This window comes from Bacillus sp. RK1064 (assembly GCF_051488405.1).
Taxonomy (GTDB): domain Bacteria; phylum Bacillota; class Bacilli; order Bacillales; family Bacillaceae; genus Bacillus.
Genome location: NZ_JBPSCZ010000001.1, coordinates 2177133 through 2292475, shown reverse-complemented (window position 1 = coordinate 2292475; position 115343 = coordinate 2177133). Strand labels below are relative to the sequence as shown.

96 protein-coding genes, 16 tRNA genes, 12 rRNA genes, 1 other RNA gene, 2 pseudogenes and 2 other annotated features (2 of these 129 cut by a window edge) are annotated in these 115343 nt (G+C 43.4%); of the genes and pseudogenes, 120 read left to right on the top strand and 7 right to left on the bottom strand.

The genetic code is table 11. The features are described from left to right. The 6 genes from gyrA to rrf (ACSSTM_RS11735) form a co-directional block, all read left to right on the top strand. On the top strand, window positions 1-2394 hold the 3' portion of the coding sequence (gene gyrA, locus ACSSTM_RS11760) for a DNA gyrase subunit A (RefSeq protein ID WP_034660673.1). The gene continues 111 nt to the left of window position 1, outside the view; 2394 of the gene's 2505 nt are visible here — the last part of the coding sequence; its start codon lies beyond the left edge, outside the window; it ends in the stop codon at window positions 2392-2394. Between the two features lie 365 nt (window positions 2395-2759). Then, a 16S ribosomal RNA gene (locus tag ACSSTM_RS11755) occupies window positions 2760-4308 on the top strand. Between the two features lie 95 nt (window positions 4309-4403). Next, a tRNA-Ile gene (locus tag ACSSTM_RS11750) sits at window positions 4404-4480 on the top strand. Between the two features lie 14 nt (window positions 4481-4494). Then, window positions 4495-4570 (top strand) — tRNA-Ala (locus ACSSTM_RS11745). A 98-nt stretch (window positions 4571-4668) separates the two neighbouring features. Continuing rightward, window positions 4669-7599, top strand: a 23S ribosomal RNA gene (locus ACSSTM_RS11740). Window positions 7600-7660: 61 nt separating this feature from the next. Continuing rightward, window positions 7661-7776, top strand: a 5S ribosomal RNA gene (rrf, locus tag ACSSTM_RS11735). The 16S, 23S and 5S rRNA genes sit together here with 2 tRNA genes alongside, the layout of an rRNA operon. An 11-nt stretch (window positions 7777-7787) precedes the next feature. Here the strand turns inward: rrf (ACSSTM_RS11735) and ACSSTM_RS11730 are convergent. Continuing rightward, a complete protein-coding gene (locus ACSSTM_RS11730) occupies window positions 7788-8756 on the bottom strand; it encodes a YaaC family protein (RefSeq protein WP_420735213.1) in 969 nt (322 codons plus the stop codon). Between the two features lie 121 nt (window positions 8757-8877). Here ACSSTM_RS11730 and guaB point away from each other — a divergent pair, with 121 nt between their 5' ends. Beyond that, window positions 8878-10344, top strand: a complete 1467-nt coding sequence (gene guaB / locus ACSSTM_RS11725; protein WP_066031457.1) for an IMP dehydrogenase — start codon at window positions 8878-8880, stop codon at window positions 10342-10344. 160 nt (window positions 10345-10504) lie between these two features. Next, window positions 10505-11830, top strand: coding sequence for a D-alanyl-D-alanine carboxypeptidase family protein (locus tag ACSSTM_RS11720; protein WP_034666113.1), 1326 nt, complete (start codon window positions 10505-10507; stop codon window positions 11828-11830). 42 nt (window positions 11831-11872) lie between these two features. Here ACSSTM_RS11720 and ACSSTM_RS11715 read toward each other — a convergent pair whose 3' ends face one another. After that, window positions 11873-13351 (bottom strand): PLP-dependent aminotransferase family protein, encoded by a 1479-nt coding sequence (locus ACSSTM_RS11715; RefSeq protein WP_034666110.1) that lies wholly within the window; start codon window positions 13349-13351, stop codon window positions 11873-11875. Between the two features lie 245 nt (window positions 13352-13596). On the opposite strand from ACSSTM_RS11715, the gene pdxS reads away from it, so the two are divergent. From pdxS to ACSSTM_RS11690, 5 genes and pseudogenes are all read left to right on the top strand, one after another. Continuing rightward, on the top strand, window positions 13597-14481 hold the full coding sequence (gene pdxS, locus ACSSTM_RS11710; RefSeq protein WP_034666107.1) for a pyridoxal 5'-phosphate synthase lyase subunit PdxS: 885 nt from the start codon (window positions 13597-13599) through the stop codon (window positions 14479-14481). Window positions 14482-14501: 20 nt separating this feature from the next. Then, window positions 14502-15092, top strand: coding sequence for a pyridoxal 5'-phosphate synthase glutaminase subunit PdxT (gene pdxT, locus ACSSTM_RS11705; RefSeq protein ID WP_095286291.1), 591 nt, complete (start codon window positions 14502-14504; stop codon window positions 15090-15092). Between the two features lie 53 nt (window positions 15093-15145). After that, window positions 15146-15362: a binding site (T-box leader), on the top strand. Window positions 15363-15411: 49 nt separating this feature from the next. After that, window positions 15412-16686: a serine--tRNA ligase gene (gene serS, locus ACSSTM_RS11700; RefSeq protein ID WP_060595637.1), complete on the top strand. Its 1275-nt coding sequence runs from the start codon at window positions 15412-15414 to the stop codon at window positions 16684-16686. A 599-nt stretch (window positions 16687-17285) separates the two neighbouring features. Beyond that, a pseudogene (locus ACSSTM_RS11695) lies at window positions 17286-17618 on the top strand (methyl-accepting chemotaxis protein); the annotation flags it as partial. 129 nt (window positions 17619-17747) lie between these two features. Then, a tRNA-Ser gene (locus ACSSTM_RS11690) sits at window positions 17748-17840 on the top strand. Between the two features lie 89 nt (window positions 17841-17929). On the opposite strand, the gene ACSSTM_RS11685 is transcribed toward ACSSTM_RS11690, so the two are convergent. From ACSSTM_RS11685 to ACSSTM_RS11670, 4 genes are all read right to left on the bottom strand, one after another. Continuing rightward, a complete protein-coding gene (locus ACSSTM_RS11685; protein ID WP_437404180.1) occupies window positions 17930-18589 on the bottom strand; it encodes a deoxynucleoside kinase in 660 nt (219 codons plus the stop codon). Beyond that, window positions 18586-19209 carry a deoxynucleoside kinase gene (locus ACSSTM_RS11680; RefSeq protein ID WP_034666096.1) on the bottom strand — a complete coding sequence of 208 codons (624 nt, stop codon included), beginning with the start codon at window positions 19207-19209 and terminating at the stop codon, window positions 18586-18588. Before ACSSTM_RS11680 ends, ACSSTM_RS11685 begins: the two co-directional genes overlap by 4 nt. Before the next feature lie 79 nt (window positions 19210-19288). Beyond that, a complete protein-coding gene (locus ACSSTM_RS11675) occupies window positions 19289-20572 on the bottom strand; it encodes a glycosyl hydrolase family 18 protein (RefSeq protein ID WP_437404293.1) in 1284 nt (427 codons plus the stop codon). 63 nt (window positions 20573-20635) lie between these two features. Then, on the bottom strand, window positions 20636-21190 hold the full coding sequence (locus tag ACSSTM_RS11670) for an isochorismatase family cysteine hydrolase (RefSeq protein WP_106038600.1): 555 nt from the start codon (window positions 21188-21190) through the stop codon (window positions 20636-20638). Between the two features lie 79 nt (window positions 21191-21269). Here ACSSTM_RS11670 and tadA point away from each other — a divergent pair, with 79 nt between their 5' ends. The 25 genes from tadA (at window position 21270) to rsmI (ending at window position 40263) form a co-directional block, all read left to right on the top strand. Then, window positions 21270-21746: a tRNA adenosine(34) deaminase TadA gene (gene tadA, locus ACSSTM_RS11665; RefSeq protein ID WP_095286296.1), complete on the top strand. Its 477-nt coding sequence runs from the start codon at window positions 21270-21272 to the stop codon at window positions 21744-21746. A gap of 76 nt (window positions 21747-21822) precedes the next feature. After that, an RNA gene (gene ffs / locus ACSSTM_RS11660) (signal recognition particle sRNA large type) lies at window positions 21823-22087 on the top strand. 330 nt (window positions 22088-22417) lie between these two features. Continuing rightward, complete coding sequence (gene dnaX / locus ACSSTM_RS11655; RefSeq protein WP_034666087.1) at window positions 22418-24130, top strand: DNA polymerase III subunit gamma/tau; 1713 nt, start codon at window positions 22418-22420, stop codon at window positions 24128-24130. A 26-nt stretch (window positions 24131-24156) separates the two neighbouring features. Further along, entirely contained in the window at window positions 24157-24480 is a 324-nt protein-coding gene (locus tag ACSSTM_RS11650) for a YbaB/EbfC family nucleoid-associated protein (RefSeq protein WP_008342011.1), read from the top strand. A gap of 15 nt (window positions 24481-24495) precedes the next feature. Continuing rightward, on the top strand, window positions 24496-25092 hold the full coding sequence (gene recR / locus ACSSTM_RS11645) for a recombination protein RecR (protein WP_003218094.1): 597 nt from the start codon (window positions 24496-24498) through the stop codon (window positions 25090-25092). An 18-nt stretch (window positions 25093-25110) separates the two neighbouring features. After that, complete coding sequence (locus ACSSTM_RS11640; RefSeq protein WP_003218088.1) at window positions 25111-25335, top strand: YaaL family protein; 225 nt, start codon at window positions 25111-25113, stop codon at window positions 25333-25335. A 66-nt stretch (window positions 25336-25401) separates the two neighbouring features. Further along, the gene (locus ACSSTM_RS11635; RefSeq protein WP_008342006.1) at window positions 25402-25665 is read left to right on the top strand and encodes a pro-sigmaK processing inhibitor BofA family protein; all 264 of its coding nucleotides are present in this window, start codon (window positions 25402-25404) and stop codon (window positions 25663-25665) included. Window positions 25666-25941: 276 nt separating this feature from the next. Continuing rightward, window positions 25942-27490 (top strand): 16S ribosomal RNA (locus ACSSTM_RS11630). A 95-nt stretch (window positions 27491-27585) separates the two neighbouring features. Further along, a tRNA-Ile gene (locus ACSSTM_RS11625) sits at window positions 27586-27662 on the top strand. A gap of 14 nt (window positions 27663-27676) precedes the next feature. Continuing rightward, window positions 27677-27752 (top strand) — tRNA-Ala (locus ACSSTM_RS11620). Between the two features lie 98 nt (window positions 27753-27850). After that, a 23S ribosomal RNA gene (locus ACSSTM_RS11615) occupies window positions 27851-30781 on the top strand. A gap of 61 nt (window positions 30782-30842) precedes the next feature. Further along, window positions 30843-30958, top strand: a 5S ribosomal RNA gene (gene rrf, locus ACSSTM_RS11610). Between the two features lie 171 nt (window positions 30959-31129). Further along, a complete protein-coding gene (locus tag ACSSTM_RS11605) occupies window positions 31130-31321 on the top strand; it encodes a sigma factor G inhibitor Gin (protein ID WP_003217973.1) in 192 nt (63 codons plus the stop codon). 128 nt (window positions 31322-31449) lie between these two features. After that, window positions 31450-32064, top strand: coding sequence for a 5-bromo-4-chloroindolyl phosphate hydrolysis family protein (locus ACSSTM_RS11600; RefSeq protein WP_060595344.1), 615 nt, complete (start codon window positions 31450-31452; stop codon window positions 32062-32064). 19 nt (window positions 32065-32083) lie between these two features. Continuing rightward, complete coding sequence (locus tag ACSSTM_RS11595; protein WP_034665668.1) at window positions 32084-33142, top strand: toxic anion resistance protein; 1059 nt, start codon at window positions 32084-32086, stop codon at window positions 33140-33142. A 77-nt stretch (window positions 33143-33219) separates the two neighbouring features. Next, window positions 33220-34629, top strand: a complete 1410-nt coding sequence (locus tag ACSSTM_RS11590) for an aminotransferase class I/II-fold pyridoxal phosphate-dependent enzyme (protein ID WP_095286195.1) — start codon at window positions 33220-33222, stop codon at window positions 34627-34629. Next, a complete protein-coding gene (gene tmk / locus ACSSTM_RS11585; RefSeq protein WP_437404179.1) occupies window positions 34626-35264 on the top strand; it encodes a dTMP kinase in 639 nt (212 codons plus the stop codon). The genes ACSSTM_RS11590 and tmk overlap by 4 nt, the downstream gene beginning before the upstream one ends. Before the next feature lie 79 nt (window positions 35265-35343). Continuing rightward, window positions 35344-35673, top strand: a complete 330-nt coding sequence (locus ACSSTM_RS11580) for a cyclic-di-AMP receptor (protein WP_024425625.1) — start codon at window positions 35344-35346, stop codon at window positions 35671-35673. A gap of 12 nt (window positions 35674-35685) precedes the next feature. After that, on the top strand, window positions 35686-36126 hold the full coding sequence (locus tag ACSSTM_RS11575; protein WP_034665673.1) for a YaaR family protein: 441 nt from the start codon (window positions 35686-35688) through the stop codon (window positions 36124-36126). 11 nt (window positions 36127-36137) lie between these two features. Continuing rightward, window positions 36138-37127 (top strand): DNA polymerase III subunit delta', encoded by a 990-nt coding sequence (holB, locus tag ACSSTM_RS11570; protein ID WP_034665677.1) that lies wholly within the window; start codon window positions 36138-36140, stop codon window positions 37125-37127. 2 nt (window positions 37128-37129) lie between these two features. Beyond that, entirely contained in the window at window positions 37130-37957 is an 828-nt protein-coding gene (locus ACSSTM_RS11565) for a PSP1 domain-containing protein (RefSeq protein ID WP_012008643.1), read from the top strand. A gap of 14 nt (window positions 37958-37971) precedes the next feature. Then, window positions 37972-38325, top strand: a complete 354-nt coding sequence (gene yabA, locus ACSSTM_RS11560) for a DNA replication initiation control protein YabA (protein ID WP_003217957.1) — start codon at window positions 37972-37974, stop codon at window positions 38323-38325. Between the two features lie 55 nt (window positions 38326-38380). Further along, window positions 38381-39124, top strand: a complete 744-nt coding sequence (locus ACSSTM_RS11555; RefSeq protein WP_034665680.1) for a tRNA1(Val) (adenine(37)-N6)-methyltransferase — start codon at window positions 38381-38383, stop codon at window positions 39122-39124. Further along, the gene (locus tag ACSSTM_RS11550) at window positions 39111-39407 is read left to right on the top strand and encodes a GIY-YIG nuclease family protein (protein WP_003217970.1); all 297 of its coding nucleotides are present in this window, start codon (window positions 39111-39113) and stop codon (window positions 39405-39407) included. The genes ACSSTM_RS11555 and ACSSTM_RS11550 overlap by 14 nt, the downstream gene beginning before the upstream one ends. Then, window positions 39385-40263 (top strand): 16S rRNA (cytidine(1402)-2'-O)-methyltransferase, encoded by an 879-nt coding sequence (gene rsmI / locus ACSSTM_RS11545; RefSeq protein WP_034665683.1) that lies wholly within the window; start codon window positions 39385-39387, stop codon window positions 40261-40263. Before ACSSTM_RS11550 ends, rsmI begins: the two co-directional genes overlap by 23 nt. Window positions 40264-40308: 45 nt before the next feature. Here the strand turns inward: rsmI and ACSSTM_RS11540 are convergent, their stop codons facing one another. Continuing rightward, entirely contained in the window at window positions 40309-40599 is a 291-nt protein-coding gene (locus ACSSTM_RS11540) for an AbrB/MazE/SpoVT family DNA-binding domain-containing protein (RefSeq protein ID WP_087975202.1), read from the bottom strand. A gap of 520 nt (window positions 40600-41119) precedes the next feature. On the opposite strand from ACSSTM_RS11540, the gene metG reads away from it, so the two are divergent. The 82 genes and pseudogenes from metG to rplK all read left to right on the top strand — a co-directional run. Then, on the top strand, window positions 41120-43117 hold the full coding sequence (metG, locus tag ACSSTM_RS11535) for a methionine--tRNA ligase (RefSeq protein ID WP_420735206.1): 1998 nt from the start codon (window positions 41120-41122) through the stop codon (window positions 43115-43117). A gap of 82 nt (window positions 43118-43199) precedes the next feature. After that, the gene (locus ACSSTM_RS11530) at window positions 43200-43967 is read left to right on the top strand and encodes a TatD family hydrolase (RefSeq protein WP_034665688.1); all 768 of its coding nucleotides are present in this window, start codon (window positions 43200-43202) and stop codon (window positions 43965-43967) included. A gap of 244 nt (window positions 43968-44211) precedes the next feature. After that, window positions 44212-45414 carry a G5 and 3D domain-containing protein gene (locus ACSSTM_RS11525; protein WP_106038597.1) on the top strand — a complete coding sequence of 401 codons (1203 nt, stop codon included), beginning with the start codon at window positions 44212-44214 and terminating at the stop codon, window positions 45412-45414. Window positions 45415-45574: 160 nt separating this feature from the next. Next, window positions 45575-46135 (top strand): ribonuclease M5, encoded by a 561-nt coding sequence (rnmV, locus tag ACSSTM_RS11520; RefSeq protein ID WP_095286198.1) that lies wholly within the window; start codon window positions 45575-45577, stop codon window positions 46133-46135. Then, window positions 46128-47006: a 16S rRNA (adenine(1518)-N(6)/adenine(1519)-N(6))-dimethyltransferase RsmA gene (gene rsmA / locus ACSSTM_RS11515; protein ID WP_095286199.1), complete on the top strand. Its 879-nt coding sequence runs from the start codon at window positions 46128-46130 to the stop codon at window positions 47004-47006. Before rnmV ends, rsmA begins: the two co-directional genes overlap by 8 nt. 135 nt (window positions 47007-47141) lie before the next feature. Continuing rightward, entirely contained in the window at window positions 47142-48026 is an 885-nt protein-coding gene (yabG, locus tag ACSSTM_RS11510; RefSeq protein ID WP_095286200.1) for a sporulation peptidase YabG, read from the top strand. Between the two features lie 213 nt (window positions 48027-48239). Continuing rightward, a complete protein-coding gene (gene veg, locus ACSSTM_RS11505) occupies window positions 48240-48497 on the top strand; it encodes a biofilm formation stimulator Veg (protein ID WP_003217979.1) in 258 nt (85 codons plus the stop codon). A 163-nt stretch (window positions 48498-48660) separates the two neighbouring features. Next, window positions 48661-48846 (top strand): small, acid-soluble spore protein, alpha/beta type, encoded by a 186-nt coding sequence (locus ACSSTM_RS11500; RefSeq protein ID WP_012008653.1) that lies wholly within the window; start codon window positions 48661-48663, stop codon window positions 48844-48846. A gap of 146 nt (window positions 48847-48992) precedes the next feature. Further along, on the top strand, window positions 48993-49862 hold the full coding sequence (ispE, locus tag ACSSTM_RS11495) for a 4-(cytidine 5'-diphospho)-2-C-methyl-D-erythritol kinase (RefSeq protein ID WP_034665703.1): 870 nt from the start codon (window positions 48993-48995) through the stop codon (window positions 49860-49862). Window positions 49863-49917: 55 nt separating this feature from the next. Next, on the top strand, window positions 49918-50751 hold the full coding sequence (gene purR, locus ACSSTM_RS11490; RefSeq protein WP_034665706.1) for a pur operon repressor: 834 nt from the start codon (window positions 49918-49920) through the stop codon (window positions 50749-50751). Between the two features lie 38 nt (window positions 50752-50789). After that, window positions 50790-51167, top strand: a complete 378-nt coding sequence (gene ridA, locus ACSSTM_RS11485; protein WP_334750979.1) for a 2-iminobutanoate/2-iminopropanoate deaminase — start codon at window positions 50790-50792, stop codon at window positions 51165-51167. A 225-nt stretch (window positions 51168-51392) separates the two neighbouring features. After that, the gene (gene spoVG, locus ACSSTM_RS11480; RefSeq protein WP_034324487.1) at window positions 51393-51689 is read left to right on the top strand and encodes a septation regulator SpoVG; all 297 of its coding nucleotides are present in this window, start codon (window positions 51393-51395) and stop codon (window positions 51687-51689) included. A 199-nt stretch (window positions 51690-51888) separates the two neighbouring features. Further along, window positions 51889-53259 (top strand): bifunctional UDP-N-acetylglucosamine diphosphorylase/glucosamine-1-phosphate N-acetyltransferase GlmU, encoded by a 1371-nt coding sequence (gene glmU / locus ACSSTM_RS11475; protein ID WP_034665711.1) that lies wholly within the window; start codon window positions 51889-51891, stop codon window positions 53257-53259. Window positions 53260-53281: 22 nt separating this feature from the next. Continuing rightward, on the top strand, window positions 53282-54235 hold the full coding sequence (locus ACSSTM_RS11470; RefSeq protein ID WP_034665714.1) for a ribose-phosphate diphosphokinase: 954 nt from the start codon (window positions 53282-53284) through the stop codon (window positions 54233-54235). A gap of 137 nt (window positions 54236-54372) precedes the next feature. Then, entirely contained in the window at window positions 54373-54999 is a 627-nt protein-coding gene (locus tag ACSSTM_RS11465) for a 50S ribosomal protein L25/general stress protein Ctc (protein WP_034665719.1), read from the top strand. 140 nt (window positions 55000-55139) lie between these two features. Beyond that, window positions 55140-55706 carry an aminoacyl-tRNA hydrolase gene (gene pth, locus ACSSTM_RS11460; RefSeq protein WP_437404178.1) on the top strand — a complete coding sequence of 189 codons (567 nt, stop codon included), beginning with the start codon at window positions 55140-55142 and terminating at the stop codon, window positions 55704-55706. A gap of 55 nt (window positions 55707-55761) precedes the next feature. After that, window positions 55762-55992, top strand: a complete 231-nt coding sequence (locus tag ACSSTM_RS11455) for an anti-sigma-F factor Fin family protein (protein WP_003217967.1) — start codon at window positions 55762-55764, stop codon at window positions 55990-55992. A 67-nt stretch (window positions 55993-56059) separates the two neighbouring features. Then, the gene (mfd, locus tag ACSSTM_RS11450; protein ID WP_034665723.1) at window positions 56060-59593 is read left to right on the top strand and encodes a transcription-repair coupling factor; all 3534 of its coding nucleotides are present in this window, start codon (window positions 56060-56062) and stop codon (window positions 59591-59593) included. Between the two features lie 139 nt (window positions 59594-59732). Further along, entirely contained in the window at window positions 59733-60269 is a 537-nt protein-coding gene (gene spoVT / locus ACSSTM_RS11445) for a stage V sporulation protein T (protein WP_003217990.1), read from the top strand. A 193-nt stretch (window positions 60270-60462) separates the two neighbouring features. Then, window positions 60463-62067, top strand: a complete 1605-nt coding sequence (locus tag ACSSTM_RS11440) for a putative polysaccharide biosynthesis protein (protein WP_034665727.1) — start codon at window positions 60463-60465, stop codon at window positions 62065-62067. Beyond that, window positions 62057-63541 (top strand): nucleoside triphosphate pyrophosphohydrolase, encoded by a 1485-nt coding sequence (gene mazG, locus ACSSTM_RS11435; protein WP_437404177.1) that lies wholly within the window; start codon window positions 62057-62059, stop codon window positions 63539-63541. Before ACSSTM_RS11440 ends, mazG begins: the two co-directional genes overlap by 11 nt. Then, window positions 63538-63798 carry an RNA-binding S4 domain-containing protein gene (locus ACSSTM_RS11430; protein WP_008341839.1) on the top strand — a complete coding sequence of 87 codons (261 nt, stop codon included), beginning with the start codon at window positions 63538-63540 and terminating at the stop codon, window positions 63796-63798. Before mazG ends, ACSSTM_RS11430 begins: the two co-directional genes overlap by 4 nt. Window positions 63799-63872: 74 nt before the next feature. Next, complete coding sequence (gene yabP, locus ACSSTM_RS11425) at window positions 63873-64181, top strand: sporulation protein YabP (protein WP_003217974.1); 309 nt, start codon at window positions 63873-63875, stop codon at window positions 64179-64181. Further along, window positions 64178-64816 carry a spore cortex biosynthesis protein YabQ gene (gene yabQ / locus ACSSTM_RS11420; protein WP_060595359.1) on the top strand — a complete coding sequence of 213 codons (639 nt, stop codon included), beginning with the start codon at window positions 64178-64180 and terminating at the stop codon, window positions 64814-64816. Before yabP ends, yabQ begins: the two co-directional genes overlap by 4 nt. 18 nt (window positions 64817-64834) lie before the next feature. Further along, on the top strand, window positions 64835-65209 hold the full coding sequence (locus ACSSTM_RS11415; protein ID WP_003217952.1) for an FtsB family cell division protein: 375 nt from the start codon (window positions 64835-64837) through the stop codon (window positions 65207-65209). A gap of 82 nt (window positions 65210-65291) precedes the next feature. Continuing rightward, entirely contained in the window at window positions 65292-65690 is a 399-nt protein-coding gene (locus ACSSTM_RS11410; RefSeq protein WP_003217901.1) for a S1 domain-containing RNA-binding protein, read from the top strand. 177 nt (window positions 65691-65867) lie between these two features. Then, a tRNA-Met gene (locus ACSSTM_RS11405) sits at window positions 65868-65941 on the top strand. A 26-nt stretch (window positions 65942-65967) separates the two neighbouring features. Further along, window positions 65968-66039 (top strand) — tRNA-Glu (locus tag ACSSTM_RS11400). Between the two features lie 203 nt (window positions 66040-66242). Continuing rightward, on the top strand, window positions 66243-68726 hold the full coding sequence (gene spoIIE, locus ACSSTM_RS11395; protein WP_095286202.1) for a stage II sporulation protein E: 2484 nt from the start codon (window positions 66243-66245) through the stop codon (window positions 68724-68726). Window positions 68727-68803: 77 nt separating this feature from the next. Continuing rightward, complete coding sequence (locus tag ACSSTM_RS11390; RefSeq protein WP_034665741.1) at window positions 68804-69541, top strand: vWA domain-containing protein; 738 nt, start codon at window positions 68804-68806, stop codon at window positions 69539-69541. Further along, the gene (locus ACSSTM_RS11385; RefSeq protein ID WP_095286203.1) at window positions 69525-70532 is read left to right on the top strand and encodes a protein kinase domain-containing protein; all 1008 of its coding nucleotides are present in this window, start codon (window positions 69525-69527) and stop codon (window positions 70530-70532) included. Before ACSSTM_RS11390 ends, ACSSTM_RS11385 begins: the two co-directional genes overlap by 17 nt. 96 nt (window positions 70533-70628) lie before the next feature. Then, window positions 70629-72051, top strand: a pseudogene (gene tilS, locus ACSSTM_RS11380) (tRNA lysidine(34) synthetase TilS). Beyond that, the gene (gene hpt, locus ACSSTM_RS11375) at window positions 72048-72587 is read left to right on the top strand and encodes a hypoxanthine phosphoribosyltransferase (RefSeq protein ID WP_003217950.1); all 540 of its coding nucleotides are present in this window, start codon (window positions 72048-72050) and stop codon (window positions 72585-72587) included. The pseudogene tilS and the gene hpt overlap by 4 nt, the downstream one beginning before the upstream one ends. A gap of 95 nt (window positions 72588-72682) precedes the next feature. Then, window positions 72683-74587 (top strand): ATP-dependent zinc metalloprotease FtsH, encoded by a 1905-nt coding sequence (ftsH, locus tag ACSSTM_RS11370; RefSeq protein WP_034665747.1) that lies wholly within the window; start codon window positions 72683-72685, stop codon window positions 74585-74587. 162 nt (window positions 74588-74749) lie between these two features. Then, window positions 74750-75526: a type III pantothenate kinase gene (locus tag ACSSTM_RS11365; RefSeq protein ID WP_060595364.1), complete on the top strand. Its 777-nt coding sequence runs from the start codon at window positions 74750-74752 to the stop codon at window positions 75524-75526. 15 nt (window positions 75527-75541) lie between these two features. Continuing rightward, window positions 75542-76417, top strand: a complete 876-nt coding sequence (hslO, locus tag ACSSTM_RS11360) for an Hsp33 family molecular chaperone HslO (protein ID WP_012008671.1) — start codon at window positions 75542-75544, stop codon at window positions 76415-76417. 46 nt (window positions 76418-76463) lie between these two features. Then, the gene (locus tag ACSSTM_RS11355) at window positions 76464-77372 is read left to right on the top strand and encodes a peptidyl-prolyl cis-trans isomerase (protein ID WP_034665753.1); all 909 of its coding nucleotides are present in this window, start codon (window positions 76464-76466) and stop codon (window positions 77370-77372) included. A gap of 77 nt (window positions 77373-77449) precedes the next feature. Beyond that, window positions 77450-78373 (top strand): cysteine synthase A, encoded by a 924-nt coding sequence (gene cysK / locus ACSSTM_RS11350; protein ID WP_012008673.1) that lies wholly within the window; start codon window positions 77450-77452, stop codon window positions 78371-78373. 124 nt (window positions 78374-78497) lie between these two features. After that, window positions 78498-79916, top strand: a complete 1419-nt coding sequence (gene pabB, locus ACSSTM_RS11345; RefSeq protein WP_187704279.1) for an aminodeoxychorismate synthase, component I — start codon at window positions 78498-78500, stop codon at window positions 79914-79916. A gap of 13 nt (window positions 79917-79929) precedes the next feature. Beyond that, the gene (gene pabA / locus ACSSTM_RS11340; RefSeq protein WP_003217897.1) at window positions 79930-80523 is read left to right on the top strand and encodes an aminodeoxychorismate/anthranilate synthase component II; all 594 of its coding nucleotides are present in this window, start codon (window positions 79930-79932) and stop codon (window positions 80521-80523) included. After that, the gene (pabC, locus tag ACSSTM_RS11335; protein ID WP_420735207.1) at window positions 80520-81368 is read left to right on the top strand and encodes an aminodeoxychorismate lyase; all 849 of its coding nucleotides are present in this window, start codon (window positions 80520-80522) and stop codon (window positions 81366-81368) included. The genes pabA and pabC overlap by 4 nt, the downstream gene beginning before the upstream one ends. Window positions 81369-81377: 9 nt before the next feature. Beyond that, window positions 81378-82235 carry a dihydropteroate synthase gene (gene folP, locus ACSSTM_RS11330; RefSeq protein WP_034665762.1) on the top strand — a complete coding sequence of 286 codons (858 nt, stop codon included), beginning with the start codon at window positions 81378-81380 and terminating at the stop codon, window positions 82233-82235. After that, window positions 82228-82590: a dihydroneopterin aldolase gene (folB, locus tag ACSSTM_RS11325; protein WP_034665765.1), complete on the top strand. Its 363-nt coding sequence runs from the start codon at window positions 82228-82230 to the stop codon at window positions 82588-82590. Before folP ends, folB begins: the two co-directional genes overlap by 8 nt. Next, a complete protein-coding gene (folK, locus tag ACSSTM_RS11320) occupies window positions 82587-83090 on the top strand; it encodes a 2-amino-4-hydroxy-6-hydroxymethyldihydropteridine diphosphokinase (RefSeq protein WP_437404176.1) in 504 nt (167 codons plus the stop codon). Before folB ends, folK begins: the two co-directional genes overlap by 4 nt. Next, window positions 83042-83275, top strand: a complete 234-nt coding sequence (locus ACSSTM_RS11315; protein WP_034665770.1) for a helix-turn-helix domain-containing protein — start codon at window positions 83042-83044, stop codon at window positions 83273-83275. Before folK ends, ACSSTM_RS11315 begins: the two co-directional genes overlap by 49 nt. After that, window positions 83268-84269, top strand: a complete 1002-nt coding sequence (gene dusB, locus ACSSTM_RS11310; protein ID WP_034665771.1) for a tRNA dihydrouridine synthase DusB — start codon at window positions 83268-83270, stop codon at window positions 84267-84269. Before ACSSTM_RS11315 ends, dusB begins: the two co-directional genes overlap by 8 nt. Before the next feature lie 90 nt (window positions 84270-84359). Continuing rightward, complete coding sequence (gene lysS / locus ACSSTM_RS11305; protein ID WP_034665772.1) at window positions 84360-85859, top strand: lysine--tRNA ligase; 1500 nt, start codon at window positions 84360-84362, stop codon at window positions 85857-85859. Between the two features lie 343 nt (window positions 85860-86202). Continuing rightward, window positions 86203-87751: ribosomal RNA gene (locus ACSSTM_RS11300) — 16S ribosomal RNA — on the top strand. 182 nt (window positions 87752-87933) lie between these two features. Beyond that, window positions 87934-90864 (top strand): 23S ribosomal RNA (locus ACSSTM_RS11295). 61 nt (window positions 90865-90925) lie between these two features. After that, a 5S ribosomal RNA gene (rrf, locus tag ACSSTM_RS11290) occupies window positions 90926-91041 on the top strand. A gap of 780 nt (window positions 91042-91821) precedes the next feature. Continuing rightward, window positions 91822-91897: transfer RNA gene (locus tag ACSSTM_RS11285), tRNA-Val, on the top strand. Between the two features lie 33 nt (window positions 91898-91930). Beyond that, a tRNA-Thr gene (locus ACSSTM_RS11280) sits at window positions 91931-92006 on the top strand. Between the two features lie 37 nt (window positions 92007-92043). Next, window positions 92044-92119: transfer RNA gene (locus ACSSTM_RS11275), tRNA-Lys, on the top strand. 8 nt (window positions 92120-92127) lie between these two features. Next, window positions 92128-92210, top strand: a tRNA-Leu gene (locus tag ACSSTM_RS11270). A 30-nt stretch (window positions 92211-92240) separates the two neighbouring features. Then, window positions 92241-92312, top strand: a tRNA-Gly gene (locus tag ACSSTM_RS11265). A gap of 12 nt (window positions 92313-92324) precedes the next feature. Next, window positions 92325-92410 (top strand) — tRNA-Leu (locus tag ACSSTM_RS11260). Between the two features lie 12 nt (window positions 92411-92422). Then, window positions 92423-92499, top strand: a tRNA-Arg gene (locus ACSSTM_RS11255). A gap of 7 nt (window positions 92500-92506) precedes the next feature. Further along, window positions 92507-92583: transfer RNA gene (locus ACSSTM_RS11250), tRNA-Pro, on the top strand. A gap of 8 nt (window positions 92584-92591) precedes the next feature. After that, window positions 92592-92667 (top strand) — tRNA-Ala (locus tag ACSSTM_RS11245). A gap of 125 nt (window positions 92668-92792) precedes the next feature. Next, window positions 92793-94341 (top strand): 16S ribosomal RNA (locus tag ACSSTM_RS11240). Window positions 94342-94523: 182 nt separating this feature from the next. Further along, window positions 94524-97454: ribosomal RNA gene (locus ACSSTM_RS11235) — 23S ribosomal RNA — on the top strand. Between the two features lie 61 nt (window positions 97455-97515). After that, a 5S ribosomal RNA gene (gene rrf, locus ACSSTM_RS11230) occupies window positions 97516-97631 on the top strand. 177 nt (window positions 97632-97808) lie between these two features. Continuing rightward, window positions 97809-98273 (top strand): CtsR family transcriptional regulator, encoded by a 465-nt coding sequence (locus ACSSTM_RS11225; protein WP_003217184.1) that lies wholly within the window; start codon window positions 97809-97811, stop codon window positions 98271-98273. A gap of 14 nt (window positions 98274-98287) precedes the next feature. Further along, the gene (locus tag ACSSTM_RS11220; protein WP_034665655.1) at window positions 98288-98845 is read left to right on the top strand and encodes a UvrB/UvrC motif-containing protein; all 558 of its coding nucleotides are present in this window, start codon (window positions 98288-98290) and stop codon (window positions 98843-98845) included. Window positions 98846-98849: 4 nt separating this feature from the next. Next, entirely contained in the window at window positions 98850-99941 is a 1092-nt protein-coding gene (locus ACSSTM_RS11215; RefSeq protein ID WP_340974254.1) for a protein arginine kinase, read from the top strand. Continuing rightward, on the top strand, window positions 99938-102373 hold the full coding sequence (gene clpC / locus ACSSTM_RS11210) for an ATP-dependent protease ATP-binding subunit ClpC (RefSeq protein WP_309416381.1): 2436 nt from the start codon (window positions 99938-99940) through the stop codon (window positions 102371-102373). The genes ACSSTM_RS11215 and clpC overlap by 4 nt, the downstream gene beginning before the upstream one ends. Before the next feature lie 93 nt (window positions 102374-102466). Continuing rightward, window positions 102467-103846, top strand: a complete 1380-nt coding sequence (radA, locus tag ACSSTM_RS11205) for a DNA repair protein RadA (protein ID WP_034620767.1) — start codon at window positions 102467-102469, stop codon at window positions 103844-103846. A 2-nt stretch (window positions 103847-103848) separates the two neighbouring features. Then, window positions 103849-104928, top strand: coding sequence for a DNA integrity scanning diadenylate cyclase DisA (disA, locus tag ACSSTM_RS11200; protein WP_012008686.1), 1080 nt, complete (start codon window positions 103849-103851; stop codon window positions 104926-104928). Between the two features lie 153 nt (window positions 104929-105081). Then, window positions 105082-106182: a PIN/TRAM domain-containing protein gene (locus ACSSTM_RS11195; RefSeq protein ID WP_003217214.1), complete on the top strand. Its 1101-nt coding sequence runs from the start codon at window positions 105082-105084 to the stop codon at window positions 106180-106182. A gap of 13 nt (window positions 106183-106195) precedes the next feature. Beyond that, window positions 106196-106885, top strand: a complete 690-nt coding sequence (ispD, locus tag ACSSTM_RS11190; protein ID WP_034665643.1) for a 2-C-methyl-D-erythritol 4-phosphate cytidylyltransferase — start codon at window positions 106196-106198, stop codon at window positions 106883-106885. A gap of 3 nt (window positions 106886-106888) precedes the next feature. After that, window positions 106889-107365 carry a 2-C-methyl-D-erythritol 2,4-cyclodiphosphate synthase gene (gene ispF / locus ACSSTM_RS11185; protein ID WP_095286191.1) on the top strand — a complete coding sequence of 159 codons (477 nt, stop codon included), beginning with the start codon at window positions 106889-106891 and terminating at the stop codon, window positions 107363-107365. A gap of 94 nt (window positions 107366-107459) precedes the next feature. Next, window positions 107460-108911 (top strand): glutamate--tRNA ligase, encoded by a 1452-nt coding sequence (gene gltX, locus ACSSTM_RS11180; RefSeq protein ID WP_034665641.1) that lies wholly within the window; start codon window positions 107460-107462, stop codon window positions 108909-108911. Continuing rightward, window positions 108911-109142, top strand: a binding site (T-box leader). (Overlaps the previous gene by 1 nt.) A gap of 81 nt (window positions 109143-109223) precedes the next feature. Next, window positions 109224-109877: a serine O-acetyltransferase gene (cysE, locus tag ACSSTM_RS11175; RefSeq protein WP_012008691.1), complete on the top strand. Its 654-nt coding sequence runs from the start codon at window positions 109224-109226 to the stop codon at window positions 109875-109877. Then, window positions 109874-111274 (top strand): cysteine--tRNA ligase, encoded by a 1401-nt coding sequence (gene cysS / locus ACSSTM_RS11170; protein ID WP_003217177.1) that lies wholly within the window; start codon window positions 109874-109876, stop codon window positions 111272-111274. The genes cysE and cysS overlap by 4 nt, the downstream gene beginning before the upstream one ends. Window positions 111275-111277: 3 nt before the next feature. Beyond that, the gene (locus ACSSTM_RS11165) at window positions 111278-111709 is read left to right on the top strand and encodes a Mini-ribonuclease 3 (protein WP_034665636.1); all 432 of its coding nucleotides are present in this window, start codon (window positions 111278-111280) and stop codon (window positions 111707-111709) included. Beyond that, on the top strand, window positions 111693-112442 hold the full coding sequence (rlmB, locus tag ACSSTM_RS11160) for a 23S rRNA (guanosine(2251)-2'-O)-methyltransferase RlmB (RefSeq protein ID WP_034665632.1): 750 nt from the start codon (window positions 111693-111695) through the stop codon (window positions 112440-112442). The genes ACSSTM_RS11165 and rlmB overlap by 17 nt, the downstream gene beginning before the upstream one ends. 2 nt (window positions 112443-112444) lie before the next feature. Then, window positions 112445-112957, top strand: coding sequence for a ribosome-dependent mRNA decay endonuclease Rae1/YacP (gene rae1 / locus ACSSTM_RS11155; protein ID WP_095286190.1), 513 nt, complete (start codon window positions 112445-112447; stop codon window positions 112955-112957). A gap of 63 nt (window positions 112958-113020) precedes the next feature. Next, window positions 113021-113677, top strand: a complete 657-nt coding sequence (gene sigH, locus ACSSTM_RS11150) for an RNA polymerase sporulation sigma factor SigH (protein ID WP_003217132.1) — start codon at window positions 113021-113023, stop codon at window positions 113675-113677. A 76-nt stretch (window positions 113678-113753) separates the two neighbouring features. After that, a complete protein-coding gene (gene rpmG / locus ACSSTM_RS11145) occupies window positions 113754-113903 on the top strand; it encodes a 50S ribosomal protein L33 (protein ID WP_012008694.1) in 150 nt (49 codons plus the stop codon). 34 nt (window positions 113904-113937) lie between these two features. Continuing rightward, on the top strand, window positions 113938-114114 hold the full coding sequence (gene secE, locus ACSSTM_RS11140; protein WP_003216942.1) for a preprotein translocase subunit SecE: 177 nt from the start codon (window positions 113938-113940) through the stop codon (window positions 114112-114114). Between the two features lie 170 nt (window positions 114115-114284). Then, window positions 114285-114818 carry a transcription termination/antitermination protein NusG gene (nusG, locus tag ACSSTM_RS11135; RefSeq protein WP_003217197.1) on the top strand — a complete coding sequence of 178 codons (534 nt, stop codon included), beginning with the start codon at window positions 114285-114287 and terminating at the stop codon, window positions 114816-114818. Window positions 114819-114989: 171 nt separating this feature from the next. Beyond that, a protein-coding gene (rplK, locus tag ACSSTM_RS11130) for a 50S ribosomal protein L11 (RefSeq protein WP_003216956.1) crosses the window boundary here: on the top strand, window positions 114990-115343 show its 5' portion. Its footprint extends 72 nt past the window's final position; 354 of the gene's 426 nt are visible here — the first part of the coding sequence; it begins with the start codon at window positions 114990-114992; its stop codon lies off the right edge, out of view.

Genomic DNA, 115343 nt, shown 5'->3' with positions numbered 1-115343 from the left:
GTGCGAGACGGATTAAAGCCCGTGCATCGAAGAATTTTGTATGCGATGAATGACCTAGGTATGACAAGTGATAAACCATTTAAGAAATCTGCACGTATCGTTGGGGAAGTTATCGGTAAGTATCACCCTCACGGTGACAGCGCTGTATACGAAGCAATGGTTCGTATGGCGCAAGACTTCAACTATCGTTATATGTTAGTTGATGGTCATGGAAACTTTGGTTCAGTCGATGGAGACGGAGCAGCGGCGATGCGTTATACCGAGGCGCGACTATCTAAGATTTCTATGGAAATCCTCCGTGATATCACAAAGGATACCATTGATTATCAAGATAACTATGACGGCAGTGAAAGAGAGCCAATGGTGATGCCTGCAAGATTCCCGAACTTATTGGTCAACGGAGCGACAGGAATTGCTGTAGGAATGGCGACCAATATTCCGCCGCACCAATTAGGTGAAGTGATTGATGGGGTATTGGCCATCAGTCAAAACCCGGAAATGACAACACAGGAGCTTATGGATATCATCCCAGGGCCAGATTTCCCAACAGCAGGTCAAATCATTGGCCGAAGTGGTATTCGAAAGGCGTATGAAACAGGGCGCGGCTCTATTACATTAAGAGCAAAATCGAATATTGAGGAAACATCTAGCGGAAAACAGCGCATTGTTATCAATGAGATCCCGTACCAAGTCAACAAAGCCCGTTTGATTGAAAAAATTGCTGATCTTGTGCGTGATAAAAAGATTGATGGCATTACAGATTTGCGTGATGAATCAGATCGTAATGGTATGCGTATTGTCATTGAACTGCGAAGAGACGCAAACGTCCATGTTCTATTAAACAATCTTTATAAACAAACGACACTTCAAACGTCATTTGGTATCAACTTATTAGCACTTGTTGATGGACAGCCGAAAGTCTTGTCCCTCAAACAATGTCTTGAGTATTATCTAGAGCATCAAAAAGTGATCATTCGCAGAAGAACGGCGTATGAGCTGCGTAAAGCAGAAGCAAGAGCACACATTTTAGAAGGCCTCAGAATTGCACTTGATCACTTAGATGAAGTCATTGCTTTAATTAGAGGCTCTCAAACTGCGGAAATTGCGAGAAATGGTTTGATGGAAAACTATAGCTTGTCTGAAAAACAGGCACAGGCCATTCTTGATATGCGACTTCAGCGTTTGACTGGCCTAGAACGAGAAAAGATAGAAGATGAATATAAAGGACTTGTTGATTTGATTGCTGAATTAAAAGCCATTTTAGCAGACAATGAGAAAGTACTTGAAATCATTAGAGAAGAATTAACAGAAATTAAAGAACGCTTTAATGATACGCGCCGGACTGAAATTGTGACAGCGGGTATTGAAACAATTGAAGACGAAGATTTGATTCCTGTTGAGAACATCGTGATTACGCTGACGCATAATGGTTATATCAAGCGTCTCCCTGCATCAACATACCGCAGTCAAAAAAGAGGCGGTAAAGGTGTCCAAGGAATGGGAACTAACGAAGATGATTTCGTTGAACAGTTGATTTCAACATCGACCCACGATACGATTCTTTTCTTCTCTAATAAAGGGAAGGTTTATCGTGCGAAAGGGTATGAGATTCCTGAATTCGGACGGACAGCGAAAGGGATTCCGATCATTAACCTTCTTGAAGTAGAAAAGGGAGAATGGATTAACGCCATTATTCCAGTAAGCGAATTTGATGAAAATTCGTATCTCTTCTTTACAACAAGACACGGTGTATCAAAACGGACGACATTGTCTCAGTTTGCTAACATTCGAAACAACGGTCTTATTGCACTCAGCCTTCGTGACGAAGATGAACTGATGGCTGTTCGTTTAACCAATGGAGAAAAACAAATCATCATTGGAACGAAAAAGGGGATGCTGATCCGTTTTGACGAGACAGATGTTCGTGAAATGGGACGTACGGCAGCTGGAGTGAAAGGTATCACACTTTCCGAAGATGACATTGTCGTGGGTATGGAAATCCTTGAACCAGATGCAAACGTATTGATTGTAACTGAAAAAGGATATGGTAAACTAACCCCTGAAAAAGAATACCGTGTGCAAAGTCGTGGCGGTAAAGGTCTTAAAACGTGCAAAATCACTGACAACAACGGTCCGCTTGTCGCAGTGAAGGCAACTAATGCTGAAGCCGAAGAAGACTTGATGATTATTACAGGAAGCGGTGTAATCATTCGTATGGCCGTTTCCGACATTTCGACAACAGGTCGAGTCACTCAAGGTGTCCGCCTAATCCGCCTCGGTGATGAGGAACATGTCGCTACAGTGGCATTAGTTGAACAATCACAAGAAGACGATGAAGAGATTAGTGAAGAGAACGTAGAAAATATAGAGTCAGATCAAGAGCAATCTGAGTAAAAATGAAGCCGGTTCTTCACCGGCTTTATTTTTTTTTGAAAAAACATCATTTTTTTTGAAATTTATAATGCTTTTTTCATAGATATGTGTTAATCTTTCAAAGGAGCAAAAAGAGGCTCTATTTTTTATCTCATTCTCAGTAAAAACTTCTTTAAAAAAACGAAATGTTTTTTAAGAAAAATGTTGACTGTTGATAGAGATACATGATATATTTAAGTGGTCGCTTTAAGAGAGTGGCACACAAGTTCTTTGAAAACTAAACAAGACAAAACGTACCTGTTAATTCGAGTTTTTATAAAAAAATCCTATGAAATATCATAGGTAGTCAGTCAAACTGGCGAAAAACAAAACTTCGGTTTTGTACTTTTTCGGAGAGTTTGATCCTGGCTCAGGACGAACGCTGGCGGCGTGCCTAATACATGCAAGTCGAGCGGACAGAAGGGAGCTTGCTCCCGGATGTTAGCGGCGGACGGGTGAGTAACACGTGGGTAACCTGCCTGTAAGACTGGGATAACTCCGGGAAACCGGAGCTAATACCGGATAGTTCCTTGAACCGCATGGTTCAAGGATGAAAGACGGTTTCGGCTGTCACTTACAGATGGACCCGCGGCGCATTAGCTAGTTGGTGGGGTAATGGCTCACCAAGGCGACGATGCGTAGCCGACCTGAGAGGGTGATCGGCCACACTGGGACTGAGACACGGCCCAGACTCCTACGGGAGGCAGCAGTAGGGAATCTTCCGCAATGGACGAAAGTCTGACGGAGCAACGCCGCGTGAGTGATGAAGGTTTTCGGATCGTAAAGCTCTGTTGTTAGGGAAGAACAAGTGCGAGAGTAACTGCTCGCACCTTGACGGTACCTAACCAGAAAGCCACGGCTAACTACGTGCCAGCAGCCGCGGTAATACGTAGGTGGCAAGCGTTGTCCGGAATTATTGGGCGTAAAGGGCTCGCAGGCGGTTTCTTAAGTCTGATGTGAAAGCCCCCGGCTCAACCGGGGAGGGTCATTGGAAACTGGGAAACTTGAGTGCAGAAGAGGAGAGTGGAATTCCACGTGTAGCGGTGAAATGCGTAGAGATGTGGAGGAACACCAGTGGCGAAGGCGACTCTCTGGTCTGTAACTGACGCTGAGGAGCGAAAGCGTGGGGAGCGAACAGGATTAGATACCCTGGTAGTCCACGCCGTAAACGATGAGTGCTAAGTGTTAGGGGGTTTCCGCCCCTTAGTGCTGCAGCTAACGCATTAAGCACTCCGCCTGGGGAGTACGGTCGCAAGACTGAAACTCAAAGGAATTGACGGGGGCCCGCACAAGCGGTGGAGCATGTGGTTTAATTCGAAGCAACGCGAAGAACCTTACCAGGTCTTGACATCCTCTGACAACCCTAGAGATAGGGCTTTCCCTTCGGGGACAGAGTGACAGGTGGTGCATGGTTGTCGTCAGCTCGTGTCGTGAGATGTTGGGTTAAGTCCCGCAACGAGCGCAACCCTTGATCTTAGTTGCCAGCATTTAGTTGGGCACTCTAAGGTGACTGCCGGTGACAAACCGGAGGAAGGTGGGGATGACGTCAAATCATCATGCCCCTTATGACCTGGGCTACACACGTGCTACAATGGACAGAACAAAGGGCTGCGAGACCGCAAGGTTTAGCCAATCCCATAAATCTGTTCTCAGTTCGGATCGCAGTCTGCAACTCGACTGCGTGAAGCTGGAATCGCTAGTAATCGCGGATCAGCATGCCGCGGTGAATACGTTCCCGGGCCTTGTACACACCGCCCGTCACACCACGAGAGTTTGCAACACCCGAAGTCGGTGAGGTAACCTTTATGGAGCCAGCCGCCGAAGGTGGGGCAGATGATTGGGGTGAAGTCGTAACAAGGTAGCCGTATCGGAAGGTGCGGCTGGATCACCTCCTTTCTAAGGATATATGGAGCAGTGTGCGTTTTCGTCTTGTTTAGTTTTGAAGGAACTTGCAAAAGATCCTACAATATCATATCTTCGATATGAAAGATGGGCCTGTAGCTCAGCTGGTTAGAGCGCACGCCTGATAAGCGTGAGGTCGGTGGTTCGAGTCCACTCAGGCCCACCATCTTCTATTAAATCGGGGCCTTAGCTCAGCTGGGAGAGCGCCTGCCTTGCACGCAGGAGGTCAGCGGTTCGATCCCGCTAGGCTCCACCAACGTGTTCTTTGAAAACTAGATAACAATAAGTAATACATTCACATTGAATGCAATGCAAAGTTCATCACACATAGTGATTCTTTCTAAAGTAAGAAATGGTTAAGTTAGAAAGGGCGCACGGTGGATGCCTTGGCACTAGGAGCCGATGAAGGACGGGACGAACACCGATATGCTTCGGGGAGCTGTAAGCAAGCTTTGATCCGGAGATTTCCGAATGGGGAAACCCACTGCTCGTAATGGAGTAGTATCCATACTTGAATACATAGAGTATGAGAAGGCATACCCGGGGAACTGAAACATCTAAGTACCCGGAGGAAGAGAAAGCAAATGCGATTCCCTGAGTAGCGGCGAGCGAAACGGGAACAGCCCAAACCAAGAGGCTTGCCTCTTGGGGTTGTAGGACACTCTATACGGAGTTACAAAGGAATGATATAAGCGAAGAGGTCTGGAAAGGCCCGCCAAAGAAGGTAACAGCCCTGTAACTGAAATGTTGTTCTCTCCAGAGTGGATCCTGAGTACGGCGGAACACGTGAAATTCCGTCGGAATCCGGGAGGACCATCTCCCAAGGCTAAATACTCCCTAGTGACCGATAGTGAACCAGTACCGTGAGGGAAAGGTGAAAAGCACCCCGGAAGGGGAGTGAAATAGATCCTGAAACCGTGTGCCTACAAGTAGTCAGAGCCCGTTAATGGGTGATGGCGTGCCTTTTGTAGAATGAACCGGCGAGTTACGATCCCGTGCAAGGTTAAGCAGAAGATGCGGAGCCGCAGCGAAAGCGAGTCTGAATAGGGCGCATGAGTACGTGGTCGTAGACCCGAAACCAGGTGATCTACCCATGTCCAGGGTGAAGTTCAGGTAACACTGAATGGAGGCCCGAACCCACGCACGTTGAAAAGTGCGGGGATGAGGTGTGGGTAGGGGTGAAATGCCAATCGAACCTGGAGATAGCTGGTTCTCTCCGAAATAGCTTTAGGGCTAGCCTCAAGGTAAGAGTCTCGGAGGTAGAGCACTGATTGGACTAGGGGCCCCTACCGGGTTACCGAATTCAGTCAAACTCCGAATGCCGATGACTTATCCTTGGGAGTCAGACTGCGAGTGATAAGATCCGTAGTCGAAAGGGAAACAGCCCAGACCGCCAGCTAAGGTCCCAAAGTATACGTTAAGTGGAAAAGGATGTGGAGTTGCTTAGACAACCAGGATGTTGGCTTAGAAGCAGCCACCATTTAAAGAGTGCGTAATAGCTCACTGGTCGAGTGACTCTGCGCCGAAAATGTACCGGGGCTAAACGTATCACCGAAGCTGCGGACTGTTCTTACGAACAGTGGTAGGAGAGCGTTCTAAGTGCTGTGAAGTCAGACCGGAAGGACTGGTGGAGCGCTTAGAAGTGAGAATGCCGGTATGAGTAGCGAAAGACGGGTGAGAATCCCGTCCACCGAATGCCTAAGGTTTCCTGAGGAAGGCTCGTCCGCTCAGGGTTAGTCGGGACCTAAGCCGAGGCCGAAAGGCGTAGGCGATGGACAACAGGTTGATATTCCTGTACCACCTCCTCACCATTTGAGCAATGGGGGGACGCAGGAGGATAGGGTAAGCGCGGTATTGGATATCCGCGTCCAAGCAGTTAGGCTGGGAAATAGGCAAATCCGTTTCCCGTAAAGGCTGAGCTGTGATGGCGAGCGAAATTTAGTAGCGAAGTTCCTGATTCCACACTGCCAAGAAAAGCCTCTAGCGAGGTGAGAGGTGCCCGTACCGCAAACCGACACAGGTAGGCGAGGAGAGAATCCTAAGGTGATCGAGAGAACTCTCGTTAAGGAACTCGGCAAAATGACCCCGTAACTTCGGGAGAAGGGGTGCTTCTTAGGGTGTTAAAGCCCCGAGAAGCCGCAGTGAATAGGCCCAGGCGACTGTTTAGCAAAAACACAGGTCTCTGCGAAGCCGTAAGGCGAAGTATAGGGGCTGACGCCTGCCCGGTGCTGGAAGGTTAAGAGGAGCGCTTAGCGTAAGCGAAGGTGCGAATTGAAGCCCCAGTAAACGGCGGCCGTAACTATAACGGTCCTAAGGTAGCGAAATTCCTTGTCGGGTAAGTTCCGACCCGCACGAAAGGCGCAACGATCTGGGCACTGTCTCAACGAGAGACTCGGTGAAATTATAGTACCTGTGAAGATGCAGGTTACCCGCGACAGGACGGAAAGACCCCGTGGAGCTTTACTGCAGCCTGATATTGAATGTTGGTACAGCTTGTACAGGATAGGTAGGAGCCTTGGAAACCGGAGCGCTAGCTTCGGTGGAGGCATCGGTGGGATACTACCCTGGCTGTATTGACCTTCTAACCCGCTGCCCTTATCGGGCAGGGAGACAGTGTCAGGTGGGCAGTTTGACTGGGGCGGTCGCCTCCTAAAATGTAACGGAGGCGCCCAAAGGTTCCCTCAGAATGGTTGGAAATCATTCGCAGAGTGTAAAGGCACAAGGGAGCTTGACTGCGAGACCTACAAGTCGAGCAGGGACGAAAGTCGGGCTTAGTGATCCGGTGGTTCCGCATGGAAGGGCCATCGCTCAACGGATAAAAGCTACCCCGGGGATAACAGGCTTATCTCCCCCAAGAGTCCACATCGACGGGGAGGTTTGGCACCTCGATGTCGGCTCATCGCATCCTGGGGCTGTAGTCGGTCCCAAGGGTTGGGCTGTTCGCCCATTAAAGCGGTACGCGAGCTGGGTTCAGAACGTCGTGAGACAGTTCGGTCCCTATCCGTCGCGGGCGCAGGAAATTTGAGAGGAGCTGTCCTTAGTACGAGAGGACCGGGATGGACGCACCGCTGGTGTACCAGTTGTTCTGCCAAGGGCATCGCTGGGTAGCTATGTGCGGACGGGATAAGTGCTGAAAGCATCTAAGCATGAAGCCCCCCTCAAGATGAGATTTCCCATTCCGCAAGGAAGTAAGATCCCTGAAAGATGATCAGGTTGATAGGTCTGAGGTGGAAGCGTGGTGACACGTGGAGCTGACAGATACTAATAGATCGAGGACTTAACCTATATTCTAATGTGAAGCATGAACATTGTTATCTAGTTTTGAGAGAACATTCTCTCCATCAGGTTTGGTGGCGATAGCGAAGAGGTCACACCCGTTCCCATACCGAACACGGAAGTTAAGCTCTTCAGCGCCGATGGTAGTTGGGGGTCTCCCCCTGTGAGAGTAGGACGCCGCCAAGCTTTTCTAAGGATCAGTTCCATACGGAACTGGTCTTTTTTGTGTTTTCTTCTAACAGCATCATGATATAAGCTGGGAACTTCTCTTCGGAAATCTCCATGTAGCGTTCAATCATGACGTAATCATCACTAATGTATTGAGACAGCAGCTCGTACCACCATTCAGTTTCGTAGCGGGCAATCATACTGAGGTTATACATTAATAAGTAATGGCTGATGATCTCAGGAATTCCTAAAAATGAATCACGAGTTGACGGAATAAACCATTGATCCATTTCTAAATCATAATGAAGATGAGTAGCGAGCGCTGGATTTTCTTCTAGAGCTACATCAAACGTCAGCTTTTTGGCTTCTCTTTGCTTGAGTTTCCAACTTGTATGGAACTCAAAGTATTCAATAAAGCGTTCAGCAGACATGTTATAAAGCAATGGAATATGATCTTGAATCATCATCCCATTAACCTTTTCCACTTTAACTAATGTCGAGGGCTGCTTTTGAAACTCCAGAATATGACTCATTTCAGGTATCTTTGAAAGGAGATGAATCATCGTAAATCGCTCATCTTCAAGACCATTTAAATGAAATAGATGCTTTAACACATGCATGCATAGTCCATTTCGCTGAATTTTCACTTCATCTTCACTAAAGCGGTAATGCTGTTTCTTTCTCTTTCTCGATGTTACGCCATGGGCCAAAACAGAGGTTTGAGAAGGATAGTGAGGATCAACTGTCAGTAAACATGCCTTTAGCAACTGAGCCATTCCATAAAACAATAAAATCGGCTTCAGTTCGAGTGGAGCGATAGCTGCCTGTTCATAGAACGTATGGCCATGCTTTAAAAAGTAAATAAACCGTTCACAGTTTTTATAGGCTTGCTGGTTTGCATCTTGAATGCTTCGTTTCTCATATTGTTGATATAGAAACTTTTGGGAAGTTTCGAGTGAGTAAAAACGTTTTAAATCCTTCCATCCTGAACTTTTCATCTTCTTCCTCAACTCTCTTTATATTTTCTAAAAATTGCAACTGTTTGTTGCTTCCTTGACATGCTGTTTCCTAGTTGATAATCTACATATAATATTTTGCCGAAAAGAGGGGGATTTACTAATGTGGGAAAGTAAATTTTCAAAAGAAGGTTTGACGTTTGACGATGTTTTGCTTGTTCCAGCTAAGTCTGAAGTACTTCCGCGTGATGTCGATTTATCAGTTGAGTTAACAAGCACATTAAAACTAAACATTCCAATTATCAGTGCAGGAATGGACACGGTGACGGAATCACAAATGGCGATTGCAATGGCACGTCAAGGTGGTCTTGGTATCATTCATAAGAACATGTCTATTGAGCAACAAGCAGAACAAGTGGATAAAGTAAAACGTTCAGAGCGCGGCGTTATTACAAATCCATTCTTCTTAACACCTGAGCATCAAGTATTTGATGCAGAGCACCTAATGGGTAAATACCGTATTTCAGGTGTACCGATTGTAAATAACGAAGAAGATCAAAAGCTTGTTGGTATTATTACGAACCGTGACCTTCGTTTTATTTCGGATTATTCAATGAAGATTAGCGACGTGATGACAAAAGAGGAACTTGTGACAGCTTCTGTAGGTACGACGTTAGAAGAAGCTGAAAAAATCCTACAGCAATATAAAATTGAAAAATTACCTCTTTTAGATGACGAAGGAACGTTAAAAGGTCTCATCACCATCAAAGATATTGAAAAAGTGATCGAATTCCCTAACTCCTCTAAAGATGCACATGGCCGTTTAATTGTTGGTGCCGCTGTTGGTGTCACTGGCGATACAATGACTCGTGTGAGAAAATTAGTCGAAGCCAATGTTGATGTCGTTGTCATTGATACTGCACATGGTCATTCACAAGGTGTTCTAAACACTGTATCGAAAATCCGTGAAACGTATCCTTCTCTTAATATCATTGCTGGTAATGTTGCAACAGCCGAAGCAACTAAAGCATTATTTGAAGCAGGAGCAGATATTGTGAAAGTCGGTATCGGACCAGGGTCTATTTGTACAACACGTGTTGTTGCAGGTGTTGGTGTACCACAAATCACAGCAATCTATGACTGTGCAACAGAAGCAAGAAAACATGGTAAAGCTATTATTGCAGATGGTGGAATTAAATATTCAGGTGATATCGTAAAAGCTCTAGCATCTGGTGGACATGCTGTTATGCTTGGAAGCCTTCTAGCTGGTACATCTGAAAGCCCAGGAGACACAGAAATTTTCCAAGGTAGACGCTTCAAAGTTTATCGCGGTATGGGTTCAGTCGCTGCAATGGAAAAAGGAAGTAAAGATCGTTACTTCCAAGAAGATAATAAAAAATTCGTTCCAGAAGGTATTGAAGGCCGTACACCGTACAAAGGACCAGTCGTTGATACAGTGTATCAACTAGTTGGCGGTATCCGTTCTGGTATGGGCTATTGTGGAACACAGGACTTACGCGCACTTAGAGAAGACGCACAGTTCATTCGCATGACTGGTGCAGGACTTCGTGAGAGTCATCCACATGATGTACAAATTACAAAAGAATCACCAAACTACACAATTTCTTGATAAATTGTGACAATCAAATTACATTTGACAGGGTCTATGACTCTGTCTATTTTTTTTGTCTTTATTGTGATAAAATTTATACTGTTGTGTTGAAATAAGCCCTTGTGGATTAAATATATATGAAATACGTCGAAAAAAGATGAATACGGAGGTATGACGATTGAACAGCAAGATGTTGAAACAGCTTATGGTCTCTATCCTTGCACTGGCATTGATTGTGACAGCATTTACACCAATGTCCAAAGCAAAAGCAGCTGAAGATCCATTCAATGTGAATGCGAAAGCAGCGATCCTAATTGAAGCTTCTACAGGTAAAATTCTTTATAGTAAAAACGCAGAACAAAGACTGCCTATTGCAAGTATGGCAAAGATGATGACAGAGTATCTATTACTAGAGGCGATTGCTGAAGGCAAAGTGAAATGGGATCAAACGTATACGCCAGATGATTATGTATACGAAATTTCTCAGGACCGCAGTTTATCAAACGTTCCTTTGAGAAAAGATGGCTCGTATACAGTGAAAGAACTTTATCAAGCAACGGCTATTTATTCGGCAAATGCAGCAGCGATTGGCTTAGCAGAAGTGATCGCTGGATCAGAATCGAAGTTCGTTGAAAAAATGAACGCAAAAGCGAAAGAACTTGGTTTAACTAACTACAAATTCGTGAATGCAACTGGACTAGAAAATAAAGATTTACATGGCAAACAGCCAAAAGGTACAGGCCCTGATGAAGAAAGTGAAGTATCTGCGAAAGATATGGCATTGCTTGCACAGCATCTCATCAAAGACCATCCAGAAATTCTTGAAACATCAAGTATCGCGAAAACAAAGTTCAGAGAAGGCACAGACGATGAAATGGACATGCCTAACTGGAACTTCATGCTTAAAGGACTTGTGAAGGAATATGAAGGTGTAGACGGTCTGAAAACAGGCTCTACGGATTCAGCTGGTTCTAGCTTCACAGGTACCGCAAAACAAGGTGACATGCGTGTCATCGCTGTGATCTTGAATGCAAAAGGTAATCTTCATACAGCACGTTTCGACGTGGCGAAAAAACTGTTCGACTATGCATTTAAAAACTTCACGATGAAAGAAATGTACAAAAAAGGTCAACAGATCAAAGGACATGAAAACATCGAAGTCGATAAAGGCAAAGACAAAGAAGTACCTGTCGTCACGAAAGAAGCTTTCTCTGTGCCAGTAAAAAATGGCGACGAAAAGAGCTTTAAAGCAAAAGTAAATATCGAGAAAAAGAAACTAGAAGCTCCTATTAAAAAAGGAACGAAGGTTGGCATGCTGACGACTTCTTATTCTGGTGATGAGAAGGACTACGGCTATTTGAATAAAGATCAATCAGGTGTTGAGCTTATAACGAAAACAGGCGATGAAAAAGCAAACTGGTTCATCCTTGCAATGCGTAGTGTAGGTGGATTCTTCGCTGGCATTTGGGGCGGAATCGTTGACACAGTAAAAGGTTGGTTCTAATAAAAAACTGCTCTCTATGCATAGAGAGCAGTTTTTTTATCGTTAAAAGAAAAGTGATTGTTTTTGATTTTGAGGAGTGGACAAGGCTTGCTGAAAAATACCACATAACTTTTCCACGCCCTCGGTCAGTGCCTTTTCATTCACATAAGAAAAGCTGAGGCGGATATAGTTTTGCTTCGGCTCTCCAGGATAGCACACAGAGCCAGGCAGAAAGGTAATTTGCTGCTTACGTGCCTCATGCAGCAGTGCACGTGTATCGACCCAGGAAGGAAAGCTAAGCCATAAATTGAGCCCGCCCTGAGGGATTTGCCACGTCACATCTTTTGGTGCATGCTTCGTTAATACATCTATCATTAAATCACGTCTCACCTTCAAGGCGGTTCTCAGCTTTTTCGTATGATCAATCATCTTCTTCGAAGTCAGAAATGGCAGAATGGCTTTTTGTGTGAGAAGAGGGCTGCCTAAATCATTATTGGCCTTTGCAGCTAATAAACGATTAAATATCGAGCCTGAGGCGGTGATAATCCCAATTCTGCATCCTGGAGCCAGTGTTTTACTTAATCCTCGCAAATAAATGACGTGTCCATCATGATCAAGACTTTTGATAGGTGCTGGCGGCTTCTTTTCGAAATAAAGCTCACGATAAGGATCATCCTCTACAATGAGACAATCAATACTTTGAGCCAGTAAGAGAAGTTGTTTTCTGCGTTTCATTGACATACTGGCCCCTGTCGGACTGTGAAAAGTAGGAATCGTGTAGATGAGCTTTGGTTTATATTTATCACAAATGCTTTGAAGCTGCTTCATGTTCATGCCTTCATGATCAACAGGGACTGTAATAATTCTTGCCCCTCTGCCCATAAAGACATCAATGGCGCCTGGATAAGTCGGTGCTTCCATGACAACTACATCATCAGGACCGATAAACGCACGTGCGACCAAATCAAGCCCTTGCTGAGAACCACTAGTTACAAGGATATTTTCAGGAGTAGAAGGCACACCCAGCTTTTCTAAAAAAGACTGAATGACTTGCCTAAGCTGAAGATCCCCTTGAATTTCCCCATACTTCGACATGATTTGAGGATGTCTGGCTAGTACGTGCTGCATTTCTTTTTCTAAATACCGGTTTGGCAAAAGCCCTGGATCAATCATAGAGGAAGAAAGGTTGATCGCTTCTTCGACATAGTGATACTGAGCAAATTGAGACCGAGGTAAATAATCCGGAATGGATAACTGCCAATCAAAAGAGGTAGATGATGGAACCGGAATATCTGACTGCTTTTGCAGCTCATCCACAAACGTCCCTTTACCTTGCACAGTCGTTAAATATCCGTCGTCCTTCAGCCGTGTGTATGCCTTTGCTGCCGTGACAAGACTCACATTCAGCTGCTTTGCTAAATCACGTACAGTTGGCAGCTTATCTCCCTGCTGAAGCAAACCCGATTGGATATGATCAATGATCGAAAAGTAAATCTGATTCGAAAGAGATGTATCAGAATGTCGATGGATATCAATATGCATGAGAAACCTCCATTGAGTGCAAAATTGTTATACATGAATTTGAATTGTTATAGTTGCATTATAGCATGTAAATCACACTTCAAAGAAAAAACGACTTATTTTTAGCCAGAAATCGTTTATATACAAGGGTTTAGGCTTTTTTGTCGGCTGATTGAATTGTTATACTATTCTCTTTATTGTTATACTGTCTCGCTTGTATGATAAAGAGGTAAATCAATCGAATTGACAAATGGGAGGAAACTATTGTGAGCAATAAGGGAACTGAACGAGTGAAACGTGGAATGGCAGAAATGCAAAAGGGTGGCGTCATTATGGATGTCGTCAATGCTGAGCAGGCAAAGATCGCAGAAGAAGCAGGTGCGGTGGCAGTTATGGCACTAGAACGAGTACCAGCTGATATCCGTGCAGCCGGCGGTGTAGCCCGTATGGCAGACCCAAGAATCGTAGAGGAAGTACAAAATGCAGTAACGATTCCAGTCATGGCAAAAGCACGTATCGGCCACATTGTCGAGGCTCGTGTTCTTGAAGCACTTGGTGTTGATTATATCGATGAGAGTGAAGTGCTGACGCCCGCAGATGAGGAATTCCATTTAAATAAAAATGAATACACAGTACCTTTTGTCTGTGGTTGCCGTGACTTAGGTGAAGCAACCCGCCGTATCGCAGAAGGCGCTTCGATGCTTCGTACGAAAGGGGAACCTGGGACAGGCAACATTGTAGAAGCTGTCCGTCATATGAGAAAGGTCAATGCTCAGATTCGTAAAGTAGCAGCAATGAGTGAAGATGAACTGATGACAGAAGCCAAGAACCTAGGAGCACCTTATGAATTATTGCTTCAAATCAAAAAAGACGGAAAGCTCCCAGTTGTTAACTTTGCAGCTGGAGGCGTTGCGACACCAGCAGATGCTGCGTTAATGATGCAGCTTGGAGCAGACGGTGTATTTGTTGGATCTGGTATTTTTAAATCAGACAATCCGGCGAAATTTGCAAAAGCGATTGTTGAAGCAACGACTCACTTCACAGATTACCGTCTCATTGCAGAACTTTCAAAAGAGCTTGGAACAGCCATGAAAGGAATTGAAATCTCAAATCTACTGCCAGAAGAGCGTATGCAAGAGCGTGGCTGGTAATTAAGGGAGCGCAAACGAACATGCTAACAATTGGTGTACTAGGGCTTCAAGGAGCCGTGAGAGAGCATATTCAATCGATTGAAGCCTGCGATGCAGAAGGTAAGATCATTAAACGAGCAGAAGAGCTAGCATCCGTTGACGGTCTTATTATCCCTGGTGGAGAAAGCACGACGATGAGGAGACTCATGGATACGTACCAATTCATTGAACCGATTAAAGCGTTCGCTGCAGAAGGGAAACCGATTTTCGGGACATGTGCCGGTTTGATTATGCTCGCAAAACATATTGAAGATCGAGAAGATGCCCATCTTGGATTGTTAAATGTATCAGTTGCACGGAATTCATTTGGCAGACAGGTAGACAGCTTTGAAGCAGATATAGAAGTAAAAGGGCTGGATGCGCCGTTTACAGGGGTGTTCATCCGTGCGCCTCATATCATCAGCGCAGATGTGAGCGTAGAAATCATGGCTGAATATGATGGCAGGATTGTGATGGCGAAAGAAAACAATATCTTAGGCTGTTCTTTTCATCCAGAGCTGACAGACGATCACCGGTTAACACAGCTGTTTGTTGAAATGGTGAAGTCCTACAAAACGAAGCTCGCTGTATAAAACGGTTGAAAAGAGATAAAACTTATAGTACATTAAAATCACAATCAAAGATCGAAAAAGCGTTGACGGGAAATAGTAAGAAGCCCCTCTTTCTCAGAGAGCCGATGGTTGGTGCGAATCGGTGAAAGATGCAGTCTGAATCCATCCTTGAGCGAAATGCTGAAACACGAGAAGTAAGCATTTACGGTGATACCGTTACAGAGGAAAGAGGAAAGCATGCTTCTGCATGTTTTCAATCAGGGTGGCAACGCGAGAGCTCTCGTCCCTTTCATGGGATGAGGGCTCTTTTTATTTTTCGATAAAAAAAGGAGTGTTACACATGCTGGATATTAAACAACTGCGCACGGACTTTGATCAAATCAAAGAAAAATTAGCACACCGAGGCGAAGATTTAGCAGATTTTGATAAGTTTGGTGAACTGGATCAAAAAAGAAGAGAACTAATCGGGAAAACAGAAGAATTAAAGAGCCGAAGAAATGAAGTATCACAGCAAGTGGCCGTTCTAAAAAGAGAAAAGAAAGATGCCGATCACATTATTCAAGAAATGCGAGAGGTAGGAGATGAGATTAAAAAGCTGGATGATGAGCTAAGAACAGTAGAAGAAAGCTTGCAGCACATCCTCTTCTCTATTCCGAATATCCCTCATGACACTGTACCGGTTGGGGAAACAGAAGATGACAACGTGGAAGTGAGAAAATGGGGCGAACAGCCGGCCTTCTCATTTGAGCCAAAACCACATTGGGATGTAGCGGATGAGCTAAACATTCTTGATTTTGAACGCGCAGGAAAAGTCACAGGAAGCCGATTCGTTTTTTATAAAGGGCTTGGCGCACGCTTAGAGCGCGCACTATATAACTTTATGCTCGATCTACATGTCGATGAGTTTGGTTTTACTGAAGTGCTCCCACCTTACATGGTCAATAGAGCTAGCATGACAGGGACTGGGCAGCTTCCAAAATTCGAAGAGGATGCCTTTAAAATCCGTGAAGAAGATTATTTCCTCATTCCAACAGCTGAAGTACCTATTACTAACATGCACCGTGATGAAATTCTTGAAGGGGAACAGCTGCCAATCAATTATGCAGCATTCAGTGCTTGCTTTAGATCAGAGGCTGGATCTGCCGGAAGAGATACACGCGGACTCATCCGTCAGCATCAATTTAATAAGGTAGAGCTTGTGAAATTTGTTAGACCTGAAGATTCTTATGAAGAATTAGAGAAACTAACAAATCAAGCAGAAAAAGTCCTTCAGCTATTAAACCTGCCATACCGTGTCATGAGCATGTGTACGGGAGATTTAGGCTTCACGGCTGCGAAGAAATACGACATCGAAGTATGGATTCCGAGCCAAGATACGTATCGTGAAATTTCTTCTTGCAGTAACTTCGAAGCATTCCAAGCAAGACGCGCAAACATTCGATTCCGTCCAGAGCCTAAAGCGAAGCCAGAGCATGTCCACACGTTAAATGGATCTGGTTTAGCAGTAGGAAGAACCGTGGCGGCCATTTTAGAAAACTATCAACAAGAGGACGGCACAGTAATTATTCCTGAAGTACTGCGTCCTTATATGGGAAATAAAGAAGTGATGAAATAAGATGCCGCTATGGCATCTTATTTCTTTTTACCAAAAGTCCTACAGTTTTCCTAAATTTAGCCGATAAAAAAATAAAAGCTTCTAGGAAAGAAGGAATAACCTTGAATAGGCTTGACTATTATGTTGAAATGGCTCAATTAATTAGAAAAGTTCTAGATGAAAGTATTCTTTTCGGAATCACTGATACAGAGAAGGTGCTTTGTTACTACCCGTCTAACACAATAGATTTTGGCGTGAAAGTTGGGGACCTATTGAACCCAGAAGACCAAAACGTGGCGACGACATTAAGAGGACAAGAATATGATGGTCATTTACCAGAGTCTTTATATGGTTATGAAATTGCTGTAAAAGGTTACCCGATTTTTGATGAAGATAGAAAAGTAATTGGCTCTTTTTTAGTGGCATTTTCACATCATCGTGAAAAGAAACTAAGTGGTTATATGGAGCATATCAATGATGTAGCGAAAGAACTCCAAGGTGGAATCGAGCAAATTGCTGCGCATTCACAAGAGCTGGCTGCCACAAGTTTAGAAATAAGCGAACAGGCAGGAAGAGCGGAAGAGAAATCTGCAAATATTGAAGAAGTCGTCAAAACCATTGGCGGGATCGCTAGACAAACAAACTTGCTAGGTCTAAATGCTGCAATTGAAGCAGCAAGAGCAGGCGAGAATGGAAAAGGGTTTGCTGTCGTAGCTGATGAAGTTCGTAAATTATCAGATGGCTCAAAGGAAGCGGCAGAAACCATTAATACCTTCTTAAAGGAAATCCAAGACAGTATTAGCACTTTGTCTGAAAACATCTCACAAATCAGCAGCTCAACAAATGAACAAGCCAAACAAGTGACAGACTTTACGAAAATTATTGAATCATTAAATGAGTTTAAAGAAGAGATGAATCAGTTTATTGAAGAGATTAGACAGGATACAAAATAGATCAAGAGCAGCCGTTAATGGCTGCTTTTTTATGGGCAGATTCTCATACCAAAACAACTTATTGAAAATTTTTTCGAAAAGATGTTGACTTGAATTAAAATGATATGGTATATTAATTCTTGTCGATACGGAGGAATACCCAAGTCCGGCTGAAGGGATCGGTCTTGAAAACCGACAGGGGTGTCAAAGCCCGCGGGGGTTCGAATCCCTCTTCCTCCGCCATATTGATTTTTTACCTTAGTTGAATTGAAACGCAAGCATAAAAATTGGAATTGTCAAACCGCTGCATTCGCGAAATGCAGCGGTTTTTTTTATTTTGTTTTAGAGCGATTTTTTTGTATAACAGAAGCAATTTCATGAAGAATGGGTTCAAGTGAGCTTTCATCATGAAGTAAGTCGTAATCTTCAATGTTAATTTTAATCACTGGGCATAAATCGAATTGTTCGATCCATTCCGTATATCGAGTGTACATTTCTTCCCAATAGGCTCGATCAGTTTGAGTTTCCATCTCTCTGCCGCGTTCTTCAATACGATTCAAAATATGATCTAAATCCCCATGTAAATAGATGAGTACATCAGGGTGAGGGAAGTAAGGTGTCATCACCATCGCCTCGAATAGACTCGTATACGTTTCATAATCTACTTCAGACATCGTACCTTTGTCCGCATGCATTTTCGCGAAAATGCATGTGTCCTCATAAATTGAACGATCTTGCACATATCCTCCACCAGATTCAAAAATCCGCTTTTGCTCCTTAAAACGCTCGGCTAGGAAATAGACCTGTAAATGGAAGCTCCATCTTTGGAAATCTGAATAAAAGGGCTCTAAGTATGGGTTGTCATCTACCTTTTCAAGAGAGGTTTGAAAGCCTAGCTTGTCCGCTATCGTTTTAGTCATAGTGGATTTTCCGACACCAACAGTCCCGGCGATTGTGATCACTGCATCCTTTGGTATTTCGATATTGTTCATAGTACTTGCTCCTTTATGTTCTGTACAATTTGCTGGTAATCTTGCTGTGAGGAAACGAAGTCTGTATGATCTCCTTCAATTGTAATGATAGGAAGCCCTGGGTCAGTCTGTTTTAAATGTTCAATGGCCAGCTCATAATCTTCAATGAGTGTTTTTAAATAAGCTGGGTCGATGTCCTCTTCAAAAGAGCGTCCTCTCATCTGTATTCTTTCAAGTAAGGTAGGAAGGCTGGCTTTTATATAGATTATGGCATTTGGTTTAGGCAGATCATCTGTTAGTAGGTGATAGATCTTTCTGTATTTGTCCATGTGCTTTTTTGATAATGTTCTTTCTGCAAATATCATATTTTTATAGACATGATAATCAGTGACAATCGGCTGCTGTTGACTCACATAGTTTTCTTCAATAGATTCTAACTGTTTGACCCGATTGCATAAAAAGAACATCTCAAGCTGAAAGCTCCATTGTTCCATATCTTCATAAAATTTATCTAAGAATGGATTTTCTTCTACAATCTCTTTTACTAAAGGAAATTGAAATTCCTTCGCAAGCATTGTAGCCAAAGTTGTTTTTCCGGCTCCAATTGGGCCTTCCACTGCAATAAAAGGGGCAGGATACATAGGCGTTCTCCTCTATCTATAAAGTTGTCAAACCAATGTATATTGTACCATACCCCTTCCGAGAGATAGAGCGAATGGGTTACGATGTCGTTCTTTTTTCAATATTAAATTGATCTGATAATAAGAGCCAATTTTGTGGGAAGGATAGACCTAATTTCCAATAAGCAATTCCGTTCAAGTTTAACTCTTTGATGAGATTGAACTTTGCTTGAATCGATCTAGCGTCTTCGAACCATACCTCATGCTCTTTATTAGTGGCATCTGTGTAACGAAAATAAGGTGCTTGTGCTGTTTCGTCGTATAGAATGGAGGCATTATTATTTCTAGCAATGGCAATCGCTTGTTGAGGACTGACGGCTTTAGCAATGGGGCCGCCCTGGACGTAAGGAAGCGTCCAATCATAGCCATATAAATTCTGCCCCATAACAATTTTATTGGCCGGCATGACGGTCAGTGCATATTCAATGACTTGGCGGACAGGTCCAATGGGAGAGACAGCTTGCGCAGGGCCGCCGCTGTATCCCCATTCATAGGTCATTAACACAACATGATCGACGATCTTCCCAATGGCTTCATAGTCATGAGCTTCATACCATTTTCCCTTTTGCTGACTGCTTGTTTTAGGGGCAAGTGCAACAGAAATTGTCCATCCTTCTTGATGGAAGCGGGTTGTTGCCTCTCTTAAAAATTGAATGTAGGCATCTTTATCAGCGGGACGTAAATATTCAAAATCAAAATGGATTTCTTTTAATTGATACTTTTTAGCAACACGAACGATTTCATTTAAAAATGTGGCTTTGACAGATTGATTATTCAAAAGAATTCGCCCAAGTTCATCACTGAATTTATCATTCTCTAGGTTTGTCACTACCATGGATAAAACGGTTCTGCTCTGAGCGGCTATTTGAGGTAGCTGATCTAACGGTGGTTCTTTCAGTGTTCCGTCTCTTTGTGCTTGGAAACTAAAGGCGCCTAAATGGGTTAAATATGGAGAGGCCTCTCTAGCTGCTTGTTTTAAGTTTTCACTGACTTGATTTCCCCTTGGTTCAATGTAAGCATTCGAATTAATGTTCCTTTTCGGTCTTTGAGGAATATAGAGCAAGAAGCGAATAGGTAGTATCGCTTCAGGCCGAATTCTATTCACACGTGCCAACTCCTCCACTGAAATTCGAAATCGTCTTCCAATTTGATAAAGTGTGTCATTTTGTTTGACCTCATAAAATTGTCCTCTAATTGGAATGACAATTGTTTGTCCAATGACAAGTTGATTTGGTGTTTCAATATCGTTGGTACGGATGATTTCATTGACTGTTGTTTTAAAGCGCATGGCAATTTCGTTTAAAGTATCTCCTCTTTTGACAATATAAATTTGAATAGTCAACGCCCCCTTTGTTATTGCTAACAATTTATGAGGGTTATGGATAAATCATGTTTGATTTTCATTCGTGATCTCTTTAGCAGTGGTGATTTTTGCTAGTAGAACGTTCTCCATCATCGTTAAAGCATATTCGTTATCTCTGTCGTCATTTGATGCGATACAATCTTTAGGTACAATTAGATTGTATTCTCGCATGTATGCGTCATTTGCAGTGAACAGAACGCAAATGTTTCCTGCAATCCCAGTCAAAATGATGTCTTGTACACCTAATTCATTTAAGAGTGTCTCTAGTGCAGTTCCATAGAAGGCAGAATGCTTCGGTTTAATTAAGAAGTAATCATCTTTAGATGGTGCCATTTTCTCTAAAATAGGGGCGCTTCTTTCGTTTTTGCATGTTTCCATCACAGCTTGAATATCAGCCTTCCAGAGACCGTAGTGGTCGTTGATATAGATGATTGGCCAATTTTCCTTGAAAGCATGATCTTTAAGAGCTAAAATCTTATTGGTCATTTGCTCTGTTTTATTAGCGAGCACATGTCCCATTTCAAAATCAAAATTATTAATTATGTCGATAATAAGCAGTGCCTTTTGGTGCTTTGACAAAGTAAGACCCCCTTTAAAAGATTGTGCTAATATGTTAACCTCAATATCCTTTTAAAAAACATGAAAAGAGAGCCGTGCTATGACGAGAGATGAACAGTTTATGCAAGAAGCTATTTCTGAAGCCTTAAAAGCAGAACAAATAGGAGAAGTACCAATCGGTGCCATCATCGTTGTTGATGACCAAATTGTGAGCCGCGCTCATAATTTAAGGGAAACAGAGCAGCGTTCAATTGCACATGCAGAATTACTTGCTATTGATGAAGCGTGTAAAACGACTGGAAGCTGGCGTTTAGAAGATGCTGTACTTTATGTGACGCTTGAACCGTGTCCTATGTGTGCGGGAGCGATTGTCCTTTCTAGAGTGAAAAAGGTCGTTTTCGGTGCATACGATCCAAAAGGTGGATGTGCAGGTACTTTAATGAATTTACTGGATGATGAACGGTTCAATCATCAGTCTGAAGTCATTGGTGGTGTACTTGAAAAAGAGTGCGGTGAGCTGTTAAGTCAGTTCTTCCGAAATCTCCGTCAGCGAAAGAAACAAGCCAAAAGTAAATGAATGGATGTCGTTTGCAATTTCAGCTATAAGAAGGTATACTTATGTCTGCGTCACTAACAATTTAATATTCATTTTGCCGTGCTAAGCGGGGAGGTAGCGGTGCCCTGTACTCGCAATCCGCTCTAGCGAGGCCGAATCCCTTCTCAAGGTTCGTTTACTTCAAGGTCTGCCTTAAATAAGTGGTGTTGACGTCTGGGTCCTGCGCAATGGGAATTCATGAACCATGTCAGGTCCGGAAGGAAGCAGCATTAAGTGAAACCTCTCATGTGCCGCAGGGTTGCCTGGGCCGAGCTAACTGTTTAAGTAACGCTTGGGGTAGCGAATCGACAGAAGGTGCACGGTAAATCAATATTAAATGTAACTCATCTAGTTAATCTAGGTGAGTTTTTTGTTGCTGTTTAAAGAATAGCTCAGCTGCTTTGTTTATACAAATAGGCAAAAAACCTTTTTAGAGTCTTTTTGTTTTTTCATTAATCACAATAGGAACAAAAGTTCTCCATGGTGTTGCAGAACAATTCGAAAATCTAGAAAACACGTTTTTGATTCATAAAAAGTAGAAAATCTATAGTTGAAATCATCATTTTCGCTTATTAGAAAATAAAGGTGTGCTTTTGAATTGATCGGTGCATCATGTATAATGAAAATGATGATAAATGGAGGAGGGCGTATTTGTGAGTTATCAAGCTTTATATCGAGTGTTCAGACCTCAAGTTTTTGAGGATGTTGTTGGACAAGAACACATCACAAAAACGTTGCAAAATGCCCTTTTGCAGAAGAAGTTTTCTCATGCTTACTTATTTTCAGGTCCTAGAGGGACAGGTAAAACAAGTGCTGCCAAAATCTTTGCGAAGGCAGTGAACTGTGAAAAGTCACCTGTGAGTGAACCTTGTAATGAATGTGATGCCTGTAAAGGGATTACAAACGGCTCGATTTCAGACGTGATTGAAATAGATGCTGCCTCAAACAACGGGGTTGATGAAATCCGTGATATACGTGATAAAGTGAAATTTGCTCCTTCGGCGGTTACATATAAGGTTTATATTATAGATGAAGTACATATGCTCTCTATCGGGGCTTTTAATGCCCTCCTTAAAACGTTAGAGGAGCCGCCTGCTCATTGTATCTTTATTTTGGCTACCACAGAGCCTCATAAGATTCCTCTTACCATCATATCCCGTTGTCAGAGATTTGATTTTAAACGAATCACGACAAAAGATATTGTTGGAAGAATGAAGAAAATTGTAGATGCAGAAAGCCTAAATGTACAAGAGGGCTCGCTCGAGATTATCGCTAGTGCAGCAGATGGCGGTATGCGTGATGCACTAAGCCTCTTAGATCAAGCGATCTCATTTAGTGGTGAGCAGCTGACAATTGATGATGCGCTGCTCATTACAGGAGCTGTTTCTCAGCATTTCATTAGTCAGCTAGCCGAAGCAATTTTTGATCAAAATATTGCTGTAGCGTTAGATACCTTAAATGAATTACTTCAGCAGGGGAAAGATGCTGCTAAATTAATAGAGGACATGATCTTTTACTTTAGAGATATGCTGCTTTATAAAACGGCACCGGATCTGGAGGGGGTCCTTGAAAAGGTAAAGGTCGATGAAAATTTCGTGACGCTTTCGGATCGTGTGACACCTCAATTTCTATATGAAACAATTGAAGTGCTGAATAAAAGCCACCAAGAAATGAAATGGACGAATCATCCAAGGATTTTCTTTGAGGTAGCTGTTGTCAAGCTATGTCAATCAACGGCTGGAATAACACAAGCTCATGCTAACGCTGATTTAACGGCGCTAACGGATAAAATAGACAGGTTGGAACAGGAGCTATCGAGGATAAGAGCTGAGGGTGTGCCAATGTCTCATTCTCATCATCCTCAAGAAAAAAAGGAAGCACCTCGACCACAAACGAGTAACAAAAATGGATACCGTGCACCTGTCGGCCGAATTCACGAGATTCTAAAAGAAGCAAAACGTCCAGAGTTAGAAAAAATTAAAGGCAAATGGGGAGAACTCCTTGCCCACTTGAAACAGCAGAATAAGGTGTCTCACGCTGCACTATTAACGGATAGTGAACCAGTTGCTGCTGCTTCTCATGCCTTTGTTTTAAAATTCAAGTTTGAAATACACTGTAAAATGGTTGCCGAAGATAAAAGCGGTGTTCGAACCAACCTTGAGCAGCTATTAGAGTCTATGTTAGGAAAAAGAGTGGAATTAGTTGGCGTTCCTGACGCTCAATGGGGTAAAATAAGAGAAGAATTTTTAAGAGATCATCAGCCGGATGAACAGGCAGATGGTCAGGGGACTTCTGCTGAAGAGGATCCATTGATTGCAGAAGCAAAGAAGTTAGTAGGAAACGATTTAATTGAAATTAAAGATTAATAAAAATGAAAGAGAGTGGTTTTCATATGCGCGGTGGAATGGGAAATATGCAAAAAATGATGAAACAAATGCAAAAAATGCAAAAGGATATGGCTAAGGCTCAAGAAGAGCTTGCTGAAAAAGTCCTTGAAGGTACAGCGGGTGGCGGTATGGTCACTGTAAAAGTAAATGGACAAAAAGAAGTTGTTGATGTAGCAATCAATGAAGAAGTTGTTGATCCAGAAGATATCGATATGCTTCAAGATCTTGTACTTGCAGCAACAAACGACGCATTGAAAAAAGTCGATGAGTTAACGAATGAAACAATGGGTCAATTCACAAAAGGAATGAACATGCCAGGTTTATTCTAGGAGGAATAACTGAAGATGCAATATCCTGAACCAATATCAAAGCTGATTGACAGCTTTATGAAATTGCCAGGAATCGGACCGAAAACTGCGGTTCGTCTGGCTTTTTTTGTTCTTAGTATGCAGGAAGATGTCGTACTAGATTTCGCGAAAGCGCTTGTTAATGCAAAGCGTAATTTAACTTATTGTTCGGTATGCGGCCATATCACAGACCAAGATCCTTGCTATATTTGTGAAGATACAAGAAGAGATCAATCTGTTATCTGTGTAGTGCAAGACCCAAAAGATGTGATCGCAATGGAAAAGATGAAAGAATACAACGGCTTATACCATGTGCTTCATGGTGCCATTTCACCGATGGACGGAATTGGCCCAGAGGATATTAAAATTCCTGACCTGTTAAAAAGATTGCAAGACGATCAAGTGACAGAGGTGATCCTTGCAACCAATCCAAACATTGAAGGAGAGGCTACAGCCATGTATATCTCTAGACTGTTGAAACCATCAGGAATTAAACTCTCTCGCATTGCTCACGGACTTCCAGTAGGTGGAGACTTAGAGTATGCGGATGAAGTCACACTGTCTAAAGCTCTAGAAGGCAGACGTGAGATGTAGGAAGGAGAAGTACGGTACATGGGTTTTCTTCGCAGAAAATCAATTCGAAAAGAATTCGATGAGAAATTAATTCAACAGCTTTTTAAGCAAAAGGAAGAATGGAACAGACAAAAAAAGCTTGTCGCAAATAGCGTTGAGCCTTCACCGGACATTCTATTCGAATTAAAGCTTGCTCAAGCGAAGTACTTTTTCTATCTAAGAGAAGCGAAAAAAAGGAATTTACGTTTAAACAACTGGAGATAGCAGGTCTATTTTACATAGTCCTCTCATATGCTTGTACTATTCATATGAAGAGGAGATGAGAGGATTATGGAACCTGTTATTGTGATCGGGTCAATTTTGCTAGCTGTACTATTGTTGTTTATGTCAGGTGTTCAAGCGAACCCCTTCAAATGGTTAGGGCTGATCGGAGTAAAGTTTGTGGCAGGTGCTCTTTTTTTATTTTGCCTCAATCTATTTGGAGAGAGTCTAGGATTACATGTCTCTATTAACCCTGTAACGAGTGGAATCAGTGGTTTATTGGGCATCCCAGGCGTAGCAGCTTTAGTCGTAATTGAAAAATTTATTATTTAATGAGAAATATTGTTGACTTTGATCCTGTATGGTGGTAAATTAATATACGTCGCTGATGACGAAGAAACGAAAAAACATTATAACAAAAAAATTGTTGACATTAACAATTTAAATGTGGTATGATGTTCTGGTCGCTTCTGAAGCGGTAAACAAGTTCTTTGAAAACTAAACAAGACAAAACGTACCTGTTAATTCGAGTTTTTATAAAAAAATCCTATGAAACATCATAGGTAGTCAGTCAAACGCTGACGAAAAACAAAACTTCGGTTTTGTACTTTTTCGGAGAGTTTGATCCTGGCTCAGGACGAACGCTGGCGGCGTGCCTAATACATGCAAGTCGAGCGGACAGAAGGGAGCTTGCTCCCGGATGTTAGCGGCGGACGGGTGAGTAACACGTGGGTAACCTGCCTGTAAGACTGGGATAACTCCGGGAAACCGGAGCTAATACCGGATAGTTCCTTGAACCGCATGGTTCAAGGATGAAAGACGGTTTCGGCTGTCACTTACAGATGGACCCGCGGCGCATTAGCTAGTTGGTGGGGTAATGGCTCACCAAGGCGACGATGCGTAGCCGACCTGAGAGGGTGATCGGCCACACTGGGACTGAGACACGGCCCAGACTCCTACGGGAGGCAGCAGTAGGGAATCTTCCGCAATGGACGAAAGTCTGACGGAGCAACGCCGCGTGAGTGATGAAGGTTTTCGGATCGTAAAGCTCTGTTGTTAGGGAAGAACAAGTGCGAGAGTAACTGCTCGCACCTTGACGGTACCTAACCAGAAAGCCACGGCTAACTACGTGCCAGCAGCCGCGGTAATACGTAGGTGGCAAGCGTTGTCCGGAATTATTGGGCGTAAAGGGCTCGCAGGCGGTTTCTTAAGTCTGATGTGAAAGCCCCCGGCTCAACCGGGGAGGGTCATTGGAAACTGGGAAACTTGAGTGCAGAAGAGGAGAGTGGAATTCCACGTGTAGCGGTGAAATGCGTAGAGATGTGGAGGAACACCAGTGGCGAAGGCGACTCTCTGGTCTGTAACTGACGCTGAGGAGCGAAAGCGTGGGGAGCGAACAGGATTAGATACCCTGGTAGTCCACGCCGTAAACGATGAGTGCTAAGTGTTAGGGGGTTTCCGCCCCTTAGTGCTGCAGCTAACGCATTAAGCACTCCGCCTGGGGAGTACGGTCGCAAGACTGAAACTCAAAGGAATTGACGGGGGCCCGCACAAGCGGTGGAGCATGTGGTTTAATTCGAAGCAACGCGAAGAACCTTACCAGGTCTTGACATCCTCTGACAACCCTAGAGATAGGGCTTTCCCTTCGGGGACAGAGTGACAGGTGGTGCATGGTTGTCGTCAGCTCGTGTCGTGAGATGTTGGGTTAAGTCCCGCAACGAGCGCAACCCTTGATCTTAGTTGCCAGCATTTAGTTGGGCACTCTAAGGTGACTGCCGGTGACAAACCGGAGGAAGGTGGGGATGACGTCAAATCATCATGCCCCTTATGACCTGGGCTACACACGTGCTACAATGGACAGAACAAAGGGCTGCGAGACCGCAAGGTTTAGCCAATCCCATAAATCTGTTCTCAGTTCGGATCGCAGTCTGCAACTCGACTGCGTGAAGCTGGAATCGCTAGTAATCGCGGATCAGCATGCCGCGGTGAATACGTTCCCGGGCCTTGTACACACCGCCCGTCACACCACGAGAGTTTGCAACACCCGAAGTCGGTGAGGTAACCTTTATGGAGCCAGCCGCCGAAGGTGGGGCAGATGATTGGGGTGAAGTCGTAACAAGGTAGCCGTATCGGAAGGTGCGGCTGGATCACCTCCTTTCTAAGGATATATGGAGCAGTGTGCGTTTTCGTCTTGTTTAGTTTTGAAGGAACTTGCAAAAGATCCTACAATATCATATCTTCGATATGAAAGATGGGCCTGTAGCTCAGCTGGTTAGAGCGCACGCCTGATAAGCGTGAGGTCGGTGGTTCGAGTCCACTCAGGCCCACCATCTTCTATTAAATCGGGGCCTTAGCTCAGCTGGGAGAGCGCCTGCCTTGCACGCAGGAGGTCAGCGGTTCGATCCCGCTAGGCTCCACCAACGTGTTCTTTGAAAACTAGATAACAATAAGTAATACATTCACATTGAATGCAATGCAAAGTTCATCACACATAGTGATTCTTTCTAAAGTAAGAAATGGTTAAGTTAGAAAGGGCGCACGGTGGATGCCTTGGCACTAGGAGCCGATGAAGGACGGGACGAACACCGATATGCTTCGGGGAGCTGTAAGCAAGCTTTGATCCGGAGATTTCCGAATGGGGAAACCCACTGCTCGTAATGGAGTAGTATCCATACTTGAATACATAGAGTATGAGAAGGCATACCCGGGGAACTGAAACATCTAAGTACCCGGAGGAAGAGAAAGCAAATGCGATTCCCTGAGTAGCGGCGAGCGAAACGGGAACAGCCCAAACCAAGAGGCTTGCCTCTTGGGGTTGTAGGACACTCTATACGGAGTTACAAAGGAATGATATAAGCGAAGAGGTCTGGAAAGGCCCGCCAAAGAAGGTAACAGCCCTGTAACTGAAATGTTGTTCTCTCCAGAGTGGATCCTGAGTACGGCGGAACACGTGAAATTCCGTCGGAATCCGGGAGGACCATCTCCCAAGGCTAAATACTCCCTAGTGACCGATAGTGAACCAGTACCGTGAGGGAAAGGTGAAAAGCACCCCGGAAGGGGAGTGAAATAGATCCTGAAACCGTGTGCCTACAAGTAGTCAGAGCCCGTTAATGGGTGATGGCGTGCCTTTTGTAGAATGAACCGGCGAGTTACGATCCCGTGCAAGGTTAAGCAGAAGATGCGGAGCCGCAGCGAAAGCGAGTCTGAATAGGGCGCATGAGTACGTGGTCGTAGACCCGAAACCAGGTGATCTACCCATGTCCAGGGTGAAGTTCAGGTAACACTGAATGGAGGCCCGAACCCACGCACGTTGAAAAGTGCGGGGATGAGGTGTGGGTAGGGGTGAAATGCCAATCGAACCTGGAGATAGCTGGTTCTCTCCGAAATAGCTTTAGGGCTAGCCTCAAGGTAAGAGTCTCGGAGGTAGAGCACTGATTGGACTAGGGGCCCCTACCGGGTTACCGAATTCAGTCAAACTCCGAATGCCGATGACTTATCCTTGGGAGTCAGACTGCGAGTGATAAGATCCGTAGTCGAAAGGGAAACAGCCCAGACCGCCAGCTAAGGTCCCAAAGTATACGTTAAGTGGAAAAGGATGTGGAGTTGCTTAGACAACCAGGATGTTGGCTTAGAAGCAGCCACCATTTAAAGAGTGCGTAATAGCTCACTGGTCGAGTGACTCTGCGCCGAAAATGTACCGGGGCTAAACGTATCACCGAAGCTGCGGACTGTTCTTACGAACAGTGGTAGGAGAGCGTTCTAAGTGCTGTGAAGTCAGACCGGAAGGACTGGTGGAGCGCTTAGAAGTGAGAATGCCGGTATGAGTAGCGAAAGACGGGTGAGAATCCCGTCCACCGAATGCCTAAGGTTTCCTGAGGAAGGCTCGTCCGCTCAGGGTTAGTCGGGACCTAAGCCGAGGCCGAAAGGCGTAGGCGATGGACAACAGGTTGATATTCCTGTACCACCTCCTCACCATTTGAGCAATGGGGGGACGCAGGAGGATAGGGTAAGCGCGGTATTGGATATCCGCGTCCAAGCAGTTAGGCTGGGAAATAGGCAAATCCGTTTCCCGTAAAGGCTGAGCTGTGATGGCGAGCGAAATTTAGTAGCGAAGTTCCTGATTCCACACTGCCAAGAAAAGCCTCTAGCGAGGTGAGAGGTGCCCGTACCGCAAACCGACACAGGTAGGCGAGGAGAGAATCCTAAGGTGATCGAGAGAACTCTCGTTAAGGAACTCGGCAAAATGACCCCGTAACTTCGGGAGAAGGGGTGCTTCTTAGGGTGTTAAAGCCCCGAGAAGCCGCAGTGAATAGGCCCAGGCGACTGTTTAGCAAAAACACAGGTCTCTGCGAAGCCGTAAGGCGAAGTATAGGGGCTGACGCCTGCCCGGTGCTGGAAGGTTAAGAGGAGCGCTTAGCGTAAGCGAAGGTGCGAATTGAAGCCCCAGTAAACGGCGGCCGTAACTATAACGGTCCTAAGGTAGCGAAATTCCTTGTCGGGTAAGTTCCGACCCGCACGAAAGGCGCAACGATCTGGGCACTGTCTCAACGAGAGACTCGGTGAAATTATAGTACCTGTGAAGATGCAGGTTACCCGCGACAGGACGGAAAGACCCCGTGGAGCTTTACTGCAGCCTGATATTGAATGTTGGTACAGCTTGTACAGGATAGGTAGGAGCCTTGGAAACCGGAGCGCTAGCTTCGGTGGAGGCATCGGTGGGATACTACCCTGGCTGTATTGACCTTCTAACCCGCTGCCCTTATCGGGCAGGGAGACAGTGTCAGGTGGGCAGTTTGACTGGGGCGGTCGCCTCCTAAAATGTAACGGAGGCGCCCAAAGGTTCCCTCAGAATGGTTGGAAATCATTCGCAGAGTGTAAAGGCACAAGGGAGCTTGACTGCGAGACCTACAAGTCGAGCAGGGACGAAAGTCGGGCTTAGTGATCCGGTGGTTCCGCATGGAAGGGCCATCGCTCAACGGATAAAAGCTACCCCGGGGATAACAGGCTTATCTCCCCCAAGAGTCCACATCGACGGGGAGGTTTGGCACCTCGATGTCGGCTCATCGCATCCTGGGGCTGTAGTCGGTCCCAAGGGTTGGGCTGTTCGCCCATTAAAGCGGTACGCGAGCTGGGTTCAGAACGTCGTGAGACAGTTCGGTCCCTATCCGTCGCGGGCGCAGGAAATTTGAGAGGAGCTGTCCTTAGTACGAGAGGACCGGGATGGACGCACCGCTGGTGTACCAGTTGTTCTGCCAAGGGCATCGCTGGGTAGCTATGTGCGGACGGGATAAGTGCTGAAAGCATCTAAGCATGAAGCCCCCCTCAAGATGAGATTTCCCATTCCGCAAGGAAGTAAGATCCCTGAAAGATGATCAGGTTGATAGGTCTGAGGTGGAAGCGTGGTGACACGTGGAGCTGACAGATACTAATAGATCGAGGACTTAACCTATATTCTAATGTGAAGCATGAACATTGTTATCTAGTTTTGAGAGAACATTCTCTCCATCAGGTTTGGTGGCGATAGCGAAGAGGTCACACCCGTTCCCATACCGAACACGGAAGTTAAGCTCTTCAGCGCCGATGGTAGTTGGGGGTCTCCCCCTGTGAGAGTAGGACGCCGCCAAGCTTTTCTAAGGATCAGTTCCATACGGAACTGGTCTTTTTTGTTTTTTAAGAAAAGGAACAAACACCCGATCTGACATGGATACATATACTAAACTACCATCTAAAACATTCTTAATTTTGTATACAATTGAAAGCGCTAGGGCATACTGAAGCTATAAGTGGAGGTGTCACAATGAGCAAAAAAGAGCGAGAAGCGATTTGTTTGATTTGTGAAGAGAAAAAGACAAAGGGAATTTATTTATATCATCAGTTTTTGTGCCGAGACTGTGAGCGAAAGTTAATTTCTACATCGACCTCGGATCCTAGCTATTCCGATTATGTGAGAAAGCTTAAAAATCTTCATACGCCGCCTTTGTATTCATAGACCACTAGATGGTCTTTTTTTATGAGCTATAAAGGATTGGTCTTGTTTTTTGGAACTTAGTTTGGACATCATCCGTAATTCATAATAAGATAAACAGAGAGCCTGATTATTCATAGGAGTCGATGAACATGAAATCAATCTTTTATACATTTATATGGGCCATCCTCTCTACTTTTTTTTCGGTTGTGATTTTAACCGTCAGTATAGGGGTTTTCCATCATCATGCTGGATTATCGATACTGTATGCGATGATTGGGTGGGGTGTGATGTTTGCAGGGGGCAGATGGGCTGCTTTCCAATTGTTTTTAAAGAAAAACGGACTGTCTCGTAGTGATTATGTATATATCAAACAGCATTTAAAAGAAGCAGGGCAAAAACTTGTGCGTTTAAAAAAAGCTTTATTTGCTGTGAAAAACGTACAAACGATCAAACATAATTATGAAGTTCTTCGGCTTGCACGACGAATCTATACAATAACAAAAAAAGAGCCAAATCGATTTTATGATGCACAGCGTTTTTATTTCGAAAGCTTGGATTCTGTCGTTGAACTAACTGAGAAATATGCACTATTGTATAATCAGCCTAATCGTAGTCATGAGCTGGAAATGACATTGAGCCAAACCCGAGTGACATTGACAGAGCTGCAAAAGCAATTGACCAATGATTTGCAGCAAGTTTTAGGAAGAGACATAGAAGCTCTTCATATTGAGCTTGAAGTAGCAGATAAAATGATGAAGAAATAGATGAAAGGAGTCAAACTCGATGAAACCGGAAGATCACGCCACACCATCACCTGCCTCCACTACAGATCTTCAGTTTCGGGTGTTTGATACCTTATCTGATGAGGAGAAAAAAGAAGCCGTGCAGCGTGCTAAGCAGATCCCTGACAATCCGCAAAAACTGCTTTTCTATGGTACACGTGTGCAGGAACGACTATTGGAACAATCACAACAGATGATGAAATATGTTGAGAAAAAAGATATCGATCAAATAGGAGACGTGCTTGATACCTTTTTGCAGCAGCTGCATGTAGTGGAGCCTGAGGATTTACTGCCAAAGAAACAAGGCTTTTTTTTAAAATGGTTTCAACGGGATAAACGATCTACTCAGGAGATCATATCGCGTTTTCAACATGCAAAATCACAGATCGAGAGATTGTCAGCAAGGCTTCGTTATGCAAGAGGCGTATTAATCTCGGATCATATGTTATTAGAGCGTTTATTTGAAGAAAATCAAACTTATTTTCAAGAGATGACGCTGCAGGTCGCAGCAGTTGAAGCGAAAATGACAACGTTAGAGCAGCGGCCTATTTCAGAAACGCAACTTTCTGTTGACCGGACAATAGAGGAGCAATTGATGAGTCAAGAAGTCAATGAAGAAGAGTATGTGGAGAGACTAAAGGAACGAAAGTATGATTTGCTGTTAAGCCGGCAAATTGCATTGCAATGTAATGCACAAATTCGGATGATCCAGCATACGAATCATACATTGGCCAATCATATTCAATCAACTGTTTCTGCGTCTATTCCTCTATGGATCAACCAAATGTCGATTGCGTTAACGCATATTCAGCAACGGGCCAATTCAGCTCTTGAGAACCGAATCCAAAAAACATATGAAAAGGTATCGAAGCAACAGGAACAGCTTCTTGAAGAGGCATCTTTTGCTCCTATAGATACGTTGAAAAAGGTCCAACGTCAATTAGCTGAAACATTACAGGAAACGTTACAGGTGAAAGAGCATGGAAGCCAAGAGCGAGCTCAATTGAAAAGCAGTATGTATGAGGCAGAGCAGCAGCTGGCGAATCCAATAAAGGAATGAGAAACCATCTTTCGGTTCACTTGTTTGAACGTTATAATAGACTTAAGATATCGTTAAAGTGAGAAGGGTCGATTTGATTGAGAACACCTTTATATACAGCATTAGCACAGCATGCGGAAAAGAAGCCTTATTCTTTTCACGTTCCAGGACATCACAATGGAGATGTCTTTTTTGATGAGGCACGGTCCCACTATGCTTCAATCCTTCAGCTGGATGTGACGGAGCTTGAAGGTCTAGATGACCTCCATCACCCGACTGGTGTGATTCAAGAGGCAGAAAATTTATTGACTAAGCTATATGGTTCAGATCAAAGCTTTTTCCTTGTAAATGGCACAACAGTCGGAAATTTGGCGATGGTGATGGCGGCATGCCGCACGGGAGACGAGATTTTTGTCCAGCGTAATTGCCATAAGTCTGTCTTCCATGCGATCGAGCTTGCAGGGGCAACGCCTATTCTGGTAGACGCTGAGATAGACCCACACTTGCATGTTCCAACACATGTGACGGATGATACAGTCAGAAAAGCCATAGCAAGACATCCTAATTGCCGAGCAATCGTTTTGACTTATCCGAACTACTATGGACATGCAGCTGATTTATCAAAGCTGATTCACATGTGTCATGAAGCAGATGTGGTTGTTCTGGTTGATGAGGCTCATGGCGCGCATTTTGTATTAGGCGGCGCATTTCCTCCATCTGCTCTTTCCTATGGAGCGGACGTGGTGGTACAATCAGCACATAAAACCCTTCCGGCAATGACGATGGGTTCCTATCTTCATCTTCAAGGGGACCGAATCGATGCGAAGCGATTGAAAACATTGCTCACGATGCTTCAAAGCAGTTCGCCGTCTTATCCAATTATGGCCTCATTAGATGTGGCGAGAGCTTATGTCGAGGAGATCAAAGGAAAAGGGACATTGCATGTAATCATGAAAGAACTGACAGAGCTGAAAGATCAGTTCAACCGTCTGACTCATCTTGAAGTGGTTGAGCCTGACTCGCTGCTTTCCGATCCATTAAAATGCGTCATTCGATCAACAAAAGGACTGACTGGTTACGAACTAAAACGGGTGCTTGAATCAGTGGATGTTCATCCAGAGCTTGCGGACGAACATCAGGTTTTACTTATTCTTAGCTTAGAACAGAGGAAGGACGTTCCTTTCAAGCGGATCGAGCAGGCTCTTAAGCAAAGTGATTCATTGCTCAAAGGAAAAAAACATATCCAAAATGAGACGTTATCTATTGAGACTGATGAGCAAAATCAAGACATAGAGGCTGTCCCATTTGAACATGCAGCAGGCCGGATGAGTGCAGAATCAATTATTCCCTATCCGCCTGGTATTCCTTTGATGATTAAGGGAGAGCGTATTGAGATAGATCAAATTGAGGCGTTAAGCCGTTTGCTTGGACATCAGGTTCATGTTCAAGCAAGTCAGGTCATTCATCAGAGAAAATTATATGTTTATATAGAAGAGGAGACACTATGAGCGGTATGTTTATTACGTTTGAAGGGCCAGAGGGCGCCGGAAAAACGACAGTGATTCGAAAAGTGTACGAAGAAATGGAACGTCAAGGATACGCAGTCATGGCGACACGTGAGCCGGGAGGCATTGAGATTGCTGAGCAGATTCGTGAAGTCATTTTAAATGAAAAAAACACGAAAATGGATGCGAAAACAGAGGCATTGCTGTATGCAGCAGCGAGAAGGCAGCATTTGGCTGAAAAGGTAGAACCGGCATTGCAGCGCGGAGACACAGTCTTATGTGATCGTTTTGTTGATAGCTCTCTCGCTTATCAAGGCTATGCGAGAGGGCTTGGAATTGACCAAGTCAGATCAATTAACGACTTTGCTATTGATGGTACGATGCCGCAAATGACCATTTATTTTTCCATTACACCTGAAGAAGGGTTAAAACGAATTCACGCCAATCAAGGAAGAGAAAAAAACAGATTAGACATGGAGACGCTGAATTTCCACCAGTTGGTCAGAGAAGGATATGAACTGCTTATTGCGCAATCGCCAGAACGATTCCGTGTAGTAGATGCGTCTCAGCCGATACAGGTTGTCTATGAAGAAGTACTTCGGGTGATTCAGGACACATTAAAGAAAAATCAAATATGACCTCATTCCCAATCGTTGTTATAATATAGAGGAAGACATCGGCATGTCACCTGTGCCTAAAACAAAGGAGGCCAATCAAATGAAATTAATTGTTGCCGTTGTACAGGACCAAGATAGCAGCAAGTTGTTGAAAATATTGACTGAACATCATTTCGGCGTGACAAAATTAGCTTCAACTGGTGGGTTTTTAAAGTCTGGGAATACGACTTTTATCATTGGTTGTGATGATGTCCGAGTGGATAAAGCATTACAGCTTATAAAAGAAAATTGCCGCAAACGTGATCAAATGATTGCACCTGTATCTCCAATGGGTGGTAACGCAGATTCATATGTACCATACCCTGTTGAGGTTGAAGTTGGTGGAGCTACTGTCTTTATTCTGCCAGTTGAACAATTTCATCAATTCTAAGGATGGGTTGCTGTGAAAATTAATCAAGATATGCGGCTGCTTTTAGAAAAGCGTGAACTCCAAGGCATTAAAGGAAGCCAAACATCTGCCTCCTTTAAAGCATCGATGGAGACGCAAAGCGGCAAAATGCGCTTAGAGCAGCTGACGGTCATGCTGAGTGATATCGAAGTGTTCGGTAAAAAGCTGACAAAGTCACGAAACCTAAAGGACTTGGCTAGGTTTAAAGGGCTTGTGAAGCGCTTTGTAAAAGAGACAGTCGATAATGGATTCAATATAGAAACATCAAGGAGCTTTGACATTTATGGCAACACGCGTACACTCGCTTTAGTCAAAGCATTAGATGAAAAGCTGATTGAATTAACAGAGGATATGATGGACCAAGAGAAACCTTCTATTGATTTGCTTGAACGTATTGGAGAAATAAAAGGTTTATTGATTAACCTTTACACATAGAGAGTGATAACATGGCAATTAGCTGGGATGACATGAATGATTTGCAGCCGCGCGTCATGCGGCTGATTTTTAATAGTATTGATAAAGACCGACTTGCGCATGCCTACTTATTTGAAGGAAAAAAGGGGACGGGAAAGCTGGATGCTGCGATGCTTTTGGCTAAGAGCTTTTTTTGCTTGAAAGCAGGAGTGAAACCATGTGAATCCTGCCAAAACTGCAAAAGGATTGAGTCAGGAAACCATCCCGATTTACATCTCGTGCAGCCTGATGGTCAATCGATTAAGAAAGCGCAAGTGCAGGCATTGCAAGAGGAATTTACAAAAGCAGGTGTGGAATCTCACCGAAAAATGTATATCATTCTTCATGCGGACAAAATGACGGTCAATGCCGCGAACAGTTTATTGAAGTTCCTAGAGGAGCCTAACCGGGAAACGATGGCAATTTTAATCACTGAGCAATCGCATAAAATGCTGGATACGATTATTTCAAGATGTCAGATGCTTAGCTTTCAGCCGCTGCAGCCGCAATCCTTGGAGCAGCAGCTATTACAAGAAGGCGTATCTCAGCATCTTGCAAGGCTTTTGTCGAATTTAACCAATAATTTAGCAGAAGCACTCGAATTAAGTCGAAATGATCAGTTTGCAGAGTCTAGAGCGAAAGTGATAAAATTGTATGAAGTCTTACACCAGCGAAAAGAACATGCATTTTTTTATATACAGGATCAATGGATGCCTTTTTTCAAAGAGAAAGACCTTCAAGAAACAGGTCTGGATATGCTTTTATATATATATCGTGATGTATTGTCGATTCAAATAGGAAATGAAGATAAAGTCATTTATCAAGACTTATTCCAGACAATGAAGCAGCACGCGCTGCATTCCACACAGCAGATGGTGACGAACCAGATCCTTGCTGTATTAGAAGCGAAAAAGAGACTTCAATCCAACGTGAATGCCCAAGGGCTGATGGAGCAATTGGTGTTGATGTTGCAGGAGGGATAAGTTTGTACAACGTAATTGGTGTTCGTTTTAAAAAAGCGGGCAAAATCTATTATTTCGATCCTAATGGATTTCATATAGAAAATGATAGTTGTGTCATTGTAGAGACGGTCAGAGGAGTTGAGTACGGACAAGTGGTCATCGCTAATAAAAAAGTAGATGAACACGATGTCGTTCTTCCTCTGCGTAAGGTGATTCGTGTAGCAGACGAACGAGACCGGCTCATCGTTGAGGAAAACAAAGAAGCAGCGATGACAGCCTTTGATACATGTCTTCAGAAGGTAAGTGAACACGGGCTAGAAATGAAGCTGGTCGATGTTGAATTTACATTTGACCGAAACAAGGTCATCTTCTACTTCACAGCGGATGGCAGAGTAGATTTCCGCGAGCTAGTGAAAGATCTTGCTTCAATTTTCAAGACGAGAATTGAACTTCGCCAGATTGGTGTAAGAGACGAGGCAAAAATGCTGGGTGGCATAGGTCCTTGCGGGCGAATGCTTTGCTGTTCGACATTCTTAGGAGACTTTGAACCAGTATCCATTAAGATGGCAAAAGATCAAAACCTGTCGCTAAATCCTACAAAAATTTCAGGGCTTTGCGGCCGTTTGATGTGCTGCTTGAAATATGAGAATGATGAGTATGAAACAGCGAAAGAACAATTGCCCGATATCGGTGAAACGATTCAGACATCTAGTGGCTCTGCAAAGGTAGTAGGGCTCAACATTTTAGAACGAATTTTGCAAGTTGAATTAACCGGGCAAGAAAAAGTGATAGAATATACTTGGGAAGAATTATTACAAGAAGGCGTTGTATCTGCACAAACAACTGAGTAACGAGGTGTGCCACCTTGGATAAAAAGGAACTATTTGATACGGTGATCAATTTAGAAGAACAAATCGGTTCTCTTTATCGCCAGTTAGGTGATTTGAAAAATCATATCGGTGAAGTGATTGAAGAAAATCATCAGCTGCAGATGGAGAATCAGCACTTGCGTGAACGTCTGGATCAGTCTGATCGGGACAAATCGTCTGAGACAGAGAATGATTCTGCTCAGAAGCCAGGTCATTCTGATATAGGAGAAGGTCATGATAACCTGGCTCGGTTATATCAGGAGGGCTTCCATATTTGTAATGTACATTATGGGAGCATTCGTAAAGAGGGAGACTGTTTGTTCTGTCTGTCATTTTTAAATAAAAAATGAGAAAAGGCTTCCGCTGAATCGGAAGCCTTTTTCACAGGAAAAGAAAGGATACATCATGGTTTCGTTAAGAGAAGATGAACGATTAGATTACTTGCTCGCCGAAGATATGAAGATTATTCAAAGTAAAACGGTTTTCGCCTTTTCATTGGACGCAGTATTATTAGCGAAATTTGCGTATGTGCCAATCCAAAAAGGAGAGATCATTGATCTTTGTACGGGAAATGGCATTGTGCCATTGCTGCTTTCGACTCGATCTAAGGCCTCCATTACTGGGGTCGAAATTCAAGAACGGCTGTTTGATATGGCAAAAAGAAGTGTGGCGTATAATCAACTTGAAAAGCAAATTAAATTGATTCATGGTGATTTGAATGATATGCCAGCACGCTACGGCAACCACAAAGTAGATGTCATCACATGTAATCCGCCATATTTTAAGACACCTTCTAAGGAAGAAATCAATGAAAATGAATACTTGGCAATTGCTCGGCATGAAATCCATTGTACATTAGAAGATGTCATTCGCGTTTCTTCCACGCTGCTGAAGCAAGGGGGTAAACTGGCGATGGTTCATCGGCCGGGTCGGCTGCTTGAGATTGTGGAATTGATGAAGAAGTACCGAATTGAGCCAAAACGAATTCAATTTGTTTATCCCAAACAGGGGAAAGATGCCAATACCATCTTAGTAGAGGGTATAAAAGATGGAAAACCAGATCTGAAAATTCTCCCGCCTCTTTTTGTTTATGGAGATGATCAAGAGTATACAGAAGAAATCAGGACGATACTGTATGGAGAAGCATAATCATTACTTCTATGTATTGAAATGTGCAGATGGCAGCCTGTATGCAGGTTATACAAATGATTTGCAAAAAAGACTGACGACCCACAATAGTGGAAAGGGAGCAAAGTATACAAGAGCGAGACGGCCGGTTGAGCTGTATTATCATGAATGTTTTGCAACCAAAAGAGAAGCCATGCAGCAAGAATATCGTTTTAAAACGTGGACGCGGAAAAAGAAAGACCTTTATATAGAAGAAATGCGAATAGAAAAGGAGGCGGCACATGAAAACACAGAAAAGCTTTGATGGTCAATCAGATATGGGCATTCTGTATCTCGTCCCAACCCCAATTGGCAATTTAGAAGATATGACGTTTCGAGCCATACAAACATTAAAAGATGTAGACTATATTGCCGCAGAAGATACAAGACAAACGAAAAAACTTTGTCATGTCTATGAAATTGATACGCCATTAACGAGTTATCATGAGCATAACAAAGACAGCAGCGGCCACAAGTTAATCGAATGGTTAAAAGAAGGAAAAAACATCGCACTCGTGAGCGATGCTGGTTTACCGACGATCTCAGATCCAGGTGCTGAAGTGGTTCGAGACTTTACTAATATCGGCGGCTATGTCGTTCCGTTACCTGGAGCAAATGCTGCACTTACAGCACTCATTGCATCAGGGATTACACCTCAGCCATTTTTCTTTTATGGTTTTCTTGACCGACAAAAAAAGGAAAAGAAAAAACAGCTCGAAGCTTTGAAGAAGCGTCAAGAAACAATCATTTTCTATGAAGCGCCCCATCGATTAAAAGAAACGCTGACTTTGATGAAGGAAGTGTGGGGCAACCGGAATATCGCCATTACGAGAGAACTAACGAAAAAATTTGAAGAGTTTATTCGTGGAGATTTAGAGTCTGTGCTGACATGGGCCGCAGAACATCAAATCCGGGGTGAATTCTGTCTTGTCGTACAAGGTAATGATCAAGATGAAGAAGAGTTAAATGAAGATGTCTGGTGGAAGTCCTTATCTGAAAAGGAACACGTGATCCATTACATAGAAGAAGGATTAACGTCGAAGGAAGCCATTAAACGTACAGCCGTCGAACGTGGTGTACCAAAGCGCACCATATACGATGCTTATCATATTGGACAATAAAGAAAGGTTCTTGCAAACGGTGCAAGAACCTTTTTTATATCAAACTTATTTTTGTGATTGAAGTTGGTTTTGGATTTCGTTAATGATTTGCTCTGCACCTTCACGGCTAAGAACTAATTTACCATTAGCAAGTTTAAGGTTATCGTCTGATACTTCACCTGTAACTTGGCAAGTCATGTTTGGTTTATATTTTTTTAGGATAATTTTTTCATCATCAACATAAATTTCCAAAGCGTCTTTTTCAGCGATTCCTAGAGTACGGCGAAGTTCGATTGGAATCACCACGCGCCCTAATTCGTCAACTTTACGTACAATACCTGTAGATTTCATCTTCATTCTCCTCCCAAAGAGTTCTTATTCTTAATATAATATTATCTTCGTCATTATTCGACAAATTCCTTACATTCATAGCATAACAAGGTTTCCATAAATCGTCAATCATTTTGTTTACTATTGTTTGTAAAATATGACTCTTAAAGTCAAAAGACCTTGAAACTACTGATTTATAAGGGTTTTGTGGCTTTTTTCTATGAAAATATGAGAAATGACGAGTTCAGATTAACAAGACTTTTGCCCTAAATTAGACAATTGTAAATCTGGAGATATATTTCATACGACAATATTCGACAAAATGACGACAGGTTTGTCGTTTTTTTCGAAAAACTCATCTTTTTCGATCATTTCATCTTGTTCTATGTATATATGCTTGATCTTAAAGGCTAAGATGGTATCATAGAGAAAGCACAAGTGCAAAATTTAATGAATTGATCTAACACATTTTCATGTAATGATGATAACCGCTCTCGTCCATTGGGCGGGAGTTTTTGACATTTACACACACGCAGGAGGTTCCGACATGCCGGAAAAGAAAAAAACGTTTTATCTGACAACACCTATTTACTATCCGAGCGGAAAATTACATATTGGACATGCTTATACGACAGTAGCAGGGGATGCTATGGCTCGTTATAAACGTCTTCAAGGCTATGATGTGATGTATTTAACGGGTACAGATGAGCACGGACAAAAAATTCAGCAAAAAGCTGAAGAACAAAATATTACACCGATCGAGTATTTAGATCCGGTCGTAGCAGACATTCAATCATTATGGAAGAAACTCGACATTTCGAATGATGATTTCATCCGTACAACAGAAAAAAGACATACGAAAATCATTGAGCAAGTGTTTCAAAAGCTGCTTGATCAAGGTGATATTTATTTAGATCAATATGAAGGCTGGTACAGTATTCCTGATGAGACATTCTATACGGAAACACAGCTTGTGGATGTTGAGCGGAATGAAAAAGGAGAAGTCATTGGCGGGAAGAGCCCTGACAGCGGACATCCTGTCGAATTAATTAAAGAGGAATCATATTTCTTCCGTATGAGTAAGTACGCGGATCGTTTACTAGACTATTACGAAAAGAATCCAACGTTCATTCAGCCTGAATCAAGAAAGAATGAAATGATCAATAACTTCATTAAACCCGGTTTAGAGGATTTGGCTGTATCAAGAACAACCTTTGATTGGGGAATTAAAGTTCCTAACAATCCAAAACACGTCATCTATGTATGGATTGATGCGTTATTCAACTATTTAACTGCGATTGGCTACGGAACTGATCAGGATGAAAAATATAAAAAATATTGGCCTGCTAACGTGCATCTCGTAGGGAAAGAAATTGTACGCTTCCATACGATTTATTGGCCAATTATGCTGATGGCACTAGATCTGCCGCTGCCGAAACAAATTTTCGCACACGGCTGGCTGCTGATGAAAGATGGTAAGATGTCTAAATCAAAAGGGAACGTAGTAGATCCCGTCACATTAATTGATCGCTATGGCCTTGATGCCCTTCGTTATTACCTCCTTCGTGAAGTACCATTTGGTGCGGATGGTGTGTTTACACCAGAAGGATTCGTGGAACGTGTAAACTACGACCTTGCCAATGATTTAGGTAACTTGCTTAACCGTACAGTTGCGATGGTACAAAAATATTTTGACGGTACATTAAGCAGCTATAAGGGTCCAGTTAATGAGTTTGATGAGGAACTTAAAGCGGTAGCTGAGCAAACAGTCAAAGCCTATGAAGAAGCGATGGAAAACCTTGAATTCTCGGTGGCTCTTTCAAATGTTTGGACATTAATCAGCAGAACCAATAAATATATTGACCAGACAGCTCCATGGGTGCTGGCAAAGGATGAAACAAAACGAAAAGAGCTGCATTCTGTCATGTATCATTTAGCAGAATCACTGCGCATCACAGCGGTTCTCTTAACGCCATTCCTAACGAAAACACCTGAGAAAATCTTCTTCCAGCTTGGCATTGAAGAAGAGAAGCTTAAAAGCAGGGATAGCATTCTATCTTTTGGTGCCATTCAACAAGCGACGGTACAAAAAGGAGAGCCTTTGTTCCCTCGTTTAGAGGTTGAAGAAGAAGTAGCGTATATTAAAGAGAAAATGCAGGGAAGTGCACCAAAGGAAGAAGAGAAAGTAGAAATAGAAGAAACGGAATTACCTGAGCTTGGAGCAGAAATTGCATTTGATGATTTCTCAAAAGTTGATCTTCGAGTAGCACAGGTACTGGAAGCAGCCCCAGTGAAAAAAGCGGATCGTCTCTTAAAGCTTCAGCTTGATTTTGGATTTGAAAAAAGACAAATTGTTTCAGGGATTGCCAAGCATTATCAACCTGAGGAATTAGTAGGGAAAAAGCTCGTTTGCGTAGCGAATCTGACACCAGTCAAACTCAGAGGGGAAATTTCCCAGGGAATGATTTTAACTGGAGAAACTGATGGGAAATTGCAGGTTCTTGAAGTAGACCGATCTCTAGCAAATGGAACAAAAATTTTATAAATCAACAAAAGGTGTTCCACGTGTAACATTTCGTCGAACACCTTTTGTTTTTTAGAAGAATTATCGAAAGGAGCAATCAACGATGTTATTTGATACACATGCCCATTTAAATGCTGAACAATATAATGAAGACTTAGAGCAGGTGATCGAAAGAGCGAAAAGTGAAAAAGTCGAAAAAATCGTGGTGGTAGGGTTTGACCGCCCGACAATTACGAGAGCAATGGAATTAATTGAAGAGTATGATTTCATCTATGCAGCCATTGGCTGGCACCCAGTCGATGCCATTGATATGACAGATGAGGATTTGCTGTGGATCAAAGAATTATCTCAACATGAAAAAGTCGTTGCGATTGGAGAAATGGGTCTGGATTACTATTGGGACAAGTCGCCAAAAGATGTACAAAAGGAAGTCTTTAGACGTCAAATTGCTCTTGCGAAGGAAGTGAATCTTCCAATCATTATTCATAATCGTGACGCAACGGAAGATGTCGTGACGATCTTAAAGGAAGAGGGAGCGGCTGATGTTGGAGGGATTATGCATTGCTTTACGGGCAGCCTAGAAATCGCAAAAGCGTGTATGGATATGAACTTTTATATTTCATTCGGTGGACCCGTGACATTTAAAAATGCCAAAAAACCGAAGGAAGTTGTCAAGGACATACCAAGTGACCGGCTTTTAATTGAAACAGACTGCCCTTACTTAACGCCAGCGCCATTTAGAGGGAAACGTAACGAGCCAAGTTATGTGAAATATATCGCAGAACAGATCGCGGAGTTACGAGAAACAAGCTTTGAAGAGCTTGCTGAATTGACCACAAAAAATGCGAAAAAAGTTTTCGGTATAAACTGACAGTATATGATGTCAATCCTTGTTTAAGCTTGTCCAATTGTGAAACATAACGAAAATGTTCTACACGTTTGCGCCTCCTCATAGGATAAGTTGTCGATAAGTCTTTCTTCCCTTCCTTCCATCAATCTCCCATAATAGGGTTACAATCGAGCATTTTTGTACAGTGGGAGGAAGGGTTGACAGGTTTTGAGATACTCTATATAATCTCTCCGAGGAGAAGGAGGCGTTTTTCATCGTACAAAAAATGAAAAATCTGTTTTCTGTTAAGCTAGGAAAAGGCAAGGTTTTATTACTAGTTGTTTGCTTGCTTTTAGCTGGAACTGGGACGGCTTACGGTGCGCATGAGCTCACTAAGCAGTCTATTACCATTTCAATCAATGGTAAAGAGAAGACAATTCGTACACATGAAGAGACAGTAGCACAGCTGCTTTCAGACCTTGGAATAAAGACCAGGGCGGAGGATCATATCTCTCCAAGTCTAAATACAAAAATTGAAGACAACATGAACATTGTGTATGATGCGGCTATACCGGTTCATCTGACCCTAGATGGGAAAGAGAAAACGATATGGACAACAGATCAGACGGTTGGAGCATTATTGAAGAATGAGAAGATAGATATTGGGAAGCACGATCAAGTAACTCCAGGAAAGAATGACAAGATTAAAAAGGATATGAATCTTGTGGTTCAGCAGGCCTTCCAGGTCAGCGTAAATGATGGAGGAAAAGATAAAAAGGTGTGGACCACTTCGACTACGGTCGCTGACTTTTTAAAGCAACAAGAGCTGAGGCTCAAGAAGCACGATAAGATCAAGCCTGCGTTACATAGTCATATTTCTAAAAAAAGCGCAGATATCCAGATCACTCGGGTGGAAAAAGTCACCGATGTAGTGGAAGAGAAAATTGCTTTTGATACCAAACATAAAAAGGATCGTTCTCTTGAAAAAGGAAAAGAGAAGGTGCTTAAAAAAGGTGAAGAAGGTAAATTGAAGAAGCACTATGCCATTGTGAAAGAAAACGGCAAAGTGGTGTCTAAAGAATTGATTAAAGAAGTGACTGAAAAAGATAGCAAGGATCGTTTAGTGGCTATTGGTACACAAGTGTCCAATAAAGAGCCTAAAGCGACACCTGCCGTTTCAAGAAGCAATGAATCGTCTGGAAAAGAATTTTATGTGGCGTCGACAGCCTACACAGCGAGCTGTGCTGGATGTACTGGCAGAACGTCAACAGGCTTTGATTTAAAAGCAAATCCGGGTGCAAAGGTTATAGCAGTAGATCCGAGTGTCATTCCGCTAGGCTCTAAAGTGTATGTGGAAGGCTATGGATATGCCGTTGCATCAGACACTGGATCTGCTATAAAAGGGAATAAAATCGATGTGTTCGTCCCAAATAAGTCGGCAGCTTATCAATGGGGAAATAAACGAGTGAAAATTAGAGTACTCAAATAAACACATCCAATCATTTATATGAACAGAGGGCTTTGCGCACCCTCTGTTTTTTTGGTTATAATAGAAGCACTGTTTTCTAATTAATTAGACGCAAAAACAGCATGAAAGGTTTCATTTTTTAACCAAAAATTGTTTATTGTTTTTGCAAGCGGAGGAATACATGAAAATCAAAGAAATCATTGTGGTGGAAGGTCGTGATGACACTGCGAGAGTGAAGATGGCAGTTGATGCAGATACGATCGAAACAAACGGATCAGCTATTGGTGATACAGTTATTCAACAAGTGCGTCTTGCTCAGGAGACGAGAGGGGTCATTATTTTAACTGATCCTGATTTCCCTGGAGAGAAGATCCGGAAAACCATCGCAGAAGCGGTTCCTGGCTGTAAGCACGCATTTTTGCCAAAACATCTTGCGAAGGCGAAGCGGGACAAAGGAATTGGCGTCGAGCATGCTTCCTTGGACAGTATTCGAGAATGCCTAGCCCATGTCCATGAGGAAATGGAAGAATCGGAAAGTGACATTACATTAGATGACTTATTTGACGCAGGCCTTATCGGAGGCGAATCGTCGAAACGCCGCCGCGAACGACTAGGTGTGCTTTTAAATATAGGATATACCAATGCGAAGCAGCTGCAAAAGCGCCTTCACATGTTCCAAATAACCAAACATGATTTTATTGCGGCCTTAAAGACCGTCATGCAGGAGGAAGCCGATGAATAAAGATATTGCGACACCCATCAGAACGAAGGAAATACTGAAGAAATACGGTTTCTCTTTTAAAAAGAGCTTAGGGCAGAACTTTTTAATTGATACAAATATACTCGATCGTATTGTCGATCACGCAGAGGTGACGGATGAGACCGGCGTGATTGAGATTGGGCCTGGTATCGGTGCATTGACCGAGCAGCTCGCTAAGCGTGCAAAGAAAGTCACTGCTTTTGAAATCGATCAGCGTTTATTGCCCATTTTAAACGATACGCTTTCTCCATATGATAATGTCACGATCATTCATCAAGACGTATTAAAGGCGGATGTGAGGAAGGTCATTGAGGAAAATTTTGCTGACTGTAAAGAAGTGATGGTTGTCGCCAACCTTCCATATTACGTGACGACACCGATTATTATGAAGCTGCTTGAAGAAAACCTTCCATTGAAAGGGATTGTGGTCATGCTGCAAAAAGAAGTAGCAGATCGTATGGCAGCAGTCCCTTCATCAAAGGAATACAATTCGCTGTCTATCGCAGTTCAATACTATACGGAAGCGAAAACAGTAATGGTTGTGCCTAAAACTGTTTTTGTTCCACAGCCTAATGTGGATTCGGCTGTGATTAAACTAACCGTTCGTGAAACGCCTGCTGTCTCAGTAGAAAATGATGTGTTTTTCTTTCAATTGATCCGTGCGAGCTTTGGTCAGCGCCGAAAAACATTGATGAATAATCTCATGAACAATTTACCTGATGGAAAAAAACATAAAGCCATCATCGAAGAAGCACTTCAAACAGCAGACATTGATGGAAAGCGCCGCGGCGAGTCATTATCCATTGAGGAATTTGCCCGTTTGTCGAACGTTTTACAAAAAGCCCTGTCTTAAGGGCTTTTTTCTTTTGTTTTTCACCACTTTGTTCGTTCGGGCATAGGCTAGAAAGAACAGCACACATGAAAGAAGAACATATTTTAGCGTAAGACGATACCAACAGGATATGAGCCTGATTGTGGAGTGAAAAGCATGCAATTTCAAATAGGAGATATGGTGACAAGGGCATCCTATCAAATGGATATTATGTTTCGAATCATTCGAATTGATGAGACCGATCAGCACGAAGCCACCGCCATATTGCATGGGAATGAAGTGAGGCTGATTGCTGATGCCAAGGTGTCAGATCTCGTCAAGATTCAAAAAGAGGAACAGCTGACTAGAGAGAAGGATGACGAGCGAAAAATCAATGAATCGCTCGATTTACTAAGACAGGATTATCAGCTGCTGCGGGAAAAACAAGAGTATTATACTTCTGGACAATATCAGCATCAAGAGCAGTATTTTCACATGCCTGGAAAGGTCCTTCATTTAGATGGAGATGCTTCATACTTAAAGAAATGCTTAGATGTATATGAACGAATTGGTGTACCTGTGTATGGTGTACATTGCCATGAGAAGAAAATGCCAAGCATGATTGACTCGTTAATTGATCAATATCGACCTGATATTTTGGTCATCACAGGACATGATGCGTATTCCAAGCAAAAGGGCGGCGTACATGATATCGGTGCCTATCGCCATTCTCGTCATTTCGTTGAAACGGTTCAAAAAGCAAGACGGAAAATTCCTCATTTAGATCAGCTTGTGATCTTTGCAGGTGCCTGTCAATCTCATTTTGAATCATTGATCCAAGCAGGTGCCAATTTTGCGAGCTCGCCTTCACGTGTGAATATCCATGCGCTCGACCCCGTCTATATCGTTGCGAAGATCAGCTTCACTCCATTTGTAGATCGAATCAACGTGTGGGATGTGCTCCGAAATACATTAACAAGAGAAAAAGGCCTCGGAGGCATCGAGACGAAGGGTGTTCTAAGGGTAGGTATGCCATATAAAAGAGACCATGAATCGACATAACCCGACTGATTTCAGTCTGGTTTTTTTTATGTTCAAAAAGAAATTTCAAAAGGATACATAATTCACCGGAATTTGAGAAAAATAGGGAGAAGAAAAGGTAGAAGTTTGTCAAAATTATTTTGTTGACAATGGCTCGTGTTCGTTGATATAATTTAATTTTTATTTGACAAAAACGGGCCGTTGTTGTATAATTATCTCAGTGAGGTGGATGCAATGGCGAAGACTTTGTCCGACATCAAAAGATCGCTTGATGGTAACTTAGGTAAACGTTTGACGTTAAAGGCTAACGGGGGCCGCCGTAAAACAATTGAGCGTTCGGGCATTTTAGCTGAAACGTACCCTTCTGTATTTGTGATTCAATTAGATCAAGATGAGAATTCGTTTGAAAGAGTTTCTTATAGTTATGCAGATATACTGACTGAGACGGTCGAATTAACGTTCGATGATACCGCTAGCTCAGTCGCCTATTAATGGGCAGTGAACTTCTTGTTTACTGCTTTTTGTTTTGCCTTTTTTTCTGAATGGGAGTCTGTCCATTTTTTGAAAGGGGTAAAAGGAAGGAATCGATACAAAATAAGAAAGCCACACAAGCAGTGGCACTGATTCGAATTCTCGACTAAAGGGGCTGTTTCGTTTGGGTAGACGCCGAGGCATTATGTCAGATGAGTTCAAATACGAGCTGGCGAAGGATCTTGGATTTTATGATACCGTCAAAAATGGAGGCTGGGGAGAGATTCGTGCGCGTGACGCAGGTAATATGGTCAAACGTGCCATTGAATTAGCTCAACAGCACATGGCTCAGGATGAGAATCAACGATAGAAAAACGGTCAGGGATACCTCGGGTGTCTCTGGCTTTTTTTGATGAAAAAGTCAGTGTGCTCGGCGTAAAAGCCTATATTCATCAGATCCATCAAATGTGATACAATATTGATACTTATGTTTAGATGGAGAAGTAGGTGAAATGTTTGCGTATTTTAGAAAAAGCACCGGCAAAAATTAATCTCTCACTTGATGTTCATGGAAAAAGACCGGATGGATATCACGAAGTGGAGATGGTGATGACAACAATAGACCTTGCAGATCGACTAGAGCTGACGGAGCTGGACAAGGATGAAATCCGTGTATCATCTCATAATCGATTCGTGCCAGATGATCAGCGTAATTTGGCTTATCAGGCGGCTAAATTACTCAAAACAAGGTTCGGTATTCAAAAAGGTGTATCAATTGTCATCACAAAAGCAATTCCAGTCGCAGCAGGTTTAGCTGGGGGCAGCAGTGATGCGGCAGCAGCTCTTCGCGGCTTAAATCGTTTGTGGAAATTAAACCTCACGTTAGATGAACTAGCTGATCTTGGAGCGGAGATCGGCTCAGATGTGTCTTTTTGTGTACACGGAGGCACAGCACTAGCGACAGGACGTGGAGAAAAGCTGAAGCATATTGCGACACCGCCGCATTGCTGGGTGATTTTAGCGAAGCCGGTGATTGGGGTATCTACAGCTGAAGTCTATAGACAATATGACGCAAGCAAAGTAGAACACCCAAATGTAAAGCGTATGATTGAAGCGATTGAAGCGAAAGATTATAAAGAGATGTGCGGCTCACTCGGCAACGTTCTAGAGTCTGTGACATTAAAGATGTACCCAGAAGTAGATATGATCAAAAGACAGATGAAGCGTTTCGGTGCTGACGCTGTTTTAATGAGTGGAAGCGGCCCTACAGTATTTGGCTTGATTCAATATGAATCGAAGGTACAAAGAATATATAACGGACTGAGAGGATTTTGTGATCAAGTATACGCTGTCCGCATGATCGGCGAACAAAATGCCCTTGATTAAATCCGTATATTAAGTTATATTTATCATAAATTATTCGGGTTCTGGGGGTAAGTTCATGAAGTTTCGTCGAAGCGGCAGATTGGTGGACTTAACAAATTATTTGTTAGCCCACCCGCACGTACTAGTACCGTTAACTTTTTTTGCAGAAAGATATCAATCTGCGAAGTCCTCCATTAGTGAAGACTTAACGATAATCAAACAGACCTTCGAACAGCAGGGAATAGGCACATTGCTTACTGTACCTGGTGCTGCTGGCGGAGTGAAATATATTCCAAAGATTCACCTAAAAGAAGCAGACGACGTAGTAAACGATATCGGAGAGGCTCTATCGACTCCTGAACGTGTACTTCCTGGCGGTTATTTATATTTAACCGATGTTTTAGGGAATCCATCAATTCTTGCGAAAATCGGTAAGCTGTTTGCGACCATCTTTGCAGACCGTGCGATTGATGTCGTCATGACCGTTGCGACAAAGGGTATTCCAATTGCCTATTCTGTTGCGGGTTATTTAAATGTGCCTGTTGTGATCGTTAGAAAAGATAATAAGGTAACCGAAGGATCAACTGTAAGTATTAACTACGCGTCAGGTTCGTCTAACCGAATTCAAACCATGTCACTTGCAAAGCGGAGTTTAGATAAAGGATCCAATGTCCTAATCATTGATGACTTTATGAAAGCGGGCGGAACCATTAACGGCATGATGAATTTGCTTGAGGAATTTAATGCAAATGTTGCAGGGATCGGTGTTCTTTTAGAAGATGAAGGCGTAAATGAACGTCTCGTTGATGAATATGTATCGCTTTTAAAGCTTTCAACCATTGATATGAAGCAGAAGATCATTGAGATCAATGAAGGCAATTTCCACGAGTTTTTTCATTCGAAAGCTTAAGCTTTGATCAAACATGTAGTTGAATGGGAGAGATTGATATGACAAAAGTTGTTCAAACCAAACATGCACCAGCAGCCATTGGACCTTACTCTCAAGGGATTATTGTCAATAACATGTTTTACAGCTCAGGGCAGATTCCATTAACGCCAGCTGGAGACTTTGTAAATGGAGATATTAAAGAACAAACACATCAAGTCTTCCGTAATCTTGAGGCCGTACTTGAAGCAGCAGGTGCTTCCTTTGAGACAGTCGTGAAAGCAACAGTTTTTATCAAAGATATGGAACAATTCGCAGAAGTAAATGAAGTGTACGGTGAGTATTTCCATACACATAAGCCAGCTCGTTCATGTGTGGAAGTAGCAAGACTTCCTAAGGATGCACTCATAGAAATTGAAGTGATTGCATTAGTAAAGTAAACAGGCAGTCTCAACGAAAGCCGTTTGGTTTCATCATATGCAGGAAAAGACATCATCATGATGTCTTTTTTTCACGCAGAGAATGTAAGCGCCGTCACCAAAATGACAAATAATGTATAAATATCCCGATATTTCAAAAAAAGTTTAAAAAAAGAGCAGGAGAATCACCACAATCGTTGAATACCTAAGTAATGCTTTTATATTGGGAAAAGGTGGTGAACTACTGTGGAAGTTACTGACGTAAGATTACGCCGCGTGAATACCGATGGTCGCATGAGGGCGATTGCATCCATCACGCTGGACCACGAATTTGTTGTTCATGATATTCGTGTGATTGATGGAAACAATGGGTTGTTTGTGGCAATGCCTAGCAAACGCACGCCTGATGGAGAGTTTCGCGATATTGCACACCCAATTAATTCAGGTACTCGGGGTAAAATCCAAGATGCTGTATTAAATGAATATCATCGCTTAGGCGAAGAGGAAGAAACAATTGAATATGAAGAAGCTGGAGCTTCTTAATCATATGTGAATCCAAAAAGACAGCTTTAAGAGAAAATGGAATGTTTTCTTTTAAATGCTGTCTTTTTTGCGTTTTTTCTCTTGTTTCTTATGTCTTTCATCCATTAGAAAATTATTGCACTTCCTCTTGTATCCTTGAAATCAGTCCTTATTTAGGATATATTTTTCTATGGATAATAGGGATATTGGAGGCCAATCAATGGATAAGCGGTTCGCAGTGATTTTAGCAGCGGGAAAAGGAACGAGAATGAAGTCAAAGCTATACAAAGTACTTCATCCAGTTTGCGGAAAGCCAATGGTCGAGCATGTGGCAGATGAAGCGTTAAAGCTTTCTTTAGCCAAGCTAGTGACGATCGTCGGTCATGGAGCAGAGAACGTCAAAGAGCAGCTTGGAGACAGAAGTGAGTATGCACTTCAAGAAGAACAGCTGGGAACAGCACATGCCGTCAAACAAGCAAAGTCGTTCCTTGCGCAGGAAAAGGGAACAACCATTGTCATTTGTGGTGATACGCCATTATTGACAGCGGAAACAATGGAAGCTATGTTGAGCGAGCATCAAAAACATCAAGCCAAAGTCACTATTTTAACAGCACATGCGGATGACCCGACAGGTTATGGTCGTATTATTCGTGACGAAACCGGTGCTGTCGTGAAAATTGTGGAGCATAAAGATGCAAATGATGCGGAACGTCAAGTGAATGAAATTAATACAGGGACCTATTGTTTTTCAAATGAAGATCTCTTCCGTGTGATTGAGCAAGTATCGAATGAAAATGCACAGGGTGAATACTATTTGCCAGACGTCATTGAAATTTTAAAGAATGAAGGGCAAACGGTTGCAGCATATCAAACACCGCATTTTGAAGAAACACTTGGAGTCAATGATCGTATCGCTCTATCACAAGCAGAGCAATTCATGAAGCGACGTATTAATCATCAGCATATGAAGAATGGTGTGACCTTGATTGATCCTGAGAACACGTATATTTCACCAGATGCTGTCATCGGTGAAGATACAATCATTTATCCTGGGACGGTCATCAAAGGGAATGTAAAAATCGGTGCAGACGCTACTATTGGGCCAAACACTGAAATTGTTGACAGCATCGTCGGAGATCGCACAGTGATTAAGCAATCTGTCGTCTGCGATAGTGAGGTTGGAGTCGATGTGACAATTGGGCCGTTTGCTCATATTCGCCCGTTGTCGAAAATTGGCGATGAAGTGAAGATCGGGAATTTTGTCGAAATCAAGAAAACGGTTTTCGGTGACCGCAGCAAAGCATCTCATCTAAGCTATATTGGAGATGCAGAGGTCGGAACTGATGTAAACCTTGGCTGTGGATCTATTACAGTCAACTATGATGGGAAGAACAAATTCTTAACGAAGATTGAAGATGGCGCTTTTATTGGCTGTAATTCAAATCTCGTAGCACCAGTCACTGTCGGAAAAGGGGCATATGTTGCAGCTGGTTCAACGGTTACAGAAGATGTACCGCAGGATGCATTGTCTATTGCTAGAGCAAGACAAGTCAATAAAGAAGATTATGTGAAAAATATTCATAAAAAATAATCCAAATACCCGGAGGTTTACCATGTCTAATCGTTATGCTGATGCGAATTTAAAGATATTCTCTTTGAATTCAAACCCTGAACTTGCTAAAGAAATTGCCGATCGTATCGGAGTTGATGTAGGAAAGAGCTCTGTTAAACGCTTTAGTGACGGTGAAGTCCAAATCAATATTGAAGAAAGTATTCGCGGCTGTGATTGTTATGTCATTCAATCAACGAGTGCGCCAGTCAATGAGCACATTATGGAACTGCTCATTATGGTGGATGCACTAAAACGCGCTTCTGCGAAAACGGTCAATATTGTGATCCCTTATTACGGATATGCACGTCAAGATCGTAAGGCAAAACCTCGTGAGCCAATCACTGCGAAGCTTTTTGCGAACTTGCTTGAAACAGCAGGTGCTACTCGTGTCATTGCACTTGATCTTCATGCGCCGCAGATCCAAGGTTTCTTTGATATTCCAATCGATAACTTAATGGCTGTGCCAATCTTAACAAACTATTTCGAACAGAAAAATTTGAATGATATCGTCGTTGTGTCTCCAGACCACGGTGGTGTGACACGTGCGCGTAAAATGGCAGACCGCCTGAAAGCGCCAATCGCTATTATCGACAAACGTCGTCCGAAGCCAAATGTTGCTGAAGTGATGAACATCATTGGTAACATTGAAGGCAAAACGGCGATTCTCATCGATGATATCATTGATACGGCTGGTACCATTACACTTGCTGCAAATGCACTTGTGGAAAATGGAGCGGCTGAAGTATATGCTTGCTGTACTCACCCAGTATTGTCTGGACCAGCAGTAGAACGTATCACAAATTCTAAAATAAAAGAATTGGTTGTGACAAACAGTATTCACTTAACAGATGACAAGAAAGTTGAAAAATTCATTCCGCTTTCAGTTGGGCCTTTGCTAGCAGAAGCCATCATCCGTGTACATGAAGAAGAATCTGTGAGCTACCTTTTTAGCTAATTTTCTGATTAAAAAAGGCCCTAGGCATCAGCTTGGGGTCTTTTTGCTGTCATCATTCAGAGCAAATAGGTTTAAAATGATTCACTTATGGGTAATTATGAGAGTAGTGACAAAAATGAAATAGGATGGTGCTGAATATGGCAACTTTAAAAGCAAATAAAAGAACTGATTTCAAACGTTCCACACTGCAAAAAATCCGTCATTCAGGACACGTTCCTGGTGTCATATACGGAAAAAATACAGACAACCTGGCTGTTTCACTAGACAGCATCGATTTATTAAAGACCTTACGTGATGAAGGAAAGAATACAATCATCACATTAGACGTGAACGGTGAAACAAAATCCGTGATGGTCACAGAATTACAAACAGATCCGCTGAAAAATGAGCTTGTCCATGCAGATTTCCAAGTGGTCGACTTACAGCGTGAAATTGAAGCAGATGTACCTGTCCAGCTGATTGGCGAATCTAAAGGGGTAAAAGATGGCGGTGTGCTTCAGCAGCCACTATTTGAACTATCCATTACAGCGAAACCAAAAGATATCCCGCAGCATATTGAAGCAGATATTACAAACTTAGAAGTAAATGATGTCCTAACAGTCGCTGATTTGTCTGTTCAGTCATCATATCAAGTGAATAACGATCCAGAAGAAGTCGTTGCATCCATTTTGCCGCCTCAGCAATCAGAGGTTCCTGAGCCAGATAGCGAAGACGAACCAAAAGAACCTGAGGCCATTAAAGAAAAGGATAACGATGGAGAATAACTGGTCATTTAGAGACGTAACCCTCCCGCGGTTGCGTCTTTTGTGCTAGAATGAAAAGAATTCATACGTTATTACATGGGGCAATCCTATTGGCTCATTTTTTAGGCGTGTGCTTTGTGACAAAGGAGGTTATTGGTTTCATGATTGCATTCGTTGGATTAGGTAATCCAGGAAAAGAATATGAAAAAACAAGACATAATGTCGGGTTTATGACAATAGATGAATTATCGAAAAAATGGGACATCCCCTTAAATCAATCAAAATTCCATGGACAATTTGGAACAGGGTTGGTTTCAGGGCAAAAGGTTCTACTTGTAAAGCCGCTTACATATATGAACTTATCAGGAGAATGCGTGCGTCCGCTAATGGATTACTATGATATTCCACTTGAACATTTGAAAGTCATCTATGATGATCTTGATTTGCCAACTGGGCGGATTCGTTTGCGTACAAAAGGAAGTGCAGGCGGGCATAATGGAATCAAATCGTTGATTCAGCATTTAGGGTCACCTGAGTTTGACCGATTCCGTATCGGCATTGGACGTCCTCAAAATGGCATGAAGGTCGTCGATTACGTGCTAGGACGCTTTTCTGAAGAGGAGCAGCCTGACATTGCATCAGCCATTCAGGCGTCTGTCGAAGCTTGCGAGGCGGCTTTAACAAAGCCATTTTTAGAAGTGATGAATGATTTTAACAAGAAGGTATAAGAATGATAAGCAAAGCACATACTGATTATAAAATCTCAGCATGGGAGGATCACGTATGGCTTTGCATTATTACTGCCGGCATTGTGGTGTAAAGGTTGGCAGTCTAGATGAATCCGCTGTTCAAAGTGAAGCACTTGGATTTCATCACTTAACAAATGAGGAAAGAAACGATATGATTTCTTATAGGGAAAATGGTGATCTACATGTACAAACCATTTGTGAGGATTGCCAAGAGGCGCTCGAAAGAAATCCTGATTACCATCAGTATCATACCTTTATTCAATAAAAAGCTTTGGTGTAGATAATAGACCAAAGCGTTTTTCTGTTTTAAACAAGCAGGGAGGAGGAGCCAAATGAAAAATATACAATCATTTATCAAACAAAGTGATGATTTTCAGTCCATTTTTAATGGGCTAAAGGAAGGGTTAAAAGAACAGCTGCTCGCCGGACTATCAGGCTCCGTCAGATCTTTATTTACAGCCGCTATATCAGACGAACTTAAGCGGCCGATGTTTATTGTGACTCACAACTTGTATCAAGCGCAGAAGGTAACAGATGATCTTGCCAGTGTGATTTCAGATCGCTCGGTCCTTCTTTATCCTGTTAATGAACTCATTGCTTCAGAAATTGCCGTTGCCAGCCCTGAGCTCAGAGCACAGCGTCTAGATGTTCTGAACCGGCTGGCGAATGGAGAAAACCCCATTATCGTCACACCGGCTGCAGCGGTGCGCAGAATGCTTCCGCCAGTTGAGCTCTGGAAGGAGAGTCAGATCCATTTAAAGCTCGGTGAAGAAATTGATTTGGAGGCGTTTTCAAAACAACTTGTACAAATCGGTTATGACCGGACGTCGATGGTTGCTGCGCCCGGAGATTTTAGTGTGCGCGGAGGAATCATTGATATTTATTCGTTAACGGAAGATCATCCGATCCGTATTGAGCTGTTTGATACAGAAGTAGACTCGATTCGAACGTTCCACTCAGATACACAGCGTTCATTAGAAACACTTCAAGAGATTAAAATCGGTCCCGCAAAAGAGCTGATTGTGAGAGGTCCTGAACGAGTGAGAGCCATTGAACAGCTTGATCAAGGACTTGCGAAGAGCTTAAAGAAATTTAACTCAGACCAGCAAAAAGAACTGCTTCATCAACATATTTCTGCTGATCGAGAGAAGCTGCTAGAAGGTATCGTGACACAGGAAATGACGAAGTACCTGTCCTATTTCTATGAAAAGCCTGCTAGTTTGCTAGATTACACATCACAGGATACGATTATTATTTTAGATGAAATTAGCAGAATTCAGGAGATGGAAGAACAGCTTGAACAGGAAGAAGCTGATTGGACAATTAGCCTGCTTGAAGAAGGCAATATCCTTCATGATTTATCCCTTTCTTTCCCGTTCCAACAACTGATCAATCAGCAATCGCGGTCTATTCTGTACTACTCCTTGTTCTTGAGACATGTCCAGCAGACAAATCCGCAAAATATCGTCAATGTATCTAGTAAGCAAATGCAGAATTTCCACGGGCAGATGAATGTGCTTGCGAGTGAAATTGAACGCTACAAAAAACAACAATATACAGTTGTCTTCTTAGGTGCGGATGAAGAGCGGACAGATAAACTATCTTCTGTCTTACATGATTATGACATTGAAGCCGCTCTTGCCAAGCCGGACGCCGAGCTTGTAAGCGGACAGGTGTATATTTTACAAGGTGAGCTGCAAACAGGCTTTGAACTGCCGTTATCGAAAATTGCCGTGATCACAGAAGGCGAGCTCTTCAAGAAACGTGTGAAGAAGCAGGCACGTAAGCAAAAGCTGACCAATGCAGAGCGAATTAAGAGCTATTCAGAGCTTCAAGTCGGCGATTATGTGGTGCACATTAACCACGGGATCGGTAAGTATTTAGGAATTGAAACGCTTGAAATCGGCGGCATTCATAAAGATTATTTAAATATTCATTATCAAGGAAGCGACAAGCTTTATGTACCGGTTGAACAAATTGATCAGGTGCAGAAGTATGTCGGATCAGAAGGTAAAGAACCAAAGTTGTACAAACTAGGCGGCAGCGATTGGAAACGTGTGAAGAAAAAAGTGGAAACATCTGTACAGGACATCGCAGATGATCTCATTAAGCTGTATGCGGAACGTGAGGCAAGCAAAGGGTATGCCTTCTCGCCTGATCATGAGATGCAGCGCCAGTTTGAATCAGCGTTCCCTTACCAGGAAACAGATGATCAAATCCGTTCGATTCACGAAATCAAACAAGACATGGAGCGGGAGCGTCCAATGGACCGCCTGCTTTGTGGAGATGTGGGATATGGAAAAACAGAAGTGGCGATTCGAGCGGCCTTCAAAGCCATTGCTGACGGAAAACAGGTTGCTCTGCTTGTACCGACAACCATCTTAGCGCAGCAGCATTTTGACACGATTATGGACCGATTCCAAGACTACCCTGTCAAAATCGCTCAGCTGAGCCGTTTCCGTACAAGAAAAGAAACAACCGAAACGTTAAAAGGGCTGAAAAACGGAACGATTGATATGGTCATCGGCACACACCGTTTGCTTTCTAAAGATATTGTCTATAAAGACTTAGGTTTGTTGATCATTGACGAAGAGCAGCGTTTTGGTGTGACGCATAAAGAGAAAATTAAACAGATGAAAGCCAATATCGATGTACTGACATTAACGGCTACGCCAATTCCGCGTACGCTGCATATGTCTATGCTTGGCGTACGGGATTTATCGGTTATTGAGACACCGCCTGAAAACCGTTTCCCTGTTCAAACCTATGTGGTTGAGTACAATGGCGCTTTAGTCAGAGAAGCGATTGAGCGAGAACTAGCACGCGGCGGTCAAGTGTACTTTCTTTACAACCGTGTTGAAGATATTGAACGCAAAGCAGATGAAATCTCCATGCTAGTCCCAGACGCGAAAGTCAGCTATGCACATGGGAAAATGAGTGAGAACGAGCTGGAATCAGTGATGATCAATTTCCTTGAAGGTGAATCAGATGTATTGGTCAGTACCACCATCATTGAAACGGGAGTCGACATTCCAAATGTGAACACGCTCATCGTCCACGATGCGGATAAAATGGGGCTTTCTCAGCTGTACCAGCTAAGAGGACGAGTAGGACGTTCGAATCGTGTCGCATATGCTTATTTCACGTATCGAAAAGATAAAGTTCTGTCTGAAGTAGCAGAGAAGAGACTTCAAGCTATTAAAGAATTCACAGAGCTCGGATCAGGATTTAAAATTGCGATGCGTGATTTAACGATTCGAGGAGCAGGAAATTTACTTGGTGCACAGCAGCATGGATTCATTGATTCTGTTGGATTCGACCTCTATTCTCAAATGCTGAAAGAAGCCATTGAGGAAAGAAGAGGCGATACAACGGCTCAAGATAAATTCGAACCGGAAATCGATCTGCAAATCGATGCCTACATCCCGGACACTTACATTGCGGATGGGAAGCAAAAGATCGAGATGTATAAACAGTTCAGAGCGATTGGATCAATCGAAGAGCGAAAAGAGCTTCAAGATGAAATGATCGACCGATTTGGTGAATATCCGCAAGAAGTGGCGGACTTGTTCACGATTGCGACGATGAAAGTATACGCAGTGCAGGAACGTGTCGAACTGATCAAGATGGAGAAAGGCATTGTCAGGCTTACTCTTGAAGAGCAAGCAAGCAGTGAAATCGACGGTCAAAAATTATTTGCGCTCAGCAGTAAATATGGTCGTGATATAGGCTTGGGAATGGAAGGCAGCAAGCTGATTATTTCTGTTCAAACGAAAGGCAAGAAGACTGAGGAATGGCTTGAGATCGTTCTGAATATGCTTCGAGGCCTTCAAGAAGTGAAAAAAGAAACCATTCCATCTTCATAAAATTTTGTTTGTCTCTCGTGTATATTACGTTTGATGTGACGGATACTAAACTCAGGGTCAAGTGGTGAATGTTGCATAAAGTGGACGCTTTTGTTCCATTCACCCAACACATCATCAAACGAAAGAGAGGCAGCAGTGAATGAAAGCAACTGGAATTGTACGCCGCATCGATGATCTAGGTAGAGTGGTTATTCCGAAGGAGATTCGCAGAACATTGCGCATCCGGGAAGGAGATCCGCTTGAGATTTTCGTCGACCGCGATGGAGAAGTGATTTTGAAGAAATATTCGCCGATTAGTGAGCTAGGAGACTTTGCGAAGGAATATGCTGATGCATTATTCGACAGTTTGGGTCATTCCATCCTGATCTGTGATCGAGATACGTATATTGCTGTATCCGGCAGTTCGAAAAAAGAGTACTTAAACAAATCCATCAGTGATTTACTTGAACGAACAATGGACCAGCGTAATTCTGTATTAGAAGAAAGCAAAAAAGAAATTCAACTTGTCGATGGTATTGATGATGACGTATCTGCTTATACCATTGCACCTATTGTTGCAAACGGAGATCCTATTGGCGCCGTCGTCTTATTTTCTAAAGAGCGTTCAATGGGAGAAGTGGAGCATAAAGCGGCAGAAACGGCAGCTGGCTTCTTAGCCCGTCAAATGGAACATTAGGTCTAATAATTCTATATCATATAGATAAAACGAAAGAATGCCGATGAAATCATTTGATTTTGTCGGCGTTTTTTATATGGGATGAAACAAAACGAGGAATGTGCCGTCTACTCCTTAGAAAGAAACGGCTTTTCATTCACGTATGATATAATGAGTGCGTTTAACTGTAGATCTATTTTTAAAGGAGTCATCCATGAAAAATGCTGTGAATCAGCCGCATTGGCTTTTCCAGGGTGCGGTGATTTTGACCATCGCAGGCTTGTTATCAAAGGTTCTAAGTGCCGTTTATCGTGTTCCATTCCAGAACATCGTAGGAGACACAGGGTTTTATATTTATCAGCAAGTGTATCCCTTCCTTGGCATTGCCATCATGCTCGGCACCACAGGGTTTCCTGTCATGGTGTCCAAGCTTCTGAGTGAGCATGGGGAAGAGAATCGAAGGATCATTACAAGGGTATCCTTGGTCTATATCACTTTACTGAGCTTGGTCTTATTTCTTTGTCTTTACATAGGAGCAGGCAGAATTGCGAGCCTTATGGCGGACAGTCAATTAATCCTGCTCATCCAAATGAGTGCTTTCGTGTTTTTATTTCTTCCGCTTACCGTGATGCTGAGGGGAGTTTTTCAGAGTGACGGTATGATGCTTCCAACGGCTATTTCTCAATTGGTGGAGCAGCTCATCAGGGTAGGCGTCCTGCTTGTTTTATCCTTCTATTTCGTGAGGCGCGGCTATTCGCTTTATGAAACAGGGGCGGGTGCGGTCTTCTCCTCCATAGCGGGGAGTGCGGCCTCGCTTATACTACTTCTTTTTCTTTGGCTGACATACCGAAAACAGTCTGCTGCAAGTATGACAAGCAAACAGGCGACACTTCGGAAAAAGGATGTTTTGAAGAGTTTGGTGCTGTATACATTCACGATTTGTGTCAGCGGACTGCTCATTTTATGGATGCAAATGGTTGATGCCTTTCATCTGTATGCGTTGCTGCGCAGTGAGGGTCTGAGTGAAGCCGCGGCAAAGGCGGCAAAAGGTGTGTATGACCGAGGACAGCCGTTCTTACAGCTAGGGACGGTGTTTGCCATTAGCATCGGAACCTCTCTTGTGCCATTTTTATCGGCGGCTATGAGGAATGGAGAGCATGAAGCGATAAGGCAAAAAGTGCGTACATCGTTTAAGACCACGTCGGTTTTAGGGATTGGTTCAGCAGTTGGGCTGATTTGTATTCTAGCGTCAGTCAATACCATGCTTTTTCGTAATGACTTAGGCACCGATGCGCTGCAAATATTCTGTATTTCCATCGCATTTACATCGATTGCGATTACGCAAGCATCTTTACTTCAAGGGCTCGGGCATACTGTGTATCCAGCTGTTGTGGTGATTCTCAGTGTGCTGGTGAAATGGATACTAACGCTTGCACTTGTCCCGCTATTTGGCATCTACGGTGCCGCATGGTCAACCGTATGTGGTTTTCTCGCTGCGGCTCTGCTCAATGCCGTTTATTTGAGGCATAAAGGATGGATTTCTTTGAGAGAGCTGTTCCCAGTGAAAATTCTTTTATCGGCTGCTTTCATGGCCATTGTCTTAATAGGGTATCAGGCACTGTTTTCTTGGGTCATTCCCTTTGAAAAACGTCCTTTTTTCGTTTTAGAGAGCCTGACGTCAGTTTTTATTGGTGGTTTCGCCTTTTTATATAGTATTCTTAAGCTAGAAGTATTTACGGACGAGGAATGGAGACTCATTCCATTAGGAGAAAAGATTTTATATTTTAAACAGATGAGAGGGAATCGAAATGGCAGGTAAGATTACCGTCGTCGGTCTCGGGGCAGGCGACATGGATCAGCTGACGCTCGGTGTATACAAGCAGCTGAAGCAGGCGAAAGAAGTATTTATGAGAACGCAGGATCATCCGCTTACCGCAGAGTTGATGCAGGAGGTCTCATCGCTGACCTTTTTTGATGAAATTTATGAAAAGCACGATCAGTTTGATTCGGTATATCAGGAAATCACTGAAATTTTATTTACAGAGGCTGCGGAACAGGAGATTGTGTACGCAGTACCAGGTCACCCATTTGTCGCAGAAAAGACTGTCCAGCTATTAGTTTCTCAGCAGCACGAACGCGGGATTGATGTGTCTGTTGCTGGTGGACAAAGCTTTTTGGATGCGACGTTTAACTCCTTGCAGATTGACCCAATCGAGGGATTACAATTCGTTGATGCAGGAGATATGAGAGCGGACGATCTGAAATTGACCCAGCATGTCCTCATTTGTCAGGTATATGATCAGCTGACCGCTTCGAATGTGAAACTCACGCTGATGGAAAAGCTTCCTGACGATTATGAAGTCTATATTGTGACTGCGGCTGGAAGCAGTCAGGAACAGATTACTGCCGTTCCTTTATTTGAACTTGATCGAGATGTGTCGATAAATAACTTAACGAGTGTTTATGTACCTCCGATTCAAGATGAAAAGCTGCTTTATCAACAATTTGACACTTTCCGTGACGTCATACGTACATTAAGAGGTCCGGGCGGCTGTCCATGGGATCAAAAACAAACCAATGAGTCACTTAAACCATATTTAATTGAAGAATGCTATGAACTGCTTGAAGCGATCGATGAAGATGATCAAGACCATATGGTGGAAGAGCTCGGAGATGTGCTGCTGCAGGTGTTACTTCACGCCCAAATTGGTGAAGATGACGGCTTTTTCTCAATTGATGACGTCATCCAGCATGTCACAGAAAAAATGATTCGTAGACATCCCCATGTGTTTGGTGACACAAATGTTTCTGAAGCAGCAGATGTGGTCGCCAACTGGGAAAAAATCAAGCAGCAGGAGAAGCCGGAGCGGGCAGCCTCCATTTTGCAATCCATCCCGGCGACGCTTCCAGCACTAACAAAGGCATATAAGCTCCAAAAGAAAGCCGCCAAAGTAGGCTTTGATTGGACAGATGTGAAAGATATTTGGAACAAATACGAAGAAGAGAAGCAGGAATTTCTCGTTGAAGTGGCAGAGAAGCCGGACGAAAGTGCAACGAAGCAGATGAAAGATGAATTTGGAGATCTTTTGTTTGTTCTCGTCAACATTGGAAGGTTCTATCAGCTAGAGCCTGAAACGGCACTCGCTTCCGCCAACACAAAATTCATGCGTCGCTTTCAGCATATCGAACAAAAAGCAAAGGACATGGGACGTTCATTAGAGGACTTAACGCTAGAGGAAATGGACGATCTATGGAACGATGCCAAACGTATAGAAAGAGGTGAGCATACATGAGACTAGATAAATTTTTAAAAGTGTCCCGTTTAATTAAAAGAAGAACATTGGCAAAAGAAGTAGCTGATCAAGGCAGAATTTCTATTAACGGCACACAGGCGAAAGCCAGCTCTGACGTGAAAGAAGGAGACGAGCTTCAAATCCGTTTTGGTCAAAAACTTGTGACGGTTCAAGTCAACGAGTTAAAGGACACGACGAAAAAAGAAGAAGCCGCTGGCATGTATACTGTGCTAAAAGAAGAAAAAACAGCAGAATAGGGCTTGTTCTAAATGATCCTCCTGTCACATACAATGCAGTAACAATGCAAGTATGAGATATGGGGGATGTATAAATGAATCAATATTATAATCAACCTCAAGGCACGAAGCTGTCATCAGAAGCGGAGCACAATATCACAATGCGAAACAGAAAGCATTTAGATATTACCGGCGTCAAACAGGTGGAAAGCTTTGATAATGAAGAATTTCTGCTTGAGACAGTCATGGGGATTCTCGCTATCCGTGGAGAAAATCTGCAAATGAAAAACCTAGACGTCGAAAAAGGTGTTGTGTCGATTAAAGGACGTGTCTTTGACTTAATTTATGTAGATGAGCAGCACGGGGAGAAAGCTAAAGGGTTTTTTAGCAAGCTGTTTAAATGACGCTGACAGTCCAGTTTTATACGATGCTTTCGATGGTAGCGATGGGCATCTGGCTGGGCGCATCGCTTGATACGTACAAGCTGTTTGTGAATCGGGAAAAGACAGCAAAATGGCTTTTGGTCATACACGATCTCCTTTTTTGGCTGGTACAGGGCCTCTTATTCTTTTATGTCCTGCTGCTGACAAATGAGGGAGAATTCAGGCTTTATATCTTTCTAGCCGTTGCACTAGGTTTCTCGATGTATCAGGCATTGATGAAACAGCTGTATATGAACATTCTCAAGTTTATGATGATGTGTGTGTATCAGACCGCTCTCGTCCTTAAACGGCTGGTCATGTCCATCGTATTCCAGCCAATCCGCTGGCTGCTGACATTGATTATAAGTGCTATTATGTTCTTGCTCCACTTGCTCTTACGTCTTGTTCATTTTACGTTTCGGCTCGTGTGGAAGGTGCTGTCCATTGTTTGTTATCCGCTCATCTGGTTACTTAATGTGACCATTATTCATCGGATTCCCGAAAAATGGCGAACATCAATGAGATTGTTTTTCTCTAAAGGAGCAGGAATTTTACAAGGGACCAAGAAATTATCTGGTACCATCAAAACGAAATGGAAACAATTCTGGACAAAGTAAGAGAGGAGGCCTTCAACCTTGAACAAGAGAAAAAGAAATATCGCACAAATTCAAAATGATTACCAAAAACAAATGGAACAGCAAGCACAGCGCTTAAAACGCAAACGCCGTGGACTCCTTAGAAGGCTTACCGTGTTTGGTGTGATTGTGCTCATGTTTGCTGTCTTGGTGACAAGTGCCCTCTGGTCGCAATCGTCCTCATTAAAGGAAAAAGAAGAGAAGAAGGTTGCGCTTGAAAAAGAATTGAAGCAATTACAAACAAAGCAGGAAGATATTTCTGATGAAATTAAAAAGCTGAAAAGCAAAGAATACGTACTCGAACTGGCACGACGAGACTATTATATGTCCAAAAAAGGCGAAAAAATCTTTGATGTGGGCAATAAGAGCGATTAGCCTTGTTGACACTTAAAATTCAGTTTATGTATAATTGAACAAATGAGATTTTTTTATAAGTCTAAGGAGGAGCACTTTTTTTATGTCGATTGAAGTTGGCAGCAAGTTACAAGGGAAAGTTACGGGCATTACAAATTTTGGAGCTTTTGTGGAGTTGCCAGGCGGTTCAACTGGTCTCGTTCATATCAGTGAGGTAGCCGATAACTATGTAAAAGATATTAATGAGCATTTAAAAGTCGGTGAACAAGTTGAAGTGAAAGTGATTAACGTTGAAAAAGACGGTAAAATCGGCTTGTCCATTAAAAAAGCAAAAGATCGTCCTCAACAACAACAATCAAGACCGAGCAGAAATGATTTCCGTCCGAAGGAATCGTTTGAGCAAAAAATGAACAAATTCTTAAAAGATAGTGAAGACCGCTTAACATCTTTAAAACGTAACACGGAATCAAAACGTGGGGGACGCGGAGCAAGAAGAGGTTAACTTGTTGCTGCTTTCTATATATCTTTCACAACAAAGCACCTGCTGTCCGCAGGTGCTTTTTTTCTTGATCCATACGACATTTTTTGAGATTTCGTCATTTAATTTAAAACTTTCTATTGACGGACAAGCGATTCCTTTGTATTATAGATCTTGTGCTTCTTAGCGCATTTTTATTATGGCGGTGTAGCTCAGCTGGCTAGAGCGTACGGTTCATACCCGTGAGGTCGGGGGTTCGATCCCCTCCGCCGCTATCCTTTTTAGTAGAACATAAAAGCAAGGCCCGTTGGTCAAGCGGTTAAGACACCGCCCTTTCACGGCGGTAACACGGGTTCGAATCCCGTACGGGTCATCTTCAAAACAGCTTTCTTTAGGAAGGCTGTTTTTTTGTGTCTTCGTAAAATTCTGATGAAAGACATCGACTTTCATGAAAGTATGCCTCTTTGACGAATAAAGCGTCGAACGTTTTATGGAAACGACAACTTCTTTTGACAAAATTTCTTTTTCACCTTCGCTATAATGACAAGCAACGAATATCAGGTGGGGGATGAAAAGATGGAAAAACTAGAAAGAAGAACTGATTTAACAGGAGCGGGGTTTGAAAGAATCAGTGCAGGGTTAAAAAAGATGAAAAACCTGTTTCTTCATCACACGCATTCTCTTTTTTTCTATAAAGGGTTTATTTATGTTGTTCTTGGTTTTTTATTAGGACGAGCCTTTATTTTATCTGAAATTATGCCGTTTGCTCTGCCTTTCTTTGGCTCCATGCTGCTTATCAAAAGAGATAAGGCCATGCTTGCTTGTCTCGCTTTACTCGCTGGAGCCATGACGATATCACCTCAAAACGCATTGTTTGTGTTTGCGTCGTTAATCGTGTTTCTCCTTATGTCCAAGGTGGTTTCTTTCATCATCAAAGACCCAGTGAAAACATTGCCGGTTGTCATTGTGCTGTCGATGCTGATCACCCGAGGAGCATTTGTTTACCTAGAGCAAGGTGCTGTGCAAAGCTACGATTACGTCATGGCGGGTGTTGAAGCAGGACTTGCCTTCATTTTGACACTGATTTTCCTTCAAAGCCTGCCGATTTTTACAGTCAGGAAAATCAAACACTCCTTAAAGGTTGAAGAAATTATTTGCTTTATGATTTTAATTGCCTCAGTTTTAACAGGTCTGGCTGGCATCACATTTCAAGGGATGCAGGCAGAGCATATTTTGTCACGTTATGTAGTGCTGAGCTTTGCTTTTATTGGAGGAGCCAGTATTGGTTGTACGGTGGGTGTCGTGACAGGATTAATTCTCGGTCTCGCTAACATCGGAAACCTTTATCAGATGAGTCTTCTTGCCTTTTCAGGCTTATTAGGGGGACTGCTGAAAGAGGGGAAGAAAGCAGGCGCAGCCATTGGCTTAATTGTGGGTTCCTTACTTATTTCCCTATACGGAGAAGGATCAGCAGGTCTCGTGACCACGCTGTATGAATCACTTATTGCAGTTGCGCTCTTCTTACTCACGCCACAATCAGTGACCTCTAAGGTAGCGAAATATATTCCTGGTACGGTAGAGCATGTACAGGAACAGCAGCAATACGCCCGGAAAGTACGAGATGTGACAGCAAAAAAGGTAGACCAATTTTCTAATGTATTTCATGCGCTGTCTGAGAGTTTTGCGACATTTTACGAATCCATTCCTGAAGAAAAGAAGCAGGAAGAGGATGTAGATCTTTTTTTAAGTACGATCACAGAACGATCCTGTCAAACGTGCTATAAGAAAAATAAATGCTGGGTGCAGAACTTTGATACAACCTATGAACTGATGAAACAAGTTATGCATGAATCTGATGAAAAAACCTACGAGCATAACCGGAAATTGAAGAAGAAATTTAGCCAGCACTGCTCAAAATCAAAACATGTCGAGGAATTGATTGAAGAGGAGATCGCTTACTATAAAGCCAACCAGACCCTGAAGAAAAAGGTCCAAGACAGCAGACGACTTGTAGCCGAACAGCTGATGGGGGTCTCACAAGTGATGGAGGATTTTTCCCGGGAAATAAAACGAGAAAGAGAACAGCATTTTATTCAAGAAGAGCAGATGATAGAAGCACTTCAGCACTTTGGGATTGAAATTCAGCAAGTAGAAATTTATAGCTTGGAGCAGGGGAATGTCGATATTGAAATGAGAATCCCATATTGCCAAGGACATGGTGAATGTGAAAAAATCATCGCTCCCATGCTCTCAGATATTTTAGAAGAACAGATTTTAGTCAAAGCAGAGCAGTGTGCAGAGCACCCAACAGGCTATTGCCACGTTGTATTTGGCTCTGCAAAATCATATCGAGTGGCTACAGGCGTAGCGCATGCAGCGAAAGGCGGAGGGTTAGTGTCTGGGGATAGCTACAGCATGATGGAGCTGGGTGCGGGCAAATATGCCGCAGCTATTAGTGATGGAATGGGCAATGGAGCAAGGGCTCATTTTGAAAGCAATGAAACGATTAAGCTGTTAGAAAAAATATTGGCGTCAGGTATCAATGAAAAAGTGGCAATCAAAACCATTAATAGTATTTTATCTTTACGAACGACGGATGAAATCTATTCTACATTAGATTTATCAATTATTGATTTACAGGATGCGAGCTGTAAGTTCCTCAAGATTGGTTCAACACCCAGCTTTATTAAACGAGGTGAACAGGTGATGAAGGTACAAGCGAGCAACTTACCGATTGGGATTATTGATGAATTTGAAGTGGAGGTAGTGAGTGAACAGATGAAGGCAGGAGATCTGCTGATTATGATGAGTGATGGCATTTTTGAAGGACCAAAGCATATTGAAAATCATGATCTGTGGGTGAAGCGCAAAATGAAAAGCTTTAAAACAGAAGATCCGCAAGAGATTGCTGATTTATTAATGGAAGAGGTCATTCGAACAAGAGCGGGTCAAATTGACGACGATATGACGGTTGTTGTCATCAGGCTTGATCACAACACACCAAAATGGGCATCCATTCCGACTGGTACATTCTATCTTGAGAAACAAGAGATTTCTTAAAATATCGTATAATATGAATTTCTTCTGGCGATGATGGGGATATAAAGCATTCAGTTACGATCCCAGGAGGAATGAAGATGCGAAAAGGTCACGTAAACCAAATCTTATTGATTACAGATGGCTGCTCAAATCACGGGGAAGATCCACTTGCGATTGCCTCATTGGCAAAGGAACAAGGGATTACAGTCAATGTCATTGGCATTATGGAGGAAAACAGACACGATCATGAAGCGATGAAAGAAGTCGAGGGGATTGCCCTCGCAGGCGGAGGCATCCATCAGGTTGTCTACGTCCAGCAGTTATCTCAAACGGTACAAATGGTCACAAAAAAAGCGATGACACAAACCTTACAAGGTGTTGTGAATAAAGAATTGCAGCAAATACTTGGCAAAGACACTGAAATTGAAGAGCTTCCGCCTGATAAGCGTGGGGAAGTGATGGAAGTAGTCGATGAGTTAGGAGAGACGGTTCATCTTCAAGTACTTGTGCTTGTTGATACAAGTGCAAGTATGAAACCGAAGCTGCCGACCGTTAAAGAAGCACTCATCGATCTCTCTATTAGTTTAAATTCAAGAATTGGTGAAAATCAGTTTGGGATGTGTATATTTCCCGGGAAAAACTCAGATGCTGAAATTGTGTTGAATTGGACGCCTCGATTCGATTCGTTATCATCTATTTTCCCGAAACTGACCACGGGAGGAATTACTCCAACTGGACCAGCGCTTCGAGAAGCACTCCAGCATTTCAAATCAGTTCGTTCGCGTAAAGGGCTGCTTGAAGCAAAGGAAGAGCATGATAATGAATTCGGCTTCTAACATTCCGTTAGGCACGGTGATTCAAGGGAAATGGCATCACAATCATTACCGCATTGTAAAAGAGCTGGGAAAAGGGGCGAACGGTATTGTCTATCTAGCCGAATCGCAAAATGGTCAAGTAGCCCTTAAAGTGAGTGATGACAGTATGCTCATTGCATCTGAAGTCAATGTATTAAAATCCTTTTCTAAGGCTCCTGTGAAAACCATGGGGCCTTCTTTTTATGATATGGATGATGCGATTTATCCCGGTATGCTTCAAAAGCGTTCCTTTTATGTGATGGAGTATGTCAGAGGCCCGTTACTGCTTGAATTTGTAAAACAAAAAGGTGATGAGTGGATCGTCGTTTTAATGGTTCAGCTTTTATCTAACCTGGCTCATTTACATCAGGAAGGCTGGATTTTTGGTGACTTGAAGCCAGACAATCTCATCGTGTCAGGTCCCCCAGCCGCGATCCGGTGCATTGATGTAGGGGGAACGACAAAAGCAGGCAGGGCAATCAAGGAGTATACAGAGTTTTTTGATCGAGGCTATTGGGGATTCGGCACAAGAAAGGCAGAGCCATCCTATGATCTGTTTGCCTTAAGTATGGTGATGGTGAATTGTGCGTATAAGAAAGAATTCAAAAAAGGAGCAGAACCGGAAAAGCAGCTTTACAGAGCGATTGAAGGACATCCTTTATTAAAGCGTTATGAAAGGGTGTTAAAGGCTGCTCTACAAGGTAAATATCAATCAGCGGCGGCTATGAAGAGTGCGATGCTGAAAGAAGGACAGCTGATCGCTTCAAGAAAAGCGAGTCAAAAGAAGCAGCAGCAAAAAAACGGGCAAAAGCCCGCTGTTCAACAAAATCAACAGGTGACTTCACGATCGAGAGTTGCAGCAGCAAAAAGAACACCAGTACGCAAAAAATCAGGCGGGCTTTTTGAAACTGTTCTGATCGTGTGCAGTGTACTTGCTCTTTACTGTGCATATGTAGTTTTGTTCCTGCTATAGACCTGTAAAAAAGCAGGCTTCATCTTTGCTTGGAGCTACTGAAAGTGATAGGATATGTATATCTTTAAATTACCTGCTCTTTGTGAGGAGGAAGTTGTGAATAGAATTGAATCATTTTTGAAAAAACATGATGTTTACCTTGAAAATACGACAGTCATTGTCGGGGTTTCTGGCGGACCAGATTCCATGCTTTTACTGCACGAACTAAACAAACGTCGAAAAGGTTCCTATCAGCTGATTGCAGCCCATGTAGATCACATGTTCAGAGGAGAAGAATCCTTTGCTGATTTGGCATTTGTTGAGGCTTACTGCAAGGAGCAAGAGATTCCTTTTGAATCGGCCCGCATACAGGTCACCCAATATGCAAAAGAAAACCACTTAAACAAACAGGCAGCTGCAAGGGAGTGCAGATATGCTTTCTTTCGTCAATTGATGGAGCAATACAACGCTCAATTTATAGCGCTTGCACATCATGGAGACGACCAAGTAGAAACAATGATGATGAGGCTTGCGAGAGGGACTGTTGGAATAGGACTCGCCGGTATCCAAGCAAAACGTCCTTTTCAAGATGGATGGCTGATTCGGCCGCTCATTGGATATTCCAAGGACGACGTGCTGACAGCTTGTGAAAAAGAACATATTCCCTATGTCATTGATCAAAGCAATCACACTGATGACTACTTGAGAAACCGGATAAGAAGACACATTCTTCCCGTGTTAAAAGAAGAGGCACCTCATGTACATGAAAGCTTTCAGTTTGTAAGTGACATGCTGACTGAGGATGAGCAATATTTGCAGGCATTAACAAAGGAACAAATGAACCAAGTGATAACGAATCAATCGCCTAAGCAAATTAAGATCAAAACGAAGCCTTTGCTTGACCTGCCTTTGCCTTTACAAAGAAGAGGCATTCAACTAATATTAAACTATCTTTATGAAAACACTCAATCAGCGTTTTCAAACCAGCATATTCTAGGGACTTTGGACTGGTTATCTCATACCGAACAACCGTCTGGATCATTAGATTTGCCAAAAGGTTTACAAGCTGTCAAGTCTTATGATTACTGTATGTTTACCTTTGAACGATCGCTTGTACTAGACCAGTCTTATGCTCTTCACTTAAAGGGTGAGCTTGGAGAGGAGCTTTTCCTTCCGAATGGGCAGTCTATCGTGGTATCAAATCATGTTCCGAAGGATGCACGGAACGGAAACCATTTTTTCTTGCTTCAAAAAGATCATGTTCGTCTCCCTTTGATCATTCGCTCACGAAAAAATGGTGATCGAATCAAACTTAAAGGGATGAATGGATCAAAAAAGGTGAAGGATATATTTATTGATAAAAAAGTGCCTCTTGCAGAAAGAGACAGCTGGCCGATCGTCACTGACTCGGATCATCAAATCATCTGGATCCCAGGTCTGAAAAAATCCGTTTTTGAAGAAATTGATATGACAAACAGCGATCTCATTGTATTACAATATAGACAGCATGAAAATTTGTAGGGGGCAAGCAAAAGCATGAAACAAGATATTGAAAAGGTTTTGATCTCAGAAGAAGAGATCCAGCAAAAAGTGAAGGAACTGGGTGCAACATTAACCAGCGATTATGATGGTAAATTTCCCCTGGCTATTGGTGTTTTGAAAGGGGCTCTTCCATTCATGGCAGACCTGATCAAACACATTGATACATATTTAGAACTTGATTTTATGGATGTATCTAGCTACGGAAAATCTACCGTATCTTCAGGAGAAGTAAAGATCATTAAAGATCTTGATACTTCTGTTGAAGGAAGAGATATTTTAATTATGGAAGATATCATCGACAGTGGGTTAACTTTGAGCTATCTGGTAGAGCTTTTCCGATACCGTAAAGCAAACTCCATAAAAATTGTGACATTGCTTGATAAACCAAGCGGTCGTAAAGCAGACATCAAAGCAGATTATGTTGGATTTGAAGTGCCAGATGCATTTGTTGTCGGCTATGGATTGGATTTCGCTGAACGTTACCGAAACCTCCCGTATATTGGAGTGTTAAAACCATCTGTTTACGAAGGCTAATCAGCATACGTATACATGAGGTTATTGGTTGTATTGGAATGATTTTCTATGATACTATTGAACATAGTTGTGCTTACTGTGGGAGGAGGTAAGGAATGAATCGGGTTTTTCGTAATACGATTTTTTATATACTTATTTTATTACTTGTGATAGGGGTAGTCAGTTGGTTAGGATCCCCTAATCAAAAGCCTGAGAACATGTCTTACAGCAAATTTTCGCAAAATCTAAGTGCGGGAAAAGTGGAGAGTATCTCCATTCAGCCTGTAAGAGGGGTTTATGAAATTCGTGGTCAATTAGATGGCGCGAAAAAAGATCAATACTTCATTACCCATGTTCCAGATGGTCAAGGTGTTGACCAGATTTACAGTGCACTGAAGAATACAGATGTAAAAGTAGAACCAGCACCTGAAACAAATGGATGGCTGCAAGTTCTGACAACCATCATTCCGTTTATCATCATCTTTATCCTGTTCTTCTTCTTATTGAACCAAGCTCAGGGCGGTGGAAGCCGTGTTATGAACTTTGGTAAGAGTAAGGCGAAGCTTTACACAGAAGAGAAGAAACGTGTGAAATTTAAAGATGTTGCCGGTGCAGATGAAGAAAAGCAAGAGCTTGTAGAAGTGGTTGAATTCCTAAAGGACCCACGTAAATTTGCGGAGCTTGGCGCAAGAATACCTAAAGGGGTTTTACTAGTAGGGCCTCCAGGTACAGGTAAAACTTTGCTTGCGAGAGCATCTGCAGGAGAAGCAGGCGTTCCTTTCTTCAGCATCAGTGGTTCTGACTTCGTCGAGATGTTCGTCGGTGTCGGTGCATCACGTGTACGTGATTTATTCGAAAATGCGAAAAAGAATGCACCTTGCTTAATCTTTATTGATGAGATTGATGCAGTGGGTCGTCAGCGTGGAGCCGGTCTTGGCGGTGGTCATGACGAGCGTGAACAAACGCTTAACCAGCTTCTTGTTGAAATGGATGGTTTTAGTGCGAACGAAGGTATTATTATCATTGCTGCGACGAACCGTGCAGATATCCTAGATCCTGCATTGCTGCGTCCGGGACGTTTTGACCGTCAAATTACGGTTGACCGACCAGATGTCATTGGCCGTGAAGAAGTACTGAAGGTTCATGCGAAAAACAAACCGCTTGATGATACAGTCAACTTGAAAGCCATTGCAAGCAGAACACCTGGGTTCTCTGGAGCAGATCTTGAGAACTTACTAAACGAAGCAGCGCTAGTTGCTGCCCGTCATAACAAAAAGAAAATCGATATGCGTGATATCGACGAAGCGACTGACCGTGTCATCGCTGGACCGGCGAAGAAAAGCCGCGTCATTTCGAAGAAAGAACGTAATATCGTGGCTTACCATGAAGCAGGTCATACTGTGATTGGACTTATCCTAGACGAAGCGGACATGGTGCATAAAGTAACGATCGTTCCTCGTGGTCAGGCAGGCGGATATGCGGTCATGCTTCCAAGAGAAGACCGTTATTTCCAAACGAAGCCAGAGCTTCTTGATAAAATTGTCGGCTTGCTCGGCGGTCGTGTTGCAGAGGAAATTACGTTTGGTGAAGTAAGCACAGGCGCTCACAACGACTTCCAGCGTGCAACAGGCATTGCAAGAAAAATGGTTACTGAGTTCGGTATGTCTGATAAGCTTGGTCCGCTTCAGTTCGGTCAAGCACAAGGTGGTCAAGTGTTCCTAGGCCGTGACTTTAACAACGAGCCGAATTATAGTGAAGCCATTGCTTACGAGATTGACCAAGAAATTCAGCGTTTCATCAAGGACAGCTACGAACGTGCGAAACAAATTCTCACTGAGAACAAAGATAAGCTAGAAATTATCGCACAAGCCCTTCTAGAAGTTGAAACATTAGATGCTGAGCAAATTAAATCTCTTTACGAAACTGGAAAGCTTCCAGAGCGTATATACGCAGATGACGAAGAGAAAAACGATGATGTGAAAGTGAACATCAAGAAAAAAGAAGAAGATGAGGAGATCTAATCTCCTTCTGTGAAAGCTGCCGGGATCACCGGCAGCTTTTTTTATTTCGATTCATGAATGGATCGGTTTCGAATTGTTTACAAATGGAACTCAATTCGTGTATGGTATGATAGAAAGTCGAAAAATGCTCTTTTTGAGAAACTATTCAAAGTGGTGATGAAGTTGTTACTCGTGATAGATGTAGGAAACACAAATACCGTTTTAGGTGTTTATCATAACGGCGATCTAAACTACCATTGGCGAATTGAAACAAGCCGTCATAAAACAGAAGACGAATTTGGTATGGCTATCAGGTCTTTATTTGATTATGTGGGGCTGATGTTTGATCAAATAGAAGGAATTATCATCTCGTCTGTTGTCCCGCCAATGATGTTTGCACTAGAAAGAATGTGCGAGAAGTACTTTCACTTAACACCCCAAATTGTAGGGCCTGGAATGAAGACTGGATTAAACATTATGTGTGACAATCCAAAGGAAGTCGGGGCTGATCGAATTGTGAATGCAGTAGCGGCGATTCACCTATATGGGGCACCTCTCATTGTGGTAGACTTTGGCACAGCGACAACCTACTGCTATATCAATGAACAAAAACAATACATGGGTGGGGCAATTGCACCTGGTATTACCATCTCAACAGAGGCTTTATATACAAGAGCGGCGAAGCTGCCGAGAATTGAAATTGTCCGTCCAGATCACATTGTTGGAAAAAACACCATTAGTGCGATGCAATCCGGCATCCTTTATGGATATGTTGGGCAAGTCGAGGGAATAGTGAAACGGATGAAGCAGCAAGCGAAACAAACACCGAAAGTCATTGCAACAGGCGGTTTGTCGACATTGATTGGAAATGAATCAGACTGCATTGATATTGTCGATCCGTTCTTAACATTAAAAGGACTTCAACTCATTTATGAGCGTAATCGTGTCGGTGTACTATAGGAGGTTTAAAATCGAATGGATTACTTAGTTAAAGCGTTAGCATATGACGGAAAAGTCCGAGCATATGCTGCAAACACAACAGATACAATCAATGAAGCACAAAGAAGACACCATACATGGCCAACAGCATCAGCAGCGATTGGCAGAACAATGACAGCTACAGTCATGATGGGTGCTATGCTGAAAGGCGAAAATAAGCTAACGGTCAAAATTGAAGGCGGTGGACCAATCGGTGCCATCATTGCTGATGGAAACGCAAAAGGTCAGGTGCGCGGATATGTCTCAAACCCACAAGTCCACTTTGACTTAAATGAACATGGCAAGCTGGATGTCAGACGTGCAGTCGGGACATCTGGAACGTTGAGTGTTGTCAAAGATATCGGACTGAAAGATCACTTTACAGGACAAACGGAGATCGTCTCAGGTGAAATTGGAGACGACTTCACTTATTATCTTGTCTCTTCTGAGCAAGTGCCTTCCTCTGTAGGCGTAGGGGTTCTGGTCAATCCAGATAACTCGATCCTTGCAGCAGGCGGTTTCATCATTCAATTGCTGCCTGGAACAGAAGATGCTGTCATCGAAAGATTAGAAAAGCGGCTCTCAACCATTGAACCCATTTCTAAACTCATTGAAAAAGGGATGACACCAGAAGAAATTTTAGAAGAAGTACTCGGAGAAAAACCTCAAATTTTAGAAACTGTACCTGTCGAATTCTCTTGTAACTGCTCAAAAGAACGTTTTGCTAATGGCATTATCAGCCTAGGGAAAGCCGAAATTGACGACATGATTGAACAAGACGGACAAGCAGAAGCTCAATGCCATTTTTGTAACGAAACGTATGTATTTACAAAAGAAGAGCTAGAAGAGCTGCGTGAAGAAATAACCCGCTAAGCTCTAAGCAGCGGGTTTTCTTTTTAGAATGGAAAGGAGACGAAAAATGAGACTAAAAGCAAGAGTGGTATGGACATTTATCCTCGTGTTGCTTATGATCAATGCCGTTGTCATTGCATATGTATTAACAAAGTCGCAAATGTCACAGGCTTCTTCAAATGGGAAGAGCGGTGAAGAAATTGCGTCGATTGGAAAAGAGAAGGTGACGCGTCAAGAATGGTTAAAGAAGATGGAAGACCGCTATGGCAAGGCAACACTTGAGCAAATGATTAATCAGAAGGTGGTCAATCAGCTTGCGAAAGAAAACAAGCTTGAGGTGTCTTCAAAAGAGATCAATCGTGAATTGCTCATGCTTAAAGCGGTATCTAATAATTTCTACGAAGATGGACATACAAGTGAAAAGGAATGGAAAGAACAGATTCGTTATCAAATTTTATTAGAGCAGCTTTTAACGAGAGATGCTGTTGTTTCTGAAAAAGAAGCGAAATCCTTTTATGAAAAAAACAAGGACTTATATCAATATGATGATTCATACCGTATTCGTCATATCGTCGTGAAGACAAAAGGCGAAGCTGAAAATGTATTGAAGGATCTGAAAGGCGGATCTAGCTTCGAAGCGGTGGCAGCTGAACGCTCCATTGACCGCTACACCTCTCCATATGGCGGAGATCTTGGGTTTGTGACAGAAGAACAAGAAAGTATCCCAGCCCTATACATACAGGAAGCTCAAAAGCTTCAGCCAGACGAATGGACAAAAGAACCGATCGAGACCAAAAACGGGTATGCCATTATTCAACTAAAAGAAAAATTAGATGGCCGCTCCTTCTCTTATGAAGAAGTCAAAGATCAGATCAAAAGGCAGATTGCCATGGAAGACCTAGGTGAAAAGGCGAATGTCAAAACCCTGTGGAAAGAAGCAAAAGTCACATGGTTTTACGATGGCGAGCAGGACTAAAAGCATTGACAAAATTTTTTGAAATTGATAATTTAATATTAATGCAATAAAATTACTCGGAGATAGAGGTGTTAGTGATGGCTCGTATTGCAAATTCAGTTTTTGAACTAATAGGAAATACACCAGTCGTTAAATTAAACCGTTTAGTAGATGAAGACAGTGCGGATGTCTACTTGAAACTTGAATATATGAACCCGGGCAGCAGTGTAAAAGATCGTATTGCGTTAGCGATGATCGAAGATGCTGAAGCGAAAGGCACTTTAAAAGCCGGCGACACGCTCATCGAACCAACAAGCGGAAACACAGGGATCGGTCTTGCGATGGTAGCGGCAGCTAAAGGAATTAACGCAATTCTAGTGATGCCAGACACAATGAGTCAGGAGCGCCGCAACCTTTTACGCGCTTATGGAGCAGAGCTTGTATTAACACCAGGTGCAGAAGGAATGAAAGGTGCCATCAAAAAGGCAGAAGAATTGGCAGAAGAGCATGGTTACTTCATGCCTCAGCAATTTAGCAACGAAGCCAATGCGGAGATTCACCGTCGTACTACAGGAAAAGAAATTCTTGAACAGTTTGACGGTGAGCTTGATGCATTTATTGCAGGTGTTGGTACGGGCGGCACGATTACGGGTGCTGGTGAAGTCCTAAAAGAAGCCATCCCATCGATTCAGCTTTATGCGGTAGAGCCGACAGATTCTCCTGTATTATCAGGCGGAAAGCCAGGCCCGCATAAAATCCAAGGGATAGGAGCAGGTTTTATCCCTTCAATCTTGAACACGGAAGTATATGACGGTATTATCCAAGTGAAAAACGAAGATGCATTTGAGCTTGCTAGAAAAGCAGCGAAAGAGGAAGGGATCCTTGGCGGTATTTCTTCAGGAGCAGCTATTTACGCAGCACTTCAAACAGCGAAGAAGCTTGGTAAAGGGAAAAAGGTTCTGGCAATCATCCCAAGTAATGGGGAGCGTTACCTCAGTACACCTCTTTATCAATTCGATTAAACCAATTACCCCAGCATTTGCTGGGGTTTTTTTGTGAAATCTGTAGATGGAAAGCAAATACTATTTTCTAAATAAATTGGATTGCATTACAATAAGATTAATGAAAATGAAAAAGGATGATAACATGACACAACGCAGGCCGATGGGCATCAAAATTCCTTTTACGAAAGATGCTTTCCTGAAAAGATACGAACAATTAACTACTGGCGAAACACACCATGTTCTTCTTGAAAGTGCTCGCGGCGGTTCATACAGCATTGCTGGCATTCACCCGATCGCTAAAGCGAAGGGGAAAGACGGGATGACAACCATCCATTATCAAGATGAGGTGCTGTTCAAAGAAGGCGATCCATTCAGAGCGTTTACGGATTGGTTCCAAACCCTTCAAACCGAAATGAATGAGGAATATCCTGATTTTCAAGGCGGGGCGATTGGATTTTTAAGCTATGATTATGCAAGATATATCGAGCATTTTAAAATGCTGTCCATTGATGACCTGAAAACACCTGATCTTTATTTTCTCGTATTTAATGATGTTGCGGTCTTTGATCATGAAGAAAACGTGCTGTGGCTGATCACTCACACAGAAGGAACGGAACCTGTGAGTGACACTCATCAAAGACTCGAAGATTTGAAGCGAAAGTGGACAAGCTCTTCAGAAGAATCAGCGCAATCTCCTGTTCATGAATCTTCTGCAGAATTTGTACCAGCAGCACCGTTTACCGAAGAAACCTTTGGAGAAGCAGTAGAGAAAATTAAGCAATATATCGCAAGCGGTGATGTGTTCCAAGTGAATTTATCCATCAGACAAGATGAACAGCTCCACACACATCCGTATGATTTATACAAAACGTTACGTCAAGTCAATCCATCTCCGTATATGTCTTATCTGCACACGCCTGATTTCCAGATTGTTTGTGGATCTCCAGAGCTGCTTATTAAGAAAAAGGGGAATCAATTAGAAACAAGACCGATTGCGGGTACAAGATCAAGAGGCAAAGACGACGCTGAGGATCAAGCGCTGGCAAAAGAGCTCATTGAAAATGAAAAAGAACGCGCAGAGCATGTGATGCTCGTGGATCTTGAGCGGAATGACCTTGGACGCGTGTCTACTTATGGCTCAGTAAAAGTGAACGAATTTATGGCGATTGAGAAATATTCACACGTGATGCACATTGTATCCAACGTACAAGGGGAACTGCGTGATGATTGTGATGCAGTAGATGTCATGAGAGCTGTATTCCCAGGCGGAACAATTACAGGTGCTCCAAAGGTGAGAACAATGGAAATCATAGAAGAGCTTGAGCCGACAAGGCGTGGGCTTTATACTGGATCTATAGGCTGGTTTGGATTCAATCAAGATATGCACTTTAACATCGTCATTCGTACGGCGTATTGTACTGAAGGCAAAGCCTTTATGCAGTCGGGTGCTGGGATCGTCATCGATTCTGTACCAAAGCACGAATACAAAGAATCGATTAAAAAAGCCTATGCAGTAAAAAAAGCATTACAGTTGAGCAAAGAAGAGACTATTTTGAGTTAGAGGTGAGCAGAGCATGATATTAATGATTGATAATTATGATTCATTTACGTACAACCTGGTCCAGTATTTAGGTGAGCTTGGAGAAGAATTGATCGTGAAACGGAATGATCAAGTAACCATTCAAGAAATCGAAGAGCTTAAACCAGATTTTCTCATGATTTCTCCAGGGCCATGCAGTCCTGATGAAGCGGGAATTAGTATGGAGGCGATCAAGCACTTTGCGGGAAGTATTCCGATCTTTGGTGTGTGTCTAGGTCATCAATCCATTGCGCAAGTCTTTGGCGGGGATGTCGTTCGTGCAGAGCGCTTAATGCACGGTAAAACGTCAGAGATTGCACATGACGGAAAAGGCGTCTTCACTGGACTCCAAAATCCGCTTGTCGCAACGAGATATCATTCATTAATTGTCAAAAACGAGACGCTGCCGGAGTGCTTTGACGCAACAGCCAGCACAAAGGAAGGCGAGCTCATGGCCATTCGCCATAAAGAGCTGCCAATTGAAAGTGTACAGTTTCATCCTGAATCGATTATGACGTCCTTCGGAAAAGAAATGCTTAAAAATTTCATTGAAACCTATCGTAAAAAGGGGCATGAAGTAAACGCATGATCATTTATCTGAACGGTCAGTATATAGAGGAGAAAGACGCGACTCTTTCTCCTTTTGATCATGGTTTTCTATATGGCATCGGTGTATTCGAAACATTTACCAGCCTGGCAGGACAAGTCTTTCTGTTAGATTGGCACCTTGAAAGGCTCAATCAATCATTGCGTGACCTTTGCATCGAATCCACAATAGAGAAACCATTTGTACTCGACATCATTCATACCTTACTAAATAAAAACGGAATAGCCGGTGGTCATGCGAGAATTCGCTTCAATGTTTCTGCGGGCAGAGGCAATGGATTTTCTGCAGATTCTTATGAAGAGCCTGTCGTTTTTGTCATGATCTCTCCATTCCGGCCCGAATCTGTTTTAGACGAGAAGCAGGGAGTCATTCTTCAAACGAGGAGAAATACGCCGGAAGGTCCAAGGCGCCTCAAGTCTCATCATTATATGAACAACCTGCTGGCTAAAAGAGAAGTGGGAAATGATGCATCGTTAGAAGGCATCTTTTTAACAAAAGAAAATGATGTGGCAGAAGGAATTACCTCCAATATATTTTGGCGAAAAGGTGATGTGATCTATACATCGTCACTTGATACAGGAATTTTAAATGGAGTCACTCGTCGATATTGTATTGAAACGCTTCAAGCTATGGGGGCTTCACTAAAAGTAGGGCGATACCCAGTCTCGCAATTGCTATCAGCTGATGAGGCATGGATGACCAATTCTGTTCAGGGGATTGTGCCCTTCAGAAGTATAGGAGAAATTTCCTTGCCTCAAAACAGCCGGATCATCTCAACAAAGTTGAGAACGCAATATACAAAAGAACGTCTAGATCATAAAGAGTAGGTGGACACAATGACACAACAAGTGATAAAACAGCCTAAAATCATACAAGCCAAGCACCACACCCTTAGTTATGAAGAAAAGACATTGGTCATGGGCATTTTAAATGTCACACCTGACTCTTTTTCAGATGGAGGAAAGTTTAATCAAGTGGATAAAGCGCTGGCTCATGCAGCACAGCTGATAGAAGACGGGGCGCATATGATTGATATTGGCGGAGAATCGACTCGCCCAGGAGCGGCACTTGTCTCAGAACAAGAGGAGCTTTCAAGAGTCATTCCCGTCATTGAAAAGATCACTAAAGAATTGGATGTACCGATTTCCATTGATACGTATAAAGCCCATGTTGCAGATGAAGCGGTGAAAGCTGGAGCTTCCATCATTAATGATGTATGGGGAGCGAAGGCAGATCCTCAAATGGCGCATGTGGCAGCGAAACACAATGTGCCGATTATTTTAATGCACAATCGACCAGAGCGAAACTACACACATCTGATTTCAGATATGATCGCAGATTTGAAAGAAAGTGTTCAAATTGCGAAACAAGCGGGTGTCCGTGATGACATGATCATATTAGATCCAGGTGTAGGTTTTGCGAAAAATAAAGAGGACAACCTGATGGTCATGAATGAGCTCGAACATTTTTGTCACCTTGGTTATCCACTGCTCTTAGCTACATCTCGAAAACGATTCATTGGAGCTGTCTTAGACCTGCCGCCTGAAGAACGTACGGAAGGAACGGGGGCTACGGTCTGCCTTGGGATTCAAAAAGGCAGTGCGATGGTTCGCGTACATGATGTAAAAGAAATCGCAAGAATGGCAAAAATGATGGATGCCATGCTGAATAAGGGAGGCGCTTATCATCGATAAAGTATATGTAAATGGAATGGAATTTTACGGCTACCACGGCGTATTTGCAGAAGAAAATAAATTAGGACAGCGATTCCGTGTGGATTTAACAGCTTCACTTGATTTAAGTAAAGCCGGACAAACTGATGACCTCAATGAGACCATTAATTATGCAGAGCTCTACCAAATCTGCAAAAGCATTGTAGAAGGTGAATCAGTCAACCTCGTTGAAACACTGACAGAAAGAATTGCGAACCAAGTGTTAAAGGACTTTCCGACAGTTCAGGAATGTACAGTAAAGGTAATCAAACCAGATCCGCCAATTCCAGGACACTATCAGTCCGTTGCAATTGAAATGACGAGATCACGCACATGAACAATACTGCATACATCGCTTTAGGATCGAACATAGGTAAAAAGGAAACCTATTTAAAAGAAGCTGTCAAAAAACTGCACGAACATCCAGAGGTTCAAGTAGAATTGATCTCCTCTATATATGAAACAACACCTGTAGGTTACGAAAACCAAGATGACTTTTTAAATATGGCTGTGAAAATTTCCACTTCGCTTCGTCCAAATGAACTACTGGCACTTACTCAGAAAATCGAGCAAGAGTTAGGCAGAACAAGAGAAGTGAGATGGGGACCGCGAACGGCTGACCTTGACATTTTACTTTATAATAGTGAAAATATTGAAACAGAACAGCTTGTAGTACCACATCCTAGAATGTACGAACGTTTATTCGTTCTTGTTCCGATGAGTGAGATTTGCCCAGAAATCGGCGAAGTACAAATAAATGCCGTAACAGACCAAGAAGGTGTAAGCATATGGAAAAAGACATGTGGGGTAGAAGAATTCGTGCATACCGAAAGCTAAAAGGGTATACTCAGGAAGGGTTCGCGAAAAGACTAGGCATCTCTGTCTCTGTCTTAGGAGAAATTGAGCGAGGCAATCGATTACCAACAAACCAATTGGTTGGTCAAATAGCAGATGCTTTAAATATAACGGTGGAAGAACTTTCGCCAATTCTTGAAGAAGGAAGGAGGGGAAATGATGTTTAAAATCGGAGATATCGACATTAAAAACAAAGTGGTGCTCGCGCCTATGGCTGGTGTGTGCAACTCTGCCTTCAGACTGACAGTTAAAGAGTTTGGAGCGGGTTTAGTCTGCGCTGAAATGGTCAGTGACAAGGCGATCCTGATCAACAATGCAAGAACAATGGGTATGCTATACATTGATGAACGGGAAAAGCCTTTGAGCCTTCAGATATTTGGAGGTGAAAAAGACACACTCGTCGAAGCGGCAAAGTTTGTAGACCAGAACACCACAGCGGACATTATTGATATTAACATGGGCTGTCCTGTACCGAAGATTACGAAATGTGATGCAGGAGCGAAATGGCTGCTTGATCCAAACAAGATTTATGAAATGGTCTCTGCTGTTGTAGATGCTGTAGATAAACCTGTTACGGTGAAAATGAGAATGGGCTGGGACGAAGATCATATCTTCGCTATCGACAATGCCCGTGCTGTTGAACGAGCAGGTGGACAAGCGGTTGCGCTTCACGGACGGACACGTGTGCAGATGTACGAAGGAACAGCGAATTGGGATATTATAAAAGAGGTCAAACAATCTGTTTCCATTCCTGTCATCGGCAATGGAGATGTCAAAACCCCTCAAGATGCAAAACGAATGCTTGATGAAACGGGTGTAGATGCTGTCATGATCGGAAGAGCCGCGCTAGGAAACCCGTGGATGATCTATCGAACGGTTCATTATTTAGAAACGGGTGAACTAAAAGAAGAGCCAAATGTACGTGAGAAGATGTCAGTGTGCAAACTTCACTTAGACAGACTCATTGACCTAAAAGGCGAACACGTGGCTGTCAGAGAAATGAGAAAGCACGCAGCATGGTACTTAAAAGGTGTCCGAGGCAATGCGGACGTAAGAAATCAAATCAATCAAAGTGAAACGAGAGCGGAGCTTGTACAAGTTCTTGATGACTTTACGATCGAAGCCGAGGCAAAAGAGCTTCAAAGTATAAAAGTAGGATAAGACTATCTTTCTTTTTGTAGCTCACTGCTAGTGCATGTACTGGCAGTTTTTCTGCTTTTCTCTGCAAAATACATTATTGGAGTGATATAAATGAGTAATGAAGGGCTTAATAACGAAGAATTAAATGACCAATTCCAGGTCAGACGTGACAAAATGAATAAAATGAGAGAAGAGGGTATCGATCCATTCGGTGAACGATATGACCGTTCTCATCAATCCGCACAAATTATCGCTGAATTTGATGAGTTTTCTAAAGAAGACTTAGAAGAAAAGTCTGCCCAAGTGACAATCGCTGGACGTATGATGACAAAGCGAGGAAAAGGGAAAGCTGGCTTTGCGCATATACAAGACTTAGAAGGACAAATTCAAATATACGTTCGTAAAGATAGTGTAGGAGAAGAAGCTTACGAGTTATTCAAAAGCTCAGACCTAGGCGATATCATCGGTGTAACAGGAATGGTATTTAAAACGAACGTAGGAGAACTTTCTATTAAAGCGACTAGCTTTGAGGTTCTCACAAAAGCACTTCGCCCGCTTCCTGATAAATATCATGGACTCAAAGATGTTGAACAACGTTATCGTCAGCGCTACCTTGACCTGATTGTAAATCCAGAAAGTAAGCAGACGTTCATCATGCGAAGCAAGATCATTCAATCCATGAGAAGATACTTAGATTCTAAAGGATACCTAGAAGTTGAAACACCAACAATGCACAGCATCCCTGGTGGTGCATCAGCACGTCCTTTCATTACTCATCACAATGCACTGGATATGCCGCTTTATATGCGTATTGCGATTGAACTGCACTTAAAACGCCTGATTGTCGGTGGTCTAGAGAAAGTATACGAGATTGGCCGTGTATTCCGTAACGAAGGTGTATCAACTCGTCATAACCCAGAATTCACTATGATCGAGCTGTACGAAGCTTACGCAGATTACAAAGACATCATGAACCTAACTGAAAACCTGATTGCTCATATTGCCGAAGAGGTACTAGGAACAACCACTATTCAATATGGAGAAGATGAAATTGATCTCAAGCCTGAATGGAAGAGACTCCATATGGTTGAAGCGGTCAAAGAAGCAACTGGTGTAGACTTCTGGCAGGAGATGTCTGTTGAAGAAGCGAAGCAGCATGCCGCTGATCACGGAATTGAAATCACGAAAAACATGACAGTAGGTCATATCATCAATGAGTTCTTCGAGCAAAAAGTAGAAGAAACATTGGTTCAGCCTACATTTATTTACGGACACCCAGTGGAGATTTCTCCATTAGCTAAGAAAAATCCTGAAGACCCTCGCTTCACTGATCGCTTTGAACTATTTATCGTACGCCGTGAGCATGCTAATGCATTCACAGAGCTTAACGATCCAATCGATCAAAGAGAACGATTCGAAGCTCAATTAAAAGAACGTGAAGAAGGGAATGACGAAGCGCATCTAATGGATGACGATTTTGTTGAAGCATTAGAATATGGTATGCCTCCAACAGGCGGTCTAGGAATCGGTATCGACCGGTTAATCATGCTATTAACAAATTCTCCATCAATCAGAGATGTACTGCTTTTCCCACAAATGAGAAACCGTTAATACATCACTCAAAGCGCCATTTTAACTATGGTGCTTTTTATTTTTCATAAAATGAAACTTTTTTTAAAAAAACTATTGCAAGGAAAGAATCAAGATGGTATATTATTATTCGTTGCCGCAAAACAGCAACGAGGTTAAAAAAGAAATTGAAAAAAGTTCTTGACTTTAACCGATACGAAATGTTAAGATATTAAAGTCGCTTACGAGCGATAACGAAAATGATCTTTGAAAACTAAACAAGACAAAACGTACCTGTTAATTCGAGTTTTTATAAAAAAATCCTATGATACATCATAGGTAGTCAGTCAAACACTGACGAAAAACAAAACTTCGGTTTTGTACTTTTTCGGAGAGTTTGATCCTGGCTCAGGACGAACGCTGGCGGCGTGCCTAATACATGCAAGTCGAGCGGACAGAAGGGAGCTTGCTCCCGGATGTTAGCGGCGGACGGGTGAGTAACACGTGGGTAACCTGCCTGTAAGACTGGGATAACTCCGGGAAACCGGAGCTAATACCGGATAGTTCCTTGAACCGCATGGTTCAAGGATGAAAGACGGTTTCGGCTGTCACTTACAGATGGACCCGCGGCGCATTAGCTAGTTGGTGGGGTAATGGCTCACCAAGGCGACGATGCGTAGCCGACCTGAGAGGGTGATCGGCCACACTGGGACTGAGACACGGCCCAGACTCCTACGGGAGGCAGCAGTAGGGAATCTTCCGCAATGGACGAAAGTCTGACGGAGCAACGCCGCGTGAGTGATGAAGGTTTTCGGATCGTAAAGCTCTGTTGTTAGGGAAGAACAAGTGCGAGAGTAACTGCTCGCACCTTGACGGTACCTAACCAGAAAGCCACGGCTAACTACGTGCCAGCAGCCGCGGTAATACGTAGGTGGCAAGCGTTGTCCGGAATTATTGGGCGTAAAGGGCTCGCAGGCGGTTTCTTAAGTCTGATGTGAAAGCCCCCGGCTCAACCGGGGAGGGTCATTGGAAACTGGGAAACTTGAGTGCAGAAGAGGAGAGTGGAATTCCACGTGTAGCGGTGAAATGCGTAGAGATGTGGAGGAACACCAGTGGCGAAGGCGACTCTCTGGTCTGTAACTGACGCTGAGGAGCGAAAGCGTGGGGAGCGAACAGGATTAGATACCCTGGTAGTCCACGCCGTAAACGATGAGTGCTAAGTGTTAGGGGGTTTCCGCCCCTTAGTGCTGCAGCTAACGCATTAAGCACTCCGCCTGGGGAGTACGGTCGCAAGACTGAAACTCAAAGGAATTGACGGGGGCCCGCACAAGCGGTGGAGCATGTGGTTTAATTCGAAGCAACGCGAAGAACCTTACCAGGTCTTGACATCCTCTGACAACCCTAGAGATAGGGCTTTCCCTTCGGGGACAGAGTGACAGGTGGTGCATGGTTGTCGTCAGCTCGTGTCGTGAGATGTTGGGTTAAGTCCCGCAACGAGCGCAACCCTTGATCTTAGTTGCCAGCATTTAGTTGGGCACTCTAAGGTGACTGCCGGTGACAAACCGGAGGAAGGTGGGGATGACGTCAAATCATCATGCCCCTTATGACCTGGGCTACACACGTGCTACAATGGACAGAACAAAGGGCTGCGAGACCGCAAGGTTTAGCCAATCCCATAAATCTGTTCTCAGTTCGGATCGCAGTCTGCAACTCGACTGCGTGAAGCTGGAATCGCTAGTAATCGCGGATCAGCATGCCGCGGTGAATACGTTCCCGGGCCTTGTACACACCGCCCGTCACACCACGAGAGTTTGCAACACCCGAAGTCGGTGAGGTAACCTTTATGGAGCCAGCCGCCGAAGGTGGGGCAGATGATTGGGGTGAAGTCGTAACAAGGTAGCCGTATCGGAAGGTGCGGCTGGATCACCTCCTTTCTAAGGATATATGGAGCAGCGTACGTTTTCGTCTTGTTTAGTTTTGAAGGATCATTCCTTCAAAACATGTCTCTAGCGAGACAGGATTGTTCTTTGAAAACTAGATAACAATAAGTAATACATTCACATTGAATGCAATGCAAAGTTCATCACACATAGTGATTCTTTCTAAAGTAAGAAATGGTTAAGTTAGAAAGGGCGCACGGTGGATGCCTTGGCACTAGGAGCCGATGAAGGACGGGACGAACACCGATATGCTTCGGGGAGCTGTAAGCAAGCTTTGATCCGGAGATTTCCGAATGGGGAAACCCACTGCTCGTAATGGAGTAGTATCCATACTTGAATACATAGAGTATGAGAAGGCATACCCGGGGAACTGAAACATCTAAGTACCCGGAGGAAGAGAAAGCAAATGCGATTCCCTGAGTAGCGGCGAGCGAAACGGGAACAGCCCAAACCAAGAGGCTTGCCTCTTGGGGTTGTAGGACACTCTATACGGAGTTACAAAGGAACGATATAAGCGAAGAGGTCTGGAAAGGCCCGCCAAAGAAGGTAACAGCCCTGTAACTGAAATGTCGTTCTCTCCAGAGTGGATCCTGAGTACGGCGGAACACGTGAAATTCCGTCGGAATCCGGGAGGACCATCTCCCAAGGCTAAATACTCCCTAGTGACCGATAGTGAACCAGTACCGTGAGGGAAAGGTGAAAAGCACCCCGGAAGGGGAGTGAAATAGATCCTGAAACCGTGTGCCTACAAGTAGTCAGAGCCCGTTAATGGGTGATGGCGTGCCTTTTGTAGAATGAACCGGCGAGTTACGATCCCGTGCAAGGTTAAGCAGAAGATGCGGAGCCGCAGCGAAAGCGAGTCTGAATAGGGCGCATGAGTACGTGGTCGTAGACCCGAAACCAGGTGATCTACCCATGTCCAGGGTGAAGTTCAGGTAACACTGAATGGAGGCCCGAACCCACGCACGTTGAAAAGTGCGGGGATGAGGTGTGGGTAGGGGTGAAATGCCAATCGAACCTGGAGATAGCTGGTTCTCTCCGAAATAGCTTTAGGGCTAGCCTCAAGGTAAGAGTCTCGGAGGTAGAGCACTGATTGGACTAGGGGCCCCTACCGGGTTACCGAATTCAGTCAAACTCCGAATGCCGATGACTTATCCTTGGGAGTCAGACTGCGAGTGATAAGATCCGTAGTCGAAAGGGAAACAGCCCAGACCGCCAGCTAAGGTCCCAAAGTATACGTTAAGTGGAAAAGGATGTGGAGTTGCTTAGACAACCAGGATGTTGGCTTAGAAGCAGCCACCATTTAAAGAGTGCGTAATAGCTCACTGGTCGAGTGACTCTGCGCCGAAAATGTACCGGGGCTAAACGTATCACCGAAGCTGCGGACTGTTCTTACGAACAGTGGTAGGAGAGCGTTCTAAGTGCTGTGAAGCCAGACCGGAAGGACTGGTGGAGCGCTTAGAAGTGAGAATGCCGGTATGAGTAGCGAAAGACGGGTGAGAATCCCGTCCACCGAATGCCTAAGGTTTCCTGAGGAAGGCTCGTCCGCTCAGGGTTAGTCGGGACCTAAGCCGAGGCCGAAAGGCGTAGGCGATGGACAACAGGTTGATATTCCTGTACCACCTCCTCACCATTTGAGCAATGGGGGGACGCAGGAGGATAGGGTAAGCGCGGTATTGGATATCCGCGTCCAAGCAGTTAGGCTGGGAAATAGGCAAATCCGTTTCCCGTAAAGGCTGAGCTGTGATGGCGAGCGAAATTTAGTAGCGAAGTTCCTGATTCCACACTGCCAAGAAAAGCCTCTAGCGAGGTGAGAGGTGCCCGTACCGCAAACCGACACAGGTAGGCGAGGAGAGAATCCTAAGGTGATCGAGAGAACTCTCGTTAAGGAACTCGGCAAAATGACCCCGTAACTTCGGGAGAAGGGGTGCTTCTTAGGGTGTTAAAGCCCCGAGAAGCCGCAGTGAATAGGCCCAGGCGACTGTTTAGCAAAAACACAGGTCTCTGCGAAGCCGTAAGGCGAAGTATAGGGGCTGACGCCTGCCCGGTGCTGGAAGGTTAAGAGGAGCGCTTAGCGTAAGCGAAGGTGCGAATTGAAGCCCCAGTAAACGGCGGCCGTAACTATAACGGTCCTAAGGTAGCGAAATTCCTTGTCGGGTAAGTTCCGACCCGCACGAAAGGCGCAACGATCTGGGCACTGTCTCAACGAGAGACTCGGTGAAATTATAGTACCTGTGAAGATGCAGGTTACCCGCGACAGGACGGAAAGACCCCGTGGAGCTTTACTGCAGCCTGATATTGAATGTTGGTACAGCTTGTACAGGATAGGTAGGAGCCTTGGAAACCGGAGCGCTAGCTTCGGTGGAGGCATCGGTGGGATACTACCCTGGCTGTATTGACCTTCTAACCCGCTGCCCTTATCGGGCAGGGAGACAGTGTCAGGTGGGCAGTTTGACTGGGGCGGTCGCCTCCTAAAATGTAACGGAGGCGCCCAAAGGTTCCCTCAGAATGGTTGGAAATCATTCGCAGAGTGTAAAGGCACAAGGGAGCTTGACTGCGAGACCTACAAGTCGAGCAGGGACGAAAGTCGGGCTTAGTGATCCGGTGGTTCCGCATGGAAGGGCCATCGCTCAACGGATAAAAGCTACCCCGGGGATAACAGGCTTATCTCCCCCAAGAGTCCACATCGACGGGGAGGTTTGGCACCTCGATGTCGGCTCATCGCATCCTGGGGCTGTAGTCGGTCCCAAGGGTTGGGCTGTTCGCCCATTAAAGCGGTACGCGAGCTGGGTTCAGAACGTCGTGAGACAGTTCGGTCCCTATCCGTCGCGGGCGCAGGAAATTTGAGAGGAGCTGTCCTTAGTACGAGAGGACCGGGATGGACGCACCGCTGGTGTACCAGTTGTTCTGCCAAGGGCATCGCTGGGTAGCTATGTGCGGACGGGATAAGTGCTGAAAGCATCTAAGCATGAAGCCCCCCTCAAGATGAGATTTCCCATTCCGCAAGGAAGTAAGATCCCTGAAAGATGATCAGGTTGATAGGTCTGAGGTGGAAGCGTGGTGACACGTGGAGCTGACAGATACTAATAGATCGAGGACTTAACCTATATTCTAATGTGAAGCATGAACATTGTTATCTAGTTTTGAGAGAACATTCTCTCCATCAGGTTTGGTGGCGATAGCGAAGAGGTCACACCCGTTCCCATACCGAACACGGAAGTTAAGCTCTTCAGCGCCGATGGTAGTTGGGGGTCTCCCCCTGTGAGAGTAGGACGCCGCCAAGCTCTTCTAAGGATCAGTTCCATACGGAACTGGTCTTTTTTGTGTTTTTGAAAAAATTACTTCTATTAAATCACTTTGTAAAGTGAGAAGTGATGATTTAGTAAATGCCTTATCGATAAGTTGATCTTTCTGTCCGTCTCACTTTCATGTATTTTCATTGAACAACGCAGCTGTTGTTGTGGGTCGGCCGTTCAATTCGTTTAGGATGAAGATCAAAAGCATAGAAAGCAGCTAATAAGAATTTTCTTTGGCAGCCAGATACAGATGACTATTTAGAGACACACTAGATGACTGAGTATCGCAACACTTACAGTTGAATTTTTCGCTCGCTCTAAGTAAGAATAAGAAAGAATCAACACTAACTTGATACCCTAGTAACATTTTGATATTGAAGATAGTAAAGAAACAGCATCATTTAAGGATATTTTTACATAATGATTTCTCAGAAAAATAAAATAATAAAAGAATTCCTTCTCTAAATGATTTGTATGAGAAGATATATTGAATAAAATAAGCATGTAAAAAGCTTGAAAAGGGTAATTTCACATCAATAAAGCTTTATTAGAGCCCTTTTTAACAAAAAAAACATAAAAAGATGAAAAAAAGACTTTTAAAATGATGAGACAAGTGGTAGAATTCTTTAGGTGCCTTAACGAAAAGATGAAAAAACAACGTTAAAATAAATTCAAAAATTATTTTAAAAAAGTCTTTACAAACAATATCTTATCGTTATATAATACTATTTGTCGGATCGAGAGACATTCGAAATGACAACACAATATGGAGGATTAGCTCAGCTGGGAGAGCATCTGCCTTACAAGCAGAGGGTCGGCGGTTCGAGCCCGTCATCCTCCACCATATTTATTCTTACATAATGTTAGAATAGATAAAGCCGGTGTAGCTCAACTGGTAGAGCAACTGACTTGTAATCAGTAGGTTGGGGGTTCAAGTCCTCTTGCCGGCACCACTTTCATATGGTAAGATAGACAAGTCGCTTTTAAAGAGAGCCATTAGCTCAGTTGGTAGAGCATCTGACTTTTAATCAGAGGGTCGAAGGTTCGAGTCCTTCATGGCTCACCATGTTTCATGCGGGTGTGGCGGAATTGGCAGACGCGCTAGACTTAGGATCTAGTGTCTTTATGACGTGGGGGTTCAAGTCCCTTCACCCGCATTGCCAAATAAAATAAAGAAATCCTGTAATGCGGAAGTAGTTCAGTGGTAGAACACCACCTTGCCAAGGTGGGGGTCGCGGGTTCGAATCCCGTCTTCCGCTTATACCATCCACGCCGGGGTGGTGGAATTGGCAGACACACAGGACTTAAAATCCTGCGGTAGGTGACTACCGTGCCGGTTCAAGTCCGGCCCTCGGCATTATAAAAATAAGCGCCCGTAGCTCAATTGGATAGAGCGTTTGACTACGGATCAAAAGGTTAGGGGTTCGACTCCTCTCGGGCGCGCCATTAAGATCGGGAAGTAGCTCAGCTTGGTAGAGCACTTGGTTTGGGACCAAGGGGTCGCAGGTTCGAATCCTGTCTTCCCGACCATCTTTTATGGGGCCTTAGCTCAGCTGGGAGAGCGCCTGCCTTGCACGCAGGAGGTCAGCGGTTCGATCCCGCTAGGCTCCACCAATATGATCTTTGAAAACTAAACAAGACAAAACGTACCTGTTAATTCGAGTTTTTATAAAAAAATCCTATGAAACATCATAGGTAGTCAGTCAAACTGGCGAAAAACAAAACTTCGGTTTTGTACTTTTTCGGAGAGTTTGATCCTGGCTCAGGACGAACGCTGGCGGCGTGCCTAATACATGCAAGTCGAGCGGACAGAAGGGAGCTTGCTCCCGGATGTTAGCGGCGGACGGGTGAGTAACACGTGGGTAACCTGCCTGTAAGACTGGGATAACTCCGGGAAACCGGAGCTAATACCGGATAGTTCCTTGAACCGCATGGTTCAAGGATGAAAGACGGTTTCGGCTGTCACTTACAGATGGACCCGCGGCGCATTAGCTAGTTGGTGGGGTAATGGCTCACCAAGGCGACGATGCGTAGCCGACCTGAGAGGGTGATCGGCCACACTGGGACTGAGACACGGCCCAGACTCCTACGGGAGGCAGCAGTAGGGAATCTTCCGCAATGGACGAAAGTCTGACGGAGCAACGCCGCGTGAGTGATGAAGGTTTTCGGATCGTAAAGCTCTGTTGTTAGGGAAGAACAAGTGCGAGAGTAACTGCTCGCACCTTGACGGTACCTAACCAGAAAGCCACGGCTAACTACGTGCCAGCAGCCGCGGTAATACGTAGGTGGCAAGCGTTGTCCGGAATTATTGGGCGTAAAGGGCTCGCAGGCGGTTTCTTAAGTCTGATGTGAAAGCCCCCGGCTCAACCGGGGAGGGTCATTGGAAACTGGGAAACTTGAGTGCAGAAGAGGAGAGTGGAATTCCACGTGTAGCGGTGAAATGCGTAGAGATGTGGAGGAACACCAGTGGCGAAGGCGACTCTCTGGTCTGTAACTGACGCTGAGGAGCGAAAGCGTGGGGAGCGAACAGGATTAGATACCCTGGTAGTCCACGCCGTAAACGATGAGTGCTAAGTGTTAGGGGGTTTCCGCCCCTTAGTGCTGCAGCTAACGCATTAAGCACTCCGCCTGGGGAGTACGGTCGCAAGACTGAAACTCAAAGGAATTGACGGGGGCCCGCACAAGCGGTGGAGCATGTGGTTTAATTCGAAGCAACGCGAAGAACCTTACCAGGTCTTGACATCCTCTGACAACCCTAGAGATAGGGCTTTCCCTTCGGGGACAGAGTGACAGGTGGTGCATGGTTGTCGTCAGCTCGTGTCGTGAGATGTTGGGTTAAGTCCCGCAACGAGCGCAACCCTTGATCTTAGTTGCCAGCATTTAGTTGGGCACTCTAAGGTGACTGCCGGTGACAAACCGGAGGAAGGTGGGGATGACGTCAAATCATCATGCCCCTTATGACCTGGGCTACACACGTGCTACAATGGACAGAACAAAGGGCTGCGAGACCGCAAGGTTTAGCCAATCCCATAAATCTGTTCTCAGTTCGGATCGCAGTCTGCAACTCGACTGCGTGAAGCTGGAATCGCTAGTAATCGCGGATCAGCATGCCGCGGTGAATACGTTCCCGGGCCTTGTACACACCGCCCGTCACACCACGAGAGTTTGCAACACCCGAAGTCGGTGAGGTAACCTTTATGGAGCCAGCCGCCGAAGGTGGGGCAGATGATTGGGGTGAAGTCGTAACAAGGTAGCCGTATCGGAAGGTGCGGCTGGATCACCTCCTTTCTAAGGATATATGGAGCAGCGTACGTTTTCGTCTTGTTTAGTTTTGAAGGATCATTCCTTCAAAACATGTCTCTAGCGAGACAGGATTGTTCTTTGAAAACTAGATAACAATAAGTAATACATTCACATTGAATGCAATGCAAAGTTCATCACACATAGTGATTCTTTCTAAAGTAAGAAATGGTTAAGTTAGAAAGGGCGCACGGTGGATGCCTTGGCACTAGGAGCCGATGAAGGACGGGACGAACACCGATATGCTTCGGGGAGCTGTAAGCAAGCTTTGATCCGGAGATTTCCGAATGGGGAAACCCACTGCTCGTAATGGAGTAGTATCCATACTTGAATACATAGAGTATGAGAAGGCATACCCGGGGAACTGAAACATCTAAGTACCCGGAGGAAGAGAAAGCAAATGCGATTCCCTGAGTAGCGGCGAGCGAAACGGGAACAGCCCAAACCAAGAGGCTTGTCTCTTGGGGTTGTAGGACACTCTATACGGAGTTACAAAGGAACGATATAAGCGAAGAGGTCTGGAAAGGCCCGCCAAAGAAGGTAACAGCCCTGTAACTGAAATGTCGTTCTCTCCAGAGTGGATCCTGAGTACGGCGGAACACGTGAAATTCCGTCGGAATCCGGGAGGACCATCTCCCAAGGCTAAATACTCCCTAGTGACCGATAGTGAACCAGTACCGTGAGGGAAAGGTGAAAAGCACCCCGGAAGGGGAGTGAAATAGATCCTGAAACCGTGTGCCTACAAGTAGTCAGAGCCCGTTAATGGGTGATGGCGTGCCTTTTGTAGAATGAACCGGCGAGTTACGATCCCGTGCAAGGTTAAGCAGAAGATGCGGAGCCGCAGCGAAAGCGAGTCTGAATAGGGCGCATGAGTACGTGGTCGTAGACCCGAAACCAGGTGATCTACCCATGTCCAGGGTGAAGTTCAGGTAACACTGAATGGAGGCCCGAACCCACGCACGTTGAAAAGTGCGGGGATGAGGTGTGGGTAGGGGTGAAATGCCAATCGAACCTGGAGATAGCTGGTTCTCTCCGAAATAGCTTTAGGGCTAGCCTCAAGGTAAGAGTCTCGGAGGTAGAGCACTGATTGGACTAGGGGCCCCTACCGGGTTACCGAATTCAGTCAAACTCCGAATGCCGATGACTTATCCTTGGGAGTCAGACTGCGAGTGATAAGATCCGTAGTCGAAAGGGAAACAGCCCAGACCGCCAGCTAAGGTCCCAAAGTATACGTTAAGTGGAAAAGGATGTGGAGTTGCTTAGACAACCAGGATGTTGGCTTAGAAGCAGCCACCATTTAAAGAGTGCGTAATAGCTCACTGGTCGAGTGACTCTGCGCCGAAAATGTACCGGGGCTAAACGTATCACCGAAGCTGCGGACTGTTCTTACGAACAGTGGTAGGAGAGCGTTCTAAGTGCTGTGAAGCCAGACCGGAAGGACTGGTGGAGCGCTTAGAAGTGAGAATGCCGGTATGAGTAGCGAAAGACGGGTGAGAATCCCGTCCACCGAATGCCTAAGGTTTCCTGAGGAAGGCTCGTCCGCTCAGGGTTAGTCGGGACCTAAGCCGAGGCCGAAAGGCGTAGGCGATGGACAACAGGTTGATATTCCTGTACCACCTCCTCACCATTTGAGCAATGGGGGGACGCAGGAGGATAGGGTAAGCGCGGTATTGGATATCCGCGTCCAAGCAGTTAGGCTGGGAAATAGGCAAATCCGTTTCCCGTAAAGGCTGAGCTGTGATGGCGAGCGAAATTTAGTAGCGAAGTTCCTGATTCCACACTGCCAAGAAAAGCCTCTAGCGAGGTGAGAGGTGCCCGTACCGCAAACCGACACAGGTAGGCGAGGAGAGAATCCTAAGGTGATCGAGAGAACTCTCGTTAAGGAACTCGGCAAAATGACCCCGTAACTTCGGGAGAAGGGGTGCTTCTTAGGGTGTTAAAGCCCCGAGAAGCCGCAGTGAATAGGCCCAGGCGACTGTTTAGCAAAAACACAGGTCTCTGCGAAGCCGTAAGGCGAAGTATAGGGGCTGACGCCTGCCCGGTGCTGGAAGGTTAAGAGGAGCGCTTAGCGTAAGCGAAGGTGCGAATTGAAGCCCCAGTAAACGGCGGCCGTAACTATAACGGTCCTAAGGTAGCGAAATTCCTTGTCGGGTAAGTTCCGACCCGCACGAAAGGCGCAACGATCTGGGCACTGTCTCAACGAGAGACTCGGTGAAATTATAGTACCTGTGAAGATGCAGGTTACCCGCGACAGGACGGAAAGACCCCGTGGAGCTTTACTGCAGCCTGATATTGAATGTTGGTACAGCTTGTACAGGATAGGTAGGAGCCTTGGAAACCGGAGCGCTAGCTTCGGTGGAGGCATCGGTGGGATACTACCCTGGCTGTATTGACCTTCTAACCCGCTGCCCTTATCGGGCAGGGAGACAGTGTCAGGTGGGCAGTTTGACTGGGGCGGTCGCCTCCTAAAATGTAACGGAGGCGCCCAAAGGTTCCCTCAGAATGGTTGGAAATCATTCGCAGAGTGTAAAGGCACAAGGGAGCTTGACTGCGAGACCTACAAGTCGAGCAGGGACGAAAGTCGGGCTTAGTGATCCGGTGGTTCCGCATGGAAGGGCCATCGCTCAACGGATAAAAGCTACCCCGGGGATAACAGGCTTATCTCCCCCAAGAGTCCACATCGACGGGGAGGTTTGGCACCTCGATGTCGGCTCATCGCATCCTGGGGCTGTAGTCGGTCCCAAGGGTTGGGCTGTTCGCCCATTAAAGCGGTACGCGAGCTGGGTTCAGAACGTCGTGAGACAGTTCGGTCCCTATCCGTCGCGGGCGCAGGAAATTTGAGAGGAGCTGTCCTTAGTACGAGAGGACCGGGATGGACGCACCGCTGGTGTACCAGTTGTTCTGCCAAGGGCATCGCTGGGTAGCTATGTGCGGACGGGATAAGTGCTGAAAGCATCTAAGCATGAAGCCCCCCTCAAGATGAGATTTCCCATTCCGCAAGGAAGTAAGATCCCTGAAAGATGATCAGGTTGATAGGTCTGAGGTGGAAGCGTGGTGACACGTGGAGCTGACAGATACTAATAGATCGAGGACTTAACCTATATTCTAATGTGAAGCATGAACATTGTTATCTAGTTTTGAGAGAACATTCTCTCCATCAGGTTTGGTGGCGATAGCGAAGAGGTCACACCCGTTCCCATACCGAACACGGAAGTTAAGCTCTTCAGCGCCGATGGTAGTTGGGGGTCTCCCCCTGTGAGAGTAGGACGCCGCCAAGCTCTTCTAAGGATCAGTTCCATACGGAACTGGTCTTTTTTGTGTTTTTGAGAGGTTTGACACCATATAAATGTGGAAATAATATTCTTAGTTGAGCGATTATCTTGAAAAATCGATCGAAAAAATTTATAGTAAGGTTAAAGTCAAATATAGTCAAAGTCAATGGAGGAGGAGGCGGAGTGGCACAAAATATTTCTGATATCATCGAGCAGTATTTGAAGGAAGTCTTGGATCAGAATGGTCGAGAAATATTAGAAATTAAGCGCAATGAAATTGCAGATAAGTTTCAATGCGTACCTTCACAAATTAACTATGTTATCAATACACGCTTTACGAGCGAGAGAGGCTATATCGTTGAAAGTAAGCGTGGCGGCGGTGGCTATATCCGCATCATTAAAGTCAAAATGAATGATGAAGTCGACTTATTGAACAACATTATTTCCCAAATATATCATCGTTTATCACAGGCTGCCTCTGATCATATCATCATGCGTCTTGTAGAAAATAATATTTTATCTGAAAGAGAAGCAAAGATGATGATCAGTGTCATGGACCGTTCTGTTTTGCACATTGATTTACCTGAACGAGATGAATTGAGAGCTCGGATGATGAAAGCGATGTTAAATGCTTTGAAATTAAAGTAAAGCGGGTGAAAAGATTGATTTGTCAAGAATGCAATGAGAGACCAGCCACTTTTCACTTTACGAAAGTTATAAATGGAGAAAAACAAGAAATGCACATATGTGAACAATGTGCAAAAGAAAACAGTGATTCATATGCTATGAGTGGAAACCAAGGTTTCTCGATTCACAACTTATTATCAGGTTTATTGAATATTGATCCTAGCTTTACCACAAGTGCTAATAAGGGATCTTCTATTTTTCAAGAAGCGAGAGAAGTGGATCAATGTCCTAAGTGTGGCTTAACCTTTCAACAATTCAGAAAAACAGGCCGTTTTGGCTGTGCAGAATGCTATCGTTCATTTGATCAGTATCTGAACCCTGTTTTACGGAAAGTCCATAGTGGAAATACAGTCCATAATGGAAAAGTGCCTAAACGGATTGCCGGCAGTCTTCATGTCCGCCGGAAACTTGAGTTGATGCAGCAAGAGCTGAAGCAGTTAATTGAACAAGAAGAGTTCGAAAAAGCAGCGGAAGTTCGAGATCAAATTCGTGCACTAGAGCATGAGCAATCTCAGCAGAGGGAGGGAGATTAACAACATGTCGCTCCAGCATTTTATTCAAGACGCTTTAAGTCAATGGATGAAACAAAAAGGACCAGAAAGTGACATTGTTCTAAGCAGTCGAATCCGGCTAGCACGCAACCTAGAGCATGTTCGTTTCCCAACTCAGTTTTCTCAAGAAGAGGCTGAAGCTGTCCTCCAGCAATTCGAGCAAAAGTTTGCTAGCCAGGAAGTGAAGGACATCGGAAACTTTGTTCTGATTCGTATGAATGAAACGCAGCCTTTAGCAAAGAGAGTACTTGTTGAAAAACATTTGATCAGCCCAAACTTAGCTGAATCAAGATTTGGCGGTTGTTTGCTTTCTGAAAATGAGGAAATCAGTGTGATGCTGAATGAAGAAGACCATATTCGAATCCAATGCTTATTCCCAGGATTCCAACTAGCCAATGCATTAAAAGCGGCTAATCAGATAGATGACTGGATTGAAGAGCAAGTGGATTATGCGTTTTCGGAAAAGCGGGGATACTTAACAAGCTGTCCAACTAATGTAGGTACAGGTATTAGGGCATCGGTCATGATGCATTTACCAGCTTTAGCCCTCACAAGACAAATGAATCGGATTATTCCGGCCATTAATCAATTAGGTCTTGTAGTCAGAGGAATTTATGGTGAAGGCAGCGAAGCAATAGGGAACATCTTTCAAATTTCAAATCAAATGACACTTGGTCAATCAGAAGAAGATATTGTAGACGACTTAAATAGTGTGACCGCTCAGCTCATTGAACAAGAGCGATCTGCACGAAAGGCGTTATATCAAACATCTCAAATTGAACTTGAGGACAGAGTGTACCGTTCCTTAGGGATTTTGGCCAATTGTCGCATGATTGAATCAAAGGAAACAGCAAAGTGTTTGTCAGATGTGCGCCTTGGAATTGATTTAGGTATCATTAAGGGGCTTTCAAGTAATATACTGAATGAACTCATGATTTTGACTCAGCCTGGCTTTCTTCAACAGTACTCAGGAGGAGCTTTGGAGCCAAATGAACGAGATATAAAACGAGCAGCGATTATTAGAGAAAGGCTGCGTTTAGAAATGCATAGGAATGGACAGGAGGATGAAACGATATGATGTTTGGAAGATTCACTGAAAGAGCTCAAAAGGTATTAGCACTTGCACAAGAAGAAGCCATTCGCCTAGGCCATAAGAACATTGGTACTGAGCACATTTTACTTGGTCTAGTACGTGAGGGTGAGGGCATCGCCGCAAAAGCGTTAGAAGCACTGGGCCTTGTTTCAGATAAAATCCAAAAAGAAGTCGAAAGCTTGATTGGAAGAGGGCAAGAGGTGTCTCAAGCTATTCCTCATTATACGCCTAGAGCGAAGAAGGTCACTGAGCTTTCAATGGATGAAGCAAGAAAGCTAGGTCATTCCTATGTAGGGACAGAACATATTCTATTAGGTCTTATTCGCGAGGGAGAGGGTGTAGCTGCCCGCGTTTTAAATAACCTCGGAGTGAGCTTAAATAAAGCACGTCAGCAAGTTCTGCAGCTGCTTGGCAGCAATGAAACAGGTGCATCTGCCGCTGGCTCTAACAGCAATGCAAATACACCAACATTAGATAGCTTGGCAAGAGATTTAACAGCTATTGCGAAAGAAGACAGCTTGGACCCTGTCATTGGAAGAAGCAAAGAAATTCAGCGTGTCATTGAGGTCCTAAGCAGAAGAACAAAAAATAACCCTGTGCTGATTGGTGAGCCTGGTGTTGGTAAAACAGCCATCGCTGAAGGTCTTGCGCAGCAAATTATTCATAATGAAGTGCCTGAAATCCTGCGCGATAAACGAGTGATGACACTTGATATGGGAACCGTTGTAGCGGGAACGAAATATCGTGGTGAATTTGAGGATCGTTTGAAAAAAGTCATGGATGAAATTCGTCAGGCAGGAAATATCATTCTCTTCATTGATGAGCTTCATACACTCATTGGTGCTGGTGGAGCAGAGGGTGCGATTGACGCATCTAATATTCTCAAACCATCCTTAGCACGTGGAGAGCTTCAATGTATCGGGGCGACAACGTTAGATGAGTACCGTAAATATATTGAAAAGGATGCTGCGCTTGAACGACGTTTCCAGCCAATTCAAGTGGATCAGCCATCTGTTGATGAAAGTATTCAAATCTTAAGAGGACTTAGAGATCGTTATGAGGCACATCACCGTGTGTCCATTACGGATGAAGCGATTGAGGCGGCGGTGAAGCTGTCTGACCGTTATATTTCTGATCGTTTCCTTCCAGATAAGGCGATTGATTTAATTGATGAGGCAGGTTCGAAAGTCCGCTTACGTTCTTTCACAACACCGCCTAACCTAAAAGAACTAGAGCAAAAGCTCGATGAAGTACGTAAGGAAAAGGATGCTGCTGTTCAAAGTCAGGAATTTGAAAAAGCAGCTTCTCTTCGCGATACGGAACAGCGTTTGCGTGAAAAAGTAGAAGTCACAAAGAAATCTTGGAAAGAAAAGCAAGGACAGGAGAATTCAGAGGTATCAGTGGATGATATCGCAATGGTTGTCTCTAGCTGGACGGGAGTGCCTGTTTCAAAAATTGCACAAACAGAAACAGATAAGCTTCTCAATATGGAACAATTGCTCCATTCTCGTGTGATCGGGCAGGATGAAGCGGTTGTCGCTGTAGCAAAAGCTGTGAGACGTGCGCGTGCTGGCCTAAAAGATCCAAAACGTCCAATCGGCTCCTTTATCTTCTTAGGCCCAACAGGGGTTGGTAAAACGGAGCTTGCAAGAGCACTCGCAGAGTCTATTTTCGGTGATGAAGAAGCGATGATCCGTATTGATATGTCTGAATACATGGAAAAACACTCTACATCTAGACTTGTTGGGTCACCTCCAGGCTATGTTGGCTATGAAGAAGGCGGTCAACTGACTGAAAAAGTGAGAAGAAAACCTTATTCTGTTGTGCTTTTAGACGAGATTGAAAAGGCACATCCAGATGTATTCAACATTTTGCTACAAGTGTTAGAAGATGGGCGTCTGACTGATTCTAAAGGGCGTACCGTTGACTTTAGAAATACGATTTTGATCATGACATCCAACGTTGGAGCTAGTGAACTGAAGCGAAATAAATATGTTGGCTTTAATGTGCAGGATGAAGGACAAAATTACAAGGATATGAAAGGCAAAGTGATGGGCGAGTTGAAGCGTGCATTTAGACCAGAATTCATCAACCGTATTGATGAAATCATTGTCTTCCATTCACTTGAAAAGAAACATCTAAAAGAGATCGTGTCTCTCATGTCTGATCAATTGACGAAACGATTAAAAGAACAAGACCTTTCAATCGAATTGACGGAAGCAGCAAAAGCGAAGATTGCCGACGAAGGTGTAGATCTTGAGTACGGTGCGCGCCCGTTAAGAAGAGCGATTCAAAAGCATGTGGAGGATCGACTTTCTGAGGAGCTTCTGAAGGGTAATATTGAAAAAGGTCAACATATCGTATTAGATGTGGAAGAGGGAGAAATTGTCGTAAAAACGACGGCTGCTACGAACTAATATAGTAAGAAAAAAGTGTGAGGCATACCAGTAAAGTGTATGCCTCCCTTTACTTATTTTCTGATCAGTATAAGGAGTTGTATTCTTCAATCTATGGCTAAGACAAAATCAAAATTTATATGCCAATCGTGCGGTTATGAGTCAGCCAAATGGATGGGGAAATGTCCAGGCTGCGGCACGTGGAACAGTATGACAGAAGAGGTCGTTCGCAAAGAGCCGGCAAACCGTCGAAGCGCTTTTAATCATTCTGTTCAAACCATTCAAAAACCTTCACCTATATCTGCAATTGAAACATCAGATGAACCCCGAATCAAAACGAATTTAGAAGAATTTAACCGAGTATTAGGAAGTGGAATTGTCAAAGGCTCTCTTGTTCTCATTGGCGGAGATCCTGGGATTGGGAAGTCCACATTATTATTACAAGTATCAGCACAGCTCTCAGACAAAAATCAGAATGTATTATACATATCTGGTGAGGAGTCCATTAAACAAACGAAGCTAAGAGCGGACCGCCTCGGCATAAAAAGCACCTCTTTACATGTTTTGGCTGAAACCGATATGGAGTATATAACGTCTGCTATACAAGAGATGAAACCCGCTTTTGTCGTGGTGGATTCGATTCAAACCGTTTATCAAAGCGATATTACGTCAGCTCCTGGGTCTGTATCTCAAGTGAGAGAATGTACAGCACAGCTGATGAAAATTGCCAAGACAAATGGTATTCCAATATTTATCGTTGGTCACGTGACCAAAGAAGGCTCGATCGCTGGTCCACGCCTTTTAGAGCATATGGTGGACACGGTTCTTTATTTTGAAGGCGAGCGTCATCATACGTTTCGTATCTTACGTGCGGTGAAAAACCGATTTGGCTCGACGAATGAACTAGGGATTTTTGAAATGAGAGAGGAAGGACTCACGGAAGTATTAAACCCATCCGAAATTTTCTTAGAAGAACGTTCGGCAGGTGTATCTGGATCGTGTGTTGTTGCCTCAATGGAAGGAACAAGACCTGTTCTTGTCGAGATACAAGCATTGATTTCACCGACAAGCTTTGGAAATCCACGGAGAATGGCTACAGGCCTTGATCATAATCGTGTGTCATTGCTCATGGCGGTTTTAGAAAAACGTGTCGGACTGCTGCTGCAAAACCAAGATGCGTATTTAAAGGTCGCAGGCGGTGTGAAGCTTGACGAACCGGCGATTGATTTGGCCATTGCGGTCAGTATTGCTTCAAGCTTTAAAGACGCAGCGCCGCATCAAGCGGATTGCTTTATAGGAGAGGTCGGTCTGACGGGAGAAGTCAGAAGAGTATCAAGAATTGAACAGCGTGTGCAGGAAGCTGCGAAACTAGGATTTAAGCGAATGTTTATTCCTCAGGCGAATATAGATGGATGGAAAAAGCCGAGAGGGATTGAGTTAGTCGGTGTAGAAAATGTAGCGGAGGCACTTCGAATTTCACTAGGGGGATCATAGAAATGGAAAAAGAGAAAAAAGGAGCGAGAGAACTCGATCTCTTAGATATCGTACAGTTTGTGGCACCAGGGACACCTCTTCGGGCTGGGATCGAAAATGTCCTGAGGGCCAATACTGGCGGGCTCATTGTTGTTGGTTATAACGACAAAGTCAAGAGTGTTGTAGATGGAGGGTTTCATATTAACTCTGCCTTCTCCCCAGCACACTTATATGAATTGGCTAAGATGGATGGAGCCATTATTTTAAGCGATTCTGGTCAAAAGATCTTGTATGCGAATACACAGCTGATGCCAGATGCAACCATCCATTCATCGGAAACGGGCATGAGGCACCGTACTGCTGAACGTGTAGCGAAGCAGACAGGCTGCTTAATCATTGCGATTTCTGAACGGAGGAACGTCATTACCTTATACCAAGGGAATCGTCGTTATACACTGAAAGATATTGGCTTTATTTTAACTAAGGCCAACCAAGCCATACAAACACTTGAGAAATATAAAACCATTTTAGATCACGCCATTTCTGCGCTAAGCGCCCTAGAATTTGAAGAGCTTGTGACCTTTGGTGATGTATTATCCGTGCTGCATCGTTACGAGATGGTGCTTAGAATCAAAAATGAAATTAATATGTATATCAAAGAGCTCGGAACAGAAGGACATTTGATCCGTCTGCAAGTCAATGAACTGATTACAGATATGGAGCAGGAAGCGGCTTTATTTATTAAAGATTACGTGAAAGAAAAGATTAAAGATCCATATGTTCTGCTTAAACAGCTACAAGATATGTCTAGCTTTGAGCTTTTAGATGACTCCATTCTGTACAAGTTACTTGGCTATCCAGCTTCTACAAATATTGACGAATATGTGTACACAAGAGGCTACAGATTGCTTCACAAAATCCCTAGACTGCCTATGCCAATCGTCGAAAACGTGGTTGAAGCGTTCGGTGTGTTAGATCGAATTATGGAAGCGGATGTACAAGATTTGGATGAAGTAGAAGGAATTGGAGAAGTAAGAGCGAAAAAGATAAAAAAAGGATTAAAAAGACTGCAAGAAAAACATTATATCGACCGCCAGCTATAAGGAGAGAAATTTTTCTTAAACACGGTTAAAAATGGATGAATATGGGTATATTAATGATGCTTTTGTTTTCTGTTGATTATGATAGGAAACTTAAACATATATCAATGTCAGGTGAGGGTGGATTGACAGATGAAAAATAAAGGAGGTGAAGGTATGTTAAAAAGAATCGTTCAGGCGTTTTTTATCATTTTTGGTGCAGTTGTAGGGATTTTTATCATTCCAGAGTTATTTCTGCTGTTAAATGTAAAGGACATACCTTTCATAACAAATGCTTACTCTTCAGCACTAATAGGAGCCGCTGTGTTCTTTATCATCGGCAAATGGTGCACAGGCTATGTGGTTAATTGGGTGAAATGGATCGAGGATTCTCTATTAAAGGCGCCTCTTCCTGATCTTATATCTGGAAGTTTCGGATTAGTATTTGGACTTATTCTAGCATATCTTATTGTAAACGTGATCCCGCTAAACAATATCCCATATCATATTTTTGGTACCATTATTCCGATTTTCCTGGCTTTCTTTTTAGGATACCTTGGATTTCAGGTAGGGTTTAAGAAGAAGGATGAAATGATGGGGCTGTTCTCCCGATCTGCAAAGGTCACCAAGAAAAAAGGAGCAGCTGATGATGAGCCTGAAATAGAAGATAAAAAGCTGAAAATTTTAGACACAAGTGTTATCATTGATGGAAGAATCGCAGATATTTGTCAAACTGGATTCTTAGAAGGTGTCATGGTCATTCCTCAATTTGTGCTCGAGGAATTACAGCATATTGCAGACTCTTCTGATGTATTAAAGAGAAATAGAGGCCGAAGAGGTCTTGATATTTTAAATCGTATTCAAAAAGAATTAGATATCAAAGTTGAAATTTATGAAGGTGACTTTGAAGACATTCAAGAGGTTGATAGCAAGCTTGTGAAGCTCGCTAAATTAACTTCAGGTGTTGTTGTGACAAATGATTTTAATTTAAATAAAGTATGCGAACTTCAAAAAGTAGCAGTGTTAAACATCAATGATCTAGCCAATGCGGTGAAACCGGTTGTGCTACCTGGGGAAGAAATGAAGGTACAGGTCATTAAAGATGGGAAAGAGCATAACCAAGGTGTTGCTTACTTAGATGACGGTACGATGATTGTGGTCGAAGAAGGACGCAATTACATTGGAAAAGACATCGATGTGCTCGTCACAAGTGTGCTGCAGACTGCTGCTGGAAGAATGATTTTTGCGAAGCCAAAACTTCTGGAGAAGGCGCTCTAAAGGGAGAACGAACATGTATTATGAAGTAGTTATTCCGGCTGCGGGGCAGGGGAAACGAATGAAGGCCGGCCGCAATAAGCTTTTTATTGAGCTGAAAAGAATGCCGGTCATTATTCATACACTAAAGGTGTTTGACGCTCATTCGCAATGCAAACGCATGATCCTAGCGATCAATGAAGAGGAGCGTCAAGACTTTGAAAGGCTACTCAAGGTACACGCTTTTCAAACGCCTGTTTCACTTGTCACTGGCGGTGAAGAACGTCAGCAAAGTGTATACGAAGGATTAAAGGCTGTGAAAGATGCAGACATCGTGCTTGTTCATGATGGGGCAAGGCCTTTTATTAAGCATACACAGATTGACTTGCTCGTTAAAGCAGCGATTGAAAAAGGCTCCGCAGTTGTAGCGGTACCAGTGAAAGACACAATCAAACGCGTTCAAGAAGGCAAAGTGGAACAAACCATTGAACGTCAGAGCTTGTGGGCAGTCCAGACCCCACAAGCTTTTCGTCATTCTATTTTAAAAGAGGCGCATGAATATGCGGAGCGGACCGGCTTTCTTGGAACAGACGACGCCAGTCTTGTGGAACAATTACATGGTGAAAACGTGTATATTGTCCAAGGAGATTACACCAATATTAAGCTGACGACACCGGATGATTTATTGGTTGCCAAGGCAATTATGGATGCGGAAAGAGGGTACTAGATCATGTTGAGAATAGGACAAGGCTTTGATGTACATCAATTAACAGAGGGAAGACCTTTGGTTATCGGCGGGGTCACCATCCCTTATGAAAAGGGGCTGCTTGGGCATTCAGACGCTGATGTACTGCTTCACACAGTGGCAGATGCCTGCCTAGGTGCGATTGCTGAAGGAGATATCGGCAGACATTTCCCAGACACAGATCCTGAGTTTAAGGATGCGGATTCTTTTAAATTACTGCAGCATGTGTGGGCACTAGTAAAGGAAAAAGGCTACACACTTGTGAATATTGATTGCACAATCATGGCGCAAAAGCCCAAAATGGCACCTTACATTCAACCAATGTGTGAGAAGATTGCAGAAGCGCTTGAGGCAGATGTCACACAGGTGAATGTGAAAGCAACAACGACAGAGAAACTTGGATTTACAGGAAGAGGCGAAGGAATTGCCTCTCAGGCAACAGTGCTTCTTCAGAAAAAGTGAAATCCATTTTGATGAGAATGGGATTTGATGATAAAATACGTTTATAAAAAATTGGTGTCAGACAACATGATGCAGATGAAAGGAAGTTAAACTCATGGGAAATGAAGTGCGTGTTCGTTATGCACCGAGTCCAACTGGTCATTTACATATTGGGAATGCTAGAACGGCTCTTTTCAACTATTTGTTCGCACGCAGTCAAGGCGGCAAATTTATTATTCGAATCGAAGATACGGATCAAAAGCGTAATGTAGAAGGCGGAGAAGAAAGCCAGCTTCGCCACCTGCAATGGCTCGGTATTGATTGGGATGAGAGCATTGATAAAGATGGCGGCTATGGTCCTTACAGACAATCAGAGCGTAATGAGATTTACAAAAAATATTATGATGAGCTGCTAGAGAAAGACTTGGCGTATAAGTGCTATTGTACGGCTGAAGAGCTAGAGGAAGAGCGTGAAGCACAAATCGCCCGAAGTGAAATGCCTCGATATTCTGGTAAATGCAGCCATTTATCAAAAGAAGAAGAGGACAAGCTGATCGCTGAAGGAAGAGAGCCAAGTATCCGCTTCCGAGTGCCAAAAGGAGAAATCATCAAATTTGACGACATGGTCAAAGGCGATATTTCATTTGAGACAGACGGCATCGGTGATTTTGTCATTGTGAAGAAAGACGGCACGCCAACTTATAACTTCGCTGTAGCAGTGGATGATCATTTGATGAAAATGACTCACATTCTTCGCGGAGAGGATCACATTTCGAATACGCCTAAACAAATCATGATCTTCAACGCATTTGGCTGGGATGTTCCGCTATTCGGACATATGACGCTGATTGTGAACGAGAACCGCAAAAAATTAAGTAAGCGTGATGAATCCATTATTCAATTCATCGAGCAATATAAAAACTTGGGCTATTTACCAGAAGCCCTGTTCAACTTCATTGCACTACTTGGATGGTCTCCGGTGGGCGAAGAAGAACTGTTTACAAAAGAGCAATTCATCGACATTTTCGATGTAAACCGACTTTCTAAGTCACCAGCTCTATTCGATATGCATAAACTAAAATGGGTAAATAACCAATATGTGAAGGCACTTGATCTTGATCAGGTTGTTGCGTTAACGCTTCCGCATCTTCAAAAGGCAGGCAAGGTAAGCGAGCAGCTGACAGAAGAAGAAAACACGTGGGTGCGCAAGCTTATTTCTCTGTATCACGAACAATTAAGCTATGGAGCAGAAATTGTTGAGTTAACAGAGTTGTTCTTTAAGGAGCAAATTGAGTATAATCAAGAGGCAAAGGAAGTTTTAGCAGAGGAGCAAGTACCAGAAGTCATGGCATCTTTTGCTGGTCAGCTTGAACGGCTTGAGTCTTTCACACCTGATGAAATCAAGACTGCTATTAAAGCGGTACAAAAAGAAACAGGGCATAAAGGCAAGAAACTATTCATGCCAATTCGTGTGGCTGTCACAGGACAAACGCATGGCCCAGAACTTCCGCAAAGTATTGAACTACTAGGTAAAGAAACGGTATTAAACCGCATTAAGCAAATATAAGGAAATCGTTGCGAGGGAGAAGTACAATGTTTTCGTCCATCACAGAAAGAGTCTTCACCGGCTGAAAGAGACTTATGGGCAGACGTTGGAAATGCACCCTCAAGACCCTTGAGGAACACGTGTACGTTAGTATGCAAGGGCGGTACCCTCCGTTATGGGATTAAGTTGAGAAGGCTGCAAAATGAGGGCTTTCTAAACAGAGTGGAACCGCGTTTTCAAAACGTCTCTGTCATTTGGCAGAGGCGTTTTTTATTTGTCCAAAAAAGAGAGCAAGTCCTAAGAGAGATTGATGGGGAAGAACGGGGGGAGCATGTGTTTTTCAAAATGCTGAAAGAAGATATTGATACTGTGTTTGATCAAGATCCTGCTGCTAGAAGCTATATTGAAGTAGTGCTAACCTATTCAGGGCTTCATGCGATTTGGGCTCATCGTATCGCGCACGCATTTTATAAGCGTAAGCTGTACTTTCTTGCGCGGATCATTTCTCAGGTCAGCCGGTTTTTCACAGGGGTGGAAATTCACCCTGCGGCAACCATTGGCAGGCGCTTCTTCATTGACCACGGCATGGGAGTGGTGATTGGGGAAACATGTGAAATTGGAGACAACGTCACTGTTTTCCAAGGCGTGACACTAGGGGGAACAGGGAAAGAAAAGGGAAAGCGGCACCCGACCATTTTAGACGATGCCCTCATTGCGACAGGTGCAAAGGTGCTTGGTTCCATTACAGTCGGAAAAGGGGCCAAGATTGGTGCGGGGTCAGTTGTGTTAAAGGACGTACCAGACCATTCCACCGTTGTCGGTATACCTGGGCGAGTCGTCGTTCAAAATGGGAAGAAAATCAATCGTGATCTCAATCATCAAGATTTGCCAGATCCGATTTCCGATCGTTTCAAAGAATTGGAACGAGAAATGGAAAAGCTAAAAGGTGAGCTGGCTTCATTGAGCAGAAAGGAAGAACAATCATGACAATCAATATTTATAATACATTGACACGTAAGAAAGAAGAATTTGTCCCGCTTGAACCAGGAAAGGTCAAGATGTATGTGTGCGGACCAACCGTTTATAACTACATTCATATCGGGAATGCCAGACCTGCTATTGTTTATGACACTGTACGTAAGTATTTAGAATACAGCGGCTATGATGTGAACTTTGTATCAAACTTTACAGATGTGGATGATAAACTCATCAAAGCAGCCAATGAACTCGGAGAAGATGTTCCGACGATTGCTGACCGCTTTATCCAAGCCTACTTTGAAGACGTTAGTGCACTAGGCTGCAAAAAAGCTGACCTTCACCCGCGAGTGACGGAAAATATGGATGATATCATTGCATTTATTGCGACATTGATTGAAAAAGGCTACGCCTATGAAGCGGATGGCGACGTGTATTACAGCACACGCTCATTTGAAGGCTACGGAAAGCTTTCTCACCAGTCGATTGATGAACTGAAGACAGGTGCTCGTATTCGTGTAGGTGAGAAGAAACGAGATGCACTGGACTTTGCTTTATGGAAGGCTGCAAAGGATCAAGAAATCTCATGGGATAGCCCGTGGGGCGAAGGACGCCCAGGCTGGCACATCGAATGCTCGGCCATGGTTAAAAAATATTTAGGGGATACGATCGACATTCATGCTGGCGGACAGGATTTAACCTTCCCTCACCATGAAAATGAAATCGCTCAATCCGAGGCTTTGACAGGGAAACCTTTTGCGAAGTATTGGATGCATAACGGATATATTAATATTGAGAATGAAAAAATGTCAAAATCACTTGGAAACTTTGTGCTCGTGCATGACATTGTGAAAGAACAAGATCCTGATGTGCTACGCTTCTTTATGTTGTCGGTTCACTACCGTCATCCAATTAACTACTCAATGGATTTACTAGAGAGTACAAAGAGTGCGTTTAACCGACTCAAAACGTCGTATGCTAATTTACATCATCGCCTCGAGAGCAGCACGAATATCACAGAAGACAATGCTGAATGGCTGGCGAAGGTTGAGGAGCAGCGTGCGACATTTATTTCTGAAATGAATGATGACTTTAATACGGCAAATGCAATTTCTGTTTTATTCGAACTTGCGAAACAGGCGAATTATTATATGGAAAATGATCATACTTCGGAGGAAGTGATCAAGGCATTTATCGGCTTATTCCAAGAAATCACGTCTGTTCTTGGCTTCTCATTAGAAGAAAAGCACACGCTTGACGAAGAAGTAGAAGCGTTAATTGAAAAACGCAATGAGGCTAGAAGAAATCGTGACTTTGCGCTATCTGATCAAATTCGTGACCAGTTAAAGAGCATGAATATTGTATTGGAGGACACTCCTCAAGGTACTCGCTGGAAAAGAGGAGAATAGGTCATGTTGAATTTTGAAAAGCTGAAAGACGGTAAACAGTTGAACGGACTTGCGCTTGCTTATATGGGTGATGCCATTTTTGAAGTCTATGTGAGGCATCACCTCCTCCAAACGGGGGCGACAAAACCAAATGAGCTGCACAAACGAGCAAGCAAGATTGTTTCAGCTAAATCTCAGGCAGCTATTTTATTTACGCTTCAGCAGCAAGGCTTTTTCACTGAAGCAGAAGAAGCAGTGCTGAAAAGAGGAAGAAATGCAAAATCAGGCACAGTGCCTAAAAACACAGACGTTCAAACGTATCGTTATAGTACGGCGCTTGAAGCGCTCATGGGTTATTTATTTATTGAAAAGCAGGACGAACGCTTAGAAGAGCTGATTAGTCAGGCGATTGAAATCGGAACGTCAGGGAGGAAGACAAATGAGTCAGCAACATGATTATGTGATTGGGAAAAATGCAGTGATTGAAACACTGAAGTCAGATCGGGAGTTATACAAGCTCTGGATGGCAGAAAACACTGTAAAAGGACAAGCCCAGCAGGTCATTGAACTCGCTAAAAAACAAAATATCACCATTCAGTATGTTCCGAGGAAAAAGCTTGATCAAATGGTAACAGGTCAGCACCAGGGAATCGTTGCACAAGTAGCAGCATATGAATATGCGGAATTGGACGATCTGTATCAAATCGCCGAAAAGCGGAATGAACAGCCGTTTTTTCTTATCTTAGATGAAATTGAAGACCCGCATAATTTAGGATCCATTATGCGTACAGCAGATGCTGTAGGTGCACACGGGATTGTCATTCCGAAAAGGAGAGCGGTCGGCTTAACGACAACCGTTGCCAAAGCATCTACTGGGGCGATTGAACATATTCCTGTTGCCAAGGTCACCAATCTTTCAAGAGCTCTTGATGAGATGAAAGAAAGAGGAATCTGGGTCGCGGGAACAGATGCGTCTGCCAAACAGGATTACAGACAATTTGATGGTACGATGCCGCTTGCTCTTGTGATTGGTAGTGAAGGAAAAGGGATTGGCCGATTGATCAAAGAAAAGTGTGATTTTCTGATTAAGCTGCCTATGGCCGGGAAGGTCACTTCGTTAAACGCATCAGTTGCCGCTAGTCTATTGATGTATGAAGTGTATCGAAAACGTTATCCGTTAGGAGAATAGAGATGGACATCCTCTTAGTCGATGGATACAACATGATAGGTGCATGGCCTCGGCTGCAGCACTTAAAGGAAAACAGCTTTGAAGAAGCCAGAGACGTGCTGATTCAAAATTTAGCAGAATATCAAGCATACACAGGGTATCGAGTCATTATCGTATTCGATGCCCATATGGTCAAAGGAATCGAAAAAAAGCGGATCAACCACCGAGTAGAGGTCATCTTTACGAGAGAGAATGAAACAGCTGATGAGCGGATTGAAAAGCTGGCCCAGGATTTGAATAATGTTCGGACGCAAATTCATGTGGCGACCTCAGACTTCACAGAACAATGGGCAATTTTTGGACAAGGAGCTCTTCGGAAGTCGGCTCGAGAGCTTTTGAGAGAGATTGAAGTAATCGAACGAAAGATAGAGACGAGAGTCAAAAAGATTACTTCTGATAAACCAGTATCCAAGATTGAATTGTCAGAAGATGTATTGAAAACGTTTGAAAAATGGCGGCGTGGGAATCTGGAATAGCTTGACGATATTTCAACCATTAATGTATAATATTTCTATCTAGGTGCGGTCGGGGGGATCGAAGTGAATCTAAACAACAGCAAGGATAAATCCATCAGAGAGCAATTTTGCCAGTTGGAAGATGAACAAGTCATTGAAAGGGTTCATGTCGGAGATAGTGATGCGCTAGATTACTTAATAACGAAATACCGCAATTTTGTACGTGCAAAAGCAAGATCTTATTTCTTGATTGGAGCGGATCGAGAGGACATTGTCCAAGAGGGGATGATCGGACTTTATAAGTCTATCCGCGATTTCAGAGAGGACAAGCTTACTTCATTTAAGGCTTTTGCAGAATTATGTATTACCCGCCAAATTATCACCGCAATTAAAACAGCTACTCGCCAAAAACATATCCCGTTAAATTCCTATGTATCATTAGACAAGCCAATATATGATGAAGAATCAGACAGAACATTGTTGGACGTCATTTCCGGTGCTAAAGCGCTTAACCCAGAAGATTTAATCATTAGCAAAGAAGAATTTGATGATATTGAAATGAAAATGGGGGAACTACTAAGTGAGCTGGAAAGAAAGGTACTTGTGCTTTACCTTGATGGCAGATCCTATCAAGAGATTTCTGAAGATTTAAACCGTCATGTGAAATCAATTGATAACGCACTCCAAAGAGTAAAGAGAAAATTAGAGAAATATTTAGAGCTTCGCGAGATTAGTCTCTAATCAAACCTATATTGACAGCTTTTTCGACACTGTGATAAGGTACTAAGGAAATGATGTCGAGAAAATAGGTGTAAATATGAGGAAAAAGATTACTCTAGCCTGTAAAGACTGCGGAAGCCGCAATTATACGACAATGAAAAGTGATGCTTCAGCAGCTGAAAGATTAGAAGTTAAGAAATATTGCAAGACTTGTAATTCACATAAAACACATTTAGAAACGAAGTAAGATTTGCGTTCTTTAATCTGTGGAGGTCTTTTACATGCGTATTATCAGTTTCTTAAAAAGTGTCGGGAAAGAAATGAAAAAGGTCAGCTGGCCAAAGAAAAACGAAATGATTCGCTACACAATCACGGTTATTTTAACAGTCGTATTCTTTGCAATCTTTTTCTCTTTTCTTGATATAGGAATCTCACAATTAATCGAATTAATTCATTAATACTTGAATAATGGTCTGCTGAACGTGCTATAATAGATCATAATATGACTTGCCAAAAAACCCGTTTTACGGGTTTTTTCAATTGCTTGAAAATATTTACCGGTACTCGAGATTCGTCAAATAGACATTACGAAATGTGGGGAGGGAAGGACTGAATAGTCCTGAACGAAATGGAAAAGAATTGGTATGTTGTGCATACGTACTCTGGCTATGAAAACAAAGTAAAAGCGAATTTGGAAAAGCGTGTTGAATCAATGGGCATGCAGGATAAAATCTTCCGCGTTGTCGTACCAGAAGAAGAAGAAACAGATATTAAAAATGGTAAGAAAAAAGTCGTCAAAAAGAAAGTATTCCCTGGCTATGTCCTAGTGGAAATCGTGATGACTGACGACTCTTGGTATGTTGTTCGTAATACACCAGGTGTCACAGGATTCGTTGGATCAGCTGGATCAGGCTCAAAGCCGACAGCGCTGCTGCCAGGCGAAGCCGAAACCATTCTGAAGAGAATGGGTCTTGAAGAACGCAAAACAGAAATCGACTTTGAATTGAAAGAAACAGTCAAGGTAATCGACGGACCATTTGCTAACTTCACAGGCTCTATCGAAGAGATTGATTACGATAAAAGCAAAGTCAAAGTATTCGTTAATATGTTTGGTAGAGAAACACCCGTGGAACTTGAGTTCACGCAGATCGATAAATTGTAATTCAAAAGAGCTTGAAATGAGTGTATAGAAGTGGTAATATAGCAAAGGTACGTCTTGAGTTCGCTCAAGATCGCTAGCTAGTTATTTCGTCATTCATATAAAGAATGAAGTTGTTGAGTGGGAGGGGGATTCCCCTATTACCACATCACGGACTTTAAGGAGGTGTGTCTCGTGGCTAAAAAAGTAGTTAAAGTTGTTAAATTGCAAATTCCTGCTGGAAAAGCTAACCCAGCTCCACCAGTTGGACCTGCACTAGGTCAAGCCGGTGTTAATATCATGGGATTCTGTAAGGAGTTTAATGCTCGTACAGCTGACCAAGCTGGTCTTATCATTCCTGTTGAAATTTCGGTTTTTGAAGACCGTTCATTTACATTTATTACTAAAACTCCACCTGCTGCAGTTTTACTTAAAAAAGCAGCTGGTATTGAGTCTGGTTCTGGTGAACCTAACCGTAATAAAGTGGCAACTGTTAAGCGTGATAAAGTACGCGAAATCGCGGAAACAAAAATGCCTGACTTAAACGCT

Coding starts and splice junctions, on each gene's coding strand:
- ACSSTM_RS11730 (WP_420735213.1), bottom strand. CDS start 8,756: ATGAAAAGTTCAGGATGGAAGGATTTAAAACGTTTTTACTCACTCGAA.
- guaB (WP_066031457.1), top strand. CDS start 8,878: ATGTGGGAAAGTAAATTTTCAAAAGAAGGTTTGACGTTTGACGATGTT.
- ACSSTM_RS11715 (WP_034666110.1), bottom strand. CDS start 13,351: ATGCATATTGATATCCATCGACATTCTGATACATCTCTTTCGAATCAG.
- pdxT (WP_095286291.1), top strand. CDS start 14,502: ATGCTAACAATTGGTGTACTAGGGCTTCAAGGAGCCGTGAGAGAGCAT.
- serS (WP_060595637.1), top strand. CDS start 15,412: ATGCTGGATATTAAACAACTGCGCACGGACTTTGATCAAATCAAAGAA.
- ACSSTM_RS11685 (WP_437404180.1), bottom strand. CDS start 18,589: ATGAACAATATCGAAATACCAAAGGATGCAGTGATCACAATCGCCGGG.
- ACSSTM_RS11680 (WP_034666096.1), bottom strand. CDS start 19,209: ATGTATCCTGCCCCTTTTATTGCAGTGGAAGGCCCAATTGGAGCCGGA.
- tadA (WP_095286296.1), top strand. CDS start 21,270: ATGACGAGAGATGAACAGTTTATGCAAGAAGCTATTTCTGAAGCCTTA.
- ACSSTM_RS11650 (WP_008342011.1), top strand. CDS start 24,157: ATGCGCGGTGGAATGGGAAATATGCAAAAAATGATGAAACAAATGCAA.
- recR (WP_003218094.1), top strand. CDS start 24,496: ATGCAATATCCTGAACCAATATCAAAGCTGATTGACAGCTTTATGAAA.
- ACSSTM_RS11640 (WP_003218088.1), top strand. CDS start 25,111: ATGGGTTTTCTTCGCAGAAAATCAATTCGAAAAGAATTCGATGAGAAA.
- ACSSTM_RS11635 (WP_008342006.1), top strand. CDS start 25,402: ATGGAACCTGTTATTGTGATCGGGTCAATTTTGCTAGCTGTACTATTG.
- ACSSTM_RS11605 (WP_003217973.1), top strand. CDS start 31,130: ATGAGCAAAAAAGAGCGAGAAGCGATTTGTTTGATTTGTGAAGAGAAA.
- ACSSTM_RS11600 (WP_060595344.1), top strand. CDS start 31,450: ATGAAATCAATCTTTTATACATTTATATGGGCCATCCTCTCTACTTTT.
- ACSSTM_RS11595 (WP_034665668.1), top strand. CDS start 32,084: ATGAAACCGGAAGATCACGCCACACCATCACCTGCCTCCACTACAGAT.
- tmk (WP_437404179.1), top strand. CDS start 34,626: ATGAGCGGTATGTTTATTACGTTTGAAGGGCCAGAGGGCGCCGGAAAA.
- ACSSTM_RS11580 (WP_024425625.1), top strand. CDS start 35,344: ATGAAATTAATTGTTGCCGTTGTACAGGACCAAGATAGCAGCAAGTTG.
- holB (WP_034665677.1), top strand. CDS start 36,138: ATGGCAATTAGCTGGGATGACATGAATGATTTGCAGCCGCGCGTCATG.
- ACSSTM_RS11555 (WP_034665680.1), top strand. CDS start 38,381: ATGGTTTCGTTAAGAGAAGATGAACGATTAGATTACTTGCTCGCCGAA.
- ACSSTM_RS11550 (WP_003217970.1), top strand. CDS start 39,111: ATGGAGAAGCATAATCATTACTTCTATGTATTGAAATGTGCAGATGGC.
- rsmI (WP_034665683.1), top strand. CDS start 39,385: ATGAAAACACAGAAAAGCTTTGATGGTCAATCAGATATGGGCATTCTG.
- ACSSTM_RS11540 (WP_087975202.1), bottom strand. CDS start 40,599: ATGAAGATGAAATCTACAGGTATTGTACGTAAAGTTGACGAATTAGGG.
- metG (WP_420735206.1), top strand. CDS start 41,120: ATGCCGGAAAAGAAAAAAACGTTTTATCTGACAACACCTATTTACTAT.
- ACSSTM_RS11530 (WP_034665688.1), top strand. CDS start 43,200: ATGTTATTTGATACACATGCCCATTTAAATGCTGAACAATATAATGAA.
- ACSSTM_RS11525 (WP_106038597.1), top strand. CDS start 44,212: ATGAAAAATCTGTTTTCTGTTAAGCTAGGAAAAGGCAAGGTTTTATTA.
- rnmV (WP_095286198.1), top strand. CDS start 45,575: ATGAAAATCAAAGAAATCATTGTGGTGGAAGGTCGTGATGACACTGCG.
- rsmA (WP_095286199.1), top strand. CDS start 46,128: ATGAATAAAGATATTGCGACACCCATCAGAACGAAGGAAATACTGAAG.
- yabG (WP_095286200.1), top strand. CDS start 47,142: ATGCAATTTCAAATAGGAGATATGGTGACAAGGGCATCCTATCAAATG.
- veg (WP_003217979.1), top strand. CDS start 48,240: ATGGCGAAGACTTTGTCCGACATCAAAAGATCGCTTGATGGTAACTTA.
- purR (WP_034665706.1), top strand. CDS start 49,918: ATGAAGTTTCGTCGAAGCGGCAGATTGGTGGACTTAACAAATTATTTG.
- ridA (WP_334750979.1), top strand. CDS start 50,790: ATGACAAAAGTTGTTCAAACCAAACATGCACCAGCAGCCATTGGACCT.
- glmU (WP_034665711.1), top strand. CDS start 51,889: ATGGATAAGCGGTTCGCAGTGATTTTAGCAGCGGGAAAAGGAACGAGA.
- ACSSTM_RS11470 (WP_034665714.1), top strand. CDS start 53,282: ATGTCTAATCGTTATGCTGATGCGAATTTAAAGATATTCTCTTTGAAT.
- ACSSTM_RS11465 (WP_034665719.1), top strand. CDS start 54,373: ATGGCAACTTTAAAAGCAAATAAAAGAACTGATTTCAAACGTTCCACA.
- pth (WP_437404178.1), top strand. CDS start 55,140: ATGATTGCATTCGTTGGATTAGGTAATCCAGGAAAAGAATATGAAAAA.
- ACSSTM_RS11455 (WP_003217967.1), top strand. CDS start 55,762: ATGGCTTTGCATTATTACTGCCGGCATTGTGGTGTAAAGGTTGGCAGT.
- mfd (WP_034665723.1), top strand. CDS start 56,060: ATGAAAAATATACAATCATTTATCAAACAAAGTGATGATTTTCAGTCC.
- spoVT (WP_003217990.1), top strand. CDS start 59,733: ATGAAAGCAACTGGAATTGTACGCCGCATCGATGATCTAGGTAGAGTG.
- ACSSTM_RS11440 (WP_034665727.1), top strand. CDS start 60,463: ATGAAAAATGCTGTGAATCAGCCGCATTGGCTTTTCCAGGGTGCGGTG.
- mazG (WP_437404177.1), top strand. CDS start 62,057: ATGGCAGGTAAGATTACCGTCGTCGGTCTCGGGGCAGGCGACATGGAT.
- ACSSTM_RS11430 (WP_008341839.1), top strand. CDS start 63,538: ATGAGACTAGATAAATTTTTAAAAGTGTCCCGTTTAATTAAAAGAAGA.
- yabP (WP_003217974.1), top strand. CDS start 63,873: ATGAATCAATATTATAATCAACCTCAAGGCACGAAGCTGTCATCAGAA.
- yabQ (WP_060595359.1), top strand. CDS start 64,178: ATGACGCTGACAGTCCAGTTTTATACGATGCTTTCGATGGTAGCGATG.
- ACSSTM_RS11410 (WP_003217901.1), top strand. CDS start 65,292: ATGTCGATTGAAGTTGGCAGCAAGTTACAAGGGAAAGTTACGGGCATT.
- spoIIE (WP_095286202.1), top strand. CDS start 66,243: ATGGAAAAACTAGAAAGAAGAACTGATTTAACAGGAGCGGGGTTTGAA.
- ACSSTM_RS11390 (WP_034665741.1), top strand. CDS start 68,804: ATGCGAAAAGGTCACGTAAACCAAATCTTATTGATTACAGATGGCTGC.
- ACSSTM_RS11385 (WP_095286203.1), top strand. CDS start 69,525: ATGAATTCGGCTTCTAACATTCCGTTAGGCACGGTGATTCAAGGGAAA.
- hpt (WP_003217950.1), top strand. CDS start 72,048: ATGAAACAAGATATTGAAAAGGTTTTGATCTCAGAAGAAGAGATCCAG.
- ftsH (WP_034665747.1), top strand. CDS start 72,683: ATGAATCGGGTTTTTCGTAATACGATTTTTTATATACTTATTTTATTA.
- hslO (WP_012008671.1), top strand. CDS start 75,542: ATGGATTACTTAGTTAAAGCGTTAGCATATGACGGAAAAGTCCGAGCA.
- ACSSTM_RS11355 (WP_034665753.1), top strand. CDS start 76,464: ATGAGACTAAAAGCAAGAGTGGTATGGACATTTATCCTCGTGTTGCTT.
- cysK (WP_012008673.1), top strand. CDS start 77,450: ATGGCTCGTATTGCAAATTCAGTTTTTGAACTAATAGGAAATACACCA.
- pabB (WP_187704279.1), top strand. CDS start 78,498: ATGACACAACGCAGGCCGATGGGCATCAAAATTCCTTTTACGAAAGAT.
- pabA (WP_003217897.1), top strand. CDS start 79,930: ATGATATTAATGATTGATAATTATGATTCATTTACGTACAACCTGGTC.
- pabC (WP_420735207.1), top strand. CDS start 80,520: ATGATCATTTATCTGAACGGTCAGTATATAGAGGAGAAAGACGCGACT.
- folP (WP_034665762.1), top strand. CDS start 81,378: ATGACACAACAAGTGATAAAACAGCCTAAAATCATACAAGCCAAGCAC.
- folK (WP_437404176.1), top strand. CDS start 82,587: ATGAACAATACTGCATACATCGCTTTAGGATCGAACATAGGTAAAAAG.
- ACSSTM_RS11315 (WP_034665770.1), top strand. CDS start 83,042: ATGGAAAAAGACATGTGGGGTAGAAGAATTCGTGCATACCGAAAGCTA.
- dusB (WP_034665771.1), top strand. CDS start 83,268: ATGTTTAAAATCGGAGATATCGACATTAAAAACAAAGTGGTGCTCGCG.
- lysS (WP_034665772.1), top strand. CDS start 84,360: ATGAGTAATGAAGGGCTTAATAACGAAGAATTAAATGACCAATTCCAG.
- ACSSTM_RS11215 (WP_340974254.1), top strand. CDS start 98,850: ATGTCGCTCCAGCATTTTATTCAAGACGCTTTAAGTCAATGGATGAAA.
- clpC (WP_309416381.1), top strand. CDS start 99,938: ATGATGTTTGGAAGATTCACTGAAAGAGCTCAAAAGGTATTAGCACTT.
- radA (WP_034620767.1), top strand. CDS start 102,467: ATGGCTAAGACAAAATCAAAATTTATATGCCAATCGTGCGGTTATGAG.
- disA (WP_012008686.1), top strand. CDS start 103,849: ATGGAAAAAGAGAAAAAAGGAGCGAGAGAACTCGATCTCTTAGATATC.
- ACSSTM_RS11195 (WP_003217214.1), top strand. CDS start 105,082: ATGTTAAAAAGAATCGTTCAGGCGTTTTTTATCATTTTTGGTGCAGTT.
- ispD (WP_034665643.1), top strand. CDS start 106,196: ATGTATTATGAAGTAGTTATTCCGGCTGCGGGGCAGGGGAAACGAATG.
- ispF (WP_095286191.1), top strand. CDS start 106,889: ATGTTGAGAATAGGACAAGGCTTTGATGTACATCAATTAACAGAGGGA.
- gltX (WP_034665641.1), top strand. CDS start 107,460: ATGGGAAATGAAGTGCGTGTTCGTTATGCACCGAGTCCAACTGGTCAT.
- cysS (WP_003217177.1), top strand. CDS start 109,874: ATGACAATCAATATTTATAATACATTGACACGTAAGAAAGAAGAATTT.
- ACSSTM_RS11165 (WP_034665636.1), top strand. CDS start 111,278: ATGTTGAATTTTGAAAAGCTGAAAGACGGTAAACAGTTGAACGGACTT.
- rlmB (WP_034665632.1), top strand. CDS start 111,693: ATGAGTCAGCAACATGATTATGTGATTGGGAAAAATGCAGTGATTGAA.
- rae1 (WP_095286190.1), top strand. CDS start 112,445: ATGGACATCCTCTTAGTCGATGGATACAACATGATAGGTGCATGGCCT.
- rpmG (WP_012008694.1), top strand. CDS start 113,754: ATGAGGAAAAAGATTACTCTAGCCTGTAAAGACTGCGGAAGCCGCAAT.
- secE (WP_003216942.1), top strand. CDS start 113,938: ATGCGTATTATCAGTTTCTTAAAAAGTGTCGGGAAAGAAATGAAAAAG.
- nusG (WP_003217197.1), top strand. CDS start 114,285: ATGGAAAAGAATTGGTATGTTGTGCATACGTACTCTGGCTATGAAAAC.